This window comes from Aridibaculum aurantiacum, assembly GCF_017355875.1.
In the GTDB taxonomy this organism is placed as follows: Bacteria; Bacteroidota; Bacteroidia; order Chitinophagales; family Chitinophagaceae; genus Segetibacter; species Segetibacter aurantiacus.
Genome location: NZ_JAFEWC010000001.1, coordinates 1,383,500 through 1,498,842, shown reverse-complemented (window position 1 = coordinate 1,498,842; position 115,343 = coordinate 1,383,500). Strand labels below are relative to the sequence as shown.

The 115,343-nt window shown below is 42.7% G+C and carries 98 protein-coding genes, 6 tRNA genes and 1 other RNA gene (2 of these 105 running past the window's edge); 40 read left to right on the top strand and 65 right to left on the bottom strand.

Annotated elements, in window-relative coordinates; all coding sequences use genetic code 11:
* From J4N22_RS06210 to J4N22_RS06200, 3 genes are all read left to right on the top strand, one after another.
* Positions 1–1,043, top strand: the 3' portion of a protein-coding gene (locus J4N22_RS06210) for a hypothetical protein (RefSeq protein WP_207492889.1). Its footprint begins 520 nt before the window's first position; the window shows 1,043 of its 1,563 coding nt (coding positions 521–1,563); the start codon falls outside the window, past its left edge; the stop codon is at positions 1,041–1,043.
* Positions 1,044–1,215: 172 nt separating this feature from the next.
* On the top strand, positions 1,216–1,968 hold the full coding sequence (locus J4N22_RS06205) for a hypothetical protein (RefSeq protein WP_207492887.1): 753 nt from the start codon (positions 1,216–1,218) through the stop codon (positions 1,966–1,968).
* 56 nt (positions 1,969–2,024) lie between these two features.
* The gene (locus tag J4N22_RS06200) at positions 2,025–3,692 is read left to right on the top strand and encodes a S8 family peptidase (protein ID WP_207492885.1); all 1,668 of its coding nucleotides are present in this window, start codon (positions 2,025–2,027) and stop codon (positions 3,690–3,692) included.
* Between the two features lie 5 nt (positions 3,693–3,697).
* Here J4N22_RS06200 and J4N22_RS06195 read toward each other — a convergent pair whose 3' ends face one another.
* The 5 genes from J4N22_RS06195 to J4N22_RS19910 form a co-directional block, all read right to left on the bottom strand.
* Positions 3,698–4,861 (bottom strand): RsmB/NOP family class I SAM-dependent RNA methyltransferase, encoded by a 1,164-nt coding sequence (locus J4N22_RS06195; protein WP_207492883.1) that lies wholly within the window; start codon positions 4,859–4,861, stop codon positions 3,698–3,700.
* A gap of 50 nt (positions 4,862–4,911) precedes the next feature.
* Complete coding sequence (locus tag J4N22_RS06190; protein ID WP_207492880.1) at positions 4,912–5,910, bottom strand: OmpA family protein; 999 nt, start codon at positions 5,908–5,910, stop codon at positions 4,912–4,914.
* Between the two features lie 126 nt (positions 5,911–6,036).
* Positions 6,037–6,993, bottom strand: a complete 957-nt coding sequence (locus tag J4N22_RS06185) for an alpha/beta hydrolase (protein WP_207492878.1) — start codon at positions 6,991–6,993, stop codon at positions 6,037–6,039.
* 53 nt (positions 6,994–7,046) lie between these two features.
* Positions 7,047–8,087 (bottom strand): D-glucuronyl C5-epimerase family protein, encoded by a 1,041-nt coding sequence (locus J4N22_RS06180; protein ID WP_207492876.1) that lies wholly within the window; start codon positions 8,085–8,087, stop codon positions 7,047–7,049.
* A 346-nt stretch (positions 8,088–8,433) separates the two neighbouring features.
* A complete protein-coding gene (locus J4N22_RS19910) occupies positions 8,434–8,655 on the bottom strand; it encodes a hypothetical protein (protein WP_242692074.1) in 222 nt (73 codons plus the stop codon).
* Between the two features lie 10 nt (positions 8,656–8,665).
* Between J4N22_RS19910 and J4N22_RS19905 the strand changes: the two genes are divergently transcribed.
* Both J4N22_RS19905 and J4N22_RS06170 read left to right on the top strand, forming a co-directional pair.
* Complete coding sequence (locus tag J4N22_RS19905; protein WP_242692073.1) at positions 8,666–8,896, top strand: SWIB/MDM2 domain-containing protein; 231 nt, start codon at positions 8,666–8,668, stop codon at positions 8,894–8,896.
* Between the two features lie 373 nt (positions 8,897–9,269).
* On the top strand, positions 9,270–9,521 hold the full coding sequence (locus J4N22_RS06170) for a hypothetical protein (RefSeq protein ID WP_207492872.1): 252 nt from the start codon (positions 9,270–9,272) through the stop codon (positions 9,519–9,521).
* A 66-nt stretch (positions 9,522–9,587) separates the two neighbouring features.
* Here J4N22_RS06170 and J4N22_RS06165 read toward each other — a convergent pair whose 3' ends face one another.
* Positions 9,588–10,712, bottom strand: a complete 1,125-nt coding sequence (locus J4N22_RS06165; RefSeq protein WP_207492870.1) for an Mrp/NBP35 family ATP-binding protein — start codon at positions 10,710–10,712, stop codon at positions 9,588–9,590.
* Positions 10,713–10,917: 205 nt separating this feature from the next.
* Between J4N22_RS06165 and J4N22_RS06160 the strand changes: the two genes are divergently transcribed.
* The 3 genes from J4N22_RS06160 to J4N22_RS06150 all read left to right on the top strand — a co-directional run bounded on the left by J4N22_RS06160 (position 10,918) and on the right by J4N22_RS06150 (position 14,734).
* Positions 10,918–11,556 carry a carboxypeptidase-like regulatory domain-containing protein gene (locus tag J4N22_RS06160; RefSeq protein WP_207492868.1) on the top strand — a complete coding sequence of 213 codons (639 nt, stop codon included), beginning with the start codon at positions 10,918–10,920 and terminating at the stop codon, positions 11,554–11,556.
* Positions 11,557–11,771: 215 nt separating this feature from the next.
* Positions 11,772–12,659: a 3-hydroxyacyl-CoA dehydrogenase family protein gene (locus J4N22_RS06155; protein ID WP_207492866.1), complete on the top strand. Its 888-nt coding sequence runs from the start codon at positions 11,772–11,774 to the stop codon at positions 12,657–12,659.
* Between the two features lie 98 nt (positions 12,660–12,757).
* On the top strand, positions 12,758–14,734 hold the full coding sequence (locus J4N22_RS06150) for a tetratricopeptide repeat-containing sensor histidine kinase (RefSeq protein WP_207492864.1): 1,977 nt from the start codon (positions 12,758–12,760) through the stop codon (positions 14,732–14,734).
* A gap of 8 nt (positions 14,735–14,742) precedes the next feature.
* On the opposite strand, the gene J4N22_RS06145 is transcribed toward J4N22_RS06150, so the two are convergent.
* From J4N22_RS06145 to ribD, 3 genes are read right to left on the bottom strand one after another with little or no spacing between them, the layout of a single operon-like run.
* Positions 14,743–15,354 (bottom strand): IMPACT family protein, encoded by a 612-nt coding sequence (locus J4N22_RS06145; protein ID WP_207492862.1) that lies wholly within the window; start codon positions 15,352–15,354, stop codon positions 14,743–14,745.
* Positions 15,351–16,238: an EamA family transporter gene (locus J4N22_RS06140; protein WP_207492860.1), complete on the bottom strand. Its 888-nt coding sequence runs from the start codon at positions 16,236–16,238 to the stop codon at positions 15,351–15,353. The genes J4N22_RS06145 and J4N22_RS06140 overlap by 4 nt, the downstream gene beginning before the upstream one ends.
* Position 16,239: 1 nt before the next feature.
* Entirely contained in the window at positions 16,240–17,280 is a 1,041-nt protein-coding gene (gene ribD / locus J4N22_RS06135; protein WP_207492858.1) for a bifunctional diaminohydroxyphosphoribosylaminopyrimidine deaminase/5-amino-6-(5-phosphoribosylamino)uracil reductase RibD, read from the bottom strand.
* A 45-nt stretch (positions 17,281–17,325) separates the two neighbouring features.
* Here ribD and prmC point away from each other — a divergent pair, with 45 nt between their 5' ends.
* Positions 17,326–18,180, top strand: a complete 855-nt coding sequence (gene prmC, locus J4N22_RS06130) for a peptide chain release factor N(5)-glutamine methyltransferase (protein WP_207492856.1) — start codon at positions 17,326–17,328, stop codon at positions 18,178–18,180.
* 232 nt (positions 18,181–18,412) lie between these two features.
* Here prmC and J4N22_RS06125 read toward each other — a convergent pair whose 3' ends face one another.
* The 4 genes from J4N22_RS06125 to J4N22_RS06110 all read right to left on the bottom strand — a co-directional run bounded on the left by J4N22_RS06125 (position 18,413) and on the right by J4N22_RS06110 (position 20,954).
* Complete coding sequence (locus tag J4N22_RS06125; RefSeq protein WP_207492854.1) at positions 18,413–18,814, bottom strand: ExbD/TolR family protein; 402 nt, start codon at positions 18,812–18,814, stop codon at positions 18,413–18,415.
* 186 nt (positions 18,815–19,000) lie between these two features.
* Positions 19,001–19,663 carry a MotA/TolQ/ExbB proton channel family protein gene (locus J4N22_RS06120; RefSeq protein WP_207492852.1) on the bottom strand — a complete coding sequence of 221 codons (663 nt, stop codon included), beginning with the start codon at positions 19,661–19,663 and terminating at the stop codon, positions 19,001–19,003.
* Between the two features lie 175 nt (positions 19,664–19,838).
* Positions 19,839–20,198, bottom strand: a complete 360-nt coding sequence (locus J4N22_RS06115) for a cupin domain-containing protein (protein WP_207492850.1) — start codon at positions 20,196–20,198, stop codon at positions 19,839–19,841.
* A 75-nt stretch (positions 20,199–20,273) separates the two neighbouring features.
* Positions 20,274–20,954 carry a TetR/AcrR family transcriptional regulator gene (locus tag J4N22_RS06110; RefSeq protein ID WP_207492848.1) on the bottom strand — a complete coding sequence of 227 codons (681 nt, stop codon included), beginning with the start codon at positions 20,952–20,954 and terminating at the stop codon, positions 20,274–20,276.
* Positions 20,955–21,081: 127 nt separating this feature from the next.
* Here J4N22_RS06110 and J4N22_RS06105 point away from each other — a divergent pair, with 127 nt between their 5' ends.
* Both J4N22_RS06105 and J4N22_RS06100 read left to right on the top strand, forming a co-directional pair.
* Positions 21,082–22,644: a SulP family inorganic anion transporter gene (locus tag J4N22_RS06105; RefSeq protein ID WP_207492846.1), complete on the top strand. Its 1,563-nt coding sequence runs from the start codon at positions 21,082–21,084 to the stop codon at positions 22,642–22,644.
* Positions 22,645–22,656: 12 nt separating this feature from the next.
* Positions 22,657–23,301 (top strand): carbonic anhydrase family protein, encoded by a 645-nt coding sequence (locus J4N22_RS06100; RefSeq protein ID WP_207492844.1) that lies wholly within the window; start codon positions 22,657–22,659, stop codon positions 23,299–23,301.
* A 100-nt stretch (positions 23,302–23,401) separates the two neighbouring features.
* Here the strand turns inward: J4N22_RS06100 and J4N22_RS06095 are convergent, their stop codons facing one another.
* On the bottom strand, positions 23,402–24,337 hold the full coding sequence (locus J4N22_RS06095) for a DUF6252 domain-containing protein (RefSeq protein WP_207492842.1): 936 nt from the start codon (positions 24,335–24,337) through the stop codon (positions 23,402–23,404).
* A gap of 201 nt (positions 24,338–24,538) precedes the next feature.
* Between J4N22_RS06095 and J4N22_RS06090 the strand changes: the two genes are divergently transcribed.
* The 5 genes from J4N22_RS06090 (at position 24,539) to J4N22_RS06070 (ending at position 29,210) form a co-directional block, all read left to right on the top strand.
* Positions 24,539–25,132, top strand: a complete 594-nt coding sequence (locus tag J4N22_RS06090) for an OmpH/Skp family outer membrane protein (protein ID WP_207492840.1) — start codon at positions 24,539–24,541, stop codon at positions 25,130–25,132.
* A 76-nt stretch (positions 25,133–25,208) separates the two neighbouring features.
* Entirely contained in the window at positions 25,209–26,660 is a 1,452-nt protein-coding gene (locus tag J4N22_RS06085) for an APC family permease (protein ID WP_207492838.1), read from the top strand.
* 4 nt (positions 26,661–26,664) lie between these two features.
* Positions 26,665–27,651 carry a bifunctional heptose 7-phosphate kinase/heptose 1-phosphate adenyltransferase gene (locus J4N22_RS06080; protein ID WP_207492836.1) on the top strand — a complete coding sequence of 329 codons (987 nt, stop codon included), beginning with the start codon at positions 26,665–26,667 and terminating at the stop codon, positions 27,649–27,651.
* Positions 27,652–27,699: 48 nt separating this feature from the next.
* Positions 27,700–28,221: a GNAT family N-acetyltransferase gene (locus J4N22_RS06075; RefSeq protein ID WP_207492834.1), complete on the top strand. Its 522-nt coding sequence runs from the start codon at positions 27,700–27,702 to the stop codon at positions 28,219–28,221.
* Positions 28,222–28,262: 41 nt separating this feature from the next.
* Positions 28,263–29,210, top strand: a complete 948-nt coding sequence (locus J4N22_RS06070) for an isoaspartyl peptidase/L-asparaginase family protein (RefSeq protein ID WP_242692071.1) — start codon at positions 28,263–28,265, stop codon at positions 29,208–29,210.
* Here J4N22_RS06070 and J4N22_RS06065 read toward each other — a convergent pair.
* The 3 genes from J4N22_RS06065 to J4N22_RS06055 form a co-directional block, all read right to left on the bottom strand.
* The gene (locus J4N22_RS06065) at positions 29,207–31,111 is read right to left on the bottom strand and encodes a monovalent cation:proton antiporter-2 (CPA2) family protein (protein WP_207492832.1); all 1,905 of its coding nucleotides are present in this window, start codon (positions 31,109–31,111) and stop codon (positions 29,207–29,209) included. The genes J4N22_RS06070 and J4N22_RS06065 overlap by 4 nt on opposite strands.
* A gap of 2 nt (positions 31,112–31,113) precedes the next feature.
* Positions 31,114–31,719, bottom strand: a complete 606-nt coding sequence (kefF, locus tag J4N22_RS06060; protein WP_207492825.1) for a glutathione-regulated potassium-efflux system oxidoreductase KefF — start codon at positions 31,717–31,719, stop codon at positions 31,114–31,116.
* Between the two features lie 111 nt (positions 31,720–31,830).
* A complete protein-coding gene (locus tag J4N22_RS06055; protein ID WP_207492820.1) occupies positions 31,831–32,634 on the bottom strand; it encodes a hypothetical protein in 804 nt (267 codons plus the stop codon).
* 222 nt (positions 32,635–32,856) lie between these two features.
* Between J4N22_RS06055 and J4N22_RS06050 the strand changes: the two genes are divergently transcribed.
* Positions 32,857–33,204, top strand: a complete 348-nt coding sequence (locus J4N22_RS06050) for a hypothetical protein (RefSeq protein ID WP_207492818.1) — start codon at positions 32,857–32,859, stop codon at positions 33,202–33,204.
* A 1-nt stretch (position 33,205) separates the two neighbouring features.
* Positions 33,206–33,640, top strand: coding sequence for an SH3 domain-containing protein (locus J4N22_RS06045; RefSeq protein ID WP_207492816.1), 435 nt, complete (start codon positions 33,206–33,208; stop codon positions 33,638–33,640).
* Positions 33,641–33,879: 239 nt separating this feature from the next.
* Here J4N22_RS06045 and rpoC read toward each other — a convergent pair whose 3' ends face one another.
* From rpoC to rplK, 7 genes are all read right to left on the bottom strand, one after another.
* Positions 33,880–38,178: a DNA-directed RNA polymerase subunit beta' gene (rpoC, locus tag J4N22_RS06040; RefSeq protein WP_207492814.1), complete on the bottom strand. Its 4,299-nt coding sequence runs from the start codon at positions 38,176–38,178 to the stop codon at positions 33,880–33,882.
* A gap of 151 nt (positions 38,179–38,329) precedes the next feature.
* The gene (rpoB, locus tag J4N22_RS06035; protein ID WP_207492812.1) at positions 38,330–42,133 is read right to left on the bottom strand and encodes a DNA-directed RNA polymerase subunit beta; all 3,804 of its coding nucleotides are present in this window, start codon (positions 42,131–42,133) and stop codon (positions 38,330–38,332) included.
* A gap of 352 nt (positions 42,134–42,485) precedes the next feature.
* On the bottom strand, positions 42,486–44,519 hold the full coding sequence (locus tag J4N22_RS06030) for a M13 family metallopeptidase (protein WP_207492809.1): 2,034 nt from the start codon (positions 44,517–44,519) through the stop codon (positions 42,486–42,488).
* Between the two features lie 346 nt (positions 44,520–44,865).
* A complete protein-coding gene (gene rplL / locus J4N22_RS06025; protein ID WP_207492807.1) occupies positions 44,866–45,240 on the bottom strand; it encodes a 50S ribosomal protein L7/L12 in 375 nt (124 codons plus the stop codon).
* Between the two features lie 169 nt (positions 45,241–45,409).
* A complete protein-coding gene (gene rplJ, locus J4N22_RS06020) occupies positions 45,410–45,985 on the bottom strand; it encodes a 50S ribosomal protein L10 (RefSeq protein WP_207492805.1) in 576 nt (191 codons plus the stop codon).
* A gap of 26 nt (positions 45,986–46,011) precedes the next feature.
* A complete protein-coding gene (gene rplA / locus J4N22_RS06015; RefSeq protein ID WP_207492802.1) occupies positions 46,012–46,701 on the bottom strand; it encodes a 50S ribosomal protein L1 in 690 nt (229 codons plus the stop codon).
* A gap of 42 nt (positions 46,702–46,743) precedes the next feature.
* A complete protein-coding gene (rplK, locus tag J4N22_RS06010) occupies positions 46,744–47,187 on the bottom strand; it encodes a 50S ribosomal protein L11 (protein ID WP_207492800.1) in 444 nt (147 codons plus the stop codon).
* 262 nt (positions 47,188–47,449) lie between these two features.
* On the opposite strand from rplK, the gene J4N22_RS06005 reads away from it, so the two are divergent.
* Complete coding sequence (locus tag J4N22_RS06005) at positions 47,450–48,034, top strand: Uma2 family endonuclease (protein WP_207492798.1); 585 nt, start codon at positions 47,450–47,452, stop codon at positions 48,032–48,034.
* Positions 48,035–48,121: 87 nt separating this feature from the next.
* Here J4N22_RS06005 and J4N22_RS06000 read toward each other — a convergent pair whose 3' ends face one another.
* From J4N22_RS06000 to rpsU, 13 genes are all read right to left on the bottom strand, one after another.
* Positions 48,122–48,595, bottom strand: a complete 474-nt coding sequence (locus tag J4N22_RS06000; RefSeq protein ID WP_207492796.1) for a DUF4920 domain-containing protein — start codon at positions 48,593–48,595, stop codon at positions 48,122–48,124.
* Between the two features lie 69 nt (positions 48,596–48,664).
* Positions 48,665–49,285 (bottom strand): transcription termination/antitermination protein NusG, encoded by a 621-nt coding sequence (gene nusG / locus J4N22_RS05995; RefSeq protein WP_242692070.1) that lies wholly within the window; start codon positions 49,283–49,285, stop codon positions 48,665–48,667.
* Positions 49,286–49,288: 3 nt separating this feature from the next.
* Positions 49,289–49,480: a preprotein translocase subunit SecE gene (gene secE, locus J4N22_RS05990; protein WP_207492793.1), complete on the bottom strand. Its 192-nt coding sequence runs from the start codon at positions 49,478–49,480 to the stop codon at positions 49,289–49,291.
* Between the two features lie 91 nt (positions 49,481–49,571).
* Positions 49,572–49,642: transfer RNA gene (locus J4N22_RS05985), tRNA-Trp, on the bottom strand.
* A gap of 135 nt (positions 49,643–49,777) precedes the next feature.
* Positions 49,778–50,965 (bottom strand): elongation factor Tu, encoded by a 1,188-nt coding sequence (tuf, locus tag J4N22_RS05980; protein WP_207492791.1) that lies wholly within the window; start codon positions 50,963–50,965, stop codon positions 49,778–49,780.
* Positions 50,966–51,178: 213 nt separating this feature from the next.
* Positions 51,179–51,250 (bottom strand) — tRNA-Thr (locus J4N22_RS05975).
* Positions 51,251–51,349: 99 nt separating this feature from the next.
* A tRNA-Gly gene (locus tag J4N22_RS05970) sits at positions 51,350–51,422 on the bottom strand.
* A gap of 82 nt (positions 51,423–51,504) precedes the next feature.
* Positions 51,505–51,587: transfer RNA gene (locus J4N22_RS05965), tRNA-Tyr, on the bottom strand.
* A gap of 33 nt (positions 51,588–51,620) precedes the next feature.
* Positions 51,621–51,693 (bottom strand) — tRNA-Thr (locus J4N22_RS05960).
* 177 nt (positions 51,694–51,870) lie between these two features.
* A complete protein-coding gene (locus tag J4N22_RS05955) occupies positions 51,871–52,137 on the bottom strand; it encodes a hypothetical protein (protein WP_207492789.1) in 267 nt (88 codons plus the stop codon).
* A gap of 50 nt (positions 52,138–52,187) precedes the next feature.
* Positions 52,188–52,487, bottom strand: a complete 300-nt coding sequence (locus J4N22_RS05950) for an HPF/RaiA family ribosome-associated protein (protein ID WP_207492787.1) — start codon at positions 52,485–52,487, stop codon at positions 52,188–52,190.
* Between the two features lie 213 nt (positions 52,488–52,700).
* Positions 52,701–53,621, bottom strand: coding sequence for a tyrosine-type recombinase/integrase (locus J4N22_RS05945; protein WP_242692069.1), 921 nt, complete (start codon positions 53,619–53,621; stop codon positions 52,701–52,703).
* A 64-nt stretch (positions 53,622–53,685) separates the two neighbouring features.
* Positions 53,686–53,883, bottom strand: a complete 198-nt coding sequence (gene rpsU / locus J4N22_RS05940; protein WP_207492785.1) for a 30S ribosomal protein S21 — start codon at positions 53,881–53,883, stop codon at positions 53,686–53,688.
* A gap of 116 nt (positions 53,884–53,999) precedes the next feature.
* On the opposite strand from rpsU, the gene J4N22_RS05935 reads away from it, so the two are divergent.
* Positions 54,000–54,593, top strand: coding sequence for a riboflavin synthase (locus tag J4N22_RS05935; protein WP_207492782.1), 594 nt, complete (start codon positions 54,000–54,002; stop codon positions 54,591–54,593).
* 3 nt (positions 54,594–54,596) lie between these two features.
* Here J4N22_RS05935 and J4N22_RS05930 read toward each other — a convergent pair whose 3' ends face one another.
* The 8 genes from J4N22_RS05930 to J4N22_RS05905 all read right to left on the bottom strand — a co-directional run bounded on the left by J4N22_RS05930 (position 54,597) and on the right by J4N22_RS05905 (position 64,915).
* Positions 54,597–55,343 (bottom strand): SDR family NAD(P)-dependent oxidoreductase, encoded by a 747-nt coding sequence (locus J4N22_RS05930; protein ID WP_207492780.1) that lies wholly within the window; start codon positions 55,341–55,343, stop codon positions 54,597–54,599.
* The gene (locus J4N22_RS05925; RefSeq protein WP_207492778.1) at positions 55,340–56,542 is read right to left on the bottom strand and encodes a radical SAM/SPASM domain-containing protein; all 1,203 of its coding nucleotides are present in this window, start codon (positions 56,540–56,542) and stop codon (positions 55,340–55,342) included. Before J4N22_RS05925 ends, J4N22_RS05930 begins: the two co-directional genes overlap by 4 nt.
* Before the next feature lie 8 nt (positions 56,543–56,550).
* A complete protein-coding gene (locus tag J4N22_RS05920) occupies positions 56,551–58,044 on the bottom strand; it encodes a hypothetical protein (protein ID WP_207492777.1) in 1,494 nt (497 codons plus the stop codon).
* A 106-nt stretch (positions 58,045–58,150) separates the two neighbouring features.
* Positions 58,151–60,007, bottom strand: a complete 1,857-nt coding sequence (gene hscA / locus J4N22_RS05915) for a Fe-S protein assembly chaperone HscA (RefSeq protein WP_207492776.1) — start codon at positions 60,005–60,007, stop codon at positions 58,151–58,153.
* 127 nt (positions 60,008–60,134) lie between these two features.
* The gene (locus tag J4N22_RS05910) at positions 60,135–61,889 is read right to left on the bottom strand and encodes a sodium:solute symporter family protein (RefSeq protein WP_207492775.1); all 1,755 of its coding nucleotides are present in this window, start codon (positions 61,887–61,889) and stop codon (positions 60,135–60,137) included.
* Between the two features lie 107 nt (positions 61,890–61,996).
* Entirely contained in the window at positions 61,997–62,131 is a 135-nt protein-coding gene (locus tag J4N22_RS20080) for a hypothetical protein (RefSeq protein ID WP_255551662.1), read from the bottom strand.
* A 52-nt stretch (positions 62,132–62,183) separates the two neighbouring features.
* Positions 62,184–62,309, bottom strand: a complete 126-nt coding sequence (locus J4N22_RS20075) for a hypothetical protein (RefSeq protein ID WP_255551661.1) — start codon at positions 62,307–62,309, stop codon at positions 62,184–62,186.
* 23 nt (positions 62,310–62,332) lie between these two features.
* Complete coding sequence (locus tag J4N22_RS05905; RefSeq protein WP_207492774.1) at positions 62,333–64,915, bottom strand: PIG-L family deacetylase; 2,583 nt, start codon at positions 64,913–64,915, stop codon at positions 62,333–62,335.
* A gap of 195 nt (positions 64,916–65,110) precedes the next feature.
* Between J4N22_RS05905 and J4N22_RS05900 the strand changes: the two genes are divergently transcribed.
* On the top strand, positions 65,111–65,428 hold the full coding sequence (locus J4N22_RS05900) for a hypothetical protein (RefSeq protein ID WP_207492773.1): 318 nt from the start codon (positions 65,111–65,113) through the stop codon (positions 65,426–65,428).
* A 72-nt stretch (positions 65,429–65,500) separates the two neighbouring features.
* Here J4N22_RS05900 and J4N22_RS05895 read toward each other — a convergent pair whose 3' ends face one another.
* Positions 65,501–65,941: a hypothetical protein gene (locus tag J4N22_RS05895; protein ID WP_207492772.1), complete on the bottom strand. Its 441-nt coding sequence runs from the start codon at positions 65,939–65,941 to the stop codon at positions 65,501–65,503.
* Between the two features lie 338 nt (positions 65,942–66,279).
* On the opposite strand from J4N22_RS05895, the gene ffs reads away from it, so the two are divergent.
* Positions 66,280–66,378, top strand: an RNA gene (ffs, locus tag J4N22_RS05890) — signal recognition particle sRNA small type.
* An 81-nt stretch (positions 66,379–66,459) separates the two neighbouring features.
* Here the strand turns inward: ffs and J4N22_RS05885 are convergent.
* Both J4N22_RS05885 and surE read right to left on the bottom strand, forming a co-directional pair.
* On the bottom strand, positions 66,460–66,753 hold the full coding sequence (locus tag J4N22_RS05885; RefSeq protein WP_207492771.1) for a hypothetical protein: 294 nt from the start codon (positions 66,751–66,753) through the stop codon (positions 66,460–66,462).
* A 3-nt stretch (positions 66,754–66,756) separates the two neighbouring features.
* Entirely contained in the window at positions 66,757–67,722 is a 966-nt protein-coding gene (surE, locus tag J4N22_RS05880; protein ID WP_242692068.1) for a 5'/3'-nucleotidase SurE, read from the bottom strand.
* Between the two features lie 108 nt (positions 67,723–67,830).
* On the opposite strand from surE, the gene J4N22_RS05875 reads away from it, so the two are divergent.
* The 5 genes from J4N22_RS05875 (at position 67,831) to J4N22_RS05855 (ending at position 74,399) form a co-directional block, all read left to right on the top strand.
* Positions 67,831–68,583, top strand: a complete 753-nt coding sequence (locus J4N22_RS05875) for an XRE family transcriptional regulator (RefSeq protein ID WP_207492770.1) — start codon at positions 67,831–67,833, stop codon at positions 68,581–68,583.
* A 176-nt stretch (positions 68,584–68,759) separates the two neighbouring features.
* On the top strand, positions 68,760–71,198 hold the full coding sequence (locus tag J4N22_RS05870) for a DUF5916 domain-containing protein (RefSeq protein ID WP_207492769.1): 2,439 nt from the start codon (positions 68,760–68,762) through the stop codon (positions 71,196–71,198).
* A 420-nt stretch (positions 71,199–71,618) separates the two neighbouring features.
* On the top strand, positions 71,619–72,188 hold the full coding sequence (locus J4N22_RS05865; RefSeq protein ID WP_207492768.1) for an RNA polymerase sigma factor: 570 nt from the start codon (positions 71,619–71,621) through the stop codon (positions 72,186–72,188).
* Positions 72,181–73,491: a carboxypeptidase-like regulatory domain-containing protein gene (locus J4N22_RS05860; protein WP_207492767.1), complete on the top strand. Its 1,311-nt coding sequence runs from the start codon at positions 72,181–72,183 to the stop codon at positions 73,489–73,491. The genes J4N22_RS05865 and J4N22_RS05860 overlap by 8 nt, the downstream gene beginning before the upstream one ends.
* 71 nt (positions 73,492–73,562) lie before the next feature.
* Positions 73,563–74,399 (top strand): DUF2911 domain-containing protein, encoded by an 837-nt coding sequence (locus J4N22_RS05855; protein ID WP_207492766.1) that lies wholly within the window; start codon positions 73,563–73,565, stop codon positions 74,397–74,399.
* Positions 74,400–74,512: 113 nt separating this feature from the next.
* Here the strand turns inward: J4N22_RS05855 and J4N22_RS05850 are convergent, their stop codons facing one another.
* The 5 genes from J4N22_RS05850 to porU2 (J4N22_RS05830) all read right to left on the bottom strand — a co-directional run bounded on the left by J4N22_RS05850 (position 74,513) and on the right by porU2 (J4N22_RS05830) (position 86,785).
* On the bottom strand, positions 74,513–75,049 hold the full coding sequence (locus J4N22_RS05850) for a hypothetical protein (protein WP_207492765.1): 537 nt from the start codon (positions 75,047–75,049) through the stop codon (positions 74,513–74,515).
* Positions 75,050–75,093: 44 nt separating this feature from the next.
* Positions 75,094–75,471, bottom strand: coding sequence for an RDD family protein (locus J4N22_RS05845; RefSeq protein ID WP_207492764.1), 378 nt, complete (start codon positions 75,469–75,471; stop codon positions 75,094–75,096).
* Between the two features lie 71 nt (positions 75,472–75,542).
* On the bottom strand, positions 75,543–80,651 hold the full coding sequence (gene porU2 / locus J4N22_RS05840; RefSeq protein WP_207492763.1) for a putative type IX secretion system sortase PorU2: 5,109 nt from the start codon (positions 80,649–80,651) through the stop codon (positions 75,543–75,545).
* Between the two features lie 32 nt (positions 80,652–80,683).
* Positions 80,684–81,787 carry a putative type IX sorting system protein PorV2 gene (locus tag J4N22_RS05835; protein WP_207492762.1) on the bottom strand — a complete coding sequence of 368 codons (1,104 nt, stop codon included), beginning with the start codon at positions 81,785–81,787 and terminating at the stop codon, positions 80,684–80,686.
* Positions 81,788–81,898: 111 nt separating this feature from the next.
* Positions 81,899–86,785, bottom strand: a complete 4,887-nt coding sequence (gene porU2 / locus J4N22_RS05830; RefSeq protein WP_207492761.1) for a putative type IX secretion system sortase PorU2 — start codon at positions 86,783–86,785, stop codon at positions 81,899–81,901.
* Positions 86,786–87,032: 247 nt separating this feature from the next.
* Here porU2 (J4N22_RS05830) and tyrS point away from each other — a divergent pair, with 247 nt between their 5' ends.
* Together tyrS and J4N22_RS05820 are read left to right on the top strand one after the other, a co-directional pair.
* The gene (gene tyrS / locus J4N22_RS05825) at positions 87,033–88,319 is read left to right on the top strand and encodes a tyrosine--tRNA ligase (protein WP_207492760.1); all 1,287 of its coding nucleotides are present in this window, start codon (positions 87,033–87,035) and stop codon (positions 88,317–88,319) included.
* Between the two features lie 66 nt (positions 88,320–88,385).
* Positions 88,386–89,039 (top strand): alpha/beta hydrolase, encoded by a 654-nt coding sequence (locus J4N22_RS05820; RefSeq protein ID WP_207492759.1) that lies wholly within the window; start codon positions 88,386–88,388, stop codon positions 89,037–89,039.
* Here J4N22_RS05820 and J4N22_RS05815 read toward each other — a convergent pair.
* Together J4N22_RS05815 and J4N22_RS05810 are read right to left on the bottom strand one after the other, a co-directional pair.
* The gene (locus J4N22_RS05815; protein ID WP_207492758.1) at positions 89,023–89,709 is read right to left on the bottom strand and encodes an SGNH/GDSL hydrolase family protein; all 687 of its coding nucleotides are present in this window, start codon (positions 89,707–89,709) and stop codon (positions 89,023–89,025) included. The two genes, J4N22_RS05820 and J4N22_RS05815, sit on opposite strands and share 17 nt — an antisense overlap.
* A 3-nt stretch (positions 89,710–89,712) precedes the next feature.
* Positions 89,713–91,110 carry a glycoside hydrolase family 125 protein gene (locus J4N22_RS05810; RefSeq protein WP_207492757.1) on the bottom strand — a complete coding sequence of 466 codons (1,398 nt, stop codon included), beginning with the start codon at positions 91,108–91,110 and terminating at the stop codon, positions 89,713–89,715.
* 47 nt (positions 91,111–91,157) lie between these two features.
* Between J4N22_RS05810 and J4N22_RS05805 the strand changes: the two genes are divergently transcribed.
* Entirely contained in the window at positions 91,158–91,760 is a 603-nt protein-coding gene (locus J4N22_RS05805) for a hypothetical protein (protein ID WP_207492756.1), read from the top strand.
* A gap of 17 nt (positions 91,761–91,777) precedes the next feature.
* On the opposite strand, the gene J4N22_RS05800 is transcribed toward J4N22_RS05805, so the two are convergent.
* Entirely contained in the window at positions 91,778–92,668 is an 891-nt protein-coding gene (locus J4N22_RS05800) for a cyanophycinase (protein ID WP_207492755.1), read from the bottom strand.
* Positions 92,669–92,908: 240 nt separating this feature from the next.
* Between J4N22_RS05800 and cphA the strand changes: the two genes are divergently transcribed.
* From cphA to J4N22_RS05785, 3 genes are all read left to right on the top strand, one after another.
* On the top strand, positions 92,909–95,530 hold the full coding sequence (gene cphA, locus J4N22_RS05795) for a cyanophycin synthetase (RefSeq protein ID WP_207492754.1): 2,622 nt from the start codon (positions 92,909–92,911) through the stop codon (positions 95,528–95,530).
* Between the two features lie 129 nt (positions 95,531–95,659).
* Positions 95,660–95,730 (top strand) — tRNA-Gln (locus J4N22_RS05790).
* Positions 95,731–95,965: 235 nt separating this feature from the next.
* A complete protein-coding gene (locus tag J4N22_RS05785) occupies positions 95,966–97,078 on the top strand; it encodes an ATP-grasp domain-containing protein (protein WP_207492752.1) in 1,113 nt (370 codons plus the stop codon).
* Here J4N22_RS05785 and J4N22_RS05780 read toward each other — a convergent pair.
* The 6 genes from J4N22_RS05780 to J4N22_RS05755 form a co-directional block, all read right to left on the bottom strand.
* On the bottom strand, positions 97,036–98,691 hold the full coding sequence (locus J4N22_RS05780; protein WP_207492750.1) for a sensor histidine kinase: 1,656 nt from the start codon (positions 98,689–98,691) through the stop codon (positions 97,036–97,038). The genes J4N22_RS05785 and J4N22_RS05780 overlap by 43 nt on opposite strands.
* Positions 98,692–98,785: 94 nt before the next feature.
* A complete protein-coding gene (gene rfbD / locus J4N22_RS05775; protein WP_207492749.1) occupies positions 98,786–99,655 on the bottom strand; it encodes a dTDP-4-dehydrorhamnose reductase in 870 nt (289 codons plus the stop codon).
* Entirely contained in the window at positions 99,655–100,944 is a 1,290-nt protein-coding gene (locus J4N22_RS05770) for a nucleotide sugar dehydrogenase (protein WP_207492747.1), read from the bottom strand. The genes rfbD and J4N22_RS05770 overlap by 1 nt, the downstream gene beginning before the upstream one ends.
* Positions 100,944–101,924, bottom strand: coding sequence for a UDP-glucuronic acid decarboxylase family protein (locus J4N22_RS05765; protein ID WP_207492744.1), 981 nt, complete (start codon positions 101,922–101,924; stop codon positions 100,944–100,946). The genes J4N22_RS05770 and J4N22_RS05765 overlap by 1 nt, the downstream gene beginning before the upstream one ends.
* A 6-nt stretch (positions 101,925–101,930) precedes the next feature.
* Entirely contained in the window at positions 101,931–103,289 is a 1,359-nt protein-coding gene (locus J4N22_RS05760) for a UDP-glucose dehydrogenase family protein (RefSeq protein ID WP_207492743.1), read from the bottom strand.
* A gap of 9 nt (positions 103,290–103,298) precedes the next feature.
* Positions 103,299–104,429: a DegT/DnrJ/EryC1/StrS family aminotransferase gene (locus J4N22_RS05755; RefSeq protein WP_207492741.1), complete on the bottom strand. Its 1,131-nt coding sequence runs from the start codon at positions 104,427–104,429 to the stop codon at positions 103,299–103,301.
* A gap of 102 nt (positions 104,430–104,531) precedes the next feature.
* Here J4N22_RS05755 and J4N22_RS05750 point away from each other — a divergent pair, with 102 nt between their 5' ends.
* Positions 104,532–105,782, top strand: a complete 1,251-nt coding sequence (locus tag J4N22_RS05750; RefSeq protein ID WP_207492740.1) for a glycosyltransferase N-terminal domain-containing protein — start codon at positions 104,532–104,534, stop codon at positions 105,780–105,782.
* Here J4N22_RS05750 and J4N22_RS05745 read toward each other — a convergent pair.
* A complete protein-coding gene (locus J4N22_RS05745) occupies positions 105,755–106,555 on the bottom strand; it encodes a hypothetical protein (RefSeq protein ID WP_207492739.1) in 801 nt (266 codons plus the stop codon). The genes J4N22_RS05750 and J4N22_RS05745 overlap by 28 nt on opposite strands.
* Positions 106,556–106,637: 82 nt before the next feature.
* On the opposite strand from J4N22_RS05745, the gene J4N22_RS05740 reads away from it, so the two are divergent.
* The 5 genes from J4N22_RS05740 (at position 106,638) to J4N22_RS05720 (ending at position 110,501) form a co-directional block, all read left to right on the top strand.
* A complete protein-coding gene (locus J4N22_RS05740; RefSeq protein WP_207492738.1) occupies positions 106,638–107,210 on the top strand; it encodes a thymidine kinase in 573 nt (190 codons plus the stop codon).
* A 52-nt stretch (positions 107,211–107,262) separates the two neighbouring features.
* Positions 107,263–107,916: a heme exporter protein CcmB gene (locus J4N22_RS05735; protein ID WP_207492737.1), complete on the top strand. Its 654-nt coding sequence runs from the start codon at positions 107,263–107,265 to the stop codon at positions 107,914–107,916.
* Positions 107,917–108,085: 169 nt separating this feature from the next.
* Positions 108,086–108,763 (top strand): cytochrome c biogenesis protein CcsA, encoded by a 678-nt coding sequence (gene ccsA, locus J4N22_RS05730; RefSeq protein ID WP_207492736.1) that lies wholly within the window; start codon positions 108,086–108,088, stop codon positions 108,761–108,763.
* The gene (locus tag J4N22_RS05725) at positions 108,756–108,980 is read left to right on the top strand and encodes a CcmD family protein (protein WP_207492735.1); all 225 of its coding nucleotides are present in this window, start codon (positions 108,756–108,758) and stop codon (positions 108,978–108,980) included. The genes ccsA and J4N22_RS05725 overlap by 8 nt, the downstream gene beginning before the upstream one ends.
* 102 nt (positions 108,981–109,082) lie before the next feature.
* Entirely contained in the window at positions 109,083–110,501 is a 1,419-nt protein-coding gene (locus J4N22_RS05720; protein ID WP_207492734.1) for a Glu/Leu/Phe/Val family dehydrogenase, read from the top strand.
* A gap of 62 nt (positions 110,502–110,563) precedes the next feature.
* On the opposite strand, the gene J4N22_RS05715 is transcribed toward J4N22_RS05720, so the two are convergent.
* Positions 110,564–110,995 (bottom strand): type I restriction enzyme HsdR N-terminal domain-containing protein, encoded by a 432-nt coding sequence (locus J4N22_RS05715; RefSeq protein WP_207492733.1) that lies wholly within the window; start codon positions 110,993–110,995, stop codon positions 110,564–110,566.
* A gap of 156 nt (positions 110,996–111,151) precedes the next feature.
* On the opposite strand from J4N22_RS05715, the gene J4N22_RS05710 reads away from it, so the two are divergent.
* Positions 111,152–111,922 carry an AMP nucleosidase gene (locus tag J4N22_RS05710; RefSeq protein WP_207492732.1) on the top strand — a complete coding sequence of 257 codons (771 nt, stop codon included), beginning with the start codon at positions 111,152–111,154 and terminating at the stop codon, positions 111,920–111,922.
* A gap of 28 nt (positions 111,923–111,950) precedes the next feature.
* Here J4N22_RS05710 and J4N22_RS05705 read toward each other — a convergent pair whose 3' ends face one another.
* Positions 111,951–115,343 carry the 3' portion of a TraB/GumN family protein gene (locus J4N22_RS05705; RefSeq protein ID WP_207492731.1) on the bottom strand. 324 nt of this gene lie beyond the right edge of the window, so 3,393 of the gene's 3,717 nt are visible here — the last part of the coding sequence; its start codon lies beyond the right edge, outside the window — the gene reads right to left on this strand; its stop codon occupies positions 111,951–111,953.

Sequence of the window (115,343 nt, the reverse complement as noted above, 5' to 3'; positions counted from 1 at the left end):
TCATTTACAGCGACCAGCCGCAACCACCAGTGGCAACAGCACCCAATGCTACACCTTTTGATTGTGAGGCTATGATAGTGGATAATGGCATGATCCACCTGTTTACGAAGAACTGGGTTTCGCTCACCAGCACGCATTATGTTATTAGCAGTACGCTACCCGGCACATACATAGCATTACCTCTTGAAACGCTTAATACCGGCTACCTGGTAACCGCGGCAGACAAAGCCGTAGGTGAAGAAATAGTGACATTGATCGGTTATGTGAATGCAGGTACAGCTGCACATTACATGCACATACTGAGCGACTATAGCAGCGGCAACTACTTCAATGGCAACAAAAGAAGGATCGACCTGCCGGATGCGCTTACCATGGGACAGGTAGAAGGTATAACCTTTAGAAATGGCACCTATGGCTATATCAGCAACGAAAAATTCACACGAACATCAGGCCCTTTTACCCTTACCGTAAACCAGAAGCTGCGGTCATTCAACACCTCAGATTTTGTTGCGTCTTATGTTTTACCTGCAGAACTGCACACATTTGCTGTGGCTAATAAAAATAACAGCCACCAACTTACGTGGAAATTTAATGCTCCGGTACAGCAACTTGAAGTACAGGCAAGTCCTGATGGAGTACAGTTTTCACAGCTACAAAAGCTGGCAACTGCTACAACCGGCAGCCTGTTGCACAAACCAGAATTTCCAATTAACTACTATCGCTTAGCCTGGAAGAATACCGACCAATCTGCAAACTATTCAAAAACAGTGGTAGCACGCAGGGAAAAAGAAAATTCATTTAACAATATTGCCATTACTAAAAATGGAGAAATAAGTTTCACCAATACGACTTCCAGTGCTGTCTCTTTCTCTTTCAAAATTGTTACGGCAGATGGAAAAGTAGTGGCTGAAGTTCCTGTACGCAGCTACTCTCCCGGCAGAAACAGGCTGCAAATAAAAGCTGCCATGCCACTATCTGGTGTAGTTGCATTAACTATAACTACTGACAGGCAGGCGGCAACACAGATGATATTTTTACAATAACAAGAAGTACAAAGGATGGCGATCAGGCATTAACCTGTTCGCCATTTTTTTGCTCATTGTAGAGCCAGTTACATAAAACCTGCATTACTGGTTTGAACAGAACATGCAGCGGCCTATCCTACTGCCTCACTTATTCATAATCTGTTTATATTACACCCACTATTTTTACTGTATGAAAAAAGTGTTTGCAGCGGCGCTGGTGGTTTTAGGTACAATGGCAGTTTTCACTTCGTGTAAAAAGGAAACCGAAGAATTGGATGCCGCCCAACTAGAAGAATATTTTCCCATAAAGCAAGGAAACGTGTGGATCTATAGAATAGACTCTATTCTTCTCGCGCCTTTTGGAGCAGCGCTGGTGGAAAGATCTTATCAACTACGCGATTCGGTAGTAAGCACTTTTAGCGACAACCAGGGACGTCCTTCTTATATCATTTACAGGTCAATTCGAGATACCGCTGCCACCAAACCATGGTGGACCGGTGGAACTATTTATGCTACCGTTACTGACCGTTGGGTGGAGTATGTAGAGAATAATCTTCGATATGTAAAACTTTCTAAACCTATAAAAGAAGGCTACTCCTGGTATGGCCATGCTTTCATAGATACGCACGACAACAGTGACTATAAATATTTGGATAAAAAGAATGGCTGGGACTATACATATGAAAAATTGGGTGAGCCTTTCACTGTTTTGAACAAGACTTACGATAGTACACTAACCGTAGCACAAAACGACGAGGTTTCTCCGGCGGGACCATTCGATCCTAACCATTTCAAACAACGCCTTTTTGGAAAAGAAGTTTATGCAAAAGGCATCGGCCTCATCTACAAAGAATTTCTTTTTTGGACATGGCAGCCTAATCCTAATGGTCATTACGAGGATAATAGCTTTGGCATCAGGCTAAGACTTATCAGCCACCGGTAATTCTTGCCAATCATATCTGCCTTTCCCACGTAACTTTATAAGATCATTACAAACTTATGAAGGGAATAGTAGCTGTTGTTATTTGTGTCTTCTTGTTAGTAGAGCTGAATGCACAATATCCTAAACACATCATCCAATTACGCGACAAGGGCAGCAACACCTTTTCATTAGCCAATCCCAATGCTTTTCTTTCAGCCAGGGCCATTGAACGTCGCAACCGCTACAACATAGCCATTGATAGCTTTGACCTTCCTCTTACGCAGCGATACCTTGATAGTATTCGCCTTTCTGGAAACGTCACCATTCTCAGCACTTCAAAATGGCTGAACCAGGTGCTGGTTCAAACAACTGACCAGGCAGCTTTACAAAAAATTTCAAAACTACCTTTTGTCGTGTCATCGCAGGGTGTAGGTTTTCGTAATGCAGCAGAGCCATCTGGAAAAATAGAGACAGAAGTAAGTAATATCAGGCAACGCAACAGGAATACAGCTGCACGAACCGCAGCCAATGCTTTAGACTATGGCAATAGCTACAACCAAATTCATATACACGAAGGTGAATACCTGCACAACAAAGGATTCACCGGGAGCAACATGCATATAGCAGTACTTGATGCCGGCTTCTACCGTTATAAAAGTGTAACTGCTTTCGACAGCATCAGGCTGAATGGACAGGTGCTGGGAGAAAAGGATTTTGTAGCTTTTGATAACAGCGTAAACGAGGATGATACGCATGGTATGTATTGCCTGAGCATTATGGCAGCTAACTGGCCGGGACGTATGGTAGGCACTGCACCTAAAGCAAGCTACTGGCTTATCCGCACCGAGAATGTATTTTATGAACTACCTATAGAAGAGCACAATTGGGTAGCCGGAGCTGAATTTGCTGATAGTGCCGGTGCCGACATGATCTCCTCTTCGCTTGGATATTACGATTTTGATAATCCTGCTTTTGATCATACGTATGCTGATTTTTACCGGAATGCTACAATGGTTAGCCGCGGGGCAACTATGGCCGCAAAAAAAGGAATGATAGTAATGAACAGCGCCGGCAACGAGGGCAACAGGGCTTGGAAGTATATGGGCTTTCCTGCTGATGCAGACAGTGTATGTGCTGTTGGTGCCATTGACACATTGGGCAATATTGCTGGCTTTAGCAGCTATGGCTACCCTGGCAAAGTAAAACCAAATATTGTATCAGTTGGTTGGAATACGGTCATTGCAGGTTTAGGAAATCAGCCGGTGACAGGCAACGGCACCTCGTATGCTAATCCTAATGCGGCTGGACTGGTAGCATGCTTGTGGCAGGCATTTCCTATGTTCAACAACATGAAAATACTGGACGCGGTGTACCGCAGTTCCGACAGGTACAACAATCCTGATGACCGGTATGGCTATGGCATTCCTAACTTTAGAAAAGCATATGAGATGCTGGAAAAGGAAGCTTCCGGGCTTCTGAATTTTGATAAGGATTGGTGGCTGGTGGCTCCTAATCCTTTTCGTGATAACCTTGTTATCTACATCAAACCTCCTGAGAATGGTAAAATAACATTGCGCCTGGTAGATGCAGCAGGAAGAATAGTTCAAACAAAATCTATAGAAGGAACTATCAACCAGGTGATGACCGAAAGTTTTACTACGTCTTCGTCAATGCCTGCGGGAATATATTTTATTCAATACATCAGCAGCACACAAAAGCAGGTAAAGAAGCTTGTAAAGTATTAGCAGGATTATGCTGGAGCAACAAACAAAGCTGCAAACATAGAATCTGCATATTCATCATAACCTTTTAGTAGCTCCTTTTTTGCCAGCTGCAGTGGCGTATGCTTTAGTATCCAATCTACCACATCTTCATTTTCCTGTTGTAAAACCGAACAGGTGATATAGAGGAAATAACCTCCTGCAGCAACGTGTTGAGCAGCATTAACAGCTATCTTTTTCTGCAGCTCGCTGTAGTGTTTTATTTTATCCGTACTAAAATAATAAAGTTGCTCTGGTGTTCTTCCCCATGTGCCGCTACCACTGCAAGGCGCATCGCAGATCACCAGGTTGAACAACTGTTTACCCAGTGCCTTTTTTACTGCAGCCTCATTGGTTACATCAACTACCAGGTGGTTATAATTCCTGATGCCACTTTCCCTAAACCGCGCTACAAGATTTTTAATAATAGAATCGCGAACATCTGTTACCAGCAGCTTTTGCACTTGCAAAAGGTCGTAAGCCATAATGGCCTTGCCTCCACTTGCTGCACAACAATCCCAAACAGTGCCAGCACCAACCGGCAGCTTCATCATATTGCCAACACGTTGCGAACTCAGGTCTTGCACCACGTACTCTTTATGCAGCGTTAGTACATCCTCTAATCGTGTGTTGTTGGTGAACGAAAAGATGTTTTCAGCAGGTTGCTCATAAGCTATATTTGCAGCATCAAGTTTTGCTTGCACTGCTTTCGTCTTACCTGGCCTTGTTCTTATAAACAGCTTTGGCTGCCTGAGGTGCGACAAACTAAAAGCGGTAAGTTTCAAACCTTCAGAAACAGGATGAAAAGGGAATATATCTTCTACAGCAAACATGGGGTATTGCTGCTTTACCTGCTCCAGCCTTGCTTCCATATTATCATGAAGTTGCCATCCTGCAGGAAACAAAACCTTCCATTCATCAGCAGCAGATAAGTATAGTGCAATGGTTATTCTTTCTGCAGCGGCCAATTCTTTCACAGCATGGCCTAACCTGAAATAGGCATAGCACAGATGGCTGATAGATCTTCGATCTTTAGAACCATATTTTTTATTGGCAGCGAAATATCCTTTAAGAAAATGATGCAGGGGCACAGCGCCATCATATGCTTCAAGAATAGCGGTAGCCGATTGCAAATGTTGGGAAGCGAATTTCATTGACCAGCAAATGTAATAGAAGCGTCACAGGAAAGACTGTAGATGACCAACTACTTGCGGAGGATCTTTATCTCTACCCGCCTGTTCATGATCCTGTCATCTTCATTTTGCTCCACCTTCACCAGTGGGTATTGCCTTGCCAGCCCTTTGAAGCTGACCCGGCTTTGAGCTATGCCTTTTTGTAACAGGTAATCATATACAGCTTTGGCCCTGCTGGTAGAAAGATTATGTATTCCCGTTACTATATCCAATGCATCCGTTTCATCTTCAGTACAACATACATGGCCCTGTATCTCTATTTCCAGTGTAGGGATCTTTTGCATTGCCTCAGCCAGGTCTTGCAGCGCAGGATAGGCATTTTCTAAAAACACATTTCTGCCTGGGTGAAAATTGATATTCTTCAACACAATATGCTCACCCGCCTTTGTTGCTTTATCCTGTATATCCTCTACTAATCTTTCACTGCGTTGTTGTTTTACTACAGGCTCTTCTCTCTTTACCGGCTCTGTTCCTTTTGCTATGGGTTGCTGTGGTATGGTAGGTTGCGCTTTGTTTGCTGTTGGTGCAGGTACTGCAGCTTCTGCTGTGCTTGAAGTAGCATTCATATTCGGACGCTCAGTTATGGTAGCTTGCCTGGCTGCAATTTCTTTATCAATATCTGTAGGCTTATAATTGTTCATCAAAACAACCCTGCGGTTAAGCTGCATCGAGAGATCATCTTTGCCATCGCTGATCAATCGCCTTGCACCACAACCCATCACTACGCTTATTCTTCCGGCATTCACGCCCCTGCTTTCAAGATAATCCCGTACTGCCCTTGCACGCTGTAGCGACAGCCATTCATTGTATTCATCGGTGCCTACCTGGTCGGTATGACCGAAGATGCCAAGCGACTGCAGCTTATTACCAGCTACCAATTTATTTAACTCTGCTCGTGCTTCACCAGTAAGAGAGGTACTATTAAAATTGAAATATACGATACCTGTTGTTTGCGCCTTTGCTATGGTTGCAGTAAGCATCATTACCACCAAAAGAATTCTCACCTGCATTCTTTGTTATTTATAGCAAGTAACGAAAAGAAGGTAAAAAGTAAAAATGAAATGTAGTAGCTGTTATGTCTGAAACCCTTACCAGTAGTAGATCCTACTGATATTGGTTGCTACTTCCTTATAGCATCACTTCTGCTTCAAAAACTGCAACAGGTGTTTCATAAACAATGGCAACGTTTGTATATGCGGTATATGGCTAACTCCCTGTAGTTCTACCAGGCGTGCATTTGTGAATGCTGCCTTTGCTTTTTTACCTAATGAAGGATAATGTCCATATTGTTTCTTCTGCGCTTCTGTCAATAGGTTATTACCCACGACCGTCCTATCCTCCTGCCCAAGTAACAGCAGCGTTGGCGCCTTTACATATTTAAAATGATGCACCACCGGCTGGTCATATATCATCTGGTAAGTAAGTGCATTCACCACCGCATTCTGTGCTTTATCACCATGCTCATATGCATCCGCCTGGGCTTTAGCATATTGCTCATACTCCGGCTTCCAAACAGGATAATAGGTCTGCTGGTACTTCTTTATGGATTCGTACGTAGCCTTGCGTTCGTTCTCCACCAACTTGTGCAATGGTTGATAAGGTACAAACAGGCTATAGTCTTCCAATCCTATCGGGTTTTCGAGCACCAGTTTTTTTACCATTGTGGGAAACATGATAGCAAACCTGATAGCCAGCATCCCACCCATGGAATGACCTACTACATTCACTTGTTTAACACCCAGAGAATCCAGTAAACGCCTGGTGTTATCAGCCAACATAGAAAAACTGTATTGCACTACCGGCTTGTCTGACCTGCCCCAGCCGATTTGGTCTGGCACCACTACCCTATAACCTGCATTTACCAAACCTGCTATCACATCTTTCCAATAGTAGCCATTAAAATTCTTACCATGCAACAACAGGATTACTTCTCCATTGGCAGCTGTACTTGGCACATCCATATAAGCCATGCGATAAATAGAATCTTGCACCTGTACATTATGATGATGGATAGGATAAGGATATTGAACTTGCTGCGCAAACACAGGAAAAGTGATGATTGCACACAACAGCGGCAGGAGTAATTTTTTCATTTATGCTTTTCGCTATAGGGCATAAAAATGCTGCCAATAAATTTCTACCAAATTCATTTTACAAAATATATCACAGCCATGAAAGAAATGAAACCAACAAAGGATACGATCACCAGGAGTAGTATTCCAGATACATTCCTTTCGCCTAAAACCCGTAGTACATAAGGCTTTTGCAAAGGCTGAGACCATTTATGGTGGTAGTGTTCAAACACAACATCCTTAGTTATGATAGCAAGTTCTTTCATTTGGGCTGTCAGTATACGGTGATACTTCTTATCAGCAAGTTTTCCGTACCTATCGTATCGTACGCTTCCATCTCCTACATCATATAAAGCAATGTCATGCTTCAGCGCCTGTACGCCTTTATTGAATACAAACATTGCAGAGTCATCTTTTGCCTCAGTTGCAAACTGGTAAACGCCCAACAATGCATAGATATGCCCGTCAAGAATATATGGAGTATGCATGGCTGTATCAGCCAGCTCCTCAAACCACCAGCCTTCTTCTGTTTTATAAGTAAATCCTCCGTTCTGTATAGGTAAATAAAAACCACCAAGCAGTTTCCTTGCGTGCTGCAGGTAAGATGTATCACCATACATTTTGTATGCGCCGGTAAACACCTGGATAGCTATTCCTGATGTCATTCCTGAAGTATAGGGCACTCCTACCGACTTATACCATGGCTGTTGCCAATCAAAAACATATAAAGCAAAGTTGTCTTTACAGGTATACGATTTAATTAGCCTGTCAACACATGCTTTGAAGAAAGCAGCAACGGAAGTGTCGCCAACTTGCAACTGTTGCAGGTATTGCAAAGCATAATTACCTATGATGGTTGGGTTGTATTGTTTGCCAGGTATAATGCCGTTTTCACCTTTGTACATCACATAAGGCACGCCCTGTTCATCTATATATTCAGGTGCGTGATCAGGCACTGCATCACCTTTGGCAGCATACAGCACCTGCCTTACATATTGCTCATAAACATCTCCCTGTTTATTGGTAAAAACAATGGCAATGCCGATGCTTAATAGAAAAACTACAAGAACTATTAGCAGGTTGCGCGGTCGATGTATGGGAAACATCCTCTTCATTAAGGAAAGTAAAGGTGTTGGTCTTCTACTTTTAGTACAATGATAGAAATCATAATAAACCTGCCCTTGTACTGCGCGCTACACCATTTCAAATGATTTTCTATTGGTAAAACGAGCAGTTATGGCAGTTATCCATATGTTTTGCACATGTTGCACATGAAAATTTTCCTTAGGCAAAAAGTGTTTTAGGTGTTTTATATCTTTAATTCAGCAGCCAGTACTGCGGTATTATTTTTTATATGCACTTCTACTACATTACATATGCATTGGTTACGTACCTTAATGCTTTGTAAGCATCCATGTTCGGAAGTAAAATAGAAGGATGTGCATGTTTATTTATTAACTATTAAATTTTAAAAAGTATGGCAAAAGCAGCCAAAAAAGCAGCGACGAAAGCAGCACCAAAAAAGGCCGCAACGAAAACTGCAACACCAGCCCCTAAAAAAGCAGCCGCAAAAGCTGCCGCCCCTGCAAAAAAAGCAGCTACCAAAGCTGCCGCTCCTGCTAAGAAAGCAGCTACTAAAACAGCTACAAAAGGCGCAGCAAAAAAACCAGCAAGAAAAGCCAATCCAGCTTTCATGGCACCGCTTCAACCAAGCCAACCACTTGCTGATGTTATTGGTAGCAAACCATTGCCAAGAACAGAGATCATCAAAAAAATATGGGAATACATTAAAAAGAATGGATTACAAGATCAGAAGAACAAGCGTATGATCAATGCTGACGACAAGACCAAAGGATTGTTTGGCAAAAAGCAGATCTCTATGTTCGACCTGGCTAAGATTGTAAATGACAACGTTCAGAAATAATTGCATCGCCCTGGTGCATTAATTCATGACGCTATATAGGTAAAGCTGGCAGTGGAAACATGCCGGCTTTTCTTTTTTATATAAAGCTGTATCTACCAATCCCTCTCGCAATTCCTGTTCTTTTGGATGGTTCATTTCCTGCTTAGCAACGCTCCTACGGGTTTAGCATTTTTACACCCACCTGCTGAAACCCGCGCCACTACTGCTTTTCATCAGCTATTGTCTATAAGCCATATCAAAAAAAGATGATTTTGGGAAGGCCTATATATGTAAAAAATCAGCTGAATGATTTTGGGTAATTGATGCCTGTCACGCTTGCCGGCAGATGATATATTTACTTTTGTTTTATTAATTCATTCCCTCAACAAAAGTTATGAAAAGGTCATTTTACAAATACGTAAAGGGTATATTCTGCTCTTTCCTGCGCATATCAGGCAATGACGATTCGTACTACCTGGTTACTTATAACTACTTAGGTGGAATAAGGAATTGTAGGATAAAAAAAGATGCTATAGGCAGCTGGGAAATTGAGAATGATGCCACTGAAAATTCTCCCTACCAGTTTACTTCTGAATTGATAGGCACGATAGAAAGGAATGAAACCTACAATTGTTTTGATAGTTGATTTGTAAAAAGAAGAGGCAACAAAAAAAGGTGGACAATGTCCACCTTCTAGTTTATAAGAACAATTTTATTCGCCTATTTTACTTGCTATTCCTACTTCCTCCACTACTTCGGCTACTTCTGTTGCACTCATGTTGGCATTGCGCATACTAATGCTACGAGCTGCGGCTGCGGCAAATTCTTCAAATGCTTTTTTAGTTATCGCATCGTCTCCCATCATAATAGGAACGCCCTGGTCGCCACCTTCACGTATGGATTGCACCAATGGTATCTGCCCAAGGAAAGGGATATCATATTCTTCAGCCAGTCTCTTTCCGCCTTCTTTACCAAATATGTAGTAGCGGTTCTCCGGCAACTCAGCTGGCGTGAAGTAGCTCATATTTTCAATGATGCCAATGATAGGCACTTTCAATTGTGCCTGGCCAAACATAGCAATACCTTTTTTAGCGTCGGCCAGCGCTACATCCTGAGGAGTTGTTACAACCACCACGCCCGTTACAGGCACTGTTTGTACCAGCGTAAGATGTATATCACCTGTACCCGGTGGCATGTCTATTACAAGGTAATCCAGCTCATCCCACAACACATCGGTAACAAACTGGCGTATAGCGCTACTAGCCATTGGACCACGCCATACTACAGCGTTCTTCTCATCAACCAATAGTCCGATGCTCAGCAACTTTATACCATATCGCTCCAAAGGAACAATCATGCCTTTACCATCAACCTCTTTCATCATAGGACGTTCGCCACGCACACCAAACATGATAGGAACACTCGGCCCATAAATATCAGCATCCATCAATCCTACCTTGGCGCCACCGTGGCTTAGTGCCAAAGCAAGATTAGCTGCTACAGTGCTTTTACCTACACCACCTTTACCGCTCACCACCGCAATGATGTTGCGCACCTTTGGCAATACAGCTTCACCTTCTTTTCGCTTTGTAGTTGTATTGCTGGTAAAGTTTACCTGTACGGTTGCCTCTTTATTTACCAGTAGTTTCACTGCATTGATACATGCATTTTTTATCATGTCTTTTAGCGGGCATGCTGGTGTGGTTAGCACCACGGTAAACGACACATAATTCCCTTCTATCACTATATCCTTCACCATATTTAGTGTCACAAGGTCTTTACCAAGATCAGGTTCCTGCACGTTGCTCAGCGCCTTCAATATATCATCTGTTGTCATCACAAAAGTTTTTGTTAAAAGAAAATACAGGGGGCAAAGTTAGCCATTGAGTAACTTACTTTGTTTGAATGCCATTGGTAATTGTTAAGATGTGGAGAGATGGATATTTTCTCAATGGCTACAGGTTAAATTTGCTTACCACCGTCTTTACTAATTCATAATTGATATATGAGGTTTTAGTAAAATAACAGCCGGGATCAACCTAATGAAGAAACTTTTACGATACCTACTCATCCTCGCTTTTTTTGCACCCATAAAAATGTTTGCACAATTTGAAGCTGTACAGGACAGTGTTGTTCAGCTGTACGGAGTGGTGATGACAGCAGATAGTTTACGTGCACTTCCATCGGTAAGCGTGGTCGTAAAAGGCACACATCGTGGTACGATGACAAACGAGCAAGGTGTTTTTTCTATCGTTGTTTTAAAAGGTGATGAAGTAGAATTTACCAGTGTTGGTTTTAAACCGCAGGCTATAAAAATTCCCAACAGGATAGAAAGCAACCAGTACAGTGTTATTCAATTGCTGGTAACAGATACCGCTTTTCTACCGGCTACCATATTACGTCCTCGTCCTACCCGTGCGCAATTTGAACGTGATTTTGTGAATACACGCATACCTGATGATAAGTACGAAATAGCACGACAAAATACTGAAGAAGCCAAGCGACGTATACTTGCCAGTGGCATGCCTACAGATGGCAGGGAAGCAACTAACCAGACGTTGCGCCAGGTTTCAAACCGCACCTATTATGCAGGCCAAACGCCTCCGATGAACATCATGAATCCGTTTGCATGGAACGAATTCATCAAAGCCTGGAAGAGGGGTGATTTTAAAAAGAAGTAAGCTGGCTGTGGCCTGTTTGCCAATTAGTCTATAGCAATTTCATCTTATATAATTAGGGAATAACGCTGTCCGTTTTTCAATACATTCCTTCTCACGCTATAGTCGCTAAAAGAACACATTACAGGTATCCATTATCATGATCTATATGATCATGGTTCTATATTCTATCTGCCTTACATTTGCCGCCACTTTCTACCGATTCTAAATACTTGTTTATGAAAAAAATTGCTGTTATTGGTGCTGGTACCATGGGAAATGGAATAGCGCATGTGTTTGCTCAAAATGATTTCCAGGTAAATCTTATTGATGTATCGCAGGAACAACTGGATAAAGCACTTGCGACCATTGGTAAGAACATGGATCGCCAGGTGGCCAAAGGTTCCCTAACTGAAGCCGCAAAGCAAAAGGCGCTTTCTAATCTTACTACCAATACAACAATTGCAGATGGGGTAAAAGATGCTGAATTGGTAGTGGAAGCAGCCACAGAGAATATAGACCTCAAGCTTAAGATATTTCATCAACTGGACGAAGCGGCACCTGCGTCCTGCATTCTTGCCACTAATACATCCTCCATCTCTATTACCAAAATAGCTGCAGCTACCAAACGACCAGAGTTGGTAATTGGAATGCACTTCATGAACCCGGTGCCTGTAATGAAGTTGGTAGAGATAATAAATGGCTATGCTACCAAACGAGAGGTGACTGATAGTATAGTAGAATTAAGTAAAACATTAGGCAAAGTTCCTTGCGTAGTTAATGATTATCCTGGCTTTATAGCTAACAGGATATTGATGCCAATGATCAATGAAGCCATCTACAGCCTGTATGAAGGTGTGGCAGGCGTACAGGAAATAGATACGGTTATGAAACTTGGTATGGCTCATCCTATGGGACCGCTACAGCTAGCTGACTTTATAGGTTTAGATGTTTGCCTTAGCATCTTAAATGTTCTTTACCAGGGTTTTGGCAACCAGAAATATGCACCATGTCCACTCCTTGTGAATATGGTGACTGCAGGCTTTAAAGGTGTTAAATCAGGTGAAGGATTCTATACTTATACACCTGGTAGTAAAGACTTAATTGTAAGCAGTCGCTTTAAGTAAAGCTTTAATTAAAGTTTAATTCCATACAATATTTAGCCGTTTTTTTCATTCTATATTAGCGGGCTCAATTGCGCGCCCTCAACCTTAAAAAACATTCAATGAAAAACCTGGCTGTAGCCTTTGCTGCCATGTTCATGGTATGCATTACCTATGGACAAAAAACGCAGATTGACAGCCTTGGCCAATTACTTACTAAAACAAGTACCGACACTTCAAAAGGTCGTCTACTATTACAAATTGCTTCGCATTGGAATAGATTAGATCCGGACTCTGCTTATGCATACACAGAACTTGCAGAGAATTTATTTTCTAAAGCTAAATATTCAAGGGGCCTTGCCGACGTGTTTACGACACAAGCAAGGATTAAGGTAAACATCAACCAGATTCCTACTGGGTTATCATTATATAATAAGGCGCTCGATCTACATAAGCAAAACAATAATCCTTCAGGGATTGCCACGGTTTTGAATGGTATAGGAGTAGCCTTTGGGGTGCAGGAAAATTATTCGAAAGCACTTTCTAATTTTTTACAAGCTCTAAAAATATACGAGGAAGAAAAAGATGACGCAGGAATGGCAAGTAGTTACCTGCGCATAGGTACAGTTTACACCCGCACAAATAACCTGGACGAGGCTATGAAATTCTACAACAAAGCCTTAGTACTTGCTGAGAAAAACCAGGATAAAAGAAATATATCGGGCCTTTACAATAATATCGGCTCAATATATGGTCAAAAAAATCAATTAATTCTTTCGAGGCAGGCATTGCTAAAATCGAAGCAGATAGCAGAACAAGCAGGCATTTGGCCAGTAGCTGCTGAGGCATATTTAAACCTAGGAAATGTTTACCGGGAACTAAAGAAAAAAGATTCCGCTGTCGCGCATTTTGCAATAGCAGAAAAACATTTTATTCAATTTAAAAATTACGAGCAACTTTCACGAACCTATTCAGGTTGGGCAAAGTTGCACATGCAATACAATGAGTGGAATAAGGCTACACCACTTATTCACCAGAGTATTGCAATAGCGAAGCAAGTTAATAGTCCGTCACTTGAGGCCGAAGCATATGAATACCTTATTCAGGTAGCCAAAGAAAAAAATGATTATAAAGAAAGTGCTAATTTATACCAAAAGCTGGTAGCACTTAAAGACAGTATTCATGCTTCTGAAAAAACAGAAACATTGGAAAGATTGCGTGTAGAATACCAGCAGGAAAAAGATGAATTACTGATAAAGCAATTGAAATCTGACAATGAAGAAAAAACCCGCCAACGAAATATTCTACTAGTTCTTTCTGCAATAGGAATGCTGCTACTGCTTTCACTTGTAATAAGCTTTGGGTTAATTTATAATAAGAATATTCAATTGCAGCGCAGGAAACAAGAACTGGTGGAGCTGAATAATATGAAGGATAAATTCCTCTCTGTGCTTAGCCACGATCTTCGATCACCCATCGGGAATATTCTACAATTACTCCAGGTAGTATACCCAGATGAATCAAATGGTGAACACAAAGTGTTATTCGACAGGTTGAAACTTACCACTGGCTCAGTATTAGAAACGATGGATAATATGCTGGCCTGGGGTAAAAATCATTTTACACAGGGCACCGTTGAAAAACAACCGGTGAATATGCAGGAGGTAATTACACGGGTTTGCAGGTTTTTAAAACAAACTGCTGACAACAAACAGATTTCTATCAAGAATAATATTTCTTCACCTGTAGTGGTGATAGCTGATGAGAACCAAATTGAGTTTGTAATGCGAAACCTTATCAGCAATGCGGTTAAATTCTCCCATGAATTTAGTGCGGTGGAGGTATATACCACCACCAGCGACAACATGGTCCATATTCATGTGAAAGATTATGGCACTGGCATCCATAAAGTGCAACAAACAAAACTTTTTAACCTGCACGCAAGAGAAAGCACGAAAGGAACTGCCGGAGAAACTGGTTCTGGATTAGGCCTGGTTCTATGTAGTGAATTTGTAGAATTGCACAAAGGCAGCCTGAACGTAATAAGTGAAAAAGGTGAGGGAACTGAATTCATTGTTTCGCTGCCTAATAATGCATAAGTGACCAATTAAACTTTAATTGCAGCAACTTCGACTGCATGTAATTCTTTCAATTTAAATAAAACCTCTTGCAATCTTGCTTTTGGTATTCCAATAGTTAATGAGCAAAATAATTGTTGCTCCTGCCCTTTTACTTCACATCCAAATTGTTTTACAATCATCATTACATCATTCAGGCGTGTATAGTCGAATTGTAAAGAATAATCAACTAATACCTGCTTTTGGATAATTGGCGTTAGTTGTAATGCAAGTGCAGAGGCCGTTTTATAAGCATTGATCAACCCGGGAACACCTAATAAAGTACCACCAAAATAACGTACAACCACAACCAATGTATTGGTTAATTGCTTGCTGTCTATCTGTCCAAGAATAGGTTTGCCAGCAGAACCAGATGGTTCTCCATCATCACTCACCCTGAAATTATTTGCATCCAAACCAAGCCTGTATCCAAAGCAATGATGCACTGCTTTTGGATGTTCCTTTTTTAACTGTTGCAAATGTTTTTTAAAATCATCTGCAGATTGTATGGGAAATGCGTAAGCCAGGAAGCTACTTCCACGGTCTTTGAATTCCGCGTAAGAAGGTTTTTCTATTGTACTATAAAAAGAAAGTTCACTCATAATGTTGTTCCAAAAGCAATAAAATAAATAGCGAGGATAGAAACAGCAATGCCTGCTACATTTATAGCACTTAATCGTTCTTTAAAAACTATTGATGCTACCAAACTACCGAAAAGAATGATACCTAAATTATTTAAAGGTATAGCTGCACTGCTCGGCCACGGACTGATCTTTAAAAATTGAATAAGGCACCAGATGCTGAAATAATTTGGAACACCTATAAGTATACCTGCAAGTATAGTTTTAGGCGATAAAACTTGCTTACCGCGTATTACCTGTAATAATAATGTTGCTAAACCAATAGAAGCAGCGGATGCAAAAGCTGTTACCAAAAAAGCATCTTGATTAACCTCGTTGAGATAAGTTGTCTCTACGTATTTGATCATGGTATCGAGCAAGCCACTACCAGCAAATACCACTAAAGGCAGCAGGTATAACAGGAAATGCTGAGCAGTATTTTTTCGTTCTGTTTGCCTGTTGGGCCAGCAGGTAAAGATCACTGCCACTAATACCAACACTATTCCTAACCACTGAATATTGCTTAGGCTTTCGTTGTACAGGTAAATGCTAAATACAACAGGAATAATAAGTGAAAGCTTATTGGCTACCGAAGCAACTGCCACATTAATTCTTTGGGTGGTGATCCCAATAAGATTGAACAGAATAATGAAAACGGTTCCCATACCACAAGCCCACCAAAACCAGCCAGAACTATAAGCTACATTATCTATAGGAAATGCACCATGCACAAATGAGCCAGTGATCACGCAGGTAATGTAATTAAAAACAATAGCCTGGAACAGGTCAAGACCTAGTCGCTGCAACATCTTAAAAGCAAGAATAAGATATGCTGAGAGTATAATGCTTCCGGCTAAAAACAACATGCTATCGTTCCTTCTGTTTATAGTATGATATCAAATCTGTATCCAGTTGTTTAGTAGCAAAAAGTGATGCTGAATGTAAAGCGGGGGCAGCAATACCTTCTGCATATAGCAGCGTGTTACGAATGACTATGGCTTCATCCCACAGTTGCGCATCAATGAAAAATTGTAAAGTTTTGGCACCGCCTTCTATTAATATACTTTGAAGCTGCAGCGCCACGCAAGCTTCTACTATTTGCGCAGGCACTGGTTTTTCTTTTTGCAGTACATAATATTCTACGTTCGCTACACCTGCAGGTGCACTATAAGTAAATATTACTGTACGCTGCGACCCATCAAACAAATGCAAGTGTTGCGGTAATTTATTATGCAGGTCAATGATCAACCTAACAGGTGAGGCACCCGGCGCATGCCTTACATTCAGTTGCGGATCATCTTGAAGAGCTGTATTGGTGCCTGCAAGTATAGCCATGTTACTGCTGCGCAATTGGTGCACAAACCTGTTGCTATAGGCATTGCTGATAAGTAACCGTTCTGCAGGATTACCTATTACACCATTGGCAGTCTGTGCCCACTTCAGCGTAATGTATGGCCGCTTTTGCTGGTGAAATGTAAAGAACCGCTTATTCAGTGCAATGCATTCTTCTTCCAGTACATTCATCACCACTTCTACCCCAGCCTGCTGCAATATTTCAATGCCTTTACCATCTACTGCATAAAAAGGATCACGGCATCCCACCACTACTTTACGTATACCAGAAGTGATTACAAGATCAGCGCATGGCGGTGTTTTGCCATAATGCGCACAAGGCTCCAATGAAACATATAATGTAGAGAGCGGAATAAGGTGCTTATCTGCAACAGCTACAGCATTTATACAATTAACTTCTGCATGTGCTTTGCCATATTGTTGGTGATATCCTTCACCTATGATCCTGCCGTTATGAACCAGCACGCTACCTACCATAGGATTGGGTGCAACGAAGCCTTCGCCAAGCGCGGCAAGTTGCAGGCATCTATGCATGTATAACTGGTGTGGGTTCATGAGTGGGAGCGCAAAAGTAACTGAAAAATGTACTAGCATTGCAAGGTGACCATACAGCAGGCATACCAACAAGTACTTTTACAACTGTTCGATGTTTGTGACGATCGTGAAGCGGCAAATATTGCCAATATGGTCATTGAACATTTTACAGGACAAAAGAAGATTGACCGCATAATAAACAAAGACCTCCCAGTTACCACAGAACAGCAACGGGCTTTAGAAACAGCAGGTCAACAACTTGCCAGGCACAAGCCGGTACAGTATGTTCTAAATGAAGCATGGTTCTACGGAATCCATTTTTATGTAAATGAGAATGTACTAATACCCCGTCCTGAAACTGAAGAACTAGTGGAATGGGTGGTACAAGACATGCAAAAGCAACATTCAGCCATCTCCATCTTAGACGTGGGAACAGGTAGTGGATGTATACCTATTGCGCTAAAGAAGCAGCTACCAGGTGCCACCATTGCTGCAGTAGATGTATCTGCTGAAGCCCTGCAAGTGGCAAAGCAGAATGCAGCCAGCAATGAAGCTGATATAGATTTTCACCAGTTGAATATCCTGGATACGGATGAATGGAAACAGCTACAGGTATATGATGCTATTGTAAGCAACCCGCCCTACATCAAGGCAAATGAGCAAGAACAGATGAACCAAAATGTGCTGGCCTATGAGCCGCACCTGGCGCTATTCGTTCCAGATGATAATGCGTTGATATTTTATGAAGCCATTGCTGAATTTGGAAAACAACACCTGCAGGAAAAAGGAAGATTGTACTTCGAAATAAATGAACAATTAGGCGAACAAGTAGTGCAGTTGCTGCAAGCAAAAGGCTATAAAGATGTGGTGCTTAAAAAAGATATGCAGGGAAAGGACCGGATGGTGAGGTGTGAGAAGTGAATGGTGAGTAGTGAGTGGTGAATTGTGAGGAGTGAGTACTGAATTGTGAATAGGGAATAATGATTAAAAACCTTTAGATGAAGTTCCGGCTGAATAAAAACTTACATGCCATTGACCATAGATGGAGATTAGTTTACAATAGGCAATTCACTATTGACCACTGCCCACTGACTATTCACCAACTACTTCCAACCTCTAACACCTAACATCTAACATACTACCTCCTAACCTCCTACTGCCCGGCATTATCAACCGCCATTACAGGTGTTGCGCCCAGCTTTTTAATGATCTGCATTACTTTGATAGCTGTTCCTAAATGAGATGTGCTGTCGCCATTGATAACTACGGATGGCTTGTCTGTTTCTTTAGAAAGATATGCTTGTAATTCTGCCTCAAGTGATTGTATAGGCACCTGCTTTTGACCAAGGAACAAACGTTGTTCTTTGTCTACCGTTACTACTACTGTTTGCTTCGCTTTTGTATCGCTCTTTGCTTTAGGATTAGATACTTTGATAACGTTGGGATTGGCAAGCGTGGACACGATCAGGAAGAATAACAACAGGATAAACAATATATCGTTCAGTGCACCGGTGTGCATCTCTGGATGTGTTCTTAATCTGCTACGTATGTTCATATCGTTGTTCCTTTTTTGTTGTGAGAACTTTTGGTACCTGTTCTCCTGTTGCAGGTTATTCTGCTGTTGCCCCTGCTCATCTTTCAACCTGCTGTACAAGTGTGCGACGCAACGGAAGCATCATTACTAACTACAGCCGGCTACCAAATCTTCTTCGTACTTCTAACCTGGTACTTCAAATTTTCTTTACCTGGTTGGCTCTTGCAGTATGTCTATAAACTCGGCGCTTGCCGCTTCCATTTTGTTAGCCGTTTTATCTATTTGCGTACTCAGGAAGTTATGTCCCATATAAGCAATCAAACCAATGATAAGACCTGTAGCTGACGTGATCATCTTGGTGTAGATACCACCAGCAATTGTGCTTAAGGTATACTCACCTGTACTCGAAATTCCATAGAACAATTGCACCATACCAATGATGGTTCCAAGGAAACCGAACATAGGAGCAATACCAGCAATAAGCGATAAGATATTCAGGTTGCGCTCCATGTTGTACATTTCAAGCTTGCCTACATTCTCCATACTTTTCTCAATGGCGTCAATAGGTTTTCCTATACGCTGAATGCCTTTGTCAATCATTTTGGCAACAGGGTTAGGTGTATTCTTAGCAAGCGTACGTGCAGCAGTTACATTACCCATCATGATATTGTCGCGGATCATACTCATGAAGTTCCCTTCTATTTTACTCGCTTTGCGAATAGCAATAAAACGTTCGAAGAAGAAAAAGATGGTTGCCACAAACAAGGCGTACAGCGGGTACATGATCCATCCACCTCTGTCGAGCAGGCTCCACAACGAAATCGATTCGGCTACTGGTTGAGCTGCTACGTTGTTTACGGTGTCTGCCATTACCTAGCCGCCAGCTTGCAAAAAGATCAACATCATTATTGGTAAAAATTAAAATGGGTGTAAAAGTAAGAATTGACAATAGTGGTAACAGCGATAACTTGTACACATGTGTGAATGCAAATAAACATGCAGAAGACATTCAGCTGCTGCACCTGCTGTTAAAGTTTTGCTGTAATCAACTCTCCCTGTTTACCTCTTCTATTGAGAATGCAGGCAGGCAAATGCTCCAGTATTCGCAAGGCTCATCAAAAGGATTACTATAGCGAACTCTTGCGCCTTTTTTTACCAGTATACTTTGGCCTGCTTCTACGGTTACTTTCAAACCATCTACCTCTACAGATTTGCGGCCACTGCTTACCAATGTCCATTCGTCGAATGTAGTCGATTGGTGTGGCTCGCTCCAATGTGGCGGCGCTACCATATGAGCTATGCTAATGTTTTGCTGGTTGGTGGCTACACGGCCAAAATGCTCTTCTATAAGTTTTCCATCGGTTGTTGGTACTATAAAGGGTTTATTCTGCAGAAAATAGTTCATATGTTGTTTAGATTATTAAGTGTTGGATTGAAGACTTGTTTTATCGACTAAGTGATTGGCTACTGCCAGTTGTTGTTAAGGTTCATTACCTAAAGCTGAAAATACAAGATGCTCAAGGAAAGCGGTGATTTTGGTTGCTTTATTATCGTGGGCAAAATCTGTAAGCGATGGCAGGTGTTTTAAAAAGAAATTTTCTATATGCGCTACCTCTACTACAGTGCTGGCTAATGTCCTGGGATATTTGTAATGCGGTGCAAATTCAAGAATGATGTCGGCAAAGAAGGAACACAGTTCTTTATAAGGCTTGAACAGCTGATCCTGGTTGTCTTCAGAAACATGTTTGGTAAGATATGCTTTGGACCCTTCTGAAATAACAATTCGATGCAGTACACTTTCTTTTACATGCGAAATGTTATCATCGTCCTTTACCTCCTGCGACAGTAGCTTGATAACCTTACGTATCTTCTGTTTTGGGTCTACCACGTTATTCAAACTAAAGGTGATCTTATATGCCAGCCATCTCCAATACCAGGCTACCAGGTATACCAGCAATCGATGCTTATTGTCGAAATAGCGATATATACCCGCTTCGGATGTATGGATTTTTGTAGCAAGCTTCCTGAATGTAAAAGCTTCAAACCCAAGCTCATCAATTAGAAGTATACTATGTTCAATAATCTTTTTACCCAGATCTGATTGTTGCGGATCACGAACAAAAAGCTTTTCATTCATCTGTATTTGTACGGTCCAATTCATACCTGGTGATAATCAACAACTACATTTTAAGCGTTCAAACAAAACTAAAAATAAAAAACTTATGATAGTAATACTATCGTTATTGATAATTTTGCTACTTTGACAAGCAAGAAAAAATTTTCAGTACATGAAAAGCGTATTCAAAGAAATCAAAAGTGACCTGCCTGCTAGTATTGTAGTCTTCTTTGTGGCTGTTCCACTATGTCTAGGTATTGCACTGGCATCGGGTGCACCATTATTTGCAGGCATCATTGCAGGCATTGTTGGTGGCATTATCTGCGGTATTGCAAGTGGGTCAGCATTAGGCGTTAGCGGCCCTGCAGCAGGTCTTGCTGTTGTTGTTCTCAATTCAATTCAAACCCTGGGCGGCTCATGGCATGCATTTCTCCTGGCCGTTGTATTGGCTGGTTGCCTGCAGTTACTGGCCGGATACCTGAGGGCCGGGTTTGTGGCTTATTTCTTTCCATCATCGGTAATCAAAGGGATGCTTACAGGTATTGGTCTTATCATCATTTTGAAACAGATACCTCACGCAGTGGGCTACGACGAGAACCTGGAAGGCAGCCTGCAATTTGCAGAACCGACCGGTGAGAATACTTTCTCTGCCATCGCCCATGCATTTACACAAATAACACCTGGAGCGGTACTGATAGCTTTGATATCTATAGCCATTCTGCTTCTATGGGAGAATGTGCTGATGAAAAAGAGCCGCATCTTTCATGTGATACAAGGACCATTGGTAGCAGTGGTAGTGGGTATCATCATGTTCAACCTATACAGGAATGGTATACTTAATTTCACCCTGGCCGATAAACAATTAGTGACCTTGCCAGTTCCTGAAAATATAGGAGCATTCTTCGGGCAATTCACCTCTCCTGATTTTTCGCAACTAGCCAACCCTGAAGTATATTTTATTGCAGTGGTTATAGCCGTTATAGCAAGCCTTGAAACTTTGCTTTGCGTAGAGGCAACAGATAAACTTGATCCACTAAAAAGAGTAACGCCAACCAACAGGGAACTGAAAGCACAAGGTTTAGGAAACATTGTATCAGGATTGATAGGTGGACTACCAATTACGCAGGTGATAGTAAGAAGCTCTGCTAATATAACCTTTGGAGCAAAGACGAAGTTATCAGCCATTTTGCACGGCGTATGGTTGCTGCTAAGTGTTATCACAATTGCGCATTTGCTAAACATGATACCACTGGCAACACTGGCAGCTATCCTGATCCTGGTAGGTTATAAACTGGCTAAACCAGCTTTATTCATCCAGATGTATAAGCTTGGTTGGGAGCAGTTCGTACCATTTATGGCAACCGTGGTGGGTATACTAGCAACCGACCTTCTGAAAGGTATAGGTATAGGATTAGCCGTTGGAATATTTTACACGCTGCGCCACAACTACAAAAATTCGCATTATGTTCACGATACTAAAACAGTTGAGAATGGCAAAGAAATGCACCATCTTGTACTGGCTGAGGAAGTATCCTTCTTAAATAAAGCAAACATTTTGAAGACCCTGAATGCAATACCTGATAACGCAAAAGTTGTTATAGACGGATCTAAATCAGTAGCTATAGATTACGATGTTATCGAGATCATTCAAAACTTCAGGCAGAATGCCAAAAGCAAGAATATAGAAGTAGAGTTGCTTGGTATTACTGAGGAAAAAGCAGAAATGTCACACTAAAACAAAATAAAGATGAAGACACTTACAAAGGAATCACGCGACAAGATAACGCCAAAGCAGGGTATCGCCCTTCTTAGAGAAGGTAATCGCAGGTTCATCAACAATTTGAAGATAAACCGCAACCTGCTGCAACAGATGAATGAAACTTCAGATGGCCAACACCCATTTGCTGTTATCCTTAGCTGTATCGACTCCCGTACTTCAGCCGAATTGATTTTTGACCAGGGACTGGGTGATGTCTTCAGCGTACGTATCGCAGGAAACATTGTGAATGAAGATATATTAGGAAGCATGGAATTTGGCTGTAAGGCTGCAGGTGCTAAGGTAATCCTTGTATTGGGCCACACCAGGTGTGGTGCAGTAAAAGGAGCTTGCGACCATGTGGAATTAGGCAACCTGACTACGCTACTAAAAAAGTTTGAACCTGCACTGAACGCAGAAACAACAACTACAGATAACAGAACATCTTCAAACAGTGAGTTTGTAGAGCATGTTGCTGAACTGAATGTAAAGCTTGCTGTAAAAGAAATTCTAGAAAGAAGCCCTACCCTACGTGAAATGGTAGAAGCAGGTCAAATCGGAATTGCTGGTGCCATGTATGATGTAGAGAATGGTAATGTGGAATTTTATGAAGATACTTTCCAGGGTATCAAATAGTCATTCTGCATACAGGTGATGCTTTAAAGAATTCACCTACTAAGCATAAAAAAGAACGCTCTTTAATGGTGCGTTCTTTTTTTATTACAACTAGAAGTTTCTACCTGTAGATAATAGAAAAATATCCTTCAGTAATATTATGAACAGGTGTAGGAGCAATAAGCGGCTGTGCTACAAAAGCAAAGTTTGCACGTATACGTTTGGTTGTGGTATTATGTTCCAGTACCTGGATAGAACCCGATACAGAAGAAAAGCTGTTCCCACTCATCATATAGGCTCCATAATAATCACCTGGAAAAAGCATAGGATAAGTGCCGGGGGTAGCGTTCATTGGCACGCCCACACTCACATTGCGTGTAAGATCCTGGCTGTTTCCTTGTAGCATAATAGAATTCATCATGGTCATCATGTCGCCCGAGATACTGTGAGGAACAAATGAAGTACCATTTACTTTTACCCTGAATGTATCTGATGTAGATGATGGAGGAAGCGGGCTACCGGTAGAATAAGAAACATTTGTGAACACTCCGTTGCTAAAAGTAAGGGATGTGCTATCGGCCTGGCGGTAAACTTTGAAACTAAAAGTTCCACTCATGGTCTTACGCACTGTATCTATAGATGATACGCGAAATGTACCATTTGGCTCATTAGGCGTATATGCTTGGTTGCTACTATAGTTCATGGGATTGGCCATGTTGCTATCAATGTATGCTGCAGCATTCATCCAATAGCTATATGGAGATAAAGAATACTGGTGCGCTCCTGAATCAGTAAGGGTAATTGTAAGCATTCGCTTATCTGTTCCAACAGCTGAAATGTTCATAAGGCGCGGCAACTGACCCATGGCAGGACTGAATTGGATCAGTGAAAACCTGTTAGCTATCCAAGGCGTTCCATTAATATTGGCAGTAAAAGAGCCAGTAGTACCGGGTGTAGTGGTTGGTGAAGTACTGGTAACTATGTCACTGGTAATTTCTTTTTGACAAGCAGCAAAGAATAGTATGATAGCTGCTAAAAAAGGTAAGCGTAGTTTCATGTAAAAGGTAAAGGTTTGATGGCTCTAAGATATCTGAAATAGCCATACAGCAATTATTTCAGCCATATTTGCTATAAACATTTTTGCCATACTCCTAACGCATGAACATATGCTTATATATAATTCATGCAGTTAGGAAAGTTTTACTTTAACAAATTTATTCTTCCCATTCCTTTTACTTTGCTGCCCTAAAAACTCTTCATGAAAAATTTTCTATTGCCCTTAAACATCATTCTTGTTATAGCAGTTGCAGTGCTGTTTTACCTGCACTTTTCAAGTGGTAAAAAAACAACAACCCAGGTAGCTTCTCAAACTTCCGGGTCGGCACAAACAGGCGCTTTCAAATTGGCTTATTTTGAAATGGACTCTATTGATAACAACTACGAATACCTGAAAGATGTACGCAGCCAGTTGAAATCTAAACAACAGGAACTAGGTGGACAATTGAACCAACTGAAGAACCGCTACATGGAGAAGGTGAAGAAATACCAGCAGGAAGCACCTACCATGACACAAGAACGCGCTAACATAGTAGAACAAGAATTGATGAACGATCAGAAGGTGCTTGCTAATAAAGAGCAATCACTCGATCTTGAAATGCAGGATATCCAGTTTAAGAAGATGCAGGATGTAAATAAGAAAATTGAAGAGTTCCTGAAGGAGTATAACAAAGACAAAGGCTTCAGCTACATCGTAGCAAATCAACCAGGTACTGTTTATTATGTTGATCCAGGTTTTGATATTACTGCCGAAGTAGTGAAAGGATTGAATGAACAATACAAGAAGAAAGACTAAAATATCCTCAATATCATATTTGCTTATCTTCATCCCTTCTCCTAAAAGAGAAGGGATTTTTTTTATAACTACACGCATGGACAACAATTCTAACGCTTCTTCTTTCAAACCTACTTTGGGCCTGCTGGATGCTACTATGATCGTAGCCGGCAGCATGATTGGATCAGGGATCTTTATAGTAAGTGCAGATATTACACGTAATGTGGGTAGTGCTGGCTGGCTGATCTTTGTGTGGATACTGACTGGGTTAATGACACTTACAGCTGCACTAAGCTATGGCGAGTTAAGCGCCATGTTTCCAAAAGCCGGCGGACAATATGTGTACCTAAAAGAAGCTTACAACCCGCTCGTAGGTTTTCTTTATGGATGGAGTTTTTTCTCTGTAATACAAACAGCAACAATTGCTGCAGTAGGTGTTGCATTTGCAAAATTTACTGCTTATCTCATTCCTGCCTTCAGCGAAGACAATGTATTGATGGGTATAAAAAAAGGCGTGGATGCAGCTGGCAAAATGCAATATTCATTCGGCATTAGTGCTGCACAACTGTTATCCATTGTAGTCATTGTGTTACTTACCTACATAAATACGCGTGGTGTAAAAGGCGGTAAAGCCATCCAAACAACATTCACACTTACCAAGCTGCTTAGTCTTTTTGGACTAATTGTATTTGGATTGATACTGGTTAAAGGTGATGTATGGACAGCTAACTGGAGCAATGCCTGGGACCTTGGCAGTTTATCGCGTGAAGGCACGTTCGCTAATTATACAATAGCTGCGGCATTGGGTGCTATAGCTGCGGCAATGGTAGGTTCTATTTTCAGCAGCGATGCCTGGAACAATGTAACATTCATAGCAGGTGAAATAAAGAACCCCCAGCGCAACATCGGACTTAGCCTCTTCTTAGGAACCTTTATAGTTACCGTTATATATGTAGCTGCCAATGTAATGTATACGGCGGTGCTGCCACTACAGGAAATCGCATCAGCAAAAAATGATCGCGTAGCTGTTGTTGCATCCAATGTCATCTTTGGAAATATCGGTACCATTATCATCGCGCTCATGATTATGATCTCAACCTTTGGTTGTAACAACGGGTTGATACTGGCTGGCGCACGTGTATACTACACAATGGCCAGGGATGGATTATTCTTCAAAAAAGTTGGCCGCCTGAATACACATGCTGTACCTGCGTATGCGCTATGGATACAGGCGGTGTTTGCCTGTGCATGGAGCCTCAGCGGCAAGTATGGGGACCTGCTCGATATGATATCATTTGTGGTGGTAGTATTCTACATGCTAACCATCATTGGTATTTTCATTTTACGTGTAAAACGTCCCGATGCAGAACGTCCATATAGGGCCATTGGGTATCCTGTATTGCCTGCACTTTATATCATTATGGGCTTGACCTTTTGTATTCTTCTCATCATTTACAAACCTACTTATACATGGCCTGGAGCCATCATCACTCTGCTGGGTGTGCCTTTGTATTATATTGCGGTCGCAAGCAATAAAAAAGCAGTATAATAATATGCAGGTAGAGGATCTGTTCAAACATTTTGCAGAACAAAAAGTAGCTGTAGTAGGCGATGTAATGCTCGACACATACTGGTGGGGCCATGTAGAAAGGATATCACCTGAAGCGCCGGTACCTGTAGTAGCACTAGATAAAAAAGAACTTCGACTGGGTGGTGCAGGTAACGTAGCATTGAATACGGTAGCACTTGGTGCTTCAACTGCTATATTCTCGGTTATTGGTAATGATGAGGATGGAGAAACGCTCACCCAGTTGTTGGCGCAGCATAACATTAATACCAGGTATATAGTAAAAAGCAACAACAGGGTTACTACCAATAAAACGCGTATCATAAGTCGCAACCAGCACATGATGCGACTTGACTCCGAAATAACACATGATATAAACAGCGATGAACAGGCACAATTGGTTCAGGCATTTGAAGAATTTGTAAAGACAGAGAAACCTTCAGTAGTTGTATTTGAAGATTACAACAAGGGCGTACTTACCAGCAGCCTGATCCAGCAACTGATAACGCTTTGCAATGAACATGGCATCATAACAACCGTTGATCCAAAGCGCAAGAACTTCTTTTCCTACAAAGGGATCAGCATTTTTAAACCCAACCTAAAAGAAGTAAAAGAAGGTTTGAACCTGCTACTGGAAGACATCAATGAGCCAGTTTTGCGCGAAATTCATGCGCAACTGAAGGATGTATTGCAGCATGATATCTCACTCATCACACTATCTGAAAAAGGTGTGTTTTACCAGCACGATAATTCCTCCTCCATCATACCTACACATGTGCGAAGCATAGCCGATGTAAGTGGTGCCGGCGATACAGTAATCGCTGTAGCATCGCTGGTATATGCCGCCAGCCGGAACATTAATCTTGCTGCCGCCATGGCCAATATTGCAGGCGGTCTTGTATGCGAAGAAGTAGGTACAGTAGCTATCAATAAAACAAAGCTGTTCGAGGAGTGTCGGCTGCTATTGAACTAGTAGTAACTGCTAAAATCACAAACTCAATTTCCGCTGAATTAACCAACTATGGAAGCCATTGAAATAGTACAGGCAGGACCAGCCGACGTGTACCAGTTGCAAAAGATCGGCAGGCAAACTTTTCAGGAAACTTTTTCAGCAGGTAACACTGAAGAGAACATGCGCAAGTATCTTGAAGAAGGTTTTGCCATTGATAAACTTGCAGCGGAACTGGCCAATCCACATTCACTATTTTATTTTGCCAAACTTGGTGAAGCAGTAATTGGCTACCTGAAACTGAATTTCGGAAAATCACAAACGGAGCTACAGGACGAGCAAGCACTTGAAATAGAACGCATCTATGTGCTGAAGGAATACCATGGAAAAAAGGTGGGACAACTGCTGTATGAAATGGCGATTCAGGTGGCGAGCCAGAGCAACAGCCAGTATGTTTGGCTTGGGGTTTGGGAAGAAAACCAGCGAGCTATCAGCTTCTACAGCAAGAATGGCTTTAAAGAGTTCGACAAGCATATCTTCAAACTGGGTGAAGACGAGCAGACAGACATACTGATGAAACTGGAACTACGGTAAGCAACAACAGGATCTATTTATATAAACAGCAACAGACTTACATGCAGAAGTACACGATAGTTATACACGGTGGTGCAGGTACAATACTTAAAGAAGATATGACACCTGAACTGGAAGCAGCTTATACAGAAGGGCTGCAACAGGCGCTGGATGCAGGTTATGCTGTTTTAGAAGAAGGCGGTTCAGCCGTCAATGCAGTGAAAGCTGCGGTAGTAGTAATGGAAGACAATATACTGTTCAATGCAGGAAGAGGTTCTGTATTTACTAAGAAAGGTGTGAATGAAATGGATGCTGCACTGATGGACGGAGCCACGCTTGATGCAGGTGCCGTAGCAGGTGTAAGAAACGTGAGAAATCCTATTCTCCTTGCAAACGAAGTTTTGCTGCACAGCAATCATGTGCTGCTTTGCGGAAAAGGTGCTAATGATTTTGCTATAAAACAAGGCGTAAAACTGGAGCCGGATGAATATTTCTTCTCGCAGTTCAGGTACGACCAGTGGAAAGCCATACGTGATACAGATGATTATCAACTGGACCATACGCACGAGGATATGGAGGAGCTGATGAAAGATAAAAAGTTTGGAACAGTAGGCGCCGTAGCATGTGATAAAGATGGCAACATAGCTGCTGCTACCAGTACCGGTGGCATGACCAATAAAAAGTATGGCCGCATTGGAGACAGCCCTATAATTGGTTCCGGCACATATGCCAACAACAATACCTGCGCCATCAGCTGCACCGGTCATGGTGAAAAATTCATGAAAGCAGTAACAGCTTACGACATCAGCGCACTCATGGAGTACAAACGCTTTTCATTAGAAGAAGCGAGTAAAGAAGTTGTTATGAACAAGCTAGTAAAAATGGAAGGCGAAGGCGGCATCATAGGTGTGGATGCACAGGGAAACGTAGCCATGGTTTTCAATAGTATTGGCATGTACCGCGGCTTCAAAAGCAGTGATGGCAGCAACCAGATCGGCATATATGGCTAAAGCTTGGCATCATTACCTTGGAAGCTGCTTTTCGATTCAGCTATCAGACTGTCCCCATCCCATCCTTCATCAAGTTGGAGTTTTGCATTCTGCCGGTCACTCTGTATAAAGGTTTCGAGCTCCTCGATCACTTCACGGGCTACGTTAATGTATTCCTTCTGGTCGCCGCGTACTGCAGCCAGTTTTTTCAGTGCCCGCTCATCATGTTTAAGAAAGGTTCGTGCTGCACGCTGAGCATGGTATTTCCGGTGGCCAAGCAGGCTCATGGCATCAACGCCCATTCGCAGCGAAGTATCTAGAGTTTCGCGGTAAATATGCAGCATCCCCTCGTCCATCAATTGGTAGGTATCGCCCCGGTCGTAGGCGCGGGCCAATACCCGCAGGTTAGGAAAATATTTCTTTACCGTTTCTACCATTTCCAGCACTTTAGCCGGATCACTCAATGTGATGATGAGCAACTTAGCTTCATTAGCGCCGGCAGCGGCCAGTAGATCAGGCCGGGTGGCATCTCCATAATACACTTTGAACCCGAACTTACGCAGCAGGTCTACCCTTTCACTGTCAATATCCAATACCGTGGTTCCTATTCCATTTGCTTGTAAAAATCTTCCTGTTACGTTGCCAAACCTGCCAAAGCCAGCAATGATCACCGGGTTGCGCTCATTTACTGTATCAGCAGACCTGCTAGATTCCGTTTCCTTTGTACCAATGTAAGGCTGAATGAAGCGCTCATGAACCAATAGCAACAGAGGTGTCAAGGCCATCGAAATGGCGACGACTGCTATTAGTGTACTAACCAAGGCAGCAGGAAGAATGCCTTCCTGTAGTGTAAAAGAAAAGAGTACAAAGGCAAATTCTCCTGCCTGGCTTAGCGCTAAAGCAAACAACATATTCTGGTCGAAAGCCAGCTTGAACAACTTTCCTACAAGAGCTAAAACCAATGCTTTAATCACCATCATAGCAGCTACAATAGAAAGTATCATTATTGGCTGGCTAGCGATCAGGTTGAAATCGATAGATGCTCCTACAGAGATGAAGAATAGCCCGAGCAGCAACCCTTTGAAAGGTTCTATATCACTTTCTAAAGCATGTTTGTACTCGCTGTTAGCCAATACTACTCCCGCCAGAAAAGTACCCAATGCCGGGCTCAGACCTACCTGCGTCATCAACACAGCAATACCAACGATAAGCAGTAGTGCACTTGCTGTAAAAAGTTCCCGGATGCGGGTTTGGGCAATGATCCTGAAAACGTGGCGCATAATGTACCGCCCAAGGAAAATGACAAAAATCACTGAAGTAACAACAATGAGCGTTTGAGCCCATGCCGGCTGGCCTGATACCAGTGTGGGTGAATGGTCGCTGGAAGAAACGCCGGACGTACCTGTAGCCAGGAATGGCAGGATCGCCAACATAGGTATCACAGCTATGTCCTGGAACAGTAGAACAGAAAAAGAACTCTGGCCAGCTACCGTTTTCATCAATCCCTTTTCCTGCATAGTCTGCAAAACCATGGCAGTACTTGATAGCGATAATGTCATACCAATGGCTAAAGCAGGTTGCCATGCTAATCCCAGCGCCATTGCAATAGCGCCAATAAAAGCGGCTGAAACCAATACCTGCAATTCTCCTAAACCAAGAATTGAAGTTCGTAGTTTCCATAGCAGCTGTGGCTCCAGCTCAAGGCCAATGATAAACAACATCATGACCACACCAAACTCTGCTACATGCATGATGTCGGCGCCACCGTCGCCTAAAAAACCGAGGACGGCAGGTCCTATGATGATTCCTGCAAAAAGGTATCCTAAAACTGATCCGAGGCCCAAACGCCGTGCTATTGGAACAAAGACAACGGCCGCGGCCAGGTATATCATTGCCTGGAATAGGAAGGAATGTTGATCCATGATTAGGCGGTAGGTGATTGTGGAATAAGAAGATCGTTGATGTATTCTGTGGTCTCCAAACCAGCAGCAGGAAGTATACCCTGCTGAAGTTTGCGAACCACATCGGCAAAACTTCGTGCATCGTCTTCTATCTCCTCATCTGCCTTTTTGTGTGTGCCATGCACGACGAACGGAGGCAGGTAATGCATTTTGCATAAGCGCGCCGTCTGATGGAAAGGCTCCAGGTAATCTACCACAGAAAGACGGTTGATACCGCCGGGTTGATAAGCCTGCCGTGACCCGCCACACGATACTGCATTCATCATGTGCTTACCTGTAAGAGCCAGGCCATTACTTCCATACGCCCAGCCGTGCTCGAGCACAAGGTCGAGCCATTGCTTGATGATAGCTGGTGAACTATACCAATAAAATGGATGTTGAAGAATGATGATGTCGTGCTGCAGCAACAGCGCTTGTTCTCTTTCTACATCTATGTCGAAATCAGGATACTCTTCGTAAAGATCATTGATGAAGACACCCTTTACCTGCTGCAGGTATTTAATCATGCGGGCATGTATCCTGCTTTTCTCCAGCGCAGGGTGCGCAAACTGCACAAGAATTTTGGCCATTGAAGTTTATTCAATTAGACCACAAGATAAGCGTAAGTAGCAGCAATCGGTTGTAGCGAGCAGTTGCTACAACGACTTATAAGCAAATAAATTACGCCGCATCTGAAGTCGCTAGCCGCCTATCTGCTCCTGCATGAGTAAAGCAGCACAGATATTAGCCAGTAAAAATCTTTCCTCTACAGGCACGTCAGACAAGTAAACCACACCTTTGTTGATCATAGAAACAGCGGCTACAGGTTTGTCTTGTTTATTTCGAACCTCAATACCTATTGCACCAAAAGGCATATTAGCTGCAGTTCCATCTTTACGTTGCATCTGAGTAACAGGCACCAGCGAGTAAAAATCTTCTTTGTTCAAAGCCACCACACCAGCAGCTTGTTTTGGCCGCCTTTGCCATGACTGGTTATCAAACACTAATTGCCACGGACCTTTGCCCCTGCTGGTATGTATCTGCACATAATACTTGCTTTCGCTTGGCTCAATGTTCAATAATACTTCTGATGCTATGTTCAGCAGGTTATTAGGGTTTTTGCCTATCAGCAGGTCTTCAGCTTTAAATTTTGAAACACAAAAAACCTCGCTTTGATTTCCTTTATCATCGGCTAATTCAAAACGAAGGGTTTGCCTCCTGTTGATGTATTCCACAGATATGATGTTTTCAAATCCGGGATCCATTGCATTGCCTTTTGTCCAGCCGGAACGTGCTGAGGTGCCTTGTGTCCATGAGCGTTTTGCTGTTGTAGTATAATATTCTCCGAAGTTCATCCGCTCCTTCGAAAAGATACTCTTGCGTCCTTCTACAGGATATTCTTTTTTACTAAGCCAGTTTTCTTCGGCCAGAGCCATTTTAGCTGGAGTACAATGTGTAGCTGTTATTGATATTGCTGCTAAAGCAGAGATAAGAAAGATGCGCATATGGTTTGGTGTTTTGACAAAAATGCATCAACTGGCTGTGAAAGAAATTCAAACGTTTGATAGGTGGATGTACGGTTGGGTAAAAGGTTTTCACGGCCACATAGATATGTGATAATTCGATGTCCATTTTTGGCAATTGCTCGTTTTTATAAAGAAACATGCATACAAAATTCAGCTGTTCGTGGCATGACTATTTAAAGTTTTCCGGCTAAAACGTAAGCTATGAAAACGACAAAATTTAAAGTTGTTGCAGTTGTTTTTTTGCTGATGACCAGTACCTCATTTTATGCTTGTAAGGGTAAGCAAAAAGATACAACTGACAACACAACCATCAACTCTACACCAACTACAACAAACACAACACCAGCACCAGTAGAGATTTCGGCTGATGATGAATTGAGTAAAGGAGTGAAAGATGCGACTAAAGATCATCCGAATGTAACGGCGAATGTTAACAATGGTGAGATTACACTTACCGGCGACATAGAACGCAGCAAGTTGCCAGGGCTGATGCAGTCATTAAATTCCCTCAGGCCAAAAAAGATCAATAACAACCTCAACATAAAATAATATGGAAAACGCAACAGGCGGCCTGCAAAGCAAGTACAGTGAGTTGATAAATGCAGCTAAAGCCGGTGGTGTTAACAACCTACAGGTTCGTGAGCAGGATCGTGTACTTTATATAGATGGTGAAGCACCTAATGGGCAAACGAAGGATAATTTATGGAGCATCTATAACCGGATCGATCCAGATTTTAGAGCAGGCGATTTGATCATGAATATAAATGTTGCATCGGCAGTAGCCGGCGCACAAGCAAGAGTAAGTACGCAAACTTCTAATCTAAACATCAGGAAAGGTCCGGGAACTGACCAGCCAATTGTAGGCAAAGCTGCACATAACTCTAATGTTACCATCATCAATAAAACCAATGATCAATGGTGGCTGGTAAGAACTGAAAAAGGAGAAGAAGGATATGCATATGCACAATACCTGAGTGTGTCTTAGTATAAGCACACACATAAATAAAATTTAAGCAGGAACGTCTTCCTGCTTATTTTTTTGATAGTGAAATGAGAGTTGATCCTATGTAGTACAGCAGCTGAACGGAGCATCGCAACATCTGCTCCATTTTCTTCTGACCGCTGGCAATAAAAAAGCCGCCTCAACAATGAGGCGGCTTTTTTATCTATTTGAAGGAATTAGGATCTAGAACTTTTAACTCTAAACCTTAAACTTAAAACTCCTTATTCTTCTTCATCAAAGGTCATTGCTTCGCGGGCTGTAGTAAGCAATTCATATTCTTCCTTGCTACCTACGATCATGTTCTCGAAGTCTCTCAGACCAGTACCCGCAGGTATGGCGTGACCAGTGATCACATTCTCTTTCAGACCCAGCATCTCATCGGTTTTACCCATGATAGCTGCAGAACTCAACACCTTAGTTGTTTCCTGGAATGAAGCTGCAGAGATCCAGCTTTGTACACCCAGTGACGCTTTGGTGATACCCAGCAACAATGGAGATGATGTAGCAGATTGAGCATCCCGGTATTCAACCAGCTTCCTGTCAGAACGGCGAAGGATAGAGTTTTCTTCTCTTACTTCACGCAGGCTAACGATCTGCCCGGCTTTCAACTTAGTGCTTTCACCTGAGTCAACCACCACTTTCTTATCAAAGATCCAATCGTTCTCTTCGTTGAAATCGATTCGGTCAACAGTATCTCCTTCAAGGAAACGTGTATCGCCCGGATCTTGTATCTCAACCTTCTTCATCATTTGACGAACGATGGTCTCAATGTGCTTATCGTTGATACGCACACCCTGCAAACGGTATACTTCCTGGATCTCGTTCACTACGTACTCTTGTACAGCAAACGGTCCTTTGATAGCAAGAATATCTGCAGGAGCGATAGAACCATCAGAAAGAGCAGTACCAGCTTTTACGAAGTCACCATCTTGTGCAAGGATCTGGCGGGTAAGAGGTACAAGGTACTTCTTGATTACTCCATCTCTTGCTTCAACAATGATCTCGCGGTTACCACGCTTAATGTTACCGAAGCTTACAACACCATCAATTTCTGATACAACCGCAGGGTTGCTTGGGTTACGCGCTTCAAACAATTCAGTTACACGTGGAAGACCTCCGGTGATATCTCTTAGTTTACCTAACACCCTTGGAATTTTCACCAGTACTTGACCTGGCTTCACTTCCTCGCCTTGCTCAAGAACGATGTGGCTACCTACAGGTAGGTTGTACATCTTGGTTTCTTTCGCACCTTCTACTATCAATCCTGGGATCTTGGTCTTATCTTTTGTTTCTATAACAACTTTCTCACGGTGTCCTGTTTGCTCATCAGCCTCTTCACGGAAGGTTACACCTTCAATGATGTTTTCAAACTTGATAGCACCTGGGATTTCCGCAACGATAACGTTGTTGAACGGATCCCATGAACAGATCACATCACCTTTGGTTACTTTCTGCCCGTCTTTTACTTGCAGTGTAGAACCGTAAGGAATATTGTTGGTGATCAGGAGACGATCGTTCTTCACGTCCATGATACGCACCTCACCGGTACGACCAATAACGATCTTCACTTTGTCGCCTTCCTGGTTGTGTGCATCTACAGTACGTAGACCATCAAACTGGATAGTACCATCGAACTTAGCATTCAATGTACTTTCTACAGAAGCCGATCCGGCCACACCACCCACGTGGAAGGTACGTAGTGTAAGCTGTGTACCTGGTTCACCGATTGACTGTGCAGCAATTATACCTACAGCATCACCACGTTGAGCTGTGTAACCAGTTGCAAGGTTTTTACCATAGCAACGTACACATACACCACGCTTAGCTTCACAAGTAAGAACTGAACGTATCTCTACAGTTTCAATTCCTGCTTCTTCGATGTTCTTAGCGATGTCTTCATTTATCTGCTGTCCTGCTTCTACAAGTAGCTCATCCGTTACCGGGTTTAGTACAGTGTGTAGAGAGGTACGGCCAAGGATACGGTCAAACAATGGTTCAATCACGTCCTCGTTATCTTTTAGTGCACTGGTAGCAATACCACGCAGTGTACCACAATCTTCTTCAGTTATTACAACGTCCTGGGCAACGTCAACCAGACGACGAGTTAGGTAACCCGCATCCGCTGTTTTCAACGCCGTATCCGCAAGACCTTTACGAGCACCGTGGGTAGAGATGAAGTAATCCAATACGTTCAGACCTCCTTTGAAGTTTGAAAGGATCGGGTTCTCAATGATCTCGTTTCCGCTGCTACCACTCTTACGAGGTTTAGCCATCAGACCCCTGATACCAGCAAGCTGCTTGATCTGCTGCTTACTACCACGAGCTCCTGAGTCAAGCATCATGTACACAGAGTTAAAGCCCTGCTTGTCTGCTGCCATCTCACGGATCAACGTTTCAGTAATACGGGTATCCACACGAGACCAGATATCGATGATACCATTGTAACGCTCGTTGTTGGTGATAAGACCCATGTTGTAGTTGTCCCAAACCTCTTCTACCTCAGCCTTGGCGTTATCCAGCAATTGCTCTTTCACGTCAGGGATGATAAGGTCGTTGATGTTGAACGACAAACCACCTTTGAAGGCCATTCTAAATCCTAGTGTTTTGATATCATCGAGGAATTTAGCGGTCTTAGGAACGTTCGTGATCTTGATGATATCACCAATGATCTCACGAAGGCTCTTCTTGGTCAATAGTGCATTTACAAAACCAACTTCTTTTGGAACAAATTGGTTGAACAATACACGACCAACAGTAGTATCAATTAATTTATTATCAAGGTTGCCCTTGTTGTCGCGAACCAGTGTTTTCACCCTGATGTGCGCGTGCAGGTCAACCTTCTTTTCGTTGTAAGCAATGATCACTTCATCCATAGAATAAAATGCCCTGCCTTCGCCTTGTACTTTTACTTCTTCAGTGCTCTTACGCCCCTTGGTGATGTAATACAGACCCAGTACCATGTCCTGTGAAGGAAGGGTGATAGGTGTACCATTTTGTGGGTTAAGAATGTTGTGAGAAGAAAGCATCAGCAACTGCGCTTCTAGGATGGCAGCATGGCTAAGTGGTACGTGTACCGCCATCTGGTCACCATCGAAATCCGCGTTGAACGCTGTAGTAACAAGTGGATGAAGCTGTATCGCCTTTCCTTCGATCAACTTAGGCTGGAACGCCTGGATTGACAACCTGTGGAGGGTTGGGGCACGGTTCAGCATGATCGGGTGACCCTTCAGGATGTTCTCAAGGATATCCCAAACAACTGCTTCCTTCTTATCCACTAACTTCTTAGCAGATTTCACAGTCTTTACTATACCTCTTTCAATCAGCTTACGAATAATGAATGGTTTGAAAAGCTCAGCTGCCATGTCTTTTGGAAGACCGCACTCATGCATTTTCATTTCAGGACCTACCACGATAACCGAACGACCAGAATAGTCAACACGCTTACCTAACAGGTTCTGACGGAAACGACCTTGCTTACCTTTCAATACATCAGAAAGAGATTTAAGGGCACGTCCACCTTCAGCTTTAACAGCGTTTGATTTTCTTGAGTTATCAAACAAGCTATCGATAGCTTCCTGTAACATCCTCTTCTCGTTACGCAAGATCACCTCTGGTGCTTTGATCTCTAACAAACGCTTCAAACGGTTGTTACGGATGATCACACGACGGTATAAATCGTTCAAATCAGAAGATGCGAAACGACCACCATCAAGAGGAACTAGCGGACGCAGTTCTGGTGGAATAACAGGAATATATTGCATCACCATCCACTCAGGGCGGTTAGTGATACGAGTATTAGCATCACGGAAACTTTCAACTACACTCAAACGCTTCAGCGCATCGGCCTTACGTTGTTGTGAAGTTTCGTTAGCCGCAGCATTACGAAGATCAAATGAAAGTTGATCCAGGTCAATTCTTGCCAACAGGTCATGAACTGCTTCAGCACCCATCTTAGCAATGAACTTATTTGGATCTTCATCAGGCAAATATTGGTTGTCTTTAGGAAGTGCATCCAGGATATCCAGGTACTCTTCTTCCGTCAACAGGTCACCAAAATTTTGTCCTTTATCAGCACGGATACCAGACTGGATAACTACAAAACGCTCGTAGTAAACGATGGTCTCTAATTTCTTAGAGCTCATTCCTAACAGGTAACCAATCTTATTTGGCAAAGACTTGAAGTACCAGATGTGAACTACAGGCACCACCAGTTTGATGTGACCCATTCTTTCACGACGTACTTTCTTTTCTGTAACCTCAACACCACAACGGTCGCACACGATACCCTTGTAACGGATACGCTTGTACTTACCGCAAGCACACTCATAATCCTTCACCGGACCAAAAATCCTTTCGCAGAACAAACCATCTCTTTCAGGCTTATACGTACGATAGTTGATAGTCTCAGGCTTTAAAACCTCGCCGAAGCTCTTCTCAAGAATGCTGTCGGGAGACGCCAAACCAATCGTGATCTTAGAAAACGTTGGCCTTGGACGGTTATCTCTTTTATTCATTGCCATATATCGTAATTACGATTTTACTTTTTTGTTTCCAGCTTCCGTTCGCTATTCAACTTCCGTTGCGTCGCACACTTCAGCTGTTTGTTTGCTGTTCATCGGCCTAAAGGATTAAAGTGCCTCACTCTCAAAGAGTGAGGCACTTCTTTATAGGCTAGTCAAACTTCAGATCAAGACCCAAACCTCTCAATTCATGTACAAGTACATTGAATGATTCTGGGATACCTGCTCTTGGTATATTCTCACCTTTTACAATTGCTTCGTAAGTCTTAGCACGTCCGATGATATCATCCGACTTCAGCGTCAACAATTCCTGCAAGATGTTAGATGCACCATATGCTTCCAGTGCCCAAACCTCCATCTCACCAAAACGCTGACCACCAAATTGTGCCTTACCACCCAGAGGCTGCTGCGTGATCAAGCTGTACGGTCCGATAGAACGTGCGTGCATCTTGTCATCAACCATGTGGTGAAGCTTAATTACGTAGATGATACCAACTGTAGCTTTCTGGTCAAAACGATCCCCGGTTTCTCCATCATACAGGTAAGTATGACCAAAGCTTGGAAGACCTGCTTCAGCTATCTTATCAGCGATCTCTTCAGTGGTAGCACCGTCGAAGATCGGCGTAGCGAATTTCAATCCTAACTTCTCTCCTGCCCAACCAAGAACGGTTTCGTAAACCTGTCCGAGGTTCATACGGCTAGGTACACCAAGTGGGTTTAGAACGATATCAACCGGGGTTCCGTCTTCAAGGAATGGCATGTCTTCAGCTCTTACTATCTTAGCAACAATACCTTTGTTTCCGTGACGACCCGCCATCTTATCACCCACTTTCAGCTTACGCTTAACAGCCAGGTAAACTTTAGCAAGCTTCAATACACCAGCAGGTAATTCATCACCTATTGATACGTTGAACTTCTCTCTCTTATAACGTCCTAATTCTTCGTTGTACTTAATGTTGTAGTTGTGCAACAGAGTGTTGATCTGGTCATCAATCTTAGCATCACCAGTCCATCCTAGAGGATTTACGTTCTGGTAATCGATCTGGCTAAGGTTCTTCTGGTTGAACTTAGAACCTTTACCGATCAATACTTCACCGAAGTTGTTGCTTACACCAGCTGAAGGTCTTTCCTTCACCAGTGTTTGCAGTTTGTCCAGTAACACTTCCAGTTGATCAGCTACATTCTTTTCGTGTACTTTCTCGATCTTCTCAAGAATAGCTTTCTCACGAACTTTTGTATTCTTATCCTTCTTAGCACGCTGGAATAGTTTCTTATCAATAACCACACCTTCTGTACCAGATGGAGCTTTCAAAGAAGCATCTTTTGCATCACCAGCTTTATCACCGAAGATCGCTCTCAACAACTTCTCTTCAGGAGTTGGATCGCTTTCTCCTTTTGGAGTGATCTTACCAATGATGATATCACCTTCTTTTACCTGGGCACCAATACGGATGATACCGTTCTCGTCCAGGTCTTTAGTAGCATCTTCACTTACGTTAGGAATGTCTGGAGTAAGCTCCTCTTCACCCAACTTAGTATCACGTACTTCCAGTTCAAATTCTTCGATGTGAATAGAAGTATACCAGTCTTCACGAACTACTTTTTCGTTGATAACGATCGCATCCTCGAAGTTGTATCCTTTCCAAGGCATGAATGCCACTTTCAGGTTTCTACCAAGTGCTAATTCGCCATCTTTTGTTGCATATCCTTCAGTAAGGAAATCTCCAAGCTTAACTACTTGTCCTTTCTTCACCGCAGGACGAAGGTTGATACAGGTAGCCTGGTTGGTTTTGATGAACTTGGTCAGTTTGTAAACGATCAGGTCCTCTTCAAATGAAACCAGTTTCTGCTCTTCGTTTCTTGTGTAGCGAACGTGTATTTCTTTAGCATCCACGAATTCTACTACGCCATCACCTTCTGCGTGGATCTGGATACGTGCATCGCGTGCTGCCTTTCCTTCCAAACCTGTACCCACAATTGGAGCTTCAGGACGGATAAGCGGAACAGCCTGGCGTTGCATGTTCGATCCCATCAAGGCACGGTTAGCATCATCGTGCTCAAGGAATGGAATAAGAGAAGCACTCAAACCAACGATCTGGTTAGGCGCAACATCCATGTATTCCACGTCGTTTTTATCAAGTATAGGGAAGTCACCAGTTTCACGGCTAACTACGCGCTCTTCTGCAAACTCGCTGTTGTCGTTTAATGGAGAACTAGCCTGCGCAATTTTCTTTTCGTCTTCTTCTTCAGCACTCAGGAAAGTAAGATTTTTCATGTCTACTTTACCCTGTGTAACCTTGTGGTATGGGGTCTCGATGAAGCCCATATCGTTGATCTTAGCATGTACACAAAGTGTAGAGATCAGACCAATGTTTGGACCTTCCGGAGTTTCGATGGTACACAGACGGCCGTAGTGGCTATAGTGTACGTCACGAACCTCAAAACCAGCTCTTTCACGACTTAAACCGCCGGGTCCAAGTGCGGAGATACGACGCTTGTGCGTGATCTCACTTAGAGGGTTTGTTTGGTCAAGGAACTGGGATAATTGAGATGTACCAAAGAATGAGTTGATAACAGATGACAATGTACGGGCGTTGATCAGGTCAACCGGGGTAAATACCTCGTTGTCACGTACGTTCATTCTTTCACGAATGGTACGAGCCATACGGGCAAGACCTACACCAAACTGCGCATATAATTGTTCACCCACAGTACGTACACGACGATTGCTCAGGTGATCAATGTCATCGATCTCAGCCTTACTGTTCGTCAAACGAACCAGGTACTTGATGATCTCGATGATGTCATCTTTGGTTAATACCTTCTTCTCAAGCGGGAAGTTCAGGTTCAACTTACGGTTGATCTTGTAACGACCAACTTCACCTAAGTCATAACGCTTGTCAGAGAAGAATAATTTATCGATAATACCACGGGCAGTTTCATTATCCGGAGCATCAGCACCACGCAATTGACGGTAGATGTGCTGAACAGCTTCCAGTTCACTGTTCGAAGTATCTTTATTTAAAGTGTTGTAGATGATAGAGTAGTCACCGCTCACTTCTTCTTTCTGGATGAATACGCTCTTCACGTCCATTTCAGAAATAGTTTCGATTGCGTTCTCATCAAGGATCGTATCACGCTCCATCACCACTTCGTTACGCTCAATAGATACTACTTCACCGGTATCCTCGTCAACGAAGTCTTCTACCCATGTACGAAGTACACGCGCAGCTAATTTTTTACCCAGATAATTATCAAGGGTCTTCTTTTCAGCCTTTACTTCATCAGCCATGCCGAAAAGCTCCAGGATATCCTTATCTGTTTCAAAACCGATTGAACGAAGTAAGGTAGTTACAGGAAACTTTTTCTTACGGTCGATGTAAGCATACATCACGTTGTTGATGTCGGTAGCAAATTCCATCCACGCACCTTTGAAAGGAATTACCCTTGCAGAGTAGATCTTGGTTCCGTTTGGATGGATAGACTGACCAAAGAATACACCTGGTGAACGGTGTAACTGGCTTACTACTACCCTTTCAGCACCATTTACAACGAAAGTTCCGCGTGGTGTCATGTAAGGGATATTTCCTAAGAACACATCTTGAACGATGGTCTGGAAATCAACGTGTTCCTCGTCATTACAGCTCAAACGAAGTTTGGCTTTCAGAGGAACAGCATAGGTTAAACCACGCTCCATACACTCATCAATAGAGTAACGGGGCGGATCAATGAAATAATCCAGGAATTCCAATACGAAAATGTTGCGGGTATCGGTGATCGGGAAGTTCTCCTTGAACACACGGAATAAACCCTCAACGTTACGCTTATCAGGCGTTGTTTCTAATTGGAAAAAGTCTTGGAATGATTGTAACTGAATGTCGAGTAGGTCAGGTGTTTCAGATAAGTTTTTGATCTTCCCGAAACTAACCCTGTTCTGAACTTTAGTTGAAGACATATTAATATTTAACCGGTTTTAGACTTTATGGCTCAGGCAACTCACTACTAAAAAAGCAATGATCTATTTGCAGCACAACAGATAAAATGGCCATCTCTGAATATGCTATTGCTAATTTGCCTAAAATAAAAGGAATGCAAAGGTAAGGTTTGCCGAGAAATGGCAAAAAACAATTTTTGTACCACAACGATTATTGTGGAAAAGTAAAGTTAAACCCGTAGAAGATGAATAAACCAGTCAGGTGTTATTGAATTGTAGCTGCAAGATAGGGTGTATTTATGCAAACTGTAAAGGGCTACCAGAATTTTTAATTGAAAACAGCCGGCAAAACCGGCTGTTTAATATTTGCATCTTACCAGATTTTAGCCCGTTGTTCGGCTGGTTTGTACATCTTATCTCCCGGCTTTACATTGAATGCCGAATAAAAAGGTTCAAAGTTAGAAAGCGGTCCATTTACCCGGTATAACTCTGGAGAATGCGGATCGGTTGTAACACGAACACGCATGGTCTCATCGCGGTTCATTATCCGCCATACCTGTGCAAAGCCCAAAAAGAAACGCTGATCAGGCGTAAAACCATCAATCTTCTCGTTGCTTTTACCTTGTTCAGTCATTTTAAATGCATCATAGGCAATGGCAAGACCACCAATATCAGCAAGGTTCTCACCTAGCGTCAGTTTGCCATTCAAATGCACACTGTCGAAAATGGTGTAGTTATCATATTCCTTAATTACCATTTCAGCTTTTGTATTGAACTTATTCGCATCGCCAGAAGTCCACCAATCCTTCAGGTTTCCTTCAGCATCATACTGGCGTCCCTGGTCATCAAACCCGTGTGTGATCTCGTGGCCTATCACCATTCCGATGCCGCCGTAGTTGATGGCATCATCAGCGCCCGCATCAAAAAACGGCCATTGAAGAATGCCTGCCGGAAAAACGATCTCATTGAACGTTGGATTGTAATAAGCATTTACTGTAGCTGGAGTCATCCCCCACTCACTCTTATCAACTGGCTTTCCAATCTTTTCTATGTTCTCTTTAAAATCATGTCGGCCAATAGCCTGGTTATTTTCGAAGAAGTTGTTGCGGCTTATTTTCACATCATCATAGCTTTTCCATTTGTCAGGATAACCGATCTTTTTCATAATGGTATTGAGCTTTGCCAAAGCTTTCTGGCGGGTAGAGTCGCTCATCCAGTCGAGCTTGTTCAGACGGTTCTTGAAAGCTTCCTGGAGATTATTTACCAGTTCATCCATCCGCTGCTTGGCTTCAGGAGTGAAATGTTTCTTTACATAAAGCTGGCTTAGCAGATCCTTTAAGCCGTTATCACTTAAATCCACTATTGTTTTCCAACGCTCCTTCTGAACTTTCTGCCCACTGAATGTTTTACCGAATTCAAAGGAAGCATCGCGGAAAGCTTTGCTCAACGCGTCGGTGTTGCCGCTTATGTAGTCAAACTTCATCTTGCTTTTCCATGCTTCTATAGGTTGAGTAGCAAGTAGTGTACTGAGTGCAGCATAATATTTAGGCTGTCCTACATTCAAACTATCAACCTTTAACCCTAGTGTACTGAACACGTTGCTCCAGCCCACTTTTGGAGAAAGCTTCTCCAATTCAGCTATTGTCATCTTGTTGTAGTTCTTCACGGGGTCGCGTAATTCGGTGGGCAACAGGTGACTTTTAGCTATCTCAGTTTCCAGCTTCAATACATCTGCAGCCTGTTTAGCAGCAGTGGTACTGTCTGCACCTGTAAGCATGTAAAGTTTGGTAGCATACTCTACCATCTTTTGCCGTTGCATGGTTGTAGTGGAGTCCTTGCGAGTATAGTATTCCTTCTCAGGAAGCGTAAGACCTGTTTGATAGAGGTTCAGAATATTGATGGTGCTATTCTTTTCATCTGCACCTACATAATAACCAATGAGTGAGCCATCATTCGTTTTATCAAGCTCCATATTCAGCGCTACCAGCTCCTGGTAAGTTTTTACAGCATCTATTTTCTGCAGAACCGGCATTAGTGGCTGAGCACCTTTTTGTTCTAATGCTGCGGTATCCATACCGCTTGCATAAAAGTCTCCTACCTTTTGCTCCAGGCTTCCTTTTGCTGCATTTTTATTATTAGCAGCTTCTTCCAATATAGCTTTTAGCTTTTGCTGGTTTTCGGTATACAAGGTATAGAAGCTGCCCCATCCACTTTGATCATCGGGTATGGTGGTGGCTTTAACCCAACCGCCATTTGCAAACTGAAAAAAATTGTCTCCGGGTTTAACGGTGGTATCCATACCAGCAACATCGAAATAGGTAGCGCCTTTAACTTTAGCAGTAGAGTTGGAATTACAAGCTGCCAGGAAAGAAAGCACAGCAGCTAAAACGAGGTTAGTTTTATTCATAAAAGGTTTAAACGTTTGAATGCTAAAGTGAGAAGAAAAGGTGAAGTGGCAAAACCATTGATCAATAATGAAGTACGGGAAGGTTTGGGAAGTGATATAGAAACAAATCGTTTATAAACATGTTCTTGTGTTTGGTTTCTAATTCTTGTTGTGTATGAACTGTCATGCGCTAAAGAAATTGAAACAACAGTTCCTTCATGCTCTCCTGTTGAAAGGAGCGTCGCAACAACTATTGCTATTTATTCAACTGCTGGTCACCACCTACACTTAAGAGTCCGTAACGAGTGATAATAAAAAGAGGCTGCTCCTTGGGAGACAGCCTCTAATATTTACTATGAAAAGCTAATTACTTAACTTCTACTTCAGCACCAGCATCTTTCAATTTAGCTGCAATTTCTTCAGCTTCTGCTTTAGCTACACCTTCTTTGATTGGCTTAGGAGCGCTATCAACAAGGTCTTTTGCTTCTTTCAGACCAAGACCAGAAAGATCTTTAACGATCTTAACAACGTTCAATTTAGAAGCACCAGCGCTTACCAAAATAACGTCGAAAGAAGTTTTCTCTTCAACAGCAGCAGCACCGCCACCACCATCGCCAGAAACTACAACTGCAGCAGCAGCTGGTTCAATTCCGTACTCAGATTTAAGGAAATCAGCAAGTTCTTGTACTTCCTTTACTGTTAAGCTTACTAATGATTCAGCTAGTTGTTTTACGTCAGCCATTTGTTTGAATTTTTCCCCCCTTCACGGCTTAGTGCTCCGGAGGATGATTAAAAAAATATTCTTTATTGATTTGGAAATGCGAGCATTTGAAAAGGATCAGACCTCTCTTTCCATCAGATCTTAATTGATTTTGAAGTCGTGGCATTTGCCACATCTTCAATCTTTAGATTTATTCAGCCGCTGGTGCTTCAGGAGCACTTGCTTCAGGAGCAGCTGCATCTGTTGCAGGAGCTTCTGTAGTTGCACCTTCAGCTTTTTGCTCGTGGTGGTGCAACAAAGCAGCCAATACACGCTTAGCAGGTGATTGCAACAATCCGATAACCTCACCGATCAATTCGTTCTTAGTCTTGATCTTAGTTAGAGTTACCAGGTTCTCGTCACCGCTGTACACATCGCCATTGATGAAAGCAGCTTTCAGAACAGGCTTTGGGTTGTTGTTGTCTTTGCGGAAAGAGCTGATGATAAGAGCCGGCTCTTTAGGATTTTCAGAAAACAACAGGGCAGTTACTTTATGAAGGCTATCATAAACGCCAGCATATTTCTCAGCATCCAAACCTTCTAGTGCTTTGCGGATAAGAGTATTCTTTGCCACCTGCATTTCTACGTCTTTGCTAAAACATGCACGGCGAAGATTACCAACCTGTGCAACAGTCAAAGATTCAGTATCAGTTACGTAGAAGTTATTGTATTGATTAAACTTTTCTTTCAAAAGCTCAATCACTTCATTTTTTTCAGTCTTTGTCATAACGCTTGTTTAAAACCGTGACCGGCTTAGATGAATGATTTTGTGTCTACAGTGATACCAGGGCTCATGGTGCTAGCCATGCTTAAGCCTTTCAGGTAAGTACCTTTAGCTGCAGATGGTTTAAGTTTTATGATTGCCTGAACGAATTCAGTAGCGTTTTCAGCAAGTTTTTCAGGAGCAAAAGATACGCGGCCGATAGAAGCATGGATAATACCAGCTTTATCAACTTTGAATGCGATCTTACCACCCTTAACTTCATTTACAGCACCGGCTACATCGTTAGTAACAGTACCTGTTTTAGGGTTTGGCATCAGGTTACGAGGACCTAACACTTTACCTAAACGACCGATCTTAGGCATTACAGACGGAGTAGCGATAATAACGTCTACATCAGTCCATCCACCGTCGATTTTTGAAATGAATTCATCTAATCCTACGTAATCAGCACCAGCTTCTCTTGCAGCAGCCTCTTTATCAGGTGTGCAAAGAACCAATACGCGTTTTGTTTTACCAGTTCCGTGAGGAAGCGTTACCGTACCACGCACTTGTTGGTCAGCTTTCTTAGGATCTACACCCAAACGAACGTGTACATCCACAGAGCTGTCAAACTTTGTGCAGTTTACTTCTTTCACCAAAGACGCTGCGTCTTTAAGTGTGTAAACTTTATTTTTATCAACCTTAGCTGCTACAGCTTTTCTTTTCTTAGTGATTGCCATTTTTAATGATGTTTTGTTTCTCCTTTACAGAAGAATGATCAATTAATTTTCCCATGGAGCTTTACCGTCAACAGTAAGACCCATGCTACGAGCAGTACCGGCAACCATACGCATGGCGCTTTCCTTAGTAAAACAGTTCAGGTCAGCCATCTTATCAGTAGCGATAGCATCTACCTGCTCCCATGTTACTTTACCAACCTTACTACGGTTAGGCTCTTTGGAACCACTTTGAATTTTTGCTGCTTCCATCAACTGAACAGCTGCAGGAGGAGTTTTGATAACGAAGTCGAAAGACTTGTCGCCATAAACGGTGATCAAAACAGGAAGTACTTTTCCCATTTTATCTTGAGTTCTAGCATTGAACTGCTTGCAGAACTCCATGATGTTTAGACCTTTTGAACCAAGGGCTGGTCCAATTGGAGGTGCAGGGTTTGCCTGGCCACCTTTACATTGCAACTTAACGTAGCCTGTAATTTCTTTTGCCATGTTTTCTTTTTTTGGTGATAACGTTCAGCCAATACAGCTAAACTCCCAATTCACTATTTCTATCGAAAGAACTTTTTTGGGACGGCAAAGGTAAGGGGTGATGACCTTTGGAAAAAATTAAAAATGTAAAAGTAATCTAAAGGTAGTGGTAACCAACGGCACAACCTTGATGAAGCAGTGGTTGCGACGCTCCGTTCATCTGCATTTTCTCTTATCAGCAGCTTTCTCCTCCTTAGTTGGTAAATTTGCTGAAACGTCACAAATGTCAGCCATTCCAAAACAATACATCAGCGAGCAGGACTACCTGGAGCAAGAACGCCTGGCAGAGCATAAAAGCGAATACTTTAATGGTGAAGTGTTTGCCATGGCAGGCGCGTCAGAAAGCCACAACAGTATTGTCGCCAACACCATAGCATCTCTTCATCCCACTCTGCGTGGGAAGTCATGTAAGATTTACCCAAGCGACTTACGTGTATACAACCCGCAAAACGGACTTTACACCTATCCGGATATTTCCATTGCTTGTGGCGAAAGAAAATTTACAGATGATACTTTAGATACACTTACTAATCCCACCGTACTTATTGAAGTTCTCTCCCCTTCCACTGAAGATTATGACCGTGGCACTAAGTTCAAACTCTACCGCAGTATCCCATCACTCCAAAACTATGTGCTCATCAGCAGTATGGAGTACCAGGCAGAAGTATACACGAAAAGTGGTGAAAGCTGGATACTTACAACAGCAAAAGGAAGAGAAGCAAAACTTTATATTAGCGCAATACAGTTAGACCTGCAGCTTGAAGATGTATACGCACAAGTGGATATAGACGCTGAACAAGCAAAGTAGTCCCAACCCAAATTTTGAAATAGAAAACGAATTGCGCCAAAACAAAAAAGGTGGCCTTTTGCCACCTTTCAATCTCTTTATAGTTGATTATAGTACTACTATACCATCTGCCTGTAGTACCACTTCTTTCTTCGGCTCTTTTATTTTTTCTATCTCTTCTTTGCTTTTCCCAGCGTCCTCAGCATAATGTCTCAATTGAGCAACGCTTGTTTCTTTCAGCTGCGCTTCACCAGCCACTACTATTGTTTTACCATTCATTACGGTAGGGACAAAAAACTTATGATCTTTCATACGCACCATGATGGTACCGTCTCCATTCTTCATTCTTAACCAACAACCTTCAGCTTCACATACCTGAACTACTTCTCCTTGTACCTTCACTTGCACCTTCTCCCCTTCTTTACCTTTTAAACTTTTAACCATATCAGCTACCGGTACAGCTTTTTCGGCAGTAATATCAGCACCGAACTTTGCACCTTTATCAGCAGGAACATTAGGCGGCTGCGCCATAACAACAGAAACGGTTACCAAAGCAATAGCGAGGGAAAGGATTTTTTTCATGTTTTTGAATTTTGAAGTAAAAATAAAGCCGCAGTTGTTTGCTGCGGCTTAAGATATAGAAAATATTATTTATCCTAGTTTTTCTACCTGCATATAGTTCAATTCTACAGGTGTTGAACGTCCGAAGATCTTTACAGTAACCTTCAGTTTCTTCTTTTCATCGTTCACTTCTTCTATCACACCATTAAAGTCGTTGAACGGTCCTTCAATGATCTTGATAGTTTCACCAACAATAAAAGGTTCATTCATGGTGATACCTTGATCACTCATTTCATCTACCTTACCCAACATCTTGTTCACCTCACTTTTACGAAGCGAAATGATGTTGCCCTTAGAACCTTTACCATCCGTTAAGAAGTGCATTACATTGCTGATGTTGCTGATGTGCTGCACCATATCATCGTTTAGTTTGCCATCACTTACTTCAAGTAATACATAACCAGGATAATAGTTCTTCTCACGCATTACCTTCTTACCATTCTGCACCTTGTACACCTTTTCCATTGGTAAGAAAACCTGCTTGATGGTTTCGCTCCAGCCGCTACGGTTCACTTCCTTATCAAGGTGCTCCTTTACCTTCCGTTCTTTACCACTTACTACACGCAAAACATACCACTTGGTAAGATCCAGTGGTTCATTTTGTTCCTGCGTATTAGCAGTAGCTTGTTCTATGTTATTAGTATCTTCCATTAGTTAAAACAAAGAATAAATAAGCTTCAATAAATTTTGTGAAGCAAAGTCCATTACCCACACCAAAGCCGTGATAATGATGGTAGCAACCAGAACAATGATAGTTGATTGCTGTAACTGCAGCCAACTAGGCCATGTTACTTTCTCCGTCAGCTCCAGGTAACTCTCTCTAAAGTAATTTGAGATCTTGTTCATTATAGGTTTAAAGTTTTAGGTTCAAGTTTTAAGGTTTAGCCTAAAGTCTTCAACTTTAAACTAGAAACCTCAAACCTCAAACATTTCTCTGCACGGGCACAAGGATTCGAACCCTGATCAAAGGTTTTGGAGACCTCTATTCTACCATTGAACTATGCCCGTAAAATCAGTATGAAATACTAAGGTAAGGAGTTACCCTGTACATCCTACTATAAAAGAACTTTTAAAAGTGCTAAAAAGTGCTCGTTACGATGAACGAGCACTTTTTAGCTATGTTTTGTACTGAGTACTAATTGATTACTTCAGGATTTCAGTTACCTGACCAGCACCTACTGTACGACCACCTTCACGGATAGCGAATTTCAAACCTTTCTCCATCGCGATCGGCTGGATAAGTTTAACAGTCAATGAAGTGTTATCACCAGGCATAACCATTTCAGTTCCTTCAGGAAGTACACACTCACCAGTTACGTCAGTAGTACGGAAGTAGAACTGAGGACGGTACTTGTTGAAGAATGGAGTGTGACGTCCACCTTCTTCTTTGCTAAGTACGTAAACCTCACCTTTGAATTCAGTGTGCGGAGTGATAGAACCTGGCTTACAGATAACCATACCACGACGGATTTGAGTTTTCTCAATACCACGCAATAGCATACCTGCGTTGTCACCAGCTTCACCTTGGTCAAGAAGTTTCTTGAACATTTCAACACCAGTGATAGTAGAAGTCAATGGAGCATCCATCAAACCTACGATTTCAACAGGCTCACCAACTTTGATACGACCTCTTTCGATACGACCAGTAGCAACAGTACCACGACCAGTAATAGAGAATACGTCCTCTACTGACATAAGGAATGGCATATCAACCGGACGAGGAGGAAGAGGAATGTAGCTATCAACTGCATCCATCAATTCAGAGATCTTCGCAACCCACTTTTCTTCACCAGCAAGAGCGCCAGTAGCAGAACCTTGGATGATTGGAGTATTATCGCCATCAAATCCGTAAGAGCTTAACAGATCACGGATTTCCATTTCAACTAGTTCAAGTAATTCAGGATCATCAACAAGGTCAACCTTATTCATGAAAACCACAAGCTGAGGTACACCTACCTGGCGAGCAAGAAGGATGTGCTCTTTAGTTTGAGGCATAGGACCATCAGTAGCAGCCACCACAAGGATAGCACCGTCCATCTGAGCAGCACCAGTGATCATGTTCTTAACATAGTCAGCGTGACCAGGACAGTCAACGTGCGCATAGTGACGATTCTGTGTTTGGTATTCTACGTGAGCAGTATTAATAGTGATACCCCTTTCTTTTTCTTCAGGTGCACCATCGATATCATCGTAGTTTTTCTTTTCCGCTAGACCTTGTTTTGACAAAATATCGGTGATAGCGGCAGTCAAAGTTGTTTTACCGTGGTCAACGTGACCAATAGTACCAACGTTAACGTGAGGTTTCTCCCTCTTGAAGGTCTCTTTTGCCATTTTTATTTGTTTTAGATTGTGGTTTTAAATTTTAAAAACCTGCTTTCGCGGGTGCAAAAGTAGGTTTTTCTTATTTCTTTTGGTAACCCAACTTCAAATCTACTATGTAGCTGCCGTTGCGTCGCACTCTTGTACTGTTGAAGCATCAGTCGCCAGGTATCATTCATCATAAGAGATTGATAGCTGATGCTGATAGCTTAATCTTGAACGTAGAGCTGTTGATGAGAATTGAACTCACGACCTCTTCCTTACCAAGGAAGTGCTCTACCCCTGAGCTACAACAGCTTTTAAAAGTCATTGAGTCAGTGGGCCATCAAGTCAGAAAGTCGGAATGCAAAATCCTTATGACCATTGACCTAATGTCTAAATGACTATTCCTATAAGAGCGGGAGACGAGGCTCGAACTCGCCACCTATAGCTTGGAAGGCTATCGCTCTACCAAATGAGCTACTCCCGCTTGAATTGCTGATTTGGTGATTGCTGATCTTGAGATTGTAAATCACAACATCAATAAATCTAAAATCAGAAATAAAGATCTGTGGGCAGGAGAGGATTCGAACCTCTGAAGTCGAAAGACAGCGGATTTACAGTCCGCCCCATTTGGCCGCTCTGGAACCTGCCCTTTTGTTTGACTGTTAACCAACCAAACAAAAAGAGCCGAAGAAGGGAGTCGAACCCACGACCTGCTGATTACAAATCAGCTGCTCTACCAACTGAGCTACTTCGGCTACTTATTTTACAAATGTTCTTTAGAACACATTGTTTATCAATCTTTGAAAGAACTTGCTTTTCAGCTACCCCCTGTGTTTTTCGGGATGGCAAAGGTAAGAGAAAACTTGAATTACCAAAATTTTGAAAAACTTTTTTCTAAGTATTTTTTCAAAGACTTCATATACAAAATTCCGCTACTGTTTACCAAGATGTGGAATAGCTTTTCCAGGCTCCAAAGAATGATACTTTACGCGGATTGAATCCCCTGGCAATTCAACGTTTTTAATAATGGCGCTATCCTGGTATTGTGTGCCGTTTACCTGGTACTGGTACTTTATCAGCAACATATTATCGTTAGCTTCTTTGCGTTCAAATATTCTTGCTTTTACTTCCTGCTGCGTATTGCAACTAAGTAAAACAGTTGATAAAAAGAAACCGCCAATGATGCAATACTTTTTCATGCTGCAAAAGTGCAATAAAAAAGGCCTCAAATTGAGGCCTTGAAGTCTTTTTATGCTGCTTGTTTTTGCTTTTGTCGTTTTATCTGGTTTATCATGGAGTCCAGTGCATTCTCAAATGATTCTTCAAAAGATTTAGAGGAAGCTTTTACAAAAAAATCGTGTCGTGGAATGTGAACGCGGATCTCAGCAACTTTATCTTTAATCGTGTGAACTACATTATCAAGTTTGAGGTAGACATCAATTTTGGTTATTCGGTCGTGAAAGGTTGTTAGTTTTTCTATTTTCCTATTTACATAATCTAATAGTTTCTCGTCTGCATTAAAATGCACAGTTTGAATGTTTACGTTCATAACATCGCTGTTTTTACGGTTTATAATTAAAGAACTAAGCGTACATTTTTACCATAAGCATCCCTGTTTTCAGGTTCGTATGAAGTTATATTATCTAACCCATACTTCCACTTTTGTTTTGGCAATTTTTTTCAATTTTTAAGCTTTGTAGAAATAGCAATTTCAAGCAAAAAATTGACCTAGTAAATGACGTAAATCATTGGAAACAAGTACCTAAGCTTTAGGATGCGCTTGCTTATGAATGTTCTTTAGCTTATCGATGGTATTATGCGTATAAACCTGAGTAGCTGCCAAGCTGCTGTGGCCAAGAAGTTCTTTAACGGCGATAAGATCAGCGCCATTATTGGTTAAGTGGGTGGCAAAAGTATGACGAAGAACGTGGGGGCTTTTCTTGTTTAGCGTGGTCACATAACCTAAATGTTCTTTTACTACCAGGTAAACGAATTTTGGATAAAGCGACTTTCCTTTCTCTGTCACCAACAGGTGATCACGCTCATTCACCAGGTTCTGTTCTTTTTTTAATTTGAGGTAAGCTTTTACCTGGTCTAAAACATCTTTCCCTACCGGGATGATCCGCTCCTTATTACCCTTCCCTAAAACTTTTACCTGTTGATTGTACAGGTCAACATGCTGTGTCTTTAGCGTAATTAGCTCATTTAAGCGGATGCCTGTAGCGTACAGAAGGGAAATGATCAATTTGCTGGTTATGCCCTTCCAATCATCTGGGAACTCTACATGAGTTTGTAGGGTAGCCATTTCAGTCTCAGCTACAAAAGAAGGCAGGCGTTTATTGATCTTGGGTGCCACAATGGTTGCCATTGGTGATTTTTCAAGTTCACCCGATCGCATTAGGAACTTGAAAAAAGATTTGAGGGAAGATATCTTACGATTGATCGTTTTAGCTGTGGCTTTATCGTTGCGCATAGAAGCCAGCCACGACCTTACCTGGGTAGCAGTAACAGCTTGCAAGGGTACACCCTCGTACGTGTACTGCAGATAATCAATAAGCTGGTATAGATCTGTTTTATATGACAGAATAGTATGCTGGGAATACCGCTTTTCAAATTGAAGGTACTCAAGGAATTTCTGTAGTTGATCGTATTCAGGTATAGACATAAAAAAAACTGTCAGCATAAAGTTCATGACTTTACCGCTGACAGTAAATTATGTGAGGAAAACCGAAAGGAAATAAAAATTATTAACTATCGAATTCGCCGTTCGCCATTTTTTGACGGTAGACTGCTTTCAACACTTCAGTTCTGCGTTGTACAGAAGGTTTAGTGTAAGACTGACGAGCCCTTAATTGCAATAAGACTTTTGATTTCTCGAATTTCTTCTTGTACTTCTTGAGCGCTTTGTCAATGTTCTCGCAATCCTTTGAGTCAATAATTAGCATTTGTGATACCTCCTTAGGTAATTTTTATTTTAAAATAGGCGGCAAAGATAGGATTACAACTGAAACCGCCAAATTCAAATAAATTAAAAATGGATAATGCGGTTAAATTTGCCTCCATGTTTACAGGAATAATAGAAGCTTTAGGCAAGGTTAGGAAGATTGAACACACCGGAACCAACACTACATATTGGATACAATCCCCTATTTCTCATGAACTTAAGGTAGACCAGAGCGTTGCGCACAGCGGGGTTTGCCTGACTGTTGAAGAGATAATGGGGGACCGACACAGGCTAACTGCAATTGCAGAAACATTGGAAAAAACCAACCTAAAACAATGGAAAGAAGGCACGCTTGTTAACCTGGAAAGATGTCTTACCATGAATGGCCGGTTGGATGGCCACATTGTTCAAGGACATGTAGACTGCACAGCCACTTGTATAGAAAAATTAGATAAAACAGGCAGCTGGGAATTCACTTTTGAGTTTCCTGTACAGTTTGCTGCCCTGGTCATCGAAAAAGGTTCTATCAGCCTGAACGGTACAAGCTTAACCATCTTCAATGTTGGGCATAACCAATTTACCGTAGCTATCATCCCTTACACCTATGAGCATACCAGCATTGGACAGGTAGAAGTAGGAACAGAAGTAAACCTGGAGTTTGATATGATCGGCAAGTATGTAGCCCGCATGAACCAGCTTAAACAAGTATAGAAACTAGAGTTGCTGACGCTTAGCGGCCATCCTTTTGGTGATATAGATGAATATAGTATCCGGCAGGTTCTTCATCAGGAAAGCCACCAGCCGCCATCTTTTAGAAACAACGACTTTACGCTTTTTTGCCTCTATTGCGCTTGCTATTTGCATGCAGATCTTACCCACAGGCATCATCCAGAATTTTCCGCCGCCTTTGGCCATAGATGTATCTACAAAACCTGGTTTTACATCCGTAATCACTATGTCTTTTCCCAATGAAATAGCTTGCAGGTTTAAGCTCTCAGCATAACTGCTAACAAAAGCTTTTGAAGCATTGTAAGAGGGTGCACTACTGCCCCCGCGCAAAGCAGCTATGGACGAAATAATAGCTACCTGCCCCCTACCCAGCTGGACAAAATAATTGAAGATGTGTCCTACTGCTTTAGCACAGGCCGTAACGTTCGTGGCTATAACTTTTTCATCTATTTCCCAATCTGGCTGAACAGAGATTTCGCCAATGCCAGAACAGTAAATGAATAGATCTAAACCTCCCAGCCGCTGTACCAGTTCATCAATATGCTGCAGGTTGTCGGCTGCTGTGATGTCAAAACAAAAAGTAATGACCTGTTGCGGAAATGATTGTTGTATTTCTTGTAGAAGATGTCCTCTGCGCCCTGTGATGCCTACGCTCCAGCCTTTGGCAGCATAGAGTTCTGCCAATCCTTTACCAATACCTGAAGTAGCGCCTATGATGATGACCTTTCTCAAGCTTTACTAACAATGTTGTTGTAGGAGTTCCTGTCGGCATCCCATTGGTAGTAGCCGAACATTTTAGAGGTTACCCACCTGCCAAAGTATTTCTCAAACGAGCGGTACAGCACCACGTCGTACTTGCGGTGGAAGTTGATCCAGCAGGCGTTGCAGTTGTGAACGTACTCTTTCTGCAGTGCCTGTGTAGGCTTAGAATTGAAGATATCGTCCAACGACTGGTTGTTCACGTTACCAATCATTACATCAAGGTTTTGGCATATCGGAACATCGCCATTGGGAAGAATAACAAGACTATCCAAGATGCTAAAGCATTTCAGCTTCAGTTCCTTCTTTCGCCACTCGTCGTACAGCACCAGGAAGTCGTAATTCTCAGCAAATTCCTTGATTATGGGCGGCAGGTTATTACGTACATCCGTATGCTGCTTTCGTACTTCCTGCACTTCTACTGTATCGTTCAGGCTGAAAGGATTTACTCCCGGATTTACCTGGTTAAAAGCACGATCCTTAACCGTTTTTACTTTTTTGAAAGTAAGTGGCTCTTCATTTTTAAATACACCTACAGCTGTTTCGTGCGCTTGCTGTATGGTATCAAAAAAGGCAATGTCGTTATATACGCCGATCCTCAAGTCTATGCCATATTTCTTGCACACCTCGCCCACGTGCTGCATATCAGAAAAATCATTAAAGGGCGACAGCGTGAACATTAGTGACATCGGCACAATCTTATGAAGCGCCTCGATTACCCTTATGATACCCTCATAGCCATCTTTGCCACGCATGTAGTAGTAGGTGTCTTTATCTCCATCGAGCGAAATATATAACCTCCGGGGTGGGTATTTCTTCACAGCTTCAATAAGCGAGTCTGGCTTTAAACCATTGGAGAGCAGGTCGAAGTTCTTGTGGTGCTCGGTGTACCACTTCAGTATGTCCATTGAGTCAGGATGCAGCAAAAACTCTCCTCCCTCGAGCCCAATAGTCGTGTTCTTGGTCACGCACTTACTGTGCATGATCTCGATGATCTTCTCCTTAGAAAGGTAATTTACCGGGCGTTTCGCCCAAATGAGACAATGTTTGCAGGCTGAATCACAGAGGTCGGTACCATAGATCATTAAAGTAGCCAGTTTTTTATTACCCGGAAAAGCCTGGTTATTTAAGAAAGTCAGTCCCCTGTTTATATAATTCTTAGCCCCGTACATACACACATTTAAGGAAGCAATGATACCACTTTGTTTCTATTCCAATATAAAATAGCAGCAGCCGGATCTCTTTTTACCTGTTTCGTAACTGGCACTCCATTAGCTAAACTATCTACCTTAAAAGCAGTAAGTGTAATAGTAACGGCAGGTGGCAGCCGCAGTCCTTCGTCGCCCTGTAATACCGGTAATATTCCTTGCGGATGCTCCATAGCATCTTTGTACAACAGGTAATTTATCACCCGCACATCACCAGGTATATTGTGAATTTGCAGTGCTTCATACAGGCCATTCCTAAACACAAAACTGCCTTCTATGGCGTCGGGCATATTGATGAAGTAGATGGGCCTGGAAGCATTTTGGCGAATGCTATTGAAAACCTCCGTCATGGCAGTGTCGGCTTTTACCCAATTTTTATTCGTACGCTTCAGGAAGTAGAAATTAGCCAGTACCAGCAATGAACTTGTAGCCACTACAATCTTTTTAGAGGAGGTAGTAATGCAAAGCAAAAAAGCAACAATGGCACAAAGAAAATACGAAGGAAAATACAACAACCTGTCGCCATCGCTGGTGTGAGTGTCTATACCAAACGCAGTTGGCAGAATGTGCGCCACCAGCAGGAACAACCACAGCAGAATATAGAATTGCAAATGCCGCCGCCGGTACCTGAACACCAGCACGAATGAAACGATGATCACGGTAAAAACCAGGCAGAACAACACCACCAACAGCAGGTTGTTGTGTAACGGTGGAACAAACAAGCGACCGAACGACTTAATGAACTTTGCAGCATAATTCGTCTGGTTTTCGCCAAACATATCCTTGCCATAATTACCTGCAAAAACACCCGCAACCGTCAATCGCACCACCATGTGCAAAGCCAGTGTGACAGCATATGGCAACACTGCAATGAAAGCTTTCTTCCATGTAGTATAGTACCAGGCGGCGAAGAAAATAATACCCGGGATAACGATAATAGACTCGTAAGAAGCAAGGCCAATGAAATAGCATGCACAGGAGGCAGCTATCTTGGCTTTGTAGGATAAATTGCTAAAGAAGAAATAGAGACTGAGGATACCAAAGAAATTCGCCACCATTGAAGCTCTTCCAACGATCCATGTGATGGACTCTGTATGAAAAGGATAAGTAACAAAAAGCATAGCCCCTATAAAAGCTGCAGCTTGTTTTTGAGGCTGTTTTAGCTCCAACAAATGCTGCAATGTCTTGTACAACAAAAAAGCATTTATACCATGTAGCAAAACATTGAACAATCGAAATCCAAAAGCATCATACCCGGAAGTGTAATAGCTAAAGAGCAGGGTAAGATCTGAAAGCGGCCTGAAGAATCCCGGTGCCCAGAATATTTTATCGATCGTTAACCGGTACAGGACATGGTAATCATCTGAAAAGAAATTCAGCCACAGCACATCCCAAAAGCAGGCGAGTGATGCCACCAGCATTAGTACCAATACTCCCAGGTCCTTTACGATCGATCGTTTACTCAAAATTTTTCTGTTTTCCTTCCTTAACTGTTTGTTCCAACAATGCTGTCATATTCACCCTGAGAAGAGGCTACAGCAGGATGTTGTTGATTTTATTTATCAATGAAAATTATATCGTCTTCCCTTTCATTGCCTGGCTAACAGCCATATCCATCAATCGCTCCGCATACGGCCTGCTGATATCATTCAGCTCTTCCATCTTCTTATGGATAAGATCTTTGTCCTCCATCGTTAGCGCGAGCTGCAGTGCCTGCATGGCCTCAGCGGTCTGCACCAGTTCTTCCTGTGTAAGCTGCTGCGCATTCTTCGTCAGGAACTTTTCCGTTGTCTCCAGCAGTTGCTCACCTTCGGTCTTTGCTTCTACCAGCGCACGTTTGGCTATATCATCTTTTGCATGGGTAATACTATCCAGTAACATCTTCTCCACGTCTTCGTCCGACAAACCATACTGCGGCTTAACCTCTATCTTCTGCTCTACCCCACTACGAAGTTCCCTTGCCGTCACCACCAGTATACCATCGGCGTTTATCAGGAATGACACTTCCACTTTAGGTAAACCTGCAGGCATAGCCGGTATACCTGTCAGATTAAATTCGGCCAGCTTGCGATTGTCCTGCACCAGGTCGCGTTCGCCCTGGAACACGCTGATGCGCATACCACTCTGCCCATCTTTCGAAGTAGTGTATTGTCTTCCTGCCTTAGTAGGAATTTTTGAATTACGCGGTATCAGCACATCCATCAGTCCACCCATCGTTTCTATACCCAGGCTCAATGGTGTAATATCGAGTAGTAAGAATTCTTTGTTGTTACCAGCCAGTATATCAGCCTGTACTGCAGCGCCCAGTGCCACTACTTCATCAGGGTTTACTTCATCATGAACAGGTTTGCCAAAGAAACTGCTGACAGCTTCTTTCACTGCAGGAACACGAGTACTACCACCCACCATCACCACTGTATCAATCGCACTGATCTCTATACCCGCATCTTTTACTGCGTTACGACAACTATCTATTGTCTTGCTGATAAGCGGTGCTATCAGCTCATTGAATTCTGCCTTGGTAATCCGTAGCAGATCGCCGTTCAATTTAGCTTCAAACGTATTGTTACTGCTCAAATGTTTTTTCGCCTCTTCAGCTTTCAAACGAAGTGCCTGTGACAGCTCTTTATTGCCAGACATTTCCTCTTCACTTAATCCTGTCTGCTGCAGCCAATGCTTTACAATAGCGCGATCAAAATCATCACCGCCAAGATAAGTGTCGCCATTGGTGCTCAATACTTCAAAGATGCCATTGGTGATTTGCAGGATCGAGATGTCAAATGTACCACCACCAAGATCATATACAGCTATGGTCTTTTGCTCATCCTTATTCAATCCCAAACCGTAGGCAAGACTGGCTGCTGTAGGTTCGTTGATGATGCGCAACACGTCAAGACCTGCCAGCTTTCCCGCATCCCGTGTTGCCTGCCGCTGTGCATCGTTGAAGTAAGCCGGCACGGTGATCACAGCCTTGGTTACCGGTGTTTTCAGTATATGTTCTGCCCTTGCCTTCAGCTCTTTTAGTATAAACGACGACAGATCGATCGGCGAATAGAATTTATCGCCCACCTGCACCTTCACCAGGCTCTCAGTATCATCGTCAATAACTTTATACGTGAAGAAAGAAGCATTCTGCTTTACATCATTATAGCTCTTACCCATCAACCGCTTCGCGCTAAAAATGGTGTTCTGAGGCTCAGTTATCAAAAACTTCCTAGCTTCTTCGCCTACCGTCAAACCGCCCATCTCGTCAAAATGCACCACGCTCGGCACCAGGCTGCTACTGTTATGTTCTTTCAAAGCAATAGGTTGCTTGCTCTCCGGGTGAATGATCGCAACCAGACTATTGGTAGTTCCCAGATCTATCCCCACGATCATCTCCTCCTTCTGCAAACTTCCGGTCGCTATATTGATACCTATTTTGGCCATACTTCTTTATTTGGCTGCAAATGTAGCACAAAGCAAGCGGCGGCTATTTTTGAGATAGGGAAATGATGGAGCCGGCTGTAGTTCGCTGTTGTTTCGTCCGTTGCGTCGCACACTTGTACGGTAGTAGCTATGACCGGTCAGTAGGCGATAGTTCTTCCCGATTGTTGCGCGGCAAAAAAGCTTGCATCATCAAAGCAATAAATACCACCAGCAGCGCTCCTACTGCGTTCAGCCACAGGAAGCTTAGCTTGATAACATCGTAAGCGTTTAGCGTAAACAGTGTCACTACCAGCGCTTCTGCTATGATGGCACTCCAGAAGACGGCATTGCCACCGATCTTCTTCAGGTAAAATGCGACCAGGAAAATGCCGAGTATCACGCCATAGAACAACGAGCCAAGAATGTTTACTGCTTCTATCAGGCTGCCCATCCTGTTAGCAAACTGTGCCACTACAATACAGAAGATACCCCAGGCAAGGGTGTAGAGTTTAGAGGTACGATAATCCTTCTTATCCTGCACCGCATCTCCACCCACCACACCTTTTCTAAAGCGGTTGTGGAAGTCTATCATGGTGCACGACGCCAGCGAATTAAGCGCAGCAGCAATGGAGCCCCAGGCAGCTAAAAAGATAATGGCTATCAGCAGACCGATCAGCCCTACTGGCAGGTAGTCTACCACAAACCGCAGGAAGATATAATTGGTATCATTGGTATCGGCCAGCGGCACGGCTTGTTTAATTAAGCCTTTGTACACTGTCCGCAGCGAGTCCAGTTGCCGGTTGCCGCTTTGCAGGCTGTCTTTTATAGCTGCCTCACCCGGCTCTTTCACCGCCTGCAGGTATGTGGTACTAATTCCGGTCTGCCGTTTACTGATCTCGCTATACTGGCTGCGGATGCTTTCCAGCGTATCGCGCATGGGTGTTAGCATCGCCTTTTCCTCCACCGCCCTGTTGTGAAAAACCGGCGATGGCTTGAACTGGTAAAACGTAAATAATAATGCACCAATCAGCAGTATCAGGAACTGCATTGGCACCTTTACCAGGCCGTTCATCAATAATCCACGTTTGCTTTCTGTTGTGTCTTTCGCTGTTAGAAAACGCTGCACCTGGCTCTGGTCGGTGCCGAAGTACGACAAGGCTAAAAAAAACCCGCCTATGACACCGCTAAACATATTGTAGCGATCGCTCCAGTCAAAGCCATTTTCTGTTATACCGGTAGTGATTACATTAAGTTTACCTGAAGCACCGCTGATGTGCAAGGCCTCGCTAAAGCCAATGCCTTCAGGCAGCAGGTGCACGATCATGTAACCCGCGAGGAACATACCAATGAAGATGATGATGAGCTGCAGCTGCTGCGTGTAGGCAACAGCACGTGCACCACCACTCATAGTATAGATGATGAGCAGGCCGCCCATGAAAATATTGGTAAGAAAGATATTCCAACCCAGAAGCGACGACAGGATGATTGAAGGCGCATACACACTTATACCTGTAGAAAGCCCACGCTGCAGCAGGAAGAGAAATGAGGTTAGCGTCCGTGTCTTCAAATCGAAACGCTGTTCAAGAAACTCATATGCGGTGAAGACCTTCAGCCGGTTGAAGAGCGGAACGAAGGTGATACAAATCACCACCATCGCTATTGGTAATCCGAAGTAATACTGCACGAAACGCATCCCATCGGTGAACGCTTGTCCCGGTGCAGAAAGAAAAGTGATGGCACTCGCCTGCGTACCCATGATGCTTAGCAGCACCAGGTACCACGGCATGCTCCTGTTACTCAGGAAATAACCTTCCAGGTTTTTAGAAGTGCGGCTCTTGTACAAGCCATAGCTAATGATCCCCAGCAGTGTCAGGCAGAGTACCCACCAGTCTATTGAACTCATGAATAATGTTTAGTGAACCAGGTGAAGAAAATGATGAGCACCACCAGGAAGCCGATCACCACCGCATACCATACCTTCCAGCCAGATGTTTTTGATGCCATGCTTTATTAGTTGTTAGTTGTTAGGTGGTAGTTGGGAGGGTGAGTGGTGAGTAGTGAGTGGTGAATGGCAATAGATGACGATTGTTGACCAAACATCATCATATTCAGCATCCACATATCAGACATTATCACTTCAGACATCCGACATCATAATATCAGACACCAATCCCCCAAATCCCTCAATCTCAAAATCCTACTTCTTCCTCTTATCCATCATACCACTGGCGAGTAAACCCAGGACTACTCCTATCAGTAATCCCAATCCTACCCGCTTTAATAAAAACCCGAGTGCAAGGCCAAACAGTATTAGTATGACCATGCTGATTTTTCTTCTTTGTTGCATTACCTGCTGATGTTTTTTGTTTGCTTACCAGCAGGTACGTTATTTTTCGGTAAAGCGATCAGGTTGGCCATCAAACGATATGCTCCCGGCACTCCTGCAGGCAACTGCCTGAAGAAAACGAGCCCGGTATACACAAAATTGCCTTTACCATGTTTTGCTATCACCAGTCCTCCACCCGTATGTTTTTCATTAGGATCAGCCATTGATACAGGCGCTACATAATTCGTGTCCGAAGTTTCAGCATGGTAAATGCTGCGCTCCTGTATCCATCCTTCAAAATCATTAAGCGTTATCTTATTTGGGTAGTTCAGTACAGGGTGGTTAGGTATATCAAAACGAACAGGAGAAGCCTCATCGGTAACACGATTGCGTGTAATGGTCAGAGGGTATGGTGATATCTGTGCACGTACAGGACCTATCTGGTTGTTAGTGTTGTACTGAACAATCAGGTTTCCGCCATTCTTTACAAAAATCATCAGGTCGTTGTACTTGCTGCTCAAAAATTCATGAACATTATAGGCACGAATACCAGTTACTACAGCGTCAAATTGAACCAGGTTGGCAGCAGTGATGTCATTCTCACCCAGGCGTGTCACTTCATAACCCATCAACTCCAAAGCTTCTGCTACGCGATCGCCAGCACCGGCTATATAACCTATTTTTTTACCTGCTGTTTTAACCTCTGCGTCTATCACTTTTACCTGGTCGTGGTAGAAGTAATGGATATCAGGAATGTGATCGTAGCGGATGGCCTTATGGTTCAGGCCAAACTTCTGCTCCTTGTTTTTTACCTGCAGTACTAAAGAATGATCAAGGTTATTACCCTGGCCTGCATGATACATCTTCTGCAGCGGGTAAGAAAAAGATCCGCCGTTACCTTTTTTCAGGTCAAGTGGACGCTTTTCAAAAAGATCGGAGGCACGTCCATTATGTACAGTAAGCGAAGCAGGTACCTGTTGCGCATTTACATTGCTGGTATACGCAACGGTAATTTTGGGACTGGTAGCAGGCTTCACATTTGCCAGCACCACAGTAGGAGTAGCCGATACAACCACCTTCGGTAAAATGGTAAGAGGCTGGTACAACTCACCCTTCACCGGGTCTGTATGTTTATACTGAAGCGGCTTATCCAACACAAGGTCCACACCTTCTACGTTCACTACAAAGCGAGCTATGAAAGCAGGAACAATGTCAGGACGACCTACCAGCGTTTGATCTTTCACATCAAAATAACCGCCTTTTAAACCAGCCGCTACCCAGTATGGCTGCGACACCGGCACATCTTCATCGATCAAGATGTCCTGTAGCATCACCATGTTCTGGTTGGCCGGCAGCTGCTTGTTTATTACAGTATCTTTTACAGAACCTGTAGCCGGCACTTTATTGCCTGCCACTACAGCTGAACCTTTCAATAATGCTATACTTTTCAAGTTCGTCTTTAATCCACTCCTGTTGTTCAAGACGTAGCTAAAACGAATGGAATCGCCTTGTACTCCATACTCATGAACGGTTACTGCTTCAGCAAAAAGCCCGCTGCAAGCTTCTATCAGCTGCTCTATTTCCTGCAGCTTTTTGTTGGTCCAGTAATGCTGTGGCAACACCTTGATGGACCTGTGCAACTGCACCAAAGCGGAAACAGAAGCTTGAGGATTTGTAAATGAATAAGAATTAAGTATCTGCTGTACCTGTTGCTGGATAGCAGCACCGCCTTCTATCCTGCTCCAAGAAGTATTGATGTTATCAAACAGATCGTTCACCGGTGCTTCGCCACCTGTTGGTGTAAAATACTCCAACTGCTGTCCGCGCTGGCGCGCCACACCAAATCCCTGGCTTTTATGCTGGCTGCGGCTTTCACTGGCTATTTCGCCATAACCCTTACCCAATAAAGGATTGAAAGCTCCAACATCTACTTTAAACTGATCGTTGCTGGTGGTGTTGTTGCCGCCAAAGTTGAAAGAGTTCCAAAGTATGCGTTTTGCCTTCCATGGCTTCACACCATGAGCAAATTGATCGGTAAATTTTGCAGGATCCGCAGCAGCTTCAAAAGCTTCATTGGCCAACAAGGCCGAAGCGGTATGGTGACCATGACCTGCTCTCTCATCCCCAGGAAAACGTGTGATGATCACATCCGGCTGAAACTTCCTGATCACCCAAACCACGTCTGCCAGCACCTTTTCTTTATCCCAGATGCGCATTGCCTCATCAGCACTTTTGCTGTAACCAAAATCGTAGGCACGGGTAAAAAATTGTTCTGCACCATCTATGCGGCGTGCAGCCAGCAATTCTTGCGTACGGATAAGCCCCAGCTCAATCCCTTGTTCATTACCTATCAGATTTTGACCGCCATCGCCACGGGTAAGGCTAAGGTAGCCGGTGCGGTACATTTTTTCCCTGGCCATGAAAGCCAGCAGCCGGGTATTCTCATCATCGGGGTGTGCGGCTACATATAATACACTTCCCAGTACATTCAACTTTTTTAACTGCAGGAAAATATCTGAACTGTTGTAGGTCGCAGGCTGCTGGCTGCTTACACGCAGCGAATACATGAACAGCACGAGAAACGACAATATCCATTTTTTCATAAGTGCCACGAAGATATAGTTTGACCATCTACAACGCCTTCAACCCGCATGGTTTTATACAAATGGATGAGTTTCAGCAAAAACTTTATGAATTGTTTTTACGGTTTTAGCTGCCACCTTTGCAGTTAAAGCCAGCAGCATATCACAAACAAGATATCTGGCTTATCATTGTCTTTTTTCAATTAACAGAGGAATATGCAGGACGAGCATTATAAAAAAACATTAGAACAGGCGGTGTATGCACTGCACGATGCAGAAACACAGGTTTTTACAGCTATGGTTAATATCGGCTTTGCCGGTGTGTATGAAGATATTTCGCAGGTATACGAGCATGGAGAAACGATCAACCTGGAACTGGCCATGTTCGAGAACACTAACGATGCCAATATTGACCTGATGGTGGAGGTGATTAATAAGATCAACACCATCAAAAACAGCATCATGAACATAAACAACCTGGATATAGACCTGGAGGATTATGATGATGACAAAGATGAAAATGAGGAACAGTGATTACATCATTGTTTAATAGAAAAGGCAGGAGCACGAACTCCTGCCTTTCAATTTATATCGAGTGATTATAGCCTAATTATTCTTAACCCTTGCCCACCTTTGTACCAGCTCTGAATTACCTGCCGTACGTGTGCTAACTATGATCTCATCATTATTAACTACCGAAATCGTGCCATCGTTATAAGTAACAGTTCCATTGCATGCGCTGGCCAAACTACTGATGGTAAAACCTCCTGCTTCATTACGTTTTACACTCCGCCATATTTCATCATTTGCGCGTACACAGTAGGTATTATTTTCAATAGATTTCACTGTAGCATTTCCCACAACCGGGTACACCTGTAGCACAGTTCCTACCATTGCGTTATTATCTGTAGTAGAAGTAAGTCTCCACTGCCCGTTTAGCGAAAACACACTACCCGTAGTATTAGTAGGAAGATTTTGCAAAGTCTCGCATCCTGTTGTTACCAGGGCAAGTGTCAACAAGCCTAAAGCCGCCTGGAAAATTTTCATAGGTATTTTTTCCTACTGCTATTCTAGAATTGTGCCAAGGGAGGTGAGGCGGAGGCGGGAGGAGTTAGGCGTTAGGGAGTAGACGTTAGGCGTTGGTACGATGAGTTAGGCTGAATGCAGGATAGTTGGTAGTTGATGCTGGATGCTGGATAATTGATAGTTGATGCTGAATGGTAGATAACAGATACTGATAGCAGACACAGGATGCGAGATGCTTGATGAAGAATAGCCAGAAATAAGAATTGAGAACCAGCAACTAGAAACGAGGAACTAGAAACTAGAAACGACAAACTTCTTTTTTTCTTTTGTTCTTATAGTGCATTCCCCTACTTTTGCCGCGGCAAGTCTTATACGACCAGCTCCTATTGAATCCCCCAGGGCAGGAATGCAGCAAGGGTAGATGGTTGTAGCGGTGCGATGTAAGTAACTTGCCATTTTTTATTTACAACAACTCCTTGTTGAGTCGCAGATACATTAAAGCCTCCTTTCGGAGGCTTATCTATTTCTTTACATGCATATTACTTAATCAGTTTCCAAAGAAGCGCTGCAATGGCATAAATACAGGTAGCTATAAAAACTCCCCTTGCTGTTTTGTCTTTGTGGCTATTGATGTAAATGGTAAAAACTACTGCATTAGCTATAAGCGACATGCTTACAATGCCGGTTAGCAATGCCTTTTCCTGTAGCATCAATGTAAAGAATTCGCGCATGGAGAATGCCCTGAACTGTATGAAGTAATAAATGAGCATACCTAACACTGGGGCAAGAAAACCTAGAATGATGCCCGTGGGTAAGCTGTCCCTTTTCAGCATAAATTAGAATTTTAGAATTTTCTCCAGCTTTTCTTTCAGCTTATAATTTGTTAGATCGAACTGTACAGGAACCACACTTACATAGTTGTTATTGAGGGCCCAAACATCCGTGTCACGGCCTTTGTCGAAGTTTACAAACTCGCCTGTCAGCCAGTAGTATTTCCTTTGATGAGGATCTACACGCTCCAGGAAATCTTCTTCATATTTAGCATATGCCTGGCGACAGAACTTTAAACCTTTAAGCTTATTTACATCTACGGCTGGAAAATTCACGTTCAGGCAAAGATGCTTGTCAATGGTCTTGCGACTCAGCAATTGCTGAACAAGAATGCGTGCATATTTCTGAGCTCCGGAGAAGTCAGCATCTATGCTATAATCTAATAACGAGAAACCTATGCTTGGAATGCTTTCAATGGAAGCTTCCACAGCGGCGGACATGGTACCTGAGTAGATAACATTGATAGAATGATTGGCTCCATGATTTACCCCACTCAGGCAGATGTCTGGCTTGCGATGTAAAATTTTATCAACCGCCAGTTTCACACAGTCAACAGGTGTTCCATTACATGAATATGCTTCAATATCTCCGAAGTTATTTACACGCGACATTCTTAGTGGAGCCCCGATAGTAATAGCATGACCCATTCCACTTTGTGCTTTATCGGGTGCTATCACTACTATTTTACCCATATCCTTTACCGAATCTACCAGTGCTGCCAAACCAGGCGCAGTCACGCCATCGTCGTTCGTAATAAGGATGATCTTTTCTTCTGCCAGTACTTTAGCAGTGGGCTCAAGTGTACGTTTTGTATCTGCTTCCTTGGCTGCTTTTACCTTAGTATTTTCTTGCGATTGCTCAGGGCCTAGTCCTGGTTTCAGTTTAGTATCAGTAGCCTGTCCTTGTTGTTTTTTACCAGCTTTTTTCTTTTCAGCTTCTGTTTTGGTTGTTCCGTTATTGCTTTTCGCCATATGGTAATTATGTTGTTACAAATGTGACCATAAAAAATTCGTTCCCAAAATAAAATTGGATAGGCTAAATATTTTAGTATTTTTGAAGCTAAACAAATTAGTATCATCATGTCGCAAGCCGGTAAAAACCTGAAATACCTGCGTAAGCTTCGCGGGTGGACACAGGAAGAATTTGCTGCAAAACTTAAGATCAAGCGTTCCTTGCTAGGAGCTTATGAAGAAGAAAGAGCTGAACCTAAACTGGAAGTACTGGAGATCGTGAGTGGCATCTTTAAACTTTCATTGGATGAGCTCCTGCTAAAGGATGTAGCCAACGCCAAAGGAGGAACTTACCTTGAAAAACGCCGGCAGTTGAAAATGATGACTTCGGTAGCGGAGATACAATTTGTACCGGTAAAAGCAGCCGCAGGTTACCTGGCTGGATATGCTGATGATGATTTTATTGATGAACTAAACACTTTCACCTTACCTATGCTTGCGGCAGGACATTACCGCGCTTTCGAGATCATTGGTGACAGTATGTTGCCCACACCTAGTGGTTCGGTAATAGTGGGTGAAAAAGTAGATACAGTAGATGATGTAAGAAGTAACAATACTTACATTGTTGTATCGCGCAGCGAAGGAATAGTTTACAAGAGAGTGGCAAAAAACAACCGCACCAAAAATAAAGTGACGCTAATAAGCGACAATCCACAATACGAGCCATACAATGTTAATGCAGATGACATCCTGGAACTATGGCAGGCTCAAATGATCATTCAAAAGGCGAATGTGCAACAGCGCTGGGATGTAAACCAACTTGCATCGCTGGTTACCAACCTGCAAGACCAGGTGAGTACACTAAAGAAGAAAATGAATTAACCTGCATTTGCTGGTTTAAATAGCATTAGTTTTTGGGGGTTATTAAGTATAGCGGCAGCTTCGGCTGTCGCTTTTTGTTTTTCTTACCATTTATTAAACAGCTATAGTTTCCGCTTATCAAGAAAGGTAGGTTACCTTGCGCGGCCAACATATTTTTGAACTTAGTCCTTAAATGAATGAGATATCAAGTTGCTTGCCTGTTTGTCTTTCTCCTGGCTACCATAGTTACCGTAGGTCAGCCTGCCAAAACAATGGTTGCAACAAAAATTTCTCAGCCTCCACGCATAGATGGAAAACTGCAGGACCCTGCATGGCAACAAGCAACGCCTGTATCTGGCTTCATTGTTAATCAACCGGCATATGGTCAGCCTGCAGCTCAAAACTCAGAGATAAAACTTCTTTATGATGACGCGGCAATTTATGTTGGAGCTTTTTTACATGATGACCCTGCACTGATACGTAAACAACTTACACCTCGAGATGGCGAGCAGCGACAGGATATTGATTACTTCAGCATTTCATTTGATACATATAATGACAAGCAGAATGCTTTCCAGTTCATAGTTACAGCAGCCAACGTTCAAAGCGATATCCGGATCTCGCCTACTGGTTCCGATTACCAATGGGATGCAGTCTGGGAAAGTAAAACATCCATAACTGAAGATGGCTGGATGGTAGAAATGAAGATCCCATACATGGCTCTGCGTTTTTCACGAAAAGAAGTACAGGACTGGGGAATAAACTTTGGCCGTTTTACTCGCCGGACAAATGAAAGTGCTTATTGGAATCCTGTTAACCCTAATGTAAATGGATTTGTGAACCAAATGGGTTCTTTGGTAGGATTGGAAAACCTGCAGCCACCGGTAAGATTATCTTTTCAGCCTTATGTTTCAGCAGGATATAGTGTTATTCCAACAAGAAGAGGCAACCAGGAGACGTTCTTAAGAAATGGAGGGATGGACCTGAAGTACGGTGTGAATGAGAGTTTTACAATTGATATGACACTTGTGCCAGATTTCGGGCAGGTTCAAAGTGATAACGTAATACTCAACCTTTCTCCGTTTGAGCAACAATTCAACGAGAACCGTCCCTTTTTCACTGAAGGAACTGAGCTGTTCAACAAGGCTGGCATCTTTTACTCCAGGCGTGTTGGTGCAATGCCAGGTGGTTATCATAGGGCAAGGCGACTGGCGGCTGACAGTAGTTATCAAATTGTATCCAATCCTACCGCCACACAACTTTACAATGCCACAAAATTCTCCGGACGTAACCGCCATAAATTAGGAATCGGCGTTTTCAATGCTGTTACGGCACCTATGCATGCAGTATTGCGTAACGATAAAGGTGAAGAATTTGAAGTAGAAACAGAACCACTTGCCAATTACAACATCGTTGTTCTAGACCAGGCATTAAAAAATCGTTCAGCCATCACTTTTACAAATACAAATGTGATGCGTGCAGGCAATAGCCGCAATGCTAATGTAACAGCACTTGACATAGTGCTGTACGACAACAAAAACGATTACCGCATTGTAACGCGTGGCCGCTTTAGCCAGATTTGGGGCAATGAGAAATATAATGGCTATAAGTCGTATGTGGCTTTTGAAAAAGTAAGCGGAAGAATTACGTATAGCTTAAACAACACCTTAGAGAGTGATCGTTTTGACCCAAATGACCTTGGCATTCTACTGGCGCCTAATGAAGTAAGAACGGCGGCACATGTAGGTTATCACCAGAACACGCCGACTAAGAATTTCAACTTTTACCACATCAACCTCAACGTATACCAGCAATCACTTTACAAGCCTTTTGTATACCAGGAAAGTGGCTACAGGGCCAATGCTTTGTTTGTCTTCAAAAACTTCTGGGATGTCAATATTGTCTCTGAAGGAAAGATCGGCTGGTTCAACGACTACTTCGAATTACGCTCACCTGGCAAAGTCTTAAAGCGGGCACCATGGCAGTTTGTTGGCATATTTGGAAGCAGTGACAGCCGTAAAAAATTGTTCGGCGGCTGGGGTTTTGGCTTTGCCGAGTCGCCAATACCAAATGATGCATTCTACCTGGTGGAAGCCAGCCTGCGATACAGGTTCAATCCAAGGTTTTCATTATCAATCAATGCGAACCGTGAAGAAGACCAAGGAAATTTTGGTTGGGTAACAACCAATTCAGCCACAGGTGTGCCTGTTATAGGAAAACGACACATAACCTCGTACAACAACCTGGTAAATGCTATTTACAACTTCACGCCGCGTATGAACCTAACCATGCGTGCAAGGCATTACTGGAGCAAAGTGCACTACCTGTCTTTTCACGATGTGCAGGCCGATGGGCATTGGACAGACAGGCCTTTCATCAACAATGCTGACCGGAACTTCAACGTGTTTAACATGGACATGTTTTACACCTGGGACTTCAGGCTGGGCAGCCGCCTGATCGTAGCATGGAAAAATGCTTTAGGTCCAGACGCTGCTATCAATGGCATTGTCAATAGGAACTACAGCAAAAACCTCAACCAGGTCTTCCAGGTCCCGCACAGCAATGAGGTTACAGTTAAATTTATTTACTTCCTCGATTACCAGCAACTACGCAGGCAGAAAAAAGCTGAAGGATAGAATGATAATTTAGGATTTTACATTGCGGATTTAAGATTTGGGGGCTTGACTTATAGGCGTGAGGCGTTAGAGATTAGTTTGAGGGCGGTTGATTTAAATGATGATGCTGGATGCTGGATACTGGATTGCAAGCGTGAGGCGTTAGAGATAGTTCTTTAGTAGATGATTATATAATGATGCTGGATGGCAGGCGCGAGGCTTTACTTGTTGGTATGAAGCGAGATGACAAACAACTGATAGCAGATGCTGGATGTTTTCGCTTTTGACTTTTGACTTTTGACTTTTGACTTCAACTTCCTGCCCTTTATTCTTTCTTTTTGCTTTTTACTTTTTGCTTTACCCCTTTTTGCCTTTTGCCTTTTGACTTTTGATTTCAGACTTCCCGCCGCTGCCGCATATTTTCGTAAATTGCTGCTGCACATGGCCATAGTAAAGCAGATACATTCTTCTCCCCTTTCTGATTTGGAACTGGTAAAACTTTACCAGAAACAACATCACCAGGATATACTTGCCCAACTGTTTCTTCGCTACCACGACCTTGTATATGGCACCTGCATAAAATACTTAGCAGACCAGGAGGCAGCAAAAGATGCTACTATGAACATCTATAACGAGCTGCTGGAAAAAGTGAAGAACCACGCAATCGAAAACTTCAAAAGCTGGCTGTATGTGGTAACAAAGAACCACTGCCTGATGGTGCTTCGACAAAACAAAAAGATGATTACCGTAGAGTTTCAATCTGAATATGTGCAATCAGAAGACTTTTCGCATCTGGATTCTGTGTTAGAAAAAGAACGTCGCCTGCAAAGGCTGGAGCTATGCATGGAGCAACTAAATGCTGAGCAAAAGCATACGGTGCACCTATTTTATATGGAGGACAAGTGCTATAACGAGATCTGTGACCTAACAGGTCTGGATTGGAATAAAGTACGCAGCCTGATTCAAAACGGCAGGAGAAACCTTAAAAATTGTATGGAACAAAATGGCTGATCATTTTAACCATAACGACATCCAGCGGTACCTGCAGCAGCAGATGAATGCCAAAGAAATGCATGCTTTCGAAAAAGCTATGCTGGAAGATCCATTCCTGGCGGATGCTTTGGAAGGTTATAAAAATGCAGATGCAGGTGAGGCACAAAACCATCTCGCTTTTATAGAACATGCTGTACAGGGAGAAACCAAACAAGCAAAGGTTATTCCGTTTGCACAAAAGAAAACTCCATGGTGGCAGATAGCAGCAATGCTAATCATATTGCTTGGCGCAGGCATCATTACCTACCGCATAACCGATAATAAAGATGCACCCCAGACAGCGCAGCAAATGGCGCAGGTAAAACAAGATGAAGTTGAAGCCACTATTGACAGTATACAACCTGCAGAACCCAGCCTGGCGGTGCAACAAGCCCAACTGCCACTGAGGGAGAAAAAACCAACACCTGCTGGTTCTCCTCTTTTGGCGAACAACGAAGCTAAACATACGCCTGCTTTAGCCGCAGCCTCAGCTCCTGACAGCACACTTATGGCAGTGGCTAGCCCCGCTCCTGTTCCCTATCAAATGGATCAAAAAGCGACAGCAACGGAGGCAACAGAAATACCTATTACGTATTCTAATGCTGATAAAAAATCGGCCCCTCCCACTGGGGTAGATCAGCAATTGGCAGGGCGGGCAGCCGGTGTAGACATCCCAATGAGCCAACGCCAGGGCAGAACAGCAGCAGGTCCGTCTAATCATTTTGCAGGAACTGTGGTGGACCCGGCAGGTGATCCACTACCTTTTGCCAGTATAAGAGCGAACAACAATGCGGTTGGCACTGTTACCGATGCTAAAGGAAATTTCTCGCTTCGCTCTACAGATTCAGTTTTGAATGTTACGGTGCAATCTTTAGGATACGCTACCACCAATGCTAAACTGAAAAGCAGTGCTCCGGCTACTAAAATAGTACTGCCCGAGCAGGAAACAGCGCTTTCTGAAGTAGTGGTAACAGGAATGACTTCTAAGAAAAGAGCAATACAAAAACAAAGATCCAATGTTGCAGAGCCTTTAATTGGGTGGAACAGTTTCTACCAGTACATCAACAAACAAGTAGACAGCATAAAAACTGCAGGTGCCATGGTTGAAAATGATGTGACCATTCTTTTTAAGATAAACTCTGCCGGAAACCCTACCAATATTGAAGCAACAGGAACCAATAAAACAACCGAAAAAGTAGCAACAGAGATAATTGAAAAAGGACCACGCTGGCGATTGCTTCGCAAAAATGGCAGGGTCAGGTTGAAGATTTCTTTCAACTAATTCACCACTCATGCAAAACTCCTTTTGACCTTAGTTTTCGTTAGTGTACGTTTGTAAAAAATTGCACACGAATGAAAAGATTTCTAGTATCAGCGATTGCACTGCTAGCAGTTAGCACAGCTGTAGAGGCACAGATCAACATGCCTCAACCAAGCCCTCTTCAACACATCCGCCAAGACTTCGGAATGGGTCGTATAGAGATAACCTATAGCCGCCCATCAGTAAAAGGAAGGTCAATGTTCAAAGACAATTCAGACCTTGCTCCATTAGGCAAATTATGGCGCACTGGCGCTAATGCAGCCACCCGTATTCGTTTTACCGATAAGGTAACCATTGGCGGCACCACCATTGATACAGGTTCTTATTCAATTTTTACAATACCACAAAAGAATGAGTGGGAAGTAATATTCAATAAGAATGCAAATGCCAGCGTAAACGACTACAAGCAGTCTGAAGATGTGGTAAGAGTAAAAGCTCAGCCGAAATCACTGAAAAATACTGCTGAGAATTTTACTATCCAGGTAAACAACATCACAAACGAAACAGCTGACCTGGAGTTGATGTGGGGTAAAACAGTTGTTACTGTACCTATTAAAACAGATGTAAGAGATCGCTTACGCGGCCAGTTGGAAGCGGCACTACAATCAGATAGAAAGCCTTATTTCCCTGCTGCTAACTTTTACTACGAGTTTGATAAGAACTATGACAAAGCTTTAGAAAATGTAAATAAAGCTATTGAAGCTTCACCTAAAGCTTTCTGGATGTACATGCTAAAGGCACGTATTCAAAAAGACATGGGTGACAAAGCAGGTGCAAGAACAACAGCTCAACAAGTAGTAACACTTGCTACTGAGCAAAAGAATGATGATTATGTAAGGATGGCCAACGACCTGATGAAGAAGATCTAATCTCTTTCATTATAAAATTTGAAATGGCTCTGCATATGCGGGGCCTTTTTCTGTTATAGACCTTAAGCAGCCAGCCTTCAAAGTATTGCCGATGGCGGATGGTTGATCAACAGTTAAAATAGAGGCTTGATTAGTCCAGTCTTCGTGCTGTCGAAATATGTTACTGATGGGAAAATATCGTCTTCAGTAAATGGTTTTTTGTCAACACCCGCTGAAAACAAAAAATACCTATTGTCTACACGCTGGTAATAAAAAAGACCACGACGCTCTCCATCCTCCCGTTGCGATATGGGGTCGTGTATCTGCACCAATTTGCTTTCCTTCGTTAACTCTTGAAGACTGTCTGGATATTGTCCATTCTGTGTTTTGTAGAACTCTATGCTTTTGATAAGTTCATCCATTGCAGGTTTTGAAAAAACAGCAAAATCTTTTCGGAAAGCCTCACTGTATTCAAAGTAAAAGATAATGGATGAATAGACTACGACGGTAAAAAGGAGTGCTGCAGAACCGATAATAATAAGTTTCCTGTCTTTGTACTTGAAAACACCTAACGCAATCAGTCCAAGTCCAACAATACCTCCTATTAGGGGAATCAGCCCAAACCAACCGCGACTATACAAATGTTTACCTGATGAAGAATTTTTTCGCATAAAAAGTTAGCTATAAATTTTAGGGTGTCCAATTGCCACCAAGGCTATGCTTCTATGACTTCAGTCCTGCTCAGCTTATCATGCAGTGGCTTTTCCCATAAGGCAATGAAAAATGGATCTATGATCGTAAGGCGAAGCAGGCTGCGCAGAAGAATATGTAGAATGTTGGGGCGCTCTCCTTTGGTTGTAACCACTTTGGTAATGGTTAACCATTTCCCGGGCGTACGGGTAAAAAGACTTTCAAACAAAAAGTAATACATAAATAAGGTTCCGTAGAAGAACATATAAAACGGGAAGTACGGCTGGCCCCAATACCGAACGTAAAACACCCACCACTTGTACAGCAAATAGCTTAGAAGAAAGATCAACAGCGTGTCTACAACAAAATTCAACACCCTTGTACCAACACCGGTTTTGCGCATATTATCCATAAAAAAAGAGGCCGGAAACCCGGCCCCTCAAAGGTGGTGAAAAAAGAGGTAAGAAATGTTTCTTATCTCATCAGGTACATTTTACCATACCCGTTATTGAAGAATTTATCAGTATTTACTCTATTGCCTGAACCATCTATGGAATTGTATTTCTCTAACGATGTACCATTGTGGTTGGTAATAACCCGGTACAAGTAAATACCATTTGCCAGTTGCTGTCCATATTGGTCAGTACCATCCCACTTGTACTCAGTAATATTTCTACCTATGTTCAGAGGCCCCAATTCGTGCTTGGTTATTTCCTTCACTATTTTTCCTGTAACCGTCATGATCTGGATACGCAGGTTCTGCGGCACCTCGCTTCCGGTAAGGGTAAATACAAAAGCCGTAGACGAAGTGAATGGATTAGGATAGTTGAACATGTTTGATATCATCGGCTTATTGATCACCTGGAAACGTACCTGGTAATCAAGATTGCTGGTTGGATTACCTGCGCGATCTTTTCCTTTCACGATCAACTCGTAGAAGTCGTTTCCACTGTCCTCAATCAATGATGGATTGAATTCTATCATTGCTTCATTTTTACCTGCAGAAAGATCAGCCGGTATAAACTTCAACGTGTCGGTATTGTAAGCAAACCTTCTAACCGGGCCGTTGTTCGGATACTTCAGGTAAACAGTAACAAGTGCCGTATCGTTCAACGCCAGGAATTTAGAATCATCCTTCAACTTGACAAGAATGCTTGGTTTAGCAGAAACGATATCACCATTCAAAATGCGCACACCATCAAAAGTTACATCGAGCAGCGGGTTGAATACATCTTGCTGCACCCTGAAGTTCTTGTACAGGAAGTTGTTGAACCTGTACTGCTCAGGTTGCTCAAAATCAGGGTTAACATCAAGGTAAACAGTGTTGTTTCCTTCGTACAACGAGGTGTTGATCTCGTACCTGATCATGGCAGTATCCCCCGGCTGCAACCTTTTTAGGCGTGCATAAGGAATAACATTCGCCACATTGTTTTTATCGTACAATATCATCCGCAGCCTGATGCTATCAGCAAAAGGAGCATCACTTATATTTTTGAAAGCAATAGCAAAGTTCAGCTTCTCACCTACTTCAAAACTATCTTTCATAGCCGGCGCCAAGTTTGCAGCCAGTGCACCTTCCGGTACAGGTTCATAGAAAAGCCTCCAGTAACGCAGTTGATAAGGAGTGAGATGGCGTGAATCCTGGTTGCGCATATGCAGGCGCATGTTAGGATATTGAGTAGCCGAAACAGATGATATATCAAAGTTCTGCTGCTGCGAGTTCAACCTGAACAAAGTATCAGCCACACCAGAAGGGCGTATTCCTATTACTGAAACAACAATAGAATCACCCGCAGTAGTTTCTGCACTTGCTCCACGCCAATTTACTTGCTTCCAGCTACGAGCAGGGCCAAATACAGGGGAGGTAACAAAACCCAATGTATCCCTGGTAGGAATATCTACATTCAATGTTATCAGTTCCTGCGCTACACTAAGCCTTGAAACAGGTTGGAAAGTAGCATCGTTCTTTTTGTAAACAAAAGACCATGTGCGTGGACGGTTGAAAGAATCTAGCTCAGCAAAGCCTGCCGCTTTCAAACGATCATATAGAGTGTTGCCTACTCCATAGATTGACTGATCTGCTTTCCAAACATCTACATAAGGATTCTCATTTAACGGTCCATCTAAAATGATACGCGCAGTTACCACAGCCCCGGATGGGATCCAGTCCATGAAATCACGCATCCACCTTCTTGATGTTGTGTCCTTGAAGGAGTATTCAAAATTCCACTGGCGTCCAAACCTGTCACAATTGCCATTACCCCTAAACCCGCTGTTCATGAAGGTTCCCGACACATTGTTAGGTGTAGTTGCCGGTTGTGGTTGGTTGTAGTAAGGCTTCATGCTTACAGGATCAAATACATTGAAAATAACTGAGTGACCAACGCATGCACTTATGATATTCAGGTTACCATTTACCGAAATGCTGTAATCGTTGTTGTAGAAACCACTTATACCAGGTACTGCATTTATGATTACCATATTTGATAAGCTGTTACCATATTTCCATTGCCTGCTTGCTGAGTCTATGCTCATTCTCTGGCTTGTTGATTTCAGGTGCTGGAATAAGTGCGATTGATTATAACCTATATTAGGACCACCAACGTAAGTAAAAGATGAAGTTGTCCAGTTTGCAACACCAGCAGTAGGTACACTTGCTACTCTCCAGTAGTACACAGTACTGTCGGTAAAAGATATTCCTGGTTCAAATTCTATTAAACCACCTGCAGATGTTATTGTACGGGAAACCTTTAGTGGCGAGTTGAAAAACTCAGTGGTATCTATCTCCATCATATACGGCTGCGACGGCGCCAAAGGATTAGTAGTAGAAGCAGCCAGCTTTATGTTTGTACGGTTAACTATAGCAAAATTCACTGGGTAAACCGGGCGAAGGCCATTATCCTGTATTACAAAAGTGCGTGCATTAGAATTGTTGGTCTCGCTCATTTCATTGTAAGCATTGTCAAGGTCTACGGTAACAATGATCTTGTTTTCACCCCTGTCTCTTAATGGATCAATTGCCACTTGCAGCATCAAAGAATCTACTACGCGTATAGACCTGATCTTTCTTTGGAGCAATACTGCACTGGTTCCATCCGGATATTGATGTTTTACCTGGACCATAACCGAATCGCCGGTTGCTTTTCCAATATTGTATACAAGTGCCTTTACATCAAACTTCAGATCAGCTACAGATACAATGTTGGGTACAATACGTATCTGCGGTTCTTCCACTACAAAATCTGGTTTCTCGTGTGCATTTATTTTTATTGCAGGATCTCCATGTAAAGTGGTCTCTTCAGCGTGAAGACGTGCACCCATTACATTAGGACCATAAGGAGAAGTAAGCAAGCCATTGTTAGCTGCTACCATATTTTCTGAAACAGATTTACCATAACCCGGACCACGCAGGTGGCGGTAAAACCCAAGATTATAGTAATCCAGGTAAGAAGTAAGACCGAAGTGAGTGCTGGCAATAAAACCAATAGCGCCTCTTTCTTTGGCCAAAGTGAAACGCTCAGTAAGTGTGCTTAATACTACAAAACGTGCGGTATCAAACGAGAACATATTACCTGCATTACAACCATTAACAATGAACATTGGGTACTTACCCTGGTTGTTGTACGAATATGGATCTTCAAGGTTGTAATCTAAGGCGGTGGCTGAGGAGTGGCCGAAATAGTTGAGCAGGCTTATACCAGATGAGAACATTTGCTGCATCAGCTGGTTCACAATAGGAGTTACCGGGCCGGTAGTGGTCTTACTAAAAGTAACCACGTTGGCTCCAAACAAAGTATCCTTGATGATGTTTTCGTAGCTGCGCAAATAAGCACCTAACAGGTTACTGATGTTAGGATCGTTTCCACCTTCCACATGTACCACATTCTTCATCCATGCTTTTGCCTCTATTGTTTGTGCAGGGTTTCGTTGTGCCTCTTCGTATTGCTTTATCTTTTCTAAATAATCCGCAACTTCTTTTGGAGAAACCACGCTTAAACGTCCAATTCCTGTACGCATTACGGGGTCAAGATTGTCTGAACCAAGCATCACATCTGAAGCCGGGTAACCCCACGTTGGAACAATATTCAATCTATCTGCATGTGGGCTCGCCTGGTGCATACGGTACTCGTTGTAAGAAACGCCTTTACCAATCAAGAAAGCATATTTAGGCGCAACAGCAAATGTGGCCCTGGCAAAACGTAAAAAGTTCTTTACGCTCAGCGGGTTCTTCTTTATGCCATAACCAAACTGGTCAACAAGCTGATCGATATTGGCTATGCGTGCAGTGAAGCCTCCACCAACAGAAGAATTGCGATAAGCCCTGTAAGCCTCTACCTGGTCTGCACCCTGGAAAGACTGCTGTAAAAGCGGGTGAGAGATGATTAGATAATCGCCCTGGTTGGCGGCAACACGGTAATCTACAAACGTGCGGGTAAGTAAATTTTGAACCTGGACAATTTCGTTGGGATGCTGAGATACCAGCACCAGGTTAGCAGCTACCGATGAAGGTTGAAGCACCACCTTTACCACGCCAGGCGTAGAAACATCTGCTACATAACGGCGATTATTGGTAAGGTCGTACAAAACAGGCGCTACACCATCGGTCCTAAAATTCTGAATTTCCAGGTATTGGCCACTGGCAGTTGCCGGCATTGTAAAAGTGAAAGAAGACTGGTTGTTGAAGTTGAATTGGCGGGGATATCTCAACTCAATAAAACTGCACACGATCCTGTCGTGCTGCTGGGTAGATAAGTTTACAAGTCGTACCGATGCAGTGTTGCCTGAAAGGGTGACGTTATTGCGTTGATTTATACCTGCACCAAAAGTAGAGAGGCTACTATCAACAACCGCTACATTATTTATTTCAAAACGATATTGCCTGTTATTGGGTGCAGACCCAGCTACCGCAGCTCTAAAGCTGGCAGCAGGCCCATCATTAGACAAAAACAAGTTATCGAAAGTATGAGACAGCGGGTTAGCAGGGTGCGTATCCCATGAGCTCCACATTTCCCCCTGGTCATAAGCACTGGAGTATACATACTCGCTGCCTGCAGGAAGTGCCATACCACGATGTATCTGTTGCATAAAATCGTGGCGGGCAGTATGCATAAAAAATGGCTGCGCCGGAAGTGTATTGCCAGTTACATTATTGGCGGTAGCAGCAAAACGAGAATTTCCACCACCAGCAGGATTAACCGTTAGAAAATAAGCAGCAGTATCTGTTAGCAGGCTCTTCTTATCGTTCAGGTTAAAGTTTGGGTTGCGGTAAAGGTCGGTATTGGTGGTGCCGTCGTTCATTTCACCCCAAAATTCTATAAAGCCACCTGTGCCCAATGGTCCTGTAGCACTACTGGTAAATATGGGAACCTGCTTACCATTGCGCCAAAGCTGGAAATGCTCAGCGGGATGGCCAGCAAGGTCAAGAGAACCTAGTAGGGTGCCAGGAATACGGTATAAACCGTTACTCCCAACCTTGAAGCGATAATAAGTTTTTGAGTAATCGATCCACTCATTGTAATACGATTGAGCAAAAGTGACAGCACTCACAAGCAGCAGCACAACAAAAACAGCAATTCTTTTCATACGTATTTAATCAGTTTTCTACCGGTCAAGGGTTAATCATTCTTTTTCGTCAGGTCTACCCTTAACGAAAAGATGTGGGTGTATAATGGATTAGACTGGTTAGCCAGGTTGGTAAATGCATAATCAATCATCACGTTCTTTATCCTGAAACCAGCACCAACACTCGGCTGGTAAATCCAAACTTTCTTTTGATTAAGTGTATCGCGATCGGCCAGCGCTCTTTGAAAATTAGAGATACCTGCACGAAGGAAAATGTTGTTTTGGTACGAAGCTTCAATACCTGCGCGTGGATCAATGTTCACCGCATTACTGCTTACAACTGTATTCCTTCTGCCATCAAAAGTTACATCAAGATTTGCTTCAGCGGTAAGTGCAAATTTTTCATTGATATCGAATGTGCGGGCACCACCAAGTATCAGCCTGGGTGCAGTAAGCTCTGTAGATTTTACTGGGATATCATTGTTTGTCAGATAAAGCACTTCTTTTTCACGCTCCGAAAAGCTGAAGGACCACGCATTGAAGGTGGTACTTACATCGCGGGCTGCCAAGCCCAGCTTCCATTTATTGATGCGGTATTGAACGCCGGCATCCAGGCCAAAGCCCCACGCTTTTGCAAAGCTTCCTACCTTTCGGTGAATGATCTTTACGTTTCCGCCAAAGCTTAGTTTCTCGTTTTCTTCATCCTTTACACGCTGTGCATACGAAAGAATGAATGCATAATCAGCAGAAGAGAACGTGCGTATGTTGTTGTAATTAACTGAACCATCGGGCTCTACAAGAAATAAGGTGTTTGGGATATCATCTACTGCAAATCGCAAAACCGACAATCCCACCACGCGTTTATCACCATGAAGTGGTAAGGCAATACTCGCATAATCGTATTTGCCTATACCGGCAAAATATTCGGCATGCATAGCCTGGATAGAAGGCGCTTGTCGTATGCCGGTAAGGCCCGCAGGATTCCAATAACCGGCAGTTCCATCCTCTACGCTGGCCACCTGCGCTCCGCCCATGGCTAAACCTCTTGCTCCTGCTCCAATGTTTAGAAACTCGTTAGAATATTTTCGAAACTGTGCATCCGCATTTCCACAGGCTATCAGAAACAGCACACATGCAGACAGTACTTTAAACTTCATGAATATTATTTGGGATAACCGAAAAGATGGGTAAATATGTATAATTATCGCCAGTTGAAAAAATAAAATGCCCCGGTGAAGGAGCACTTACTATTGATTTTGTATAACCCATCATTGCTTTTGAACTTTGAAAGATTGAATTGATTTTCCATCATCCACTATTAGCATATACATGCCTGCAGGCCAGCTGGTCATATCTAAACGAGTGATACCAGCTGCTTTATGTACCCACAAAGTTTGGCCGTAGGTATTCACCATTCGTAGTTGAATTAATGAATTTCCATTGTTATTGATAGAAATATTCAAAATGTCTTTTACAGGATTAGGATACATGCTAACCTGTATATTCTTACCAATAGTTACCAACCTGGTAGCTGAATACTTGTGGCTGCCATCGCTGTCCACCATTTGCAGGCGATACAGGTTTTTACCTGCAGGAGCATTTGCATGAACGAATTCGTAACTCCTGTTGCCATTAAGAACATTCACTGCATTTACTTTTCCTATTGGCGCAAAGGTTGTTCCGTCAGAAGAATGTTGAACAATGTAATGAGCTACTTTATTTTCAGCAGTTACTGACCAGCTGGTCTTTACATCCGCCCCTTGCAGTTGCGCATCAAAAGCCAAAAGCGTTACCGGCAGCAATGCTTCGGTATTCACATATACTTTTTTATATAGGAAATTATTGAACCCAAACTGCTCAGACTGCTGAAGTCCCGGGTTAGCTTCAATGTATACGTTGTACCAGCCCGATAGGTTTTGCACGTTCAATGAAACATTTACCTGTCCCAGTTCGCCCGGAGCCAGAGGCTTCAACTTACTTATCTGGTAGTCAAAAGTATTGTTGAGCGTATCAGTCAGCACAATCTTCACAGCCACGCTGTCGAATGCTTTATTAGAAACATTTTTGAAACCTACCTGCAGAGGTAAAGTAAAGGCAGTAGCCGTACCAAAACCAACGGTATCAGGAATATGGTAATACAGGTTTGGAGCAATGGCACCTTCACGAACAGGCGTATACAACACACGCCACATGCTTAGCTGGTAAGGCGTAGCGGTAACGGTATCAGCATTTTCCATTCGCAGCTTTATAAAAGGATAAGCCGCTGCACTAATGCCAGAAATATCAAAATCCTGCTGATTTACATTAAGCGTATGAAGCACCACTTCCTGTCCTGCAGGTGTAGTGCCTACTACCTGCACAGCAGGATAATCATTACCAGCTTCTTCCATTGTACCCGCCCATTGTACTTTGTTCCAACTGGTGGCAGGGCCAAACCTTGGGGACTCTATAACACCACTTACGTGTGGACTGGTTGCATCTTTAGAAAGCACCAGCTTATCGTACTGCCCTTCGCTGAATTCGTAAACAGGTTCAAAGGCCGGGTTGTTCTTTTGGTAAACAAAAGCCCATGTGCGTGGAAAATAGAATGAATCTATTTCAGCAAAGCCCTGGCTCTTTAGCATATGGTACAGCGAATTGCCGCTGCCATACAGGCTGGTATCTGCCTGCCAGTGCGATGCATAAATATTATACGGCGCATCGTTAATCAATCTTACTGTTACAAAAGCGCCAGAAGGTATAGAGTTCAGGAAGTCCATGGCGTTTTTGCGGCTGGCAGCAGTGCGGTACGAATATTCAAAATTGTATTCGCGTCCAGGATTACAAACGGGTGCTGCACCAAACGGATTGGTGGTATTGCGCCAAGGCCTGAAAGTAAGCGAGTCAAATACGTTCACTATTATAGAGCTACCGATGCATGCACTTCGTATAGAAGCCACTCCATCTACAGAAATACTGAAGTGCATATCCTCTGTGCCACTGGTAGGATACATGGCATTTGAAATAAATAAGTTGTGGTTCTGGCTCTGGTAACCATATTTTCTTGAAGCGCTGTCTAATGAAATATTCTTGTGCTTCGACTGGAGCAACTGGTACAGGTGTCCTTGTTGCGCACCTTCCAATCCGGTTTTGTATACAAAAGAAAACTGCCTCCATTCAGGAGTGGTTAGGCCTGCAGGCGAAACACGCCAATAGTAGGTCCTGTCGTTCTCATAACTGAAACCCGGATCAAATTCTACCACACCACCAGCCGATGCTTTTGTAGCAGATACTTTAGCAGGTGAATTGAATAGCGCCGTAGTATCTATCTCCATCACATAATTCCTTACACCCTCTAAAGGATTGGCCGTAGAAGCTACCAGCTTTGCGTTTGGTTGGTTGATAATAGAATAATTGTACGGATAAATGGGGCGGATCTCATTGGCTGAAATGGTGATCGATTTCGCTGCCGAATTGTTCGCGGTTGAAAGTTCTGCAACAGTATTCCCATCATTGATAGTAGCTGTGAAAACATTTACACCAGCATCTATATTACCTACTACAGGCACTTCCACAGTAATGGAATCTGCATAATGCAGTTTTGCGAATTTCTTTGTTGCAATGGTTTTAGTATTTCCACCAGGCCACGTACGGGTAAGTTTGAAGCTAACAGAGTCGTTAGTAGCCTTACCTATATTGAACACTCTCACTTTTACAAAAAGACTGGTATCGGCTACTGAATGAAATGCAGGCGAAGTAGATATCTGCGGCGCCTCTATCACATAATCAGGCTGTTTGAAAGAATTGAATTTTACAGCCGGGTCGCCATGCCACGCATACGTTTCAGCATGAACACGTGCATAATAATCCATAGGACCAGTAACAGTAAGCGCATTGCCTATTGCTTCCTTTATTATTTCACCCGCTGTTTTTGCATAACTCGTTTGGGCAATTGACTTATAGAAATGTTTTGAAAAAAGATCCAGGTAGTTTACCACACCGAAGTGTGTACTGGCCAAATATCCTATCGCTCCTTTAGAAGGTGCTAATACAAATTTTTCTGAAATAGTTGTCTTGGTAGTAAAACGACTTGTTTCAAATGCAAAGTGATTACCTGCACTACATCCGTTGGCTATGAACACAGGATATTTTCCAGAGTTATTATAACTCTCCGGGTTGTCCAGGTTAAAATCAAGATTTGAAGAAGACGAGTGGCCGAAATAGGTGATCAAAGAAGCACCTTTTTCAAATTTTTCTTTAAACGAAATAATGGCATTGGTATAATTAGCAGGATCAGCTGTTTTACTGAAGTTGGTAACATTGCCCCCAAACGAAGTATCCGAAATGGTAGCTTTATATCCATTCAGATAACCATCTATCTGGCTTCCTAAGGTAATATCATTGGCACCAGCGATCTGCAAAATATTTTTCATCCAATGCTTATCCTGTAGCGTTTGGTTTCCTACGGCCTGGGCAGCTTCGTACTGTTTTACCTTTTCCAGGTAATCACCTACTTCCTGTGGCGACACCGCAGACAAACGACCAATTGGTGTAGCAGGCACAGCCTTCATATCACTTGACGCCAGCAAATTATCTGAAGCAGGAAAACCCCATGTAGGCACCAGGTTCAGCCGCTCTATCATAGCATTGTTCTCGTACTGGCGGTAGTGATTATAAGAAACGCCTTTACCAATCAAGAAAACATGTTTTGGCGCAGCAGCAAAATTGGCTCGGGCAAAACGCAGGAAGTTTTTGATAGACAGCGGGTGCTTTTTCACGCCATAAGCAAATTGGTCTACCAGCTGCTCAATATCTATCACCTTAGCATTGTAGCCTCCACCGGTAGTGGATGAACGATACTGGCGGTATTGCTCTACGTAATTTTCAGAACCGGAGCCATAGATCAGCGGGTTGCTTACGATCAGGTAATCACCCTGGTTTGCCGGCTGTGCATAATTGATAAAAGAACGTTGTTGGAAGCTGCTGATCTCTTTGAAATAATTTCCAGCCTGTGTAGTAAGTACCAGTTGGTACGCCACTGTAGCCGGTGCCAGTACTACTTGTACAATATTAGGATCAGAAATATCGGTCACGTATCGCTTGCCGTTTGCCTGGTCGTAAAGCACAGGAGCCACGCCACCATGGTTAAAATTTGCTATTTTAAGTAACCTACCTGATGATGACGCCGGAACAGAAAATTCAAAAACAGAACTACCCCCAAAATTGAACTGGCGGGGATATGTCAACTCGATCTTTGCAACGCGCATCTCATCGCAAGGGCTGGGGCTTTGGTTAATAATGGAGAAGCTGGCACTACCAGAACTTATTGTGCTTACCGGCACCAACTCTTCTACCTTTTCGTAGTTAATGTAGTCCATCTGGAAGAGGTTTACTTCCTGGCCATTCAGCAGCACCCTCACTACCCTGCTGTTCTGGGCGCCGCCCACTGCATTTATTCGCATCACCATTGATGACGGACCAGAAAGAAACGGGTAGAGATCAGGAAATCCTTGTCCTAAGGTGGTACTGCTACCGCAGGCAACAGGACGAATCACCCGGCTCAGCCAGCCTTCTCCTTTGTCGTATGTAGAAGAAAATAAGTTGGTACCGGAACTGGCATAGAAACCACTTTGAATATCACCTGCACGGAAATATCGCCCAACCGTATGCATAAAATAAGTTGTGGGTGTAAGCGAGGTATTAGCCACATTATTTGCAGTTGGCGTCAGCCGCTTATTAGCAGCGGTAGTATTGACGGTAAGGAAATAAGAAGCTGTATCTGTTTGTAAACTCCACTTGTCAGAAAGCTGGAAATCGGGCTGGCCATACAATTGCGCATCCAGCTTACCATTGTTTATTTCACCCCAGAACTCAATATAATCTGAACTACTAAAGATGCCGGTATTTGAAACATAAACAGGCACTTCTTGCCCATCGCGCCAAAGTTGAAAGTGTGCACCGGCGACACCAGCCAGGCCTGCAGACTGCAAAGAAGAATGTGAAATCCGCACCATTCCTTTAGGAATAGGAGCACCTGCAGCATCGGTTCCAAAACCAAAAACCTTGAACTTGTAGTAAGTTTTATTGTAATCGATCCACTCGTTGTTATACGATTGGCTGAATAAATATTGTGAAAACAGTACAAGCGTTAAAACAATAAGTAGCCTTTGGTTCATAGAAATGAGTTTGGAAACAGGTGTTACAACGTATGAAGCCAATTTTTATTTTATCGCTCTGGCACTTATAACGGTCACTGTAAGTCAAGAACAAACATATCACGAGTAATTTGACCAACAGGCTGCGTTAAGGAGATTTTATAGCATACGAGGAAATTTTGCTCATCTTTTAATCTTCCTGCACTACTGGGGTGCAGGTAAGGCTGATTAAATCAATCGCTTTACATTTGCCGCACAATACAGAACCATGAACTTGATAGAGGAACTTAGCTGGAGAGGCATGATACAGGATATAATGCCAGGCACTGAAGAACAATTACTGAAAGAAATGACAACAGGCTATGTGGGTTTTGACCCTACAGCCGAAAGCCTGCATATTGGGAGCCTGGTTCCTATTCTATTGTTGGTTCATTTGCAGAAGGCTGGCCACAAACCTGTGGCTTTGGTTGGTGGTGCTACCGGTATGGTTGGCGATCCTACAGGTAAAAGTGAAGAGCGCAAGGTGCTGAGCGAGGAAGTGTTGCAAAGAAATGTAGAAGGTGTGCGCAAGCAACTGGAGCAGTTCCTTGATTTTGATCCGGCTAAACCGAATGCTGCCGAAATGGCCAACAACTACGACTGGTTCAAAGGGATCAGTTTCTTAGACTTCATCCGCCAAGCTGGCCGCCACATCACGGTAAACTATATGATGAGCAAGGACAGCGTGAAAAAGCGCCTGGAGTCAGAAAGCGGAATGAGCTTTACCGAATTCACTTATCAATTAATTCAAGGCTACGATTTTCACTATTTATATAACAACAAGAACTGCAAGCTGCAAATGGGTGGCAGCGACCAGTGGGGAAATATTGTTACCGGCACCGAACTCATCAGGAGAAAAGGCGGCGGCGAAGCATTTGCGTTTACTTGTCCTTTGATAACAAAAGCCGATGGAAGCAAATTTGGCAAAAGCGAAAATGGCAATATTTGGCTTGACGAAAATCTATCATCTCCATACGAGTTCTACCAGTTCTGGTTAAACACATCGGATGCTGATGCTACACGTTACATAAAGATCTTCACCTTTATGTCGCAAGCTGAAGTAAACGAACTGCTGGAAGCTCATTCTGGAAACGAACACCAGCGTCAACTGCAAAAAAGACTGGCAGCAGAGGTAACCGCATTTGTTCATGGAAAAGAAAAACTGGATAATGCTATTCGTGCCACAGAACTCTTGTTCAGTAAAGACACGATGAATATTGTGGCCACACTTTCGCCGGCAGAACTGGATGCTGCCCTTCAAGGTGTTCCCGCTGTGGAAGTAAACCAAGCTGAGCTTGCTGCTACCAATCCTGACGTAGTAAGTTTCCTTGCAGACTCAACCATATTTCCAAGTAAAGGTGAAGCCCGCAAAATGGTGCAAGGCGGTGGCGTAAGTTTCAACAAACAGAAAGTAACGGATATAGCTACCAAAGTAGATGCAAGCAACTTTATAAACGAAAAGTACCTGTTTGTACAAAAGGGAAAAACGAATTATTACCTGGTGAAGCTGGTGTAGTGGCATTAGTTTGACATATGGCAGCTAGTTTGGTGTTAGAGAAAGTTAGTACTTAACAAAAAGCATTTGAAAAAAGTCTACTTCATAAGCGGCCTGGGAGCTGATAAACGAGCCTTCAACTTCTTAGACTTACGCTTTTGCGAGCCTGTTTTTATCACTTGGCTTCAACCACTGCCTAACGAAACGCTGCAGTCGTATGCGCTCCGCATTTTTGAAGCATGCATCAAAGATGAACATGCCACCATTATTGGTTTAAGCCTGGGTGGAATGTTGGCTACGGAAATTGCAAAAGCACATCCTTCAACCAATGTGATTATCATTGCAAGTTGTAAAACGTTTAGAGAGATCCCGGCATACCTGCGCTTTTGGAGACACTTGCCGGTATACAAATTGACCTCTCGTCATTCTATTCATATATCAGGAAGAATAGTGCTCCGTATACTTGGCGCAAGAGGTAAAGAGCAACAACAGCTGCAAAGGCAGATACTGAAAGATTCCAATCCTGCCTTTACCCGTTGGGCGCTTGATGCTGTAGTGAAATGGCGAAATGAAACTGTGCCATCTAATCTTGTTCATATCCATGGTACGGCAGATAAGCTGCTGCCTTACAGCTATGTAAAAGCCGATCATACTATTATAGATGGGGAGCATGTAATGGTGATGGACAGAGCAAACGAACTTTCCGCCTTACTGGAACAACTGGTTACAAAAAATGCTTAAGCACCTTCCATATCTCATCTCCCACCAGCTTGTTGCCTGCTACATTCAGGTGTACGCCATCCGTGGTTAATATGCCTTCATTTTGCGTAGATGGAACCGACTGGTAGTACTGCATGAAAGCAGCATGAAGATCCACCACCGGTATATCATGATTTGCCGCAAGCTCCTTTATTGCCTGCGTGTAAGCTTCAAGGTCATTCCAAAAATGTTGATTACCTGCTACTGTCTCTCCTATAGTGGTTGGTGTACACGCAATCACCGGTATATTAGCCAGCTTCATTTTCTGCAATAGCTTATCGTAGTTTTCTCTAAAAGACTGCAAAGCTTCCGCTGTGCCATGCTCCTGTTTGTGCCATACATCGTTGATACCAATGAAAAGCACCACCACCTTTGGCTCATTTAATAGTACATCATGATCAAGTCGTCTTATAAGATCGTGTACTCCGTGCCCGCCCCTGCCACTGTTAATGATCTCGAGGTATTCACCCATGCTTTCTCCTCGTATATGCTCAGATATAACGGCTATATAACCGCCAGGCCTGGTTCCTGCTTCTGTGATTGAATCACCAAAAAAGATCAGCCTCTTTTTCTTGCGTTTCATGTTGCTGCCCATCAGGATCATGGCAAAAACAAACGCTGCTATAAAAAATAATTTTAAACCTAAACTCATAGATCAATTTAACAGGGACGGCCGTTCACGGTATACCTTCCATACAAATTCGCCGAAAAGTGTATTTGCCCACGCGAACCAGCTGCGTGTAAATTTAGCTGCATCATCTTTATGAAATGCTTCGTGCATGAAACCTGTACCTGCATGGCTCTTCTGCAGCATGTTAAGACAAAGTTTTATCTCTGCATCATTGGTAGAGGTAAGTCCTCGCATAATGATGCTGAGCGGCCAAATATAATCCTGGCCAATATGGGGACCGCCTATACCTTCGCCTGCAGGCCCTTTATAGAAATGCGGGTTTTGGTTAGATAATACATACTTGCGCGTTTGCTGGTAGATAGGATCATTCAGTGGCACACAACCCAGGTAAGGCAGCGAAAGCAATGAAGGAATATTTGCATCATCCATTAAGTTGAAACTGCCATACCCGTTCACCTCGTACGCATAGATCTTTCGTTTTCCCTGCTGTATGATGGCATGTTGCTGCAGTGCCTTCTCTACTTCTTCTGCAAGTTTCAATGGCTCCAAACGCAATTGCCTTTCCATCATATCTGCCATATCACGCAAAGCTTTTACAGCAAAAAAATTGGAAGGAATGAGATAAGGAAAAATAGTGGCATCATCACTGGGACGAAAGACAGAAACGATAAGACCATTTGGTTTACCGGGGTTACCATAACCAGCCATTGGCACTACATCGTTGGCCCATTGCGATTGGCGCATAAAACTGTAAGGACCGGGTCCATCAAATCGTTGTTGCTCCCTAAAAGTTTTTACAACCAGCTGCATCGCCTGTATCCAATCATCATCAAGAATGCTGGTATCACCGGTAGCTTTTATATAACCATAGCTAAGCCTGACAGGATAACACAGGCTGTCTATCTCCCACTTCCTTTCATGAATGCCCGGCTTCATCTGCGTAATATCATTCTTCCACTCGCTTACTTTATTTACATCTTTATAAAAAGCATTCGCATAAGGATCAAGCAAAATGCATTTTACCTGGCGATTGATAACACCAGCAACCAGTTTTTGCAGACCAACATCTTTCTTACACAGCGCAAGATATGGCCACACCTGCGCTGTACTATCGCGCAGCCACATAGCATCTATATCGCCAGTGATTACATATGTATCTTGCTTGTTACTTATTACCTCGTAATCAACCGTTGTATCAAGTGTATTAGGAAAACAATTCTCAAACATCCACGCGATCTCTTTGTTGCCGATCTTGTTTTTTATTTCAGCAATAAGTTCTTCTACCGCTTTGCTTGTAAAATTTCTTTTACCAACAGGCGTGCGAACAGTAGGAAAAACATTTGACTGCGCCCTGCCATATCCAGATAATGCAAGACCTGCCGCAGCCATGGAAGATTGAAGAATAAATTGCCGCCTGTGCATAAAATTATTTGAAGGAAATTATACATTTATTCACCAAAATCAACCCAATGAGCCAAAACTTATACACCCTTACTAACGAGAAAAGTTGGAAAAGTATGTTGGTGCATGACAACCAACTACTAATGATGAACAAGTCGTTCAAATCAGGTGAAGATTTTCTTGAAAGCTTTAATAAGAAAGGGCTTTTCAAGGAAAAGAAAACGATTGAGATTTCAGCCATCCACGAGCTTACGCATCTTGAAAACAATGCAACCAAACTGGAAGTAAAAGCTGATAACAAAAAGATACCGCTGCAGTTTACCACTACACAAGAGTTGGCTGATGTTGTTGCTTACATCAATAGTAGGCAAAATCTTACGCCTTCAATAGAAAGACAAAGCACGCTGAAAACAATTTCCTCTCCCCTTCTGGGTTTATTTTTTACTGCTTTATTTACCTGGGTCATTTATATGGATGCAGAAATATTGGAAGGTGGTGGACAAGTGGAAACATCTGGCCGCAGGGCAGGAATGAAATTCTTGTTTGCTAAAATAGCGGAGATACTGGGAACAACAGGCACTTTGATAGTTGGCGCAATTGCTTTTGGATATTGCATTTATTCAATAGTAAAAAAGCTACAAACGCCGCCTAACCAGGTAGTATATCTTTAGTAGGAGATCAAGATATTTTATTCAACATCTTGCATAATGGGAGTAGTTACTGCTCCCATTTTTTCTACAAATTTCCTGTCGTCAATTAAGTAACCATTGCCTTTGGCGCAAATGTGAACCTGCAAACCTTCCATGCTAATGGGATTGCCTACAGGAATATCGGCAATGTTGGAATGCATGATACCATGACCATCGATGATGATGACCATTCCGCTGCCTATGGCTTCCATCTTATTTCCATCGGTGATAAGCATGCCGGTATCTTCTCCAAGTCCGATACCGATAGCAGAAGGATTAGCACCAACAGCCTGTGCCAGCCTTCCAAAACGGCCACGTTTTTCAAAGTGAGAGTCGAAGATCACGTTATCCATGAAAGCAAGACCGGTGGTTATTTTTACTTCACCCTTTAAATGCGCACGGCTGGCTTCTCCTTCGTAGATCATAGTATTGCTCATAGCCATTGCGCCTGCCGATGTACCGGCGATTACAAATTCTTCATTATGATAACGAAGGAGAATAGTGCGAAGGAATTTAGTACCGCCAAAAGTGGCCGATAACCTGAGCTGGTTGCCACCACTAAACATTACTGCATCACATTCTTCTATTCGCTTCAGGTATTCAGGCTTGTTTACATCTTCACGGTTGCGTATATGCATCAATCCCACATGGGTACAGCCAATGCGACCAAATGCTTCCAGGTAATTATTACCAACTTCAAAAGGTATCATAGAAGCAGTGGTGATGACTTCAATACGTGCCATTAATCCACCAGCCTCTTCTACTATGCGGCGTAAAATGCCCAGTTCAAAAAAATTGAGATTATTGCGGCTGATAAGTCCTTTTTCCAGGTTTGTCCCCTTGTCTTCAGCGCCTCCTATTGCTATTAATTTTCCCTTTGGGTAAGACATTATTAAGGTATAAACAAGCGCAAATGTAACTGATTATAAAAGCGGTTTGCGGCTAATCAGCATTTGCACATCGTTTTTATCGTTTTTTAAACTATGGGTATATGGGTCACGTTAACATCAGTATCAACGCTCCACTAGTGCTATATCTTATACTGGTATACTAATTTTATTACCTTCAGCAAGATTGGCTATAAGCTGATCATCAATTAGTTCATAAAAAGAAACACCACAACTACACAGATGAAGATCGTTGAAATTAAAGTGATGCGTGGCCCTAACTACTGGAGCATCAGGCGGACGAAGCTAATACAAATGAAACTTGACCTCCAGGAACTTGAACAACGTCCTACCAATAAGATCGATGGTTTCCTTGACAGGCTTCGCGAAATGATGCCTTCATTGTACACTCACCGCTGTAGCGAAGGTGTTGCCGGCGGTTTCTTTCATCGTGTGGAAGAGGGCACATGGATGGGTCATGTAATAGAACACGTAGCGCTTGAAATGCAAACCCTGGCTGGAATGGATACCGGTTTTGGCCGCACTCGCAGTACAGGTAAAGAAGGAGAATATCATGTTGTTTTCAGTTATATGGAAGAAGATGCAGGCGTTTATACTGCAAAAGCTTCTGTACGCTTTTGCCAGGCACTGGTAGATGGGCAGGAATATGACCTGGAAAAAGATATACAGGAACTGCGCGAGATAAGAGAGAATACGCGGCTTGGTCCTTCAACCGGAAGTATAGTGGAAGTAGCAACGCAAAGAGGCATTCCTTTTATCAGGCTAAACAAACATAGCCTTGTGCAACTTGGTTATGGTATCCATCAAAAACGTATACGTGCTACCATAGCAAGCACCACATCTAACATAGCTGTAGATATAGCAGGCGATAAAGAAGAAACCAAAAACCTTCTTGAATCAGCACAAATTCCTGTTCCCAGAGGATCTATAGTCCGCGATCCTGAAAGCTTACAGGATGCAATAGACAAAATTGGTTATCCCATTGTTTTAAAACCAATAGATGGCAACCATGGCAAAGGTGCCACGACCAATATACTAGATTGGGAGCAGGCACTTAAAGCTTTGGAAGCTGCACAGGTATATAGCCGCAGTGTTATTTGCGAAAATTTTATTGTAGGTTATGATTTTAGGTTGCTTGTTATAAACCACAAGTTTATATGTGCAGCATTACGTACACCAGCCCATGTAGTTGGTGATGGTGAACACACCATTCAACATTTGATAGATGTAGTGAACAGTGATCCGCGCCGCGGATATGGCCACGAAAAAGTGCTGACACAAATTGTGGTTGATCAGTTCACAGAGAAAATGCTGAATGAAAAAGGCTATACGGTGAATAGCATACCTGCAAAAGACGAAATAGTTTACCTGAAACCTACGGCCAACCTGAGTACAGGAGGTACAAGTACAGATGTAACAGATGAAGTGCATCCTTCTAACATTTTCATGGCCGAAAGAATTTCAAAGATCATTGGACTTGATATCTGTGGTATAGACATCATGGCGCCAGACCTGCGCGAACCTATATCACAAAATGGAGGAGCTGTACTGGAGGTAAATGCTGCGCCTGGCTTTAGAATGCACGTGGAGCCATCTGAAGGACTGGCACGCAACGTAGCCGAACCAGTAATAGATATGCTTTTTCCTAAGAGCAGCAATGGCCGTATCCCTATAATAGCTATTACAGGTACCAACGGAAAAACAACCACTACCAGGCTTACAGCACATATATGTAAGCATGCAGGTTACAAAGTTGGCTTTACTACATCTGATGGTGTATATATTCAAAACGAGCTAATGATGACCGGCGATTGCACAGGGCCTGTAAGCGCACAGTTTGTTTTAAAAGATCCTACAGTGGATTTTGCAGTGCTTGAATGTGCACGTGGTGGGATAATAAGGAGCGGTCTTGCTTTCAGGCATTGCGACATTGCTATTGTTACCAATGTTAGTGCAGATCATATGGGATTGGGTGGTATTGATACACTCGAAAAAATGGCACGGGTAAAAGCGGTGGTACCGGAAACGGTTTTCCCGCATGGATATGCCATATTGAATGCAGATGACGACCTGGTATACAAAATGCACGAAGGTCTGGACTGCAATGTTGCCTTCTTTAGCATGGATGAAAACAATCCTCGTATCCAGGAACATTGTAAGAATGGTGGCATCGCCTCAGTATTCGAGAACAATTACATCACCATTTTGAAAGGCAGCTGGAAGTTGCGCGTATTGAAGGTGACAGATGTTCCGCTTACTTATGGTGGTAAAGCCGTTCACAACATTATGAATACATTGCCTGCAGTATTGGCTACTTACCTATACCGCAACATCACCATTGAAGACTTACGGCTAGCGCTGCAAACTTTCATCCCTTCAGCAGTACAAACACCGGGAAGACTTAATTTATTTCAGTTCAAGAATTTCCAGTTCCTGGTGGATTATGCGCACAACCCTGCAGGATTGCAATTGCTCTGCGACTTTGTGAACAAACTGGACGGTACGCCGAAAGTTGGTATCATATCTGGCACCGGCGACCGAAGAGATGCAGACATCATTGAAATTGGAAGGATCTCTGGCAAATACTTTGACGAGATAATCATCAGGCAAGACAAGCACTTGCGTGGTCGCACAGCCGAGGAAATAGTAGGCTTGCTGATACAGGGTATCAATGAAACGAAAAAACAGGATATACCTGTGGAAGTGATCATCAATGAAAAAGAGGCGATCATGCATGCTTACAACAATGCAAAGAAAGGTTCTATCATCACCATTATGGCAGATGTGGTAGCCGAAGCTTTGAGCCTGATAAAAGGACTGAAAGAGAAGGAGGAACAGATTTAACCACTGTGTTTTTCATGTTTCATATAGCAGTAAAAAAAAGATCAAGAATTTTTAAAGAAAAACTTTGGGAGCAATAGCATCTACGCTTATTTTTGCACTCCCAATTCAGAAATGATAGGGACAAAAGTTTGGCCTATAGTATAATGGTAGTACGACAGATTTTGGTTCTGTTTGTCTTGGTTCGAATCCAGGTAGGCCAACTTAAAAAAGCTCCACATGTTGGAGCTTTTTTGTTTTCATACGCTGGCTTTTACTCCTCTTCTACCGCTACCCTCCCATCGCATTTGTTCAGCTATAACTTTAGCCTTCAATAGTTTCAATTTCTTTTACAGTGTAATAATCTGATTTTGGCAATATGATCACTCCAATTGTGCTGGTAAAGTTTTTTAAGTATGTCGTTTGCTATTGCAGCATTATCAATTTTACCTTCAGTACATGAGAAAAATCCTCAACCGTCCTTTTTTCATCCGGTTATTAAACTGGGAATACTGGCCGTTCCATGTAGTTTATGCACCGGTATATCCATACTGGTTTTGGTTATGTTTAAAAGCCAGGTCCTTCTTCTTTTTTACTGCGTCCAATCCTACCATAGAAACAGGTGGCTTTTTAATGGAGTCGAAAAAGAAGATTTATGATCTCATTCCACAAGAATACTACCCACGAACTTTTTTTGTAAAAGCAGGAACACCAGCTAATGAAGTGTGGCAAAAAATTAAAGATGCAGATTTCAAATTTCCGCTGGTAGGCAAACCTGATATTGGAGGCCGCGGCCGCGCTGTAAAAAAATTACTGAACAAGCAAGATGTAGTGGAATATGCTACCACACTTCAACTTGATTACCTGGTACAGGAATACATACCTTATGAAATGGAAGCAGGTATATTTTACTACCGTTTACCTAATGAAAAGAAAGGACATGTAACAGGAATAGTAGCTAAAGAATTTCTTACTATAAAAGGGGATGGCGTTTCTACTATCCGGCAACTGCTTGAAAAAGACCAACGATACCTACTGCAATTAGATGTGTTAGAAGAGCGATTTGGAGCCCAATTGCACAACATACTTCCAAAAGGAGAAAAGAAGGTACTGGTGCCTTATGGCAACCATTGCCGTGGAGCAAAGTTCATTGATGCCAGTGCGGTTATTGATGAACAGTTAGAAGCTTCTATTGATAAAGTTTGCCAACAAATAGATGGCTTTTACTATGGCAGAATGGACATCAAATTCAGTAACTGGGAAGACCTGAGACATGGAAAGAATTTTTCTATCATTGAACTGAATGGTGCAGGCAGTGAGCCTACTCATATGTATGATTCCAATCACAGCATTTTCTTTGCCTGGAAAGAGATCATTCGCCATTGGAAATACCTTTACAAAATCAGCATGCAGAATAAGCAGATCTCACCCTTTATGAGCTTCAAAGATGGCGTGAAGATGTTTAAAGATGATGCGGCTTATTCAAAAGTTTTAGAAGCGCAGGTTCTTACTGAACAATTAGAAGAAGATCAGGCACCTTCTTTGGCTTTAGCAGAGCCGCCTGCCCTATAATTTTGCTGCGATACAGGAAGAGTAATAGTAAATGTTGCACCTTCTCCTGGCACCGCTTCGGCTTTGATAACGCCATGATGATTTTCAACTATTTTTTTACAGATAGCTAAACCAATACCGGTTCCTTCATAGGCACTTTTGCCGTGTAATCTTTGGAAAATCCCGAAGATCTTCTCAGCATATTCACTTTCAAATCCAATTCCATTATCTATCACTTTCACTTGTACAAACTTCTGGTGTTGCCAGAACAGTGGACTCATCAACAATTGGTTATTGGCAGGACTAGTGTTTACCAGGTCTTCATATACCATGTTGCCTTGCATGTACTTACAGGTGATCTTGATCTCTGGTGTTACGCCTTCCTTCCTAAACTTTAGTGCATTCGTAAGTAGGTTTTGAAACAACTGCCGCACCTGTGTATAATTAGCTTCTATCACAGGAAGTTTATCTGATTGTATAACGGCTTTGGTATCCTCGATGGTAAGCTCAATATCTGTTTTTACTTCCTGCAGTACCTGTTCCATATCTACCTGTTCAAAAGAATATTTACTGGAATTGAACTGTGAGAAATACAGGATGTCATCTATCAACTTTTGCATGCGGCTCGATGACTGCATGATCTTTTGCATGAAGGTTTTGCCCCTCTCGTCAATCAGGTGGTCGTAACCCTTGTGAAGCATGTTCGTAAACGTATGGATCTTGCGCAATGGCTCTTGCAGGTCATGCGAAGCTATGTAAGCAAAATTCTGCAGTTCCATATTTGTCTCCTGCAGTTCCTGTGTTTTGATAACAAGCTCATGCTCCGTTCGCTTCATTTCAGTTACATCCTGCCCTGTACCCATCATCATGTGCACCTGGTTGTTAGCGTCCAGCATTATCTCGCCTTTAGAAAGCATTGTTTTTACAGAACCATCCGGAAGCACTATCCGATGAAAATATTCTTTGAATTCTTTTTTCTCGAAAGCCTCTTTGATGTTGGCTGATACATATTCCCTATCATCAGGATGCACCATACTGAGAAATTCTTCATAAGACAGTCCACCATTATTTACTGGTTGTACGCCGTATATCTTATACAAGCTATTGCTCCAGATCACCTTGTTGTCTGCTACATTCCACTGCCAGTATCCCATCTTGGCAATATCCTGTGCTTCGTTTAGCAGGTTATTTTTTACCTGCAATTCAGCCTCGGCCTTTTGTCTTTGGTCTATCTCTGATTCAAGTTCTTCTGCAGTGCGCAGTGAGAAAGCGGTAGGCAAAAGTTTGATTAAGGAGAAAACAGTAAGCCAGCTAATGGTGGCAGTTAGTACTCTTACTAATGCACTCAACCTATAAGCAGGAAACCAAAAAATAATTGCATCTAACAAATGTGTAGAGCCACACGCAAGAATAAACCCAGCAAAAAGGAAATATATTTTATGAAAGCGTATATCCCTTCTGCGGGTGATATACCGAAGGATGATAAGAGGAATAGCAAAATAAGCCGCCCAGATCATCAGGTCGCTGATGATATACATCCAGCCATGAAAGTCAGTCCAGTTACCGCAATGCCACCGTGGTGGCCAATCGGCAGTGTCTAGTAGTTTTTGGAAAAATTCTATAACCTGACTCATTAAGCAATTGATTTCAGTATCATTTGTGATACTGCCGGTTAGGGAATGTTTCGGAGTGAAGACAACAACTGTTCCAAAACATTATCAATATACGCTAATGAGCCATATGCTTAAAAAATTTGTCGAGGCTCTCTTTCCAATGAGGCACCTGTACCTGGAAATCATTTTTGATTTTCTCCTTATTCAATACAGAATAAGCAGGCCGCTTGGCAGGTGTGGGATAAGCAGATGACGGTATGGCACCTACTTTACATGAAGTACCAGAATAAGAGGCTATTGCTTCGGCAAATTGGAACCAGCTTATGACTCCTTCATTAGAATAATGATAAATGCCACCCGGTTGACTTGGATGATTTTGCAGTTTCACAATGATGTCGAGGATAGCTTTAGCAAGATCAGCAGCATTGGTAGGAGATCCAACCTGGTCATTCACTACGTTCAGGCTATCTCTGTCACGCATCAGGCGAAGCATGGTCTTTACAAAATTGTTTCCAAAGTGGCTATACACCCAACTGGTACGTATAACAATAGAGGAAGGATCCTGCATGGCAGCCTGCTCTCCTTTGAGTTTGGTTTCACCGTAAAAATTCACTGGACTCACCGGGTGATCTTCAGTATAAGGAATGGTGGCATTGCCATCGAAAACATAATCAGTAGAAACATGAATAAGACGTGCATTATGCTGTTTGCATGCACTGGCAAGATTGGCAACTGCTTGTTCATTTACAAACAATGCAGTCTCTTTTTCAGCCTCAGCTTTATCAACAGCAGTATATGCTGCAGCATTTATGCAAAAAGAAATTTTATATTTTGCAAAGTATTCATCAACCTGTTGCTTATCGGTGATGTCAAGAGTTGAGCGATCTGTAAGCTGGAAAATGAATTGAGGAAAAGCAGGTTCAAGTTGTTGTAACTCGCTTCCTAGCTGTCCATTTTTTCCTGCAACAAGAATGATCGGATTCATTATAAACTCCAGTATTTACGGCTTGTAATTTTATTTCTATAAATGCCTTTCAGATCTGCTATAAGCGCAGTAGGCTTGGTGATGGAGACAAAGTAATCATCATCAAATGCACGATAAGGATCGTGTGGTACACTAACTATAATCACATCGTAATCATCATCCAGTTCGCTGATCACGCAGCAGTTGTATTCTTCCTGCAGTTGCTCTTTATCAGCATATGGATCGGTAACAAATACTTGTAGATGGTATGTACGTAGCGTTTCCACCACATCCATTACTTTACTATTTCGTATATCGCTCACATTCTCTTTGAAGGTGGCGCCCATGAAAAGTATCTTGGCTGCCTTTACATTTTCACTGGTAGCAATTACGTGTTGCAATATCTTCTTCGAAACATAGTTTCCCATGTTGTCGTTGATATACCTTCCTGAAAGGATAACACGAGAATTGAAACCAAGTTCGGCGGCTTTGTAAGTAAGGTAATAAGGATCTACGCCTATGCAGTGGCCGCCAACAAGTCCTGGCTGAAAGCGTAGGAAGTTCCACTTAGTGCCTGCTGCTTCCAATACTTCGTACGTATTGATGCCCATCCGATCGAAGATGATCGACAACTCGTTCATCAGCGCAATGTTCACGTCGCGCTGCGTGTTCTCGATTATTTTGGCTGCTTCAGCTACCTTGATGGATGATGCACGATGTACACCGGCCTTCACCACTAGTTCGTATGTTTTAGCTATCACTTCGGCAGCCTCATCATCACTTCCTGAAACTACTTTGATGATGGAGGTTAGTGTATGTTGCTTATCACCCGGGTTTATCCTTTCTGGTGAATATCCAAGCTTGAAATCCTCTCCTACTTTAAGGCCGCTGACGCTTTCTATGATAGGTAAACAATCTTCCTCTGTACAGCCGGGGTAAACAGTAGATTCAAAAACAATGTAATCACCTTTTTTCAGCACTTTGGCTATTGTCTCTGACGCTCTTTTTACCGGCACCAGGTCAGGTACATTGTGGGGATCAACGGGTGTAGGAACAGCTACAATAAAAAAAGATGCGGCACCAAGATCTTCCGGGTTGGAAGTAAAGGTGATGTCGCATCCTTCAAATTCTTCTTTATCTAATTCGCCGCTAGGGTCAATGTGTTGCCGCATCAACTCCACACGCTTGTGGTTTATATCGAAACCAATAACAGATACATGACGAGCAAACTCAACTGCTATAGGCAGGCCTACATAGCCTAAACCTATAACAGCTAGTTTGGTTTGTTTATTAACAAGTGCAGAATACATTAATTAGACTTGAACTCTTTGGGTTGCTTGTACAATTCTTCTTTAGGCAAAGATTTGAAATATTCGTAAGTGATCTTCAAACCTTCTTCACGTGCAACCTTAGGTTCCCATCCAAGCAGTTCTTTTGCTTTGGTGATATTTGGACGACGCTGCTTCGGATCATCAACCGGTAGTGGTTTGTAAACGATCTTAGCATCAGTACCGGTTAGTTTCTGTACCTCTTCCGCAAATTCTTTCAAGGTAATCTCTACAGGATTTCCAACGTTTACAGGCTGTGCGTAATCGCTCATCAGCAAACGGTAAATACCTTCAATAAGATCATCAACATAACAGAAAGAACGTGTTTGTGAACCATCACCAAATACGGTAAGATCTTCACCACGCAATGCCTGGCCAATGAACGCAGGTAATGCACGGCCATCGTTTAGTCGCATGCGCGGACCATAGGTATTGAATATCCTAACGATCCTTGTTTCTACGCCATGGAATGTATGATATGCCATGGTCATTGCTTCCTGGAAACGCTTGGCTTCATCGTATACACCACGCGGACCTACAGGATTTACATTACCCCAATACTCTTCATCTTGCGGATGCACCAATGGATCACCGTAGATCTCACTGGTAGATGCTACCAGTATTCTTGCTTTCTTTTCGCGTGCAAGACCCAAACAGTTGTGTGTTCCAAGGGAACCAACCTTCAATGTTTGGATAGGTATTTTTAGATAATCAATTGGACTGGCAGGAGAAGCAAAGTGAAGTATATAATCCAATTGACCAGGAACATGAATAAACTTGGAAACATCATGATTGTAAAACTCAAAATCTTCCAATTTGAACAAATGTTCAATGTTCTTCAGGTCGCCGGTTATCAGGTTGTCCATTCCAATAACATGGAAACCTTCTTTGATAAACCTGTCGCATAAATGGGAGCCAAGAAAGCCTGCGGCCCCGGTTATTAAAACTCTTTTTTTAGACATTTTTTATTAGGCGTTAGTTAGGGCTGCTGTATCTTTTGTTGCCAATGAAAGATTTTCATTTACGGTTCTGCGTCCAATGCTCTTATAGTAGTATCCCAGTTCTTCCATTTTCTCAAGATCAAATACATTCCTTCCGTCAAAAACAACTTTTGACTTCAGTCTTGTTTCCATCTTTTCAAAATCCGGTGTGCGGAACTCTGCCCACTCAGTAGCAACGATCAGTGCATCTGCACCTTCAAGCGCTTCGTACTGACCTTCGCTAAATTCTATCTTCTCACCATAGATCTCTTTCACATTCTTCATTGCTTCAGGATCGAAAGTTTTGATAGTGCAACCAGCAGCCAGCAATTCATCTATCATTACTAAGGCTGGTGCTTCACGAATATCATCTGTATTTGGTTTGAAAGCTAGTCCCCAGATGGCGATTGTTTTACCAGCTAATTCTCCACCAAAGAACTCTTTGATGTATGGTAACAGGTATAGCTTCTGGTCTTCGTTCACATCTTCAACAGCTTTCAATATTCTAAAGTCGTAGTTCACATCTTCTGATGATTTCACCAGTGCTTTTACATCTTTAGGGAAACAGCTACCACCGTAACCGATACCAGGGAACAGGAAGCGTTTGCCGATCCTTTCATCGCTGCCAATGCCCTTGCGTACCAGGTCTACATCAGCACCTACCAGTTCGCACAGACGGGCGATCTCGTTCATGAATGTGATCTTGGTTGCAAGGAATGAGTTGGCTGCATATTTTGTAAGCTCGGCAGATGCTTCATCCATGAAGATGATAGGATTTCCCTGGCGAACGAATGGTGCATATAGTTCGTTCATGATCTTCTTTGCACGCTCTGAAGTAGTACCGATCACTACGCGGTCAGGCTTCATGAAATCATCAACCGCTACGCCTTCGCGCAGGAACTCAGGATTACTAACAACGTCAAATTCTACAGTAGCATTGGCTGCGATAGCCTTTGTTACTTTTTCAGAAGTACCAACAGGAACGGTGCTCTTGTCCACGATCACCTTGTAATCCTTCATCAGATGACCAAGATCATCAGCCACTTTCAGGATATACTTTAGGTCTGCGCTTCCATCTTCACCCGGAGGTGTAGGCAGCGCAAGGAAGATAACTTCTGCATCTTCTATACCTTCAGCAAGATTGGTTGTAAACTTCAGGCGCTCTTCTTTCAGGTTTCGCTGGAAAAGTTTCTCCAGTCCTGGTTCGAAGATGGTGATCTGGCCATTGCTCAGCTTCTCTATCTTACGCTGGTCAATGTCTACGCAGCAAACATAGTTGCCCGTTTCAGCAAAACAAGTCCCGGTAACCAGGCCTACATAGCCCGTTCCTACTACTGCAATTTTCATAATTTGATTTTACGCTTTTATAAAGTTTACAACGTGTTGTACGATGTGTTCTAATTGTGCCTCATCAAGTTCTGTATGAACCGGCAACGATAGCACCCTGTCTGTCAGCCAATCTGTAATTGGCATTTCGGTATTAGCAGAACCGAAAGCGTCAAACATCTTTTGACGATGAGCTGGCACCGGGTAATAGATCATGGATGGAATCTTATGTTCTCCAAGATATGTATGCAGTGCATCTCTGTCTATACCTTCTACCAACATAGTATATTGATGGTAAACGTGATCAGTATATGGAGCAACATACGGCGTGGTTATTTCCTTAACCTCAGCAAACGCATTGTTGTAATAATCTGCAACTTTTTGACGCGCTGCCGAATATTGATCCAGCCTTTTCAGCTTCACATCCAATATGGCAGCTTGTATAGAGTCCAATCTTGAATTGCAACCCACCATTTCATGGTAGTATCTCACCTTTTGGCCATGGTTGGCGATCATGCGTAGCTTTTCAGCCAGGGCATCATCATTGGTAAACATGGCTCCACCATCTCCATAAGCACCCAAATTTTTTGATGGATAAAAGGAAGTACATCCTATAGTTCCTATTGTACCTGTTTTCTTTACTGTACCATCAGAAAAAGTATAATCACATCCTATTGCTTGCGCATTATCCTCAATTACAGGCAATCCATGTTTTTCAGCAATTGCCATGATCTCTTCCATATTGGCTGCCTGGCCATACAGATGCACCGGTACAATCGCTTTTGTCTTTGGCGTGATAGCTTTTTCTATAGCCGCAGGATCAATACAAAAAGATTGCTTGTCTACTTCTACAAATACAGGTGTTAGCCTTAGCAGTGCAACTACTTCAGTGGTAGCTATATAAGTAAAAGAAGGAGTAATAACTTCATCACCAGGCTGAAGCCCAAGCGCCATCAAAGCGATCTGGAGAGCATCAGTTCCATTAGCACAGGTAATGGTATGTTTTACACCTAAATAACTTGATAGATTATTGGCAAAGTCATGTACAGCCTTTCCATTGATGTATGCAGCACTGTCAAGAACAGCTTGAATGCCTGCATCTACTTCATCTTTAATATGTAAATACTGTGTTTTGGTATCCACCATTTGGATCGGCCTCATATTATTTTCTTTTTCAATGGCGGCAAATCTACGTTAATTGGCCTTTCCTCTACTTACAATTTACTTAGTGAGGAACGGTTACTTTTGTCCGAAAAATCAGTCGTGCATTTGTTGTTATACCGGTTATTCATCAGGCTTTACATCCTTTCTATTACCGTCATTGCCCCTTTCAACAAGAAGGCGCGATTATGGTTACTAGGACGTAAGAACCTGCTTAAAAGGATGCAAGCTGACATTCTTCCTGCTGACAAGATCGCATGGTTTCATTGCGCTTCACTTGGCGAATTTGAACAAGGCCGCCCTGTTTTGGAGGAAATCAAACAACGTTATCCTGCCTACAAAATACTCCTTACATTCTTTTCTCCTTCGGGTTACGAGATAAGAAAAGATTATGCTGGAGCAGATTTCATCTACTACCTGCCTGCCGACACAGCATCAAACGCAAGATCATTTCTGGATATTGCCAAACCTTCCATCGTCATCTTTATAAAATATGAATTCTGGTTTCACTACCTGCACGAGGTAAACAAAAGGAATATCCCGCTATTGCTGGTGTCAGGCATCTTTAGGCAAGACCAACCGTTTTTCAAATGGTATGGCAGCTTGCACAAAAAGATGCTATCTTTTTTCGATTATATATTGGTGCAAAACGATGAGTCAAAACAACTGCTGCATGACATTAACCTAAAAGAAAATGTATTAATTACTGGTGATACAAGATTTGATAGAGTAATTGCCATTGCAGAAAATTTTGAACCAATCACTGAAATAGAAGCTTTTTGCCAAAACGCAGATGTAATTGTAGCAGGAAGTACATGGTCTGCCGACGACAAAGAGCTTTTTCATTTTGTAAATGCACACCCAGCCAAAAAGTTCATCATTGCGCCACACGATATCAGCGTGGAAAGGATAAATGAATGTAAAAGGGTGTATACTAATTCCATTCTATACTCAGAATATGTAAAAGGACGAGCAGGCACTTTTAATATTCTTATCATTGATAATGTAGGAATGCTGAGCAGGTTGTACCGCTATGGCACCGTTTGCTTTATAGGTGGCGGCTTTGCAGAAGAAGGCGTGCACAATGTGTTGGAAGCAGCAGTGTATGGCAAGCCTGTAGTTTATGGGCCTGTATATAATAAATATATAGAGGCGGTAGAATTAATAGAAGTTGGCGGAGCCTTCACTGTGAGTTCTGCTTCAGAATTTGAGACGGTGTTCAATCCTATGTTTCAAAAAGGCAGTAGCTACCAGCAAGCAAGCAAGGCAGCATATGACTATGTAAGGCAGAAGCAAGGTGCCACTAAAGCAATCTTAGATCTTATTTACGAGAAACGCCTTCTTACCAATTGATCAAAGGTCTTAACCAGGTCAAGAGTTGTATTCCAACCTAGTTTCACTTTTAGTTCGCGCTGGATCCAATATTCAGCTTCAGCATAAATATTGAAACCGTTGATGGTTTTGATGCTACGTTCGTACATGGTTTCGTCGCCGCGAAACAGTTCATTTATAAAGCGATGGCGGTCATTGATGCTGATGGCTTTTTTCAGATCCCTAATAGGAGTTTCCTGCAACATGCTCACCATTTCAGCCTTTTGTTCCTTCAATTTGTCATTCAGCGAATGTTCTTCGCCACCCATAGTATCATTCAACTCATAGATGATCTTTTCCTGGTGTGCAAGCGTTGGTGCTTCTATCACAGCTTCTGAATGCCAGTGTTTGGTATCGCTGCCAAGATTGAAAATTTCATCCCATGGACGGCCTTCAAGATATTGAGGAATTGGCTCAGGTTCTGGCTTTGGCGTTGGTGAAGGTGTAGGCTCTGAAGCAGGCACAACAGGCTCTGGCATTGGTTCAGGTATAGGCGCTGGTTCAGGCTCAGGCTTTATAACCGGCTTATAATGATCGTGATCGTTATGCGATATTTCAGGAGTGGAAACAGGTGCTGGTACAGACACTACTGAAGGGACCATAACAGCCACTTTTGAAGTAGGTATACCACCATTATTTTTATGCTGCAACAATTCAGTATGAAGCATTTGAGCAGTGATAATCATGTTCTCTACACTAGCCTTTTGAGCTAACTGCTCCTGCAATTTATTTATCAAAACACCCACTCTTTCCATGGGATAATATACTTTTGAGGGTTAGTAAGTAAGCAGGCTAAAATTACTGACTCTTTGATTACAATCACAAGTTATATTCTTAATGTTTATTGAACCTAACTTCTCCGGTGAAAGGCGTGGCTGGATAGAAGTGATTTGCGGAAGCATGTTTAGCGGAAAAACGGAGGAACTCATCAGGAGATTGAAACGCGCCAGGATTGCAAACCTGAAAGTTGAAATTTTTAAACCTGCCATAGATGTCCGTTACCACGAATCTGAAGTGGTAAGCCACGATTCTAATTCTATTCAGTCTACTCCAATTGATAATTCTCAAACCATCTTATTACTTGCCAATGGTGTTGATATTGTTGGTATAGATGAAGCGCAATTTTTTGATGATGAGATACTTCATGTATGCGAACGACTTGCACTGAATGGTACGCGTGTTATTGTTGCAGGCTTAGACATGGATTATATGGGTAAGCCGTTTGGTCAAATGCCAAAGCTGCTGGCTATAGCAGATTACATAACAAAACTTCATGCTATTTGTGTGAGATGCGGAAACATAGCAGCTATTTCCTATCGCAAAACTGCAACTGATGGACAAGTATTATTAGGAGAAAAAGATGTGTATGAACCGCGTTGCAGAAAATGTTATCATGAAAATTTTTCCTGAAGACACTGTTTCTTCTTTTAAGAATAAGCCACTCTTGTATAAACCCGCTTGAATGCCGCATACCATCATCAGCCTTTTTAAGAAAGACCTGTTGCTCGAGATAAGACAACAGTACAGCTTCTATGGTGTGCTGCTTTATGTAATGTCAACAATATTCGTTTTGTACCTGGCCATGGGTCACCCCGAAGACCAGGTATGGAATGGCTTGTTTTGGATGATACAATTGTTTGTATGTATAAATGCGGTGGCTAAAAGTTTTTTACAGGAGAGCCGCGGTAAGATGCTCTACTTCTACTCTATTGCAGGGCCAAGAGATTTTGTTTTGTCAAAGCTGTTGTTCAATGCCCTGCTTATGATGGTAATGAGCCTGTTGAGCCTGGGACTATTTCAATTACTGATGGGAAACCCGCTTCGTAACCCAATGCAGTTTGTAGGTCTTGCAGTGTTAGGCGGCGTAAGCCTAAGCCTGGTGTTTACTTTTTTAGCAGCCATAGCAGCTAAAGCACAACAACAGGCAGCACTCATGGCTATACTTGGTTTCCCCATCATCATTCCGCAGATATTGTTACTAATGAAAATTTCTTCCATCGCCTTTTCTTCAGTAATACAGGCGGGGCTTTCGCAAATGGTGCTTTTATTGTGCGGACTTGATCTAATGATCATTGTCTTATCAGTCATTCTTTTCCCGTTTTTGTGGAAAGATTGATCAATTTCAAGTTATCGCCATAGGTTCACTTCATTCCTCTGCTACTCAACTAAATTTGGCATCTATCACTTTTTGAAGCTACCCTTCCCCTATTTTTGCTGCACGAAATTCAAGACGGTTGAAAAGGTTGCTTGCCACTTCCAAATCAGCCTTCTTTAAACCAAAGAACATGCTCAGACAATCCTGGTGGAAAATCCTGTCTGTTTTATTACTCATCTATACTTTCATTGCGGGTTTTACTATTAAAGTACCAATGATCGGTAACTTGTATGCGACCATCCGCAACCTGTTTTTCCATGTTCCTATGTGGTTCGGGATGATGATCGTTTTCATTACCTCTGTAGTATATGCAGTAAAATACCTCCGTTCACCATCGCTTAACACAGATATCTATTCAGCTAATTATGCCAAAACCGGTATCGTTTACGGCATACTTGGATTGGTAACAGGTGCTATATGGGCAAAATATGCATGGGGCGAATATTGGAGCAACGATCCTAAACAAATAGGCGCAGCAATCGCACTACTTATTTACGCGGCCTACTTTGTGCTGCGCAATTCAATTCCTGATATAGACAAGCGTGCAAAAATTGCAGCGGTATACAACATCTTTGCATTCGCCATTCTGGTACCTACCATTTGGATTTTACCTAGAATGGTAGAAAGCCTACATCCTGGAGGCCAAGGTGTAGAAGGAAACCCTGGGATAAATGGCAATGACCTGGACCCAGCAATGCGTAAAGTATTCTGGCCTGCCGTTATAGGATGGACGCTGTTCGGTGTGTGGATCACAACGCTTAAGATCAGGTACGAACTTTTAAAAGAAAAACAACTGGCTAATGGTTAACCTTAAAAAACTGCTTTTCATCATAGGCCTGTTCAGCAGTAATTTTGTACTTGCGCAACAAACTGTGCAAGATGTAGTTAAAGATGATGAAGGATGGATGCGTAGTGAAGAAAAGATCTGGGTTGTAGGTGCTGTAGCACTAACCGTACTGGTGGGCCTGGTTATATATGTAATAAGGCTTGACCGGAAAATTAGCAGCCTGGAAAAGAAACAATAGAAAGAACCCTTTTATAGGGTAATAAAAAAGCTAACGATTAAACCAAAATAAGAAGATAGTGATAACATCACAGACCTTCTAAAAACAAGAAAACAAGATAACATGTCAGAAAATCAACAGTACAGCTTCTTTGAAAGTGTTCTAAGAAGCTTTGACAAAGCTGCCAGGTTCACTAGCTGGGATCCAGGTATCCTTGAACAGATAAAAGCTTGCAACAGCGTTTACCGCATGAAGTTTCCAGTAAAAATAGGAGATAGTGTAGAAGTAATAGAAGCTTATCGTGTGCAGCACAGCCACCATAAAACACCATGTAAAGGTGGTATTCGCTTTAGCATGGAAGTAAACCAGGATGAGGTAATGGCGCTTGCTGCACTTATGACCTATAAGTGCGCCATTGTGAACGTGCCTTTTGGTGGTGGTAAAGGTGGTATCAAGATCGATCCAAAGAGATACACTCCATACGAACTGGAAAAGATCACCCGCCGTTATACTGCAGAACTTATCAAGAAGAATTTTATAGGACCTGGCACTGACGTTCCGGCTCCGGATTATGGAACAGGTGCAAGAGAAATGGCATGGATACTTGATACCTATGTAGCCATGCACCCAGGTGAAGTAGATGCTGCTGCTTGTGTTACCGGTAAGCCAGTATCTCAAGGTGGTGTTCGTGGTCGTACAGAGGCTACAGGTCTTGGTGTGTTCTACGGCATCCGCGAAATCTGCAACATGCCGGATGTAATGGAAAAATTGGGTCTGTCTGTAGGTATGAAAGACAAGACAGTTGTAGTGCAAGGATTAGGTAACGTAGGATATCACAGCGCAAAATTCTTTAGAGAAGGTGGTGCTAAAGTGATTGCCATTGCAGAATGGGAAGGTGCAATCTTCAACGCTGATGGATTGAATGAAGAGGAAGTTTTCCAGCATCGTAAGACTACAGGAACCATTCTGAATTTCCCTGGCTCTACCAATCTTGCTATCAATACAGATGCATTAGAACTAGAGTGCGACATCCTTATACCAGCTGCACTTGAGAATGTGATCAACAATGTAAATGCGCCAAAAGTAAAAGCTAAGATAATTGGTGAAGCAGCTAACGGTCCTCTTACTCCGGAAGCTGATGAGATACTTTCTGCTAAAGGCACACTGGTAGTACCAGATATGTACCTAAATGCAGGTGGTGTTACTGTGAGCTATTTTGAATGGCTGAAGAACCTGAGCCACGTGCGTTATGGTCGTATGGAAAAGCGTTTTACTGAGAATATGAACAAACATATCCTTGGCCAGATAGAAGACCTGACCGGTAAGCAGGTAAGCGAATCTGAGCGCAAGTTCATTGAGCATGGAGCTGATGAAGTAGACCTTGTACATTCAGGATTGGAAGAAACGATGATCACTGCTACCCGCGAGATCATGGACATCTGGAAGTCAAATCCAGAAATTCCAGACATGCGTACGGCAGCATACATCAGCGCTATCAATAAAGTAGCAACCAGCTATGCTGAATTAGGAATTTTCCCTTAGTAGATTTATAAGTCATTATATTAAAAAGTCCCTGGCTTTCAGCCGGGGCTTTTTTTTTCCAGCTAATATTCCGGCATCTCCTCTACCCATTTGTGCTGCCCATCTTTTATTTGCATGGCAAATGTGTTACTGCCATTCGTTATCACTATATATTCTACCTGCAGCTGAATATTATAATTTAATACCTGCCTGATGGTGGCTTCCGATAAAGGCACATTCATTTCTTTACACTCTACCACCATCCATGGTTTGGCGTTTTTGTAAACGAGTACATCAAAACGCTTCTTAACATCTGCAACTAGTATTTCTTTCTCTACAGCTATCAGCGAAGCAGGATATTGCTTTACCTGCACCAGGTATTGGAGAAAATTTTGCCGCACCCATTCTTCCGGCGTTAGTGTTACCCATTGTTTACGGCATTCATCAAAAATGACTTCCCGGCTGGCTTCATTTTTTATCTTGAAAGGAAACTTGGGATACTGGATATTGATCATTGTAGCAAAAGTAAAGCAATGACACTTTGATATTATAAGGGTGCGGCCTAATTGAAATAGAACAAATGTCCGCTATTACTATTGCAGCTATTGCCATTGATTTTGCTACATTTACAGAATCACTTTTTCGAAATTAGAAACTGATAACGCATACATATGAAGACAAAAGATGAAATAGTAAAAAATTGGTTGCCACGCTATACCGGCGAAAAGCTTGAAAATTTTGGCAAGTACATCCTGCTGACCAACTTCAGCAATTATGTAAAAATGTTTGCTGACCAGCACAATGTACCCATTGTAGGACTTGATCGTCCCATGCAATGTGCCACTGCAGAAAACATAACGATCATCAATTTTGGGATGGGTAGCCCGGGTGCTGCAACTGTTATGGATCTTTTGTCGGCTATTGAACCCGAAGCTGTCTTATTCCTGGGTAAATGCGGTGGGCTTAAAAGACGCAACAAGATCGGCGACCTGATACTGCCTATAGCAGCTATACGGGGAGAAGGTACATCGAACGACTATTTTCCTGCTGAAGTGCCGGCTATGCCTTCTTTCGCCTTGCAAAAAGCCATCTCAACCACCATACGCGATTTTGAAGTGGATTACTGGACCGGAACGGTTTATACCACCAACCGCCGTGTGTGGGAGCACGATGAAGAGTTTAAGAGCTACCTGCAGAATGTACGTGCTTATGCAATAGACATGGAAACCGCAACCATCTTCATGGTTGGTTTTTTCAATAAAATACCTACCGGTGCACTCCTGTTAGTAAGCGATCAACCAATGATACCAGAAGGTGTAAAAACAGAACAAAGCGATGTAATGGTAACTAAATCATTTGTAGAAAAACACCTGATGATAGGCATACAATCATTAAAGCAACTGCAGAACAATGGACTTACAGTTCGTCACCTGCGGTTTTAAAATAATAGGAGATTATTAGCCAGAGCTGCTAATAATCTCCTATTTCCATTTCATAATCTTCTATATCGCCAAATGGACTTCGAAAAACATTCTGCGTTTTATCGGTAAAGAAGTTACGGCTGCTTTTGTGCTGGGCAAATACCAACTGTTTTATCTGCTGTTCAAACTGATCTGTTACAGGCTCATCACCTTTTAGCCTCCTGTCAGTCATCTTCACCATATCCTTGTTGCTGCTAACTTCCTTAATGTTCTCAGGCTGCAACCCGCTGATGCCAATCTTCCAATCATCTTCCTTCTTCACCTTGTATTTGTACATATAGATCCAGCCTTTCTTGCCTTTCACATCTACCAGTTTTTTATTTACCAACTCTACAGCAGCTACTTGCGGCAAGCTTTTATCATTCACTAAAAGAGAAGTAGTTATCTGCTCCTGGCTCTTATACTTCGCCGGGAACAAATCGGTTCTGTTTATCTTTTCAAGGCGTGCTAATAATTTGGCGCGGTAATCATCTTTAGATGCAAGGTTGGCCAGCAGCGTATCAGGTATCTTCTTGTTGTTCCTTATCATCACCAATGCTGCATTCATCTGCACATCGGGGTCTTTAGAATGTAGCAGCTTATCAAAGAATTTTGACACCAGCTGGCTCTGGTCGTAAAATGGCATCAATAAAACTGCATAATCATTTATCGATGATCCGCTGTTTCCATAAGCAGAAGTAGAGGCGTAAAGACCACGAACCATAGGCTTATCATCATCCTGCTTTGTCTCTTGTTCCATTCGCTTTTCGTCGCGCACCTGTTGCTTTTTCAGCTGAATGGTAGCATCAAACATCAACTTATTGAAGTAAGAAGCATAATCCTTTCCTTGAATGTAGCCGCTGTCTACCAGCTGGCGTAACAAGCTGTTGATGCGACTTCTGTAATCTTCCACATCAGCCAGTTGTAATATTTCAGGAAAAAGTGTTCGTGCAAGCGGCAAGGTATCCGTGAAGTGGCTGAACATTCTGCCATATTCATAGCTGTTCTCAAAAATAGGCGGATCCTGTACCAGCAGCTCTTTCAGAACCTTATAAGCAGCTTCATTTTTTAGCCTTGCCAACGATATAAGAACAGGATTTTGAAAAGTAACCGTATCAGCAGTTTTTGTATAAAGATCTTTTAGCACTGCTATTACCCCAGGTTGTGCCGTGGTATCATCTATATATCCCAGTTCATTTATGAACTTTGTCTTCAACTCAAAATAATTCTTATCTGACAGGTTCAGTTGATTGATGGCTTCTACTATCCTGTTTGCACCAGCCTTACCAAAATAAACATTGGAGATAGCATTGTGTGCCCGCATTTTAACCAGCGAATCGCTACTACTATAATCTGCAAAAAATAGGTCCAGCTTATTCTCGAAAATAGAAGGTCCAAGCTTTTTCTGAATGGGCTGCACGGAAGTAAAAAACTGGTTGATGAACTCACTTGCATTGCCTGTACCATCTGTGATGGTTGAAAACCTGAACAGGTGATCGTCCTTTAGCAGGTACTTGTGCATGATATTGCGTGAAGAATTGGTATCTGACAGCACCAGCACATAACCTCCCTGTGTTCCTGCAGGCTGGATAAACTCCTTCTTCTTTAGCACCATGTCTTTAAGCAGGTTCTTTTCATCCATCCTGTCGCGCCAGAATTTAGCTGTATCCCTGCTATAGTAGTACCTCGGAAACGACTCTACGTTAACAACGACTGCTTCCCCTGTTTCATCGCTTTTAAAAACGCCGGTCCTGCTCTTGGGCCAGTAACTATAGTTGCCGGTAATGCTGGAACCTTCATCAGCAGAAGCCTTTTCTATCCAAGAACGAAGCATGGTATCTATCTCTGGCCTTACTGATGTAAGTACTTCTATGTTAAGTACAGAGTCCACATATTTCTCAGCGTTAGGATATTTGAAAGGTGTAAAACTGAAGGAAGAAAAGAAAGGTGTGAAATCTGCTGACTTACTATTAGAGCGAGCTACCAACATATAATAGTGAGGCCCGTTGATGAATGTTCTTGTTTGCACATAGCCGCCATCTTTCATCAGGTATTTCGCTTCCAGGAAAGGCCTGCTTCCAGTGTTCACCATTTTACGGCTAAGCTTTTTGCTTACCAGCTCCGACCGTTGGAAACTTTCATCCATCAGAGCAAGATCAAAAGTATCCTCTTCTAAAAAACCGAAATTGTAAACCGACTTGCGCCACACCAGGTAGGCATTACCAGTCTTTTTATCAAGCGCTTCAAAATTCCATTTATCAATTCTGTCAGCGTTTCCTTTTACCACCGACACATTTGGCTGCTGTGGTAGTTTTACAGTAAAGCCTCCATGTTCTGGTTGGTACTGAACCCAATTGTCATTAGTAGCCAGGTTGATCTTTATAGAATTAAAAAATGTTTCTGCCTCCTGCCCTTGCACATAGCTGTCCATCCCGCTCATTTTAAAAACGAGTATCTCGTACGGCGTCACCAGTACCTGGTAGCGCTGCACATCGCCGCGGCGGGTCTTGTTGGTAATGTCAAAACCATGAAACCCATTTTTGGTAATTGCAGTTTTAGAAACAATTTTACCTGGAATGAACTCGTATAACAGGCTGTCTACTTTTCTCAGCACTGCCTTTTCTCCTACACCTAAAATGCCTCCATGTGTGCGTACCCTGGTCATCATGTAGTACGAGCCATTGTTCATATCAGCATATTGCCAACTGTCGGTCTTTGCTTCTTCTCTTTTGAACAGCTGCCCCGGAAGTTTCATTTCAATCATTCCATCGGTGCTGGTTACCGGCTGAAAATTTACAGGCACCTTCAGTTTGTCAATCTTCTCTTTTTCCTCTGCATCTCTGCCACGCATGAATATGGGACGAAGCGTATATCCCTTTTGCCGAAGCAGTTCGATAACGCCCCGTGGGCCGGGTAAATGTGCCGCTCCCACACCAACAAATAGACTTTGCTTTTGTATTATGGTATCTATAGAATGAGCCTGTATCTCGTTACGCACATACAGGAACTTCTCATTGAAAGCCTGCGATACTTCCGTCATTCTTTGCAAAGAATCCATCAGGTCAAGATCACCTGTGCGATATGCTTCCTGCATTTTCTTCTCTATCTCGTACATCGACTGGCCATCTGTATCTATCGACTTTTTATTTTTTTCTTTGGCCATATCAGCATAAGCTTCCAGCATCAATCGCTCACTTTCCATATAATCTTCTACACCTGCCGGCTGCTTTCCAAGTTTGCGGCCTGTTTGATAGATGTACAGGTCCAGGTAAGTGTTTTCTTCAAAATCTGCGCGTGACTGGTAGCTACGGTATAATAAATTATTTACCACTGTTGGCTCTTCGCTCAGTGCACGTTTTATATCGTCCTCATATTTCTGAAGCTGGAAAGATTTTTCATTGAT

Bases quoted from the DNA above. Each gene is read 5' to 3' on its own strand.
- J4N22_RS06000 (WP_207492796.1), bottom strand. From the start codon at position 48,595: ATGAAAAAAATCCTTTCCCTCGCTATTGCTTTGGTAACCGTTTCTGTT.
- J4N22_RS05910 (WP_207492775.1), bottom strand. From the start codon at position 61,889: ATGAGTTCAATAGACTGGTGGGTACTCTGCCTGACACTGCTGGGGATC.
- J4N22_RS05720 (WP_207492734.1), top strand. From the start codon at position 109,083: ATGTCAGAAAATCAACAGTACAGCTTCTTTGAAAGTGTTCTAAGAAGC.
- J4N22_RS06070 (WP_242692071.1), top strand. From the start codon at position 28,263: ATGCAGAAGTACACGATAGTTATACACGGTGGTGCAGGTACAATACTT.
- rpoB (WP_207492812.1), bottom strand. From the start codon at position 42,133: ATGTCTTCAACTAAAGTTCAGAACAGGGTTAGTTTCGGGAAGATCAAA.
- rpsU (WP_207492785.1), bottom strand. From the start codon at position 53,883: ATGCTAATTATTGACTCAAAGGATTGCGAGAACATTGACAAAGCGCTC.
- J4N22_RS06110 (WP_207492848.1), bottom strand. From the start codon at position 20,954: ATGAATTGGACCGTACAAATACAGATGAATGAAAAGCTTTTTGTTCGT.
- J4N22_RS06125 (WP_207492854.1), bottom strand. From the start codon at position 18,814: ATGAACATACGTAGCAGATTAAGAACACATCCAGAGATGCACACCGGT.
- ribD (WP_207492858.1), bottom strand. From the start codon at position 17,280: ATGAACCCACACCAGTTATACATGCATAGATGCCTGCAACTTGCCGCG.
- J4N22_RS05945 (WP_242692069.1), bottom strand. From the start codon at position 53,621: ATGCTGACAGTTTTTTTTATGTCTATACCTGAATACGATCAACTACAG.
- tyrS (WP_207492760.1), top strand. From the start codon at position 87,033: ATGAACTTGATAGAGGAACTTAGCTGGAGAGGCATGATACAGGATATA.
- J4N22_RS05785 (WP_207492752.1), top strand. From the start codon at position 95,966: ATGAGAAAAATCCTCAACCGTCCTTTTTTCATCCGGTTATTAAACTGG.
- J4N22_RS06090 (WP_207492840.1), top strand. From the start codon at position 24,539: ATGAAAAATTTTCTATTGCCCTTAAACATCATTCTTGTTATAGCAGTT.
- J4N22_RS06120 (WP_207492852.1), bottom strand. From the start codon at position 19,663: ATGGCAGACACCGTAAACAACGTAGCAGCTCAACCAGTAGCCGAATCG.
- J4N22_RS05870 (WP_207492769.1), top strand. From the start codon at position 68,760: ATGAGATATCAAGTTGCTTGCCTGTTTGTCTTTCTCCTGGCTACCATA.
- secE (WP_207492793.1), bottom strand. From the start codon at position 49,480: ATGAACAAGATCTCAAATTACTTTAGAGAGAGTTACCTGGAGCTGACG.
- J4N22_RS06095 (WP_207492842.1), bottom strand. From the start codon at position 24,337: ATGAAACTACGCTTACCTTTTTTAGCAGCTATCATACTATTCTTTGCT.
- J4N22_RS05955 (WP_207492789.1), bottom strand. From the start codon at position 52,137: ATGAAAAAGTATTGCATCATTGGCGGTTTCTTTTTATCAACTGTTTTA.
- J4N22_RS06190 (WP_207492880.1), bottom strand. From the start codon at position 5,910: ATGCAGGTGAGAATTCTTTTGGTGGTAATGATGCTTACTGCAACCATA.
- J4N22_RS05810 (WP_207492757.1), bottom strand. From the start codon at position 91,110: ATGCACAGGCGGCAATTTATTCTTCAATCTTCCATGGCTGCGGCAGGT.
- J4N22_RS06055 (WP_207492820.1), bottom strand. From the start codon at position 32,634: ATGCGCATCTTTCTTATCTCTGCTTTAGCAGCAATATCAATAACAGCT.
- J4N22_RS05760 (WP_207492743.1), bottom strand. From the start codon at position 103,289: ATGAAAATTGCAGTAGTAGGAACGGGCTATGTAGGCCTGGTTACCGGG.
- J4N22_RS05805 (WP_207492756.1), top strand. From the start codon at position 91,158: ATGAGCCAAAACTTATACACCCTTACTAACGAGAAAAGTTGGAAAAGT.
- J4N22_RS05865 (WP_207492768.1), top strand. From the start codon at position 71,619: ATGGCCATAGTAAAGCAGATACATTCTTCTCCCCTTTCTGATTTGGAA.
- rplK (WP_207492800.1), bottom strand. From the start codon at position 47,187: ATGGCAAAAGAAATTACAGGCTACGTTAAGTTGCAATGTAAAGGTGGC.
- porU2 (WP_207492763.1), bottom strand. From the start codon at position 80,651: ATGAAAAGAATTGCTGTTTTTGTTGTGCTGCTGCTTGTGAGTGCTGTC.
- J4N22_RS05900 (WP_207492773.1), top strand. From the start codon at position 65,111: ATGCAGGACGAGCATTATAAAAAAACATTAGAACAGGCGGTGTATGCA.
- J4N22_RS05725 (WP_207492735.1), top strand. From the start codon at position 108,756: ATGGTTAACCTTAAAAAACTGCTTTTCATCATAGGCCTGTTCAGCAGT.
- J4N22_RS05875 (WP_207492770.1), top strand. From the start codon at position 67,831: ATGTCGCAAGCCGGTAAAAACCTGAAATACCTGCGTAAGCTTCGCGGG.
- J4N22_RS05755 (WP_207492741.1), bottom strand. From the start codon at position 104,429: ATGAGGCCGATCCAAATGGTGGATACCAAAACACAGTATTTACATATT.
- J4N22_RS05850 (WP_207492765.1), bottom strand. From the start codon at position 75,049: ATGCGAAAAAATTCTTCATCAGGTAAACATTTGTATAGTCGCGGTTGG.
- J4N22_RS05740 (WP_207492738.1), top strand. From the start codon at position 106,638: ATGTTTATTGAACCTAACTTCTCCGGTGAAAGGCGTGGCTGGATAGAA.
- J4N22_RS06045 (WP_207492816.1), top strand. From the start codon at position 33,206: ATGGAAAACGCAACAGGCGGCCTGCAAAGCAAGTACAGTGAGTTGATA.
- J4N22_RS05855 (WP_207492766.1), top strand. From the start codon at position 73,563: ATGAAAAGATTTCTAGTATCAGCGATTGCACTGCTAGCAGTTAGCACA.
- J4N22_RS20075 (WP_255551661.1), bottom strand. From the start codon at position 62,309: ATGGTCATACTAATACTGTTTGGCCTTGCACTCGGGTTTTTATTAAAG.
- cphA (WP_207492754.1), top strand. From the start codon at position 92,909: ATGAAGATCGTTGAAATTAAAGTGATGCGTGGCCCTAACTACTGGAGC.
- J4N22_RS05735 (WP_207492737.1), top strand. From the start codon at position 107,263: ATGCCGCATACCATCATCAGCCTTTTTAAGAAAGACCTGTTGCTCGAG.
- J4N22_RS06150 (WP_207492864.1), top strand. From the start codon at position 12,758: ATGAAAAACCTGGCTGTAGCCTTTGCTGCCATGTTCATGGTATGCATT.
- rplL (WP_207492807.1), bottom strand. From the start codon at position 45,240: ATGGCTGACGTAAAACAACTAGCTGAATCATTAGTAAGCTTAACAGTA.
- rfbD (WP_207492749.1), bottom strand. From the start codon at position 99,655: ATGAATCCGATCATTCTTGTTGCAGGAAAAAATGGACAGCTAGGAAGC.
- J4N22_RS05860 (WP_207492767.1), top strand. From the start codon at position 72,181: ATGGCTGATCATTTTAACCATAACGACATCCAGCGGTACCTGCAGCAG.
- J4N22_RS06100 (WP_207492844.1), top strand. From the start codon at position 22,657: ATGAAGACACTTACAAAGGAATCACGCGACAAGATAACGCCAAAGCAG.
- J4N22_RS06195 (WP_207492883.1), bottom strand. From the start codon at position 4,861: ATGAAATTCGCTTCCCAACATTTGCAATCGGCTACCGCTATTCTTGAA.
- J4N22_RS05835 (WP_207492762.1), bottom strand. From the start codon at position 81,787: ATGAAGTTTAAAGTACTGTCTGCATGTGTGCTGTTTCTGATAGCCTGT.
- J4N22_RS05710 (WP_207492732.1), top strand. From the start codon at position 111,152: ATGAAGACAAAAGATGAAATAGTAAAAAATTGGTTGCCACGCTATACC.
- J4N22_RS05815 (WP_207492758.1), bottom strand. From the start codon at position 89,709: ATGAGTTTAGGTTTAAAATTATTTTTTATAGCAGCGTTTGTTTTTGCC.
- rplJ (WP_207492805.1), bottom strand. From the start codon at position 45,985: ATGACAAAGACTGAAAAAAATGAAGTGATTGAGCTTTTGAAAGAAAAG.
- J4N22_RS06080 (WP_207492836.1), top strand. From the start codon at position 26,665: ATGCAGGTAGAGGATCTGTTCAAACATTTTGCAGAACAAAAAGTAGCT.
- nusG (WP_242692070.1), bottom strand. From the start codon at position 49,285: ATGGAAGATACTAATAACATAGAACAAGCTACTGCTAATACGCAGGAA.
- J4N22_RS06085 (WP_207492838.1), top strand. From the start codon at position 25,209: ATGGACAACAATTCTAACGCTTCTTCTTTCAAACCTACTTTGGGCCTG.
- hscA (WP_207492776.1), bottom strand. From the start codon at position 60,007: ATGGCCAAAATAGGTATCAATATAGCGACCGGAAGTTTGCAGAAGGAG.
- J4N22_RS05845 (WP_207492764.1), bottom strand. From the start codon at position 75,471: ATGCGCAAAACCGGTGTTGGTACAAGGGTGTTGAATTTTGTTGTAGAC.
- J4N22_RS06155 (WP_207492866.1), top strand. From the start codon at position 11,772: ATGAAAAAAATTGCTGTTATTGGTGCTGGTACCATGGGAAATGGAATA.
- kefF (WP_207492825.1), bottom strand. From the start codon at position 31,719: ATGGCCAAAATTCTTGTGCAGTTTGCGCACCCTGCGCTGGAGAAAAGC.
- J4N22_RS05950 (WP_207492787.1), bottom strand. From the start codon at position 52,487: ATGAACGTAAACATTCAAACTGTGCATTTTAATGCAGACGAGAAACTA.
- J4N22_RS06115 (WP_207492850.1), bottom strand. From the start codon at position 20,198: ATGAACTATTTTCTGCAGAATAAACCCTTTATAGTACCAACAACCGAT.
- J4N22_RS05800 (WP_207492755.1), bottom strand. From the start codon at position 92,668: ATGTCTTACCCAAAGGGAAAATTAATAGCAATAGGAGGCGCTGAAGAC.
- surE (WP_242692068.1), bottom strand. From the start codon at position 67,722: ATGGCGAAAAGCAATAACGGAACAACCAAAACAGAAGCTGAAAAGAAA.
- J4N22_RS05925 (WP_207492778.1), bottom strand. From the start codon at position 56,542: ATGTACGGGGCTAAGAATTATATAAACAGGGGACTGACTTTCTTAAAT.
- J4N22_RS06005 (WP_207492798.1), top strand. From the start codon at position 47,450: ATGTCAGCCATTCCAAAACAATACATCAGCGAGCAGGACTACCTGGAG.
- porU2 (WP_207492761.1), bottom strand. From the start codon at position 86,785: ATGAACCAAAGGCTACTTATTGTTTTAACGCTTGTACTGTTTTCACAA.
- J4N22_RS05895 (WP_207492772.1), bottom strand. From the start codon at position 65,941: ATGAAAATTTTCCAGGCGGCTTTAGGCTTGTTGACACTTGCCCTGGTA.
- J4N22_RS06165 (WP_207492870.1), bottom strand. From the start codon at position 10,712: ATGACAACAGATGATATATTGAAGGCGCTGAGCAACGTGCAGGAACCT.
- J4N22_RS05905 (WP_207492774.1), bottom strand. From the start codon at position 64,915: ATGAAAAAATGGATATTGTCGTTTCTCGTGCTGTTCATGTATTCGCTG.
- J4N22_RS05885 (WP_207492771.1), bottom strand. From the start codon at position 66,753: ATGCTGAAAAGGGACAGCTTACCCACGGGCATCATTCTAGGTTTTCTT.
- J4N22_RS06075 (WP_207492834.1), top strand. From the start codon at position 27,700: ATGGAAGCCATTGAAATAGTACAGGCAGGACCAGCCGACGTGTACCAG.
- J4N22_RS19905 (WP_242692073.1), top strand. From the start codon at position 8,666: ATGGCACCGCTTCAACCAAGCCAACCACTTGCTGATGTTATTGGTAGC.
- J4N22_RS05770 (WP_207492747.1), bottom strand. From the start codon at position 100,944: ATGTATTCTGCACTTGTTAATAAACAAACCAAACTAGCTGTTATAGGT.
- J4N22_RS06180 (WP_207492876.1), bottom strand. From the start codon at position 8,087: ATGAAGAGGATGTTTCCCATACATCGACCGCGCAACCTGCTAATAGTT.
- rplA (WP_207492802.1), bottom strand. From the start codon at position 46,701: ATGGCAATCACTAAGAAAAGAAAAGCTGTAGCAGCTAAGGTTGATAAA.
- J4N22_RS06105 (WP_207492846.1), top strand. From the start codon at position 21,082: ATGAAAAGCGTATTCAAAGAAATCAAAAGTGACCTGCCTGCTAGTATT.
- J4N22_RS06140 (WP_207492860.1), bottom strand. From the start codon at position 16,238: ATGTTGTTTTTAGCCGGAAGCATTATACTCTCAGCATATCTTATTCTT.
- J4N22_RS05935 (WP_207492782.1), top strand. From the start codon at position 54,000: ATGTTTACAGGAATAATAGAAGCTTTAGGCAAGGTTAGGAAGATTGAA.
- J4N22_RS05780 (WP_207492750.1), bottom strand. From the start codon at position 98,691: ATGAGTCAGGTTATAGAATTTTTCCAAAAACTACTAGACACTGCCGAT.
- ccsA (WP_207492736.1), top strand. From the start codon at position 108,086: ATGCTCAGACAATCCTGGTGGAAAATCCTGTCTGTTTTATTACTCATC.
- J4N22_RS06170 (WP_207492872.1), top strand. From the start codon at position 9,270: ATGAAAAGGTCATTTTACAAATACGTAAAGGGTATATTCTGCTCTTTC.
- J4N22_RS06030 (WP_207492809.1), bottom strand. From the start codon at position 44,519: ATGAATAAAACTAACCTCGTTTTAGCTGCTGTGCTTTCTTTCCTGGCA.
- J4N22_RS05765 (WP_207492744.1), bottom strand. From the start codon at position 101,924: ATGTCTAAAAAAAGAGTTTTAATAACCGGGGCCGCAGGCTTTCTTGGC.
- J4N22_RS06065 (WP_207492832.1), bottom strand. From the start codon at position 31,111: ATGGATCAACATTCCTTCCTATTCCAGGCAATGATATACCTGGCCGCG.
- J4N22_RS06200 (WP_207492885.1), top strand. From the start codon at position 2,025: ATGAAGGGAATAGTAGCTGTTGTTATTTGTGTCTTCTTGTTAGTAGAG.
- J4N22_RS06145 (WP_207492862.1), bottom strand. From the start codon at position 15,354: ATGAGTGAACTTTCTTTTTATAGTACAATAGAAAAACCTTCTTACGCG.
- J4N22_RS20080 (WP_255551662.1), bottom strand. From the start codon at position 62,131: ATGTCTGAAGTGATAATGTCTGATATGTGGATGCTGAATATGATGATG.
- J4N22_RS06050 (WP_207492818.1), top strand. From the start codon at position 32,857: ATGAAAACGACAAAATTTAAAGTTGTTGCAGTTGTTTTTTTGCTGATG.
- J4N22_RS05715 (WP_207492733.1), bottom strand. From the start codon at position 110,995: ATGATCAATATCCAGTATCCCAAGTTTCCTTTCAAGATAAAAAATGAA.
- J4N22_RS06205 (WP_207492887.1), top strand. From the start codon at position 1,216: ATGAAAAAAGTGTTTGCAGCGGCGCTGGTGGTTTTAGGTACAATGGCA.
- rpoC (WP_207492814.1), bottom strand. From the start codon at position 38,178: ATGGCAATGAATAAAAGAGATAACCGTCCAAGGCCAACGTTTTCTAAG.
- J4N22_RS05745 (WP_207492739.1), bottom strand. From the start codon at position 106,555: ATGGAAAGAGTGGGTGTTTTGATAAATAAATTGCAGGAGCAGTTAGCT.
- tuf (WP_207492791.1), bottom strand. From the start codon at position 50,965: ATGGCAAAAGAGACCTTCAAGAGGGAGAAACCTCACGTTAACGTTGGT.
- J4N22_RS06185 (WP_207492878.1), bottom strand. From the start codon at position 6,993: ATGAAAAAATTACTCCTGCCGCTGTTGTGTGCAATCATCACTTTTCCT.
- J4N22_RS06160 (WP_207492868.1), top strand. From the start codon at position 10,918: ATGAAGAAACTTTTACGATACCTACTCATCCTCGCTTTTTTTGCACCC.